The 111,308-nt window shown below is 65.1% G+C and carries 111 protein-coding genes, 2 tRNA genes, 1 pseudogene and 4 riboswitches (2 of these 118 cut by a window edge); of the genes and pseudogenes, 45 read left to right on the top strand and 69 right to left on the bottom strand.

The features are described from left to right. A protein-coding gene (lpxK, locus tag DEA8626_RS14240; protein ID WP_108853893.1) for a tetraacyldisaccharide 4'-kinase crosses the window boundary here: on the top strand, positions 1–102 show its 3' end. 897 nt of this gene lie to the left of the window's left edge; 102 of the gene's 999 nt are visible here — the last part of the coding sequence; its start codon lies beyond the left edge, outside the window; the stop codon is at positions 100–102. Positions 103–114: 12 nt separating this feature from the next. Here the strand turns inward: lpxK and DEA8626_RS14235 are convergent, their stop codons facing one another. From DEA8626_RS14235 to DEA8626_RS14225, 3 genes are read right to left on the bottom strand one after another with little or no spacing between them, the layout of a single operon-like run. Next, complete coding sequence (locus DEA8626_RS14235; RefSeq protein ID WP_108853892.1) at positions 115–1,260, bottom strand: CaiB/BaiF CoA transferase family protein; 1,146 nt, start codon at positions 1,258–1,260, stop codon at positions 115–117. Between the two features lie 4 nt (positions 1,261–1,264). Further along, positions 1,265–1,939: a DsbA family protein gene (locus tag DEA8626_RS14230; RefSeq protein ID WP_108853891.1), complete on the bottom strand. Its 675-nt coding sequence runs from the start codon at positions 1,937–1,939 to the stop codon at positions 1,265–1,267. Between the two features lie 5 nt (positions 1,940–1,944). Further along, positions 1,945–2,472 carry a DUF721 domain-containing protein gene (locus DEA8626_RS14225; protein ID WP_108853890.1) on the bottom strand — a complete coding sequence of 176 codons (528 nt, stop codon included), beginning with the start codon at positions 2,470–2,472 and terminating at the stop codon, positions 1,945–1,947. An 84-nt stretch (positions 2,473–2,556) separates the two neighbouring features. Between DEA8626_RS14225 and mutY the strand changes: the two genes are divergently transcribed. Together mutY and DEA8626_RS14215 are read left to right on the top strand one after the other, a co-directional pair. Continuing rightward, positions 2,557–3,615, top strand: a complete 1,059-nt coding sequence (gene mutY / locus DEA8626_RS14220) for an A/G-specific adenine glycosylase (RefSeq protein ID WP_245890876.1) — start codon at positions 2,557–2,559, stop codon at positions 3,613–3,615. Positions 3,616–3,653: 38 nt separating this feature from the next. Further along, entirely contained in the window at positions 3,654–4,805 is a 1,152-nt protein-coding gene (locus DEA8626_RS14215; protein ID WP_108853889.1) for an alkane 1-monooxygenase, read from the top strand. Positions 4,806–4,856: 51 nt separating this feature from the next. Here the strand turns inward: DEA8626_RS14215 and DEA8626_RS14210 are convergent, their stop codons facing one another. The 4 genes from DEA8626_RS14210 to DEA8626_RS14195 all read right to left on the bottom strand — a co-directional run bounded on the left by DEA8626_RS14210 (position 4,857) and on the right by DEA8626_RS14195 (position 8,296). Continuing rightward, entirely contained in the window at positions 4,857–5,639 is a 783-nt protein-coding gene (locus DEA8626_RS14210) for a methyltransferase domain-containing protein (RefSeq protein WP_108853888.1), read from the bottom strand. Between the two features lie 201 nt (positions 5,640–5,840). Beyond that, on the bottom strand, positions 5,841–6,956 hold the full coding sequence (locus tag DEA8626_RS14205; protein WP_108853887.1) for a site-specific DNA-methyltransferase: 1,116 nt from the start codon (positions 6,954–6,956) through the stop codon (positions 5,841–5,843). Positions 6,957–7,040: 84 nt separating this feature from the next. After that, positions 7,041–7,676 (bottom strand): ribonuclease HII, encoded by a 636-nt coding sequence (gene rnhB / locus DEA8626_RS14200; RefSeq protein ID WP_108853886.1) that lies wholly within the window; start codon positions 7,674–7,676, stop codon positions 7,041–7,043. 128 nt (positions 7,677–7,804) lie between these two features. Continuing rightward, a complete protein-coding gene (locus DEA8626_RS14195) occupies positions 7,805–8,296 on the bottom strand; it encodes a hypothetical protein (RefSeq protein WP_108853885.1) in 492 nt (163 codons plus the stop codon). 175 nt (positions 8,297–8,471) lie between these two features. On the opposite strand from DEA8626_RS14195, the gene DEA8626_RS14190 reads away from it, so the two are divergent. From DEA8626_RS14190 to DEA8626_RS14175, 4 genes are all read left to right on the top strand, one after another. After that, positions 8,472–8,717, top strand: a complete 246-nt coding sequence (locus DEA8626_RS14190) for a hypothetical protein (RefSeq protein WP_108853884.1) — start codon at positions 8,472–8,474, stop codon at positions 8,715–8,717. A 20-nt stretch (positions 8,718–8,737) separates the two neighbouring features. Beyond that, positions 8,738–9,442: a winged helix-turn-helix domain-containing protein gene (locus DEA8626_RS14185; RefSeq protein ID WP_108853883.1), complete on the top strand. Its 705-nt coding sequence runs from the start codon at positions 8,738–8,740 to the stop codon at positions 9,440–9,442. Positions 9,443–9,507: 65 nt separating this feature from the next. Next, positions 9,508–10,605, top strand: coding sequence for a carboxynorspermidine decarboxylase (gene nspC, locus DEA8626_RS14180; protein WP_108853882.1), 1,098 nt, complete (start codon positions 9,508–9,510; stop codon positions 10,603–10,605). A 52-nt stretch (positions 10,606–10,657) separates the two neighbouring features. Continuing rightward, positions 10,658–11,899: a saccharopine dehydrogenase family protein gene (locus tag DEA8626_RS14175; protein WP_108853881.1), complete on the top strand. Its 1,242-nt coding sequence runs from the start codon at positions 10,658–10,660 to the stop codon at positions 11,897–11,899. A 3-nt stretch (positions 11,900–11,902) separates the two neighbouring features. Here the strand turns inward: DEA8626_RS14175 and DEA8626_RS14170 are convergent, their stop codons facing one another. The 3 genes from DEA8626_RS14170 to DEA8626_RS14160 all read right to left on the bottom strand — a co-directional run bounded on the left by DEA8626_RS14170 (position 11,903) and on the right by DEA8626_RS14160 (position 14,908). Further along, positions 11,903–13,168, bottom strand: a complete 1,266-nt coding sequence (locus DEA8626_RS14170) for a glycerate kinase type-2 family protein (protein WP_108853880.1) — start codon at positions 13,166–13,168, stop codon at positions 11,903–11,905. After that, positions 13,165–14,142, bottom strand: coding sequence for an HpcH/HpaI aldolase/citrate lyase family protein (locus DEA8626_RS14165; protein ID WP_108853879.1), 978 nt, complete (start codon positions 14,140–14,142; stop codon positions 13,165–13,167). The genes DEA8626_RS14170 and DEA8626_RS14165 overlap by 4 nt, the downstream gene beginning before the upstream one ends. Before the next feature lie 112 nt (positions 14,143–14,254). Continuing rightward, positions 14,255–14,908 carry a response regulator transcription factor gene (locus DEA8626_RS14160; protein ID WP_108853878.1) on the bottom strand — a complete coding sequence of 218 codons (654 nt, stop codon included), beginning with the start codon at positions 14,906–14,908 and terminating at the stop codon, positions 14,255–14,257. A gap of 230 nt (positions 14,909–15,138) precedes the next feature. On the opposite strand from DEA8626_RS14160, the gene DEA8626_RS14155 reads away from it, so the two are divergent. Genes DEA8626_RS14155 through DEA8626_RS14135 form a run of 5 tightly spaced genes read left to right on the top strand, consistent with a single transcriptional unit; the run spans position 15,139 to position 22,141 of the window. Continuing rightward, the gene (locus tag DEA8626_RS14155) at positions 15,139–16,377 is read left to right on the top strand and encodes a pyridoxal-phosphate-dependent aminotransferase family protein (protein ID WP_108853877.1); all 1,239 of its coding nucleotides are present in this window, start codon (positions 15,139–15,141) and stop codon (positions 16,375–16,377) included. A gap of 20 nt (positions 16,378–16,397) precedes the next feature. Beyond that, positions 16,398–17,594, top strand: coding sequence for a malate--CoA ligase subunit beta (locus DEA8626_RS14150; protein ID WP_108853876.1), 1,197 nt, complete (start codon positions 16,398–16,400; stop codon positions 17,592–17,594). Beyond that, on the top strand, positions 17,594–18,484 hold the full coding sequence (gene sucD, locus DEA8626_RS14145; RefSeq protein ID WP_108853875.1) for a succinate--CoA ligase subunit alpha: 891 nt from the start codon (positions 17,594–17,596) through the stop codon (positions 18,482–18,484). Before DEA8626_RS14150 ends, sucD begins: the two co-directional genes overlap by 1 nt. A gap of 11 nt (positions 18,485–18,495) precedes the next feature. After that, positions 18,496–19,467, top strand: a complete 972-nt coding sequence (locus tag DEA8626_RS14140) for a 2-hydroxyacid dehydrogenase (RefSeq protein WP_108853874.1) — start codon at positions 18,496–18,498, stop codon at positions 19,465–19,467. Between the two features lie 4 nt (positions 19,468–19,471). After that, positions 19,472–22,141, top strand: a complete 2,670-nt coding sequence (locus tag DEA8626_RS14135; RefSeq protein ID WP_108854064.1) for a phosphoenolpyruvate carboxylase — start codon at positions 19,472–19,474, stop codon at positions 22,139–22,141. Between the two features lie 13 nt (positions 22,142–22,154). Here the strand turns inward: DEA8626_RS14135 and DEA8626_RS14130 are convergent, their stop codons facing one another. Next, positions 22,155–22,745, bottom strand: coding sequence for a VOC family protein (locus DEA8626_RS14130; protein ID WP_108853873.1), 591 nt, complete (start codon positions 22,743–22,745; stop codon positions 22,155–22,157). A gap of 57 nt (positions 22,746–22,802) precedes the next feature. Continuing rightward, positions 22,803–22,878, bottom strand: a tRNA-Arg gene (locus DEA8626_RS14125). A gap of 167 nt (positions 22,879–23,045) precedes the next feature. Between DEA8626_RS14125 and DEA8626_RS14120 the strand changes: the two genes are divergently transcribed. After that, the gene (locus tag DEA8626_RS14120) at positions 23,046–24,080 is read left to right on the top strand and encodes a LacI family DNA-binding transcriptional regulator (protein WP_281261496.1); all 1,035 of its coding nucleotides are present in this window, start codon (positions 23,046–23,048) and stop codon (positions 24,078–24,080) included. A gap of 4 nt (positions 24,081–24,084) precedes the next feature. On the opposite strand, the gene cobF is transcribed toward DEA8626_RS14120, so the two are convergent. From cobF to cbiE, 9 genes are all read right to left on the bottom strand, one after another. Then, a complete protein-coding gene (gene cobF / locus DEA8626_RS14115; RefSeq protein WP_108853871.1) occupies positions 24,085–24,837 on the bottom strand; it encodes a precorrin-6A synthase (deacetylating) in 753 nt (250 codons plus the stop codon). 77 nt (positions 24,838–24,914) lie between these two features. Further along, positions 24,915–25,634 carry a CbtA family protein gene (locus tag DEA8626_RS14110; RefSeq protein ID WP_108853870.1) on the bottom strand — a complete coding sequence of 240 codons (720 nt, stop codon included), beginning with the start codon at positions 25,632–25,634 and terminating at the stop codon, positions 24,915–24,917. 23 nt (positions 25,635–25,657) lie between these two features. Further along, a complete protein-coding gene (locus tag DEA8626_RS14105; RefSeq protein WP_108853869.1) occupies positions 25,658–25,828 on the bottom strand; it encodes a CbtB domain-containing protein in 171 nt (56 codons plus the stop codon). 33 nt (positions 25,829–25,861) lie between these two features. Beyond that, positions 25,862–26,080, bottom strand: a riboswitch (cobalamin riboswitch). 63 nt (positions 26,081–26,143) lie between these two features. Further along, positions 26,144–26,470 (bottom strand): DUF1636 family protein, encoded by a 327-nt coding sequence (locus tag DEA8626_RS14100; RefSeq protein ID WP_108853868.1) that lies wholly within the window; start codon positions 26,468–26,470, stop codon positions 26,144–26,146. Then, positions 26,467–27,189: a uroporphyrinogen-III C-methyltransferase gene (cobA, locus tag DEA8626_RS14095; protein ID WP_108853867.1), complete on the bottom strand. Its 723-nt coding sequence runs from the start codon at positions 27,187–27,189 to the stop codon at positions 26,467–26,469. The genes DEA8626_RS14100 and cobA overlap by 4 nt, the downstream gene beginning before the upstream one ends. Beyond that, positions 27,186–28,496 carry a cobyrinic acid a,c-diamide synthase CobB gene (locus DEA8626_RS14090; protein WP_108853866.1) on the bottom strand — a complete coding sequence of 437 codons (1,311 nt, stop codon included), beginning with the start codon at positions 28,494–28,496 and terminating at the stop codon, positions 27,186–27,188. The genes cobA and DEA8626_RS14090 overlap by 4 nt, the downstream gene beginning before the upstream one ends. Then, complete coding sequence (cobM, locus tag DEA8626_RS14085; RefSeq protein WP_108853865.1) at positions 28,493–29,275, bottom strand: precorrin-4 C(11)-methyltransferase; 783 nt, start codon at positions 29,273–29,275, stop codon at positions 28,493–28,495. The genes DEA8626_RS14090 and cobM overlap by 4 nt, the downstream gene beginning before the upstream one ends. Continuing rightward, the gene (locus DEA8626_RS14080; protein WP_108853864.1) at positions 29,272–29,634 is read right to left on the bottom strand and encodes a cobalamin biosynthesis protein; all 363 of its coding nucleotides are present in this window, start codon (positions 29,632–29,634) and stop codon (positions 29,272–29,274) included. The genes cobM and DEA8626_RS14080 overlap by 4 nt, the downstream gene beginning before the upstream one ends. Further along, positions 29,631–30,818: a precorrin-6y C5,15-methyltransferase (decarboxylating) subunit CbiE gene (gene cbiE, locus DEA8626_RS14075; protein ID WP_108853863.1), complete on the bottom strand. Its 1,188-nt coding sequence runs from the start codon at positions 30,816–30,818 to the stop codon at positions 29,631–29,633. Before cbiE ends, DEA8626_RS14080 begins: the two co-directional genes overlap by 4 nt. On the opposite strand from cbiE, the gene DEA8626_RS14070 reads away from it, so the two are divergent. Beyond that, entirely contained in the window at positions 30,817–31,566 is a 750-nt protein-coding gene (locus DEA8626_RS14070; RefSeq protein WP_108853862.1) for a cobalt-precorrin-6A reductase, read from the top strand. The genes cbiE and DEA8626_RS14070 overlap by 2 nt on opposite strands. Here DEA8626_RS14070 and cobJ read toward each other — a convergent pair. From cobJ to DEA8626_RS14035, 7 genes are read right to left on the bottom strand one after another with little or no spacing between them, the layout of a single operon-like run. Beyond that, positions 31,542–32,276, bottom strand: coding sequence for a precorrin-3B C(17)-methyltransferase (cobJ, locus tag DEA8626_RS14065; protein ID WP_108853861.1), 735 nt, complete (start codon positions 32,274–32,276; stop codon positions 31,542–31,544). The two genes, DEA8626_RS14070 and cobJ, sit on opposite strands and share 25 nt — an antisense overlap. Further along, positions 32,273–33,007 carry a precorrin-2 C(20)-methyltransferase gene (locus DEA8626_RS14060; protein ID WP_108853860.1) on the bottom strand — a complete coding sequence of 245 codons (735 nt, stop codon included), beginning with the start codon at positions 33,005–33,007 and terminating at the stop codon, positions 32,273–32,275. Before DEA8626_RS14060 ends, cobJ begins: the two co-directional genes overlap by 4 nt. Further along, positions 33,004–33,633 carry a precorrin-8X methylmutase gene (locus DEA8626_RS14055; RefSeq protein ID WP_108853859.1) on the bottom strand — a complete coding sequence of 210 codons (630 nt, stop codon included), beginning with the start codon at positions 33,631–33,633 and terminating at the stop codon, positions 33,004–33,006. Before DEA8626_RS14055 ends, DEA8626_RS14060 begins: the two co-directional genes overlap by 4 nt. Beyond that, a complete protein-coding gene (cobG, locus tag DEA8626_RS14050) occupies positions 33,623–34,795 on the bottom strand; it encodes a precorrin-3B synthase (protein ID WP_108853858.1) in 1,173 nt (390 codons plus the stop codon). Before cobG ends, DEA8626_RS14055 begins: the two co-directional genes overlap by 11 nt. Then, the gene (gene cobN / locus DEA8626_RS14045) at positions 34,792–38,034 is read right to left on the bottom strand and encodes a cobaltochelatase subunit CobN (protein ID WP_108853857.1); all 3,243 of its coding nucleotides are present in this window, start codon (positions 38,032–38,034) and stop codon (positions 34,792–34,794) included. The genes cobG and cobN overlap by 4 nt, the downstream gene beginning before the upstream one ends. Before the next feature lie 7 nt (positions 38,035–38,041). Next, positions 38,042–39,091: a cobalamin biosynthesis protein CobW gene (gene cobW / locus DEA8626_RS14040; RefSeq protein WP_108853856.1), complete on the bottom strand. Its 1,050-nt coding sequence runs from the start codon at positions 39,089–39,091 to the stop codon at positions 38,042–38,044. Next, positions 39,092–39,451 carry a DUF1636 family protein gene (locus tag DEA8626_RS14035; protein ID WP_108853855.1) on the bottom strand — a complete coding sequence of 120 codons (360 nt, stop codon included), beginning with the start codon at positions 39,449–39,451 and terminating at the stop codon, positions 39,092–39,094. It abuts the gene before it with no gap. A gap of 90 nt (positions 39,452–39,541) precedes the next feature. Then, positions 39,542–39,764, bottom strand: a riboswitch (cobalamin riboswitch). Between the two features lie 37 nt (positions 39,765–39,801). Here DEA8626_RS14035 and cobO point away from each other — a divergent pair. Beyond that, positions 39,802–40,434, top strand: coding sequence for a cob(I)yrinic acid a,c-diamide adenosyltransferase (gene cobO, locus DEA8626_RS14030; protein ID WP_108853854.1), 633 nt, complete (start codon positions 39,802–39,804; stop codon positions 40,432–40,434). Positions 40,435–40,501: 67 nt separating this feature from the next. Beyond that, positions 40,502–41,944, top strand: coding sequence for a cobyric acid synthase (locus DEA8626_RS14025; RefSeq protein WP_219929206.1), 1,443 nt, complete (start codon positions 40,502–40,504; stop codon positions 41,942–41,944). Here DEA8626_RS14025 and cobD read toward each other — a convergent pair. The 4 genes from cobD to DEA8626_RS14005 are packed head-to-tail and all read right to left on the bottom strand — an operon-like array spanning position 41,941 to position 45,272. Next, complete coding sequence (gene cobD / locus DEA8626_RS14020; RefSeq protein WP_108853853.1) at positions 41,941–42,924, bottom strand: threonine-phosphate decarboxylase CobD; 984 nt, start codon at positions 42,922–42,924, stop codon at positions 41,941–41,943. The two genes, DEA8626_RS14025 and cobD, sit on opposite strands and share 4 nt — an antisense overlap. A gap of 4 nt (positions 42,925–42,928) precedes the next feature. Beyond that, positions 42,929–43,870 carry an adenosylcobinamide-phosphate synthase CbiB gene (gene cbiB, locus DEA8626_RS14015; RefSeq protein WP_108853852.1) on the bottom strand — a complete coding sequence of 314 codons (942 nt, stop codon included), beginning with the start codon at positions 43,868–43,870 and terminating at the stop codon, positions 42,929–42,931. After that, on the bottom strand, positions 43,870–44,694 hold the full coding sequence (locus DEA8626_RS14010) for a propanediol utilization protein (protein ID WP_108853851.1): 825 nt from the start codon (positions 44,692–44,694) through the stop codon (positions 43,870–43,872). The genes cbiB and DEA8626_RS14010 overlap by 1 nt, the downstream gene beginning before the upstream one ends. Then, the gene (locus tag DEA8626_RS14005; protein ID WP_245890875.1) at positions 44,691–45,272 is read right to left on the bottom strand and encodes a histidine phosphatase family protein; all 582 of its coding nucleotides are present in this window, start codon (positions 45,270–45,272) and stop codon (positions 44,691–44,693) included. The genes DEA8626_RS14010 and DEA8626_RS14005 overlap by 4 nt, the downstream gene beginning before the upstream one ends. Before the next feature lie 51 nt (positions 45,273–45,323). Here DEA8626_RS14005 and cobU point away from each other — a divergent pair, with 51 nt between their 5' ends. From cobU to DEA8626_RS13990, 3 genes are read left to right on the top strand one after another with little or no spacing between them, the layout of a single operon-like run. Continuing rightward, entirely contained in the window at positions 45,324–45,830 is a 507-nt protein-coding gene (gene cobU, locus DEA8626_RS14000; RefSeq protein WP_108853849.1) for a bifunctional adenosylcobinamide kinase/adenosylcobinamide-phosphate guanylyltransferase, read from the top strand. Position 45,831: 1 nt separating this feature from the next. Then, positions 45,832–46,851, top strand: a complete 1,020-nt coding sequence (gene cobT, locus DEA8626_RS13995; RefSeq protein ID WP_108853848.1) for a nicotinate-nucleotide--dimethylbenzimidazole phosphoribosyltransferase — start codon at positions 45,832–45,834, stop codon at positions 46,849–46,851. Continuing rightward, on the top strand, positions 46,848–47,597 hold the full coding sequence (locus DEA8626_RS13990; RefSeq protein ID WP_108853847.1) for an adenosylcobinamide-GDP ribazoletransferase: 750 nt from the start codon (positions 46,848–46,850) through the stop codon (positions 47,595–47,597). Before cobT ends, DEA8626_RS13990 begins: the two co-directional genes overlap by 4 nt. Positions 47,598–47,612: 15 nt before the next feature. Here DEA8626_RS13990 and DEA8626_RS13985 read toward each other — a convergent pair whose 3' ends face one another. Genes DEA8626_RS13985 through DEA8626_RS13970 form a run of 4 tightly spaced genes read right to left on the bottom strand, consistent with a single transcriptional unit; the run spans position 47,613 to position 51,517 of the window. Continuing rightward, a complete protein-coding gene (locus tag DEA8626_RS13985) occupies positions 47,613–48,176 on the bottom strand; it encodes a PqiC family protein (RefSeq protein ID WP_245890874.1) in 564 nt (187 codons plus the stop codon). Between the two features lie 4 nt (positions 48,177–48,180). After that, positions 48,181–50,265: a PqiB family protein gene (locus DEA8626_RS13980; RefSeq protein WP_108853845.1), complete on the bottom strand. Its 2,085-nt coding sequence runs from the start codon at positions 50,263–50,265 to the stop codon at positions 48,181–48,183. Further along, the gene (locus tag DEA8626_RS13975) at positions 50,262–50,897 is read right to left on the bottom strand and encodes a paraquat-inducible protein A (RefSeq protein WP_108853844.1); all 636 of its coding nucleotides are present in this window, start codon (positions 50,895–50,897) and stop codon (positions 50,262–50,264) included. The genes DEA8626_RS13980 and DEA8626_RS13975 overlap by 4 nt, the downstream gene beginning before the upstream one ends. After that, complete coding sequence (locus tag DEA8626_RS13970) at positions 50,864–51,517, bottom strand: paraquat-inducible protein A (RefSeq protein WP_245890873.1); 654 nt, start codon at positions 51,515–51,517, stop codon at positions 50,864–50,866. The genes DEA8626_RS13975 and DEA8626_RS13970 overlap by 34 nt, the downstream gene beginning before the upstream one ends. 263 nt (positions 51,518–51,780) lie before the next feature. Here DEA8626_RS13970 and DEA8626_RS13965 point away from each other — a divergent pair, with 263 nt between their 5' ends. The 9 genes from DEA8626_RS13965 to DEA8626_RS13925 all read left to right on the top strand — a co-directional run bounded on the left by DEA8626_RS13965 (position 51,781) and on the right by DEA8626_RS13925 (position 63,155). Beyond that, positions 51,781–52,533: a 5-oxoprolinase subunit B family protein gene (locus DEA8626_RS13965; RefSeq protein WP_108853842.1), complete on the top strand. Its 753-nt coding sequence runs from the start codon at positions 51,781–51,783 to the stop codon at positions 52,531–52,533. Next, positions 52,530–53,546, top strand: a complete 1,017-nt coding sequence (locus tag DEA8626_RS13960; RefSeq protein WP_108853841.1) for a 5-oxoprolinase subunit C family protein — start codon at positions 52,530–52,532, stop codon at positions 53,544–53,546. The genes DEA8626_RS13965 and DEA8626_RS13960 overlap by 4 nt, the downstream gene beginning before the upstream one ends. 167 nt (positions 53,547–53,713) lie before the next feature. Beyond that, the gene (locus tag DEA8626_RS13955; protein WP_108853840.1) at positions 53,714–55,273 is read left to right on the top strand and encodes an ABC transporter substrate-binding protein; all 1,560 of its coding nucleotides are present in this window, start codon (positions 53,714–53,716) and stop codon (positions 55,271–55,273) included. 52 nt (positions 55,274–55,325) lie between these two features. Next, a complete protein-coding gene (locus tag DEA8626_RS13950; RefSeq protein ID WP_108853839.1) occupies positions 55,326–56,270 on the top strand; it encodes an ABC transporter permease in 945 nt (314 codons plus the stop codon). Beyond that, positions 56,251–57,135 carry an ABC transporter permease gene (locus DEA8626_RS13945; RefSeq protein ID WP_245890872.1) on the top strand — a complete coding sequence of 295 codons (885 nt, stop codon included), beginning with the start codon at positions 56,251–56,253 and terminating at the stop codon, positions 57,133–57,135. Before DEA8626_RS13950 ends, DEA8626_RS13945 begins: the two co-directional genes overlap by 20 nt. Beyond that, positions 57,135–58,097, top strand: a complete 963-nt coding sequence (locus DEA8626_RS13940) for an ABC transporter ATP-binding protein (protein ID WP_108853838.1) — start codon at positions 57,135–57,137, stop codon at positions 58,095–58,097. The genes DEA8626_RS13945 and DEA8626_RS13940 overlap by 1 nt, the downstream gene beginning before the upstream one ends. After that, positions 58,094–59,107: an ABC transporter ATP-binding protein gene (locus tag DEA8626_RS13935; RefSeq protein ID WP_108853837.1), complete on the top strand. Its 1,014-nt coding sequence runs from the start codon at positions 58,094–58,096 to the stop codon at positions 59,105–59,107. Before DEA8626_RS13940 ends, DEA8626_RS13935 begins: the two co-directional genes overlap by 4 nt. Then, the gene (locus tag DEA8626_RS13930; RefSeq protein ID WP_108853836.1) at positions 59,100–61,115 is read left to right on the top strand and encodes a CocE/NonD family hydrolase; all 2,016 of its coding nucleotides are present in this window, start codon (positions 59,100–59,102) and stop codon (positions 61,113–61,115) included. Before DEA8626_RS13935 ends, DEA8626_RS13930 begins: the two co-directional genes overlap by 8 nt. 15 nt (positions 61,116–61,130) lie before the next feature. Next, a complete protein-coding gene (locus DEA8626_RS13925; protein WP_108853835.1) occupies positions 61,131–63,155 on the top strand; it encodes a CocE/NonD family hydrolase in 2,025 nt (674 codons plus the stop codon). 39 nt (positions 63,156–63,194) lie between these two features. On the opposite strand, the gene DEA8626_RS13920 is transcribed toward DEA8626_RS13925, so the two are convergent. From DEA8626_RS13920 to DEA8626_RS13910, 3 genes are all read right to left on the bottom strand, one after another. Further along, on the bottom strand, positions 63,195–63,983 hold the full coding sequence (locus DEA8626_RS13920; protein ID WP_108853834.1) for an ATP-binding cassette domain-containing protein: 789 nt from the start codon (positions 63,981–63,983) through the stop codon (positions 63,195–63,197). Continuing rightward, positions 63,980–65,068 carry an ABC transporter permease gene (locus tag DEA8626_RS13915; RefSeq protein WP_108853833.1) on the bottom strand — a complete coding sequence of 363 codons (1,089 nt, stop codon included), beginning with the start codon at positions 65,066–65,068 and terminating at the stop codon, positions 63,980–63,982. Before DEA8626_RS13915 ends, DEA8626_RS13920 begins: the two co-directional genes overlap by 4 nt. Before the next feature lie 126 nt (positions 65,069–65,194). After that, positions 65,195–66,226 carry a sugar ABC transporter substrate-binding protein gene (locus tag DEA8626_RS13910; protein WP_108853832.1) on the bottom strand — a complete coding sequence of 344 codons (1,032 nt, stop codon included), beginning with the start codon at positions 66,224–66,226 and terminating at the stop codon, positions 65,195–65,197. Between the two features lie 215 nt (positions 66,227–66,441). Between DEA8626_RS13910 and DEA8626_RS13905 the strand changes: the two genes are divergently transcribed. Together DEA8626_RS13905 and DEA8626_RS13900 are read left to right on the top strand one after the other, a co-directional pair. After that, on the top strand, positions 66,442–67,647 hold the full coding sequence (locus DEA8626_RS13905) for an ROK family transcriptional regulator (protein WP_245890871.1): 1,206 nt from the start codon (positions 66,442–66,444) through the stop codon (positions 67,645–67,647). Between the two features lie 25 nt (positions 67,648–67,672). Further along, the gene (locus DEA8626_RS13900) at positions 67,673–68,632 is read left to right on the top strand and encodes a carbohydrate kinase family protein (RefSeq protein ID WP_108853831.1); all 960 of its coding nucleotides are present in this window, start codon (positions 67,673–67,675) and stop codon (positions 68,630–68,632) included. 17 nt (positions 68,633–68,649) lie between these two features. Here DEA8626_RS13900 and glnT read toward each other — a convergent pair whose 3' ends face one another. From glnT to DEA8626_RS13835, 13 genes and pseudogenes are all read right to left on the bottom strand, one after another. Next, positions 68,650–69,981 (bottom strand): type III glutamate--ammonia ligase, encoded by a 1,332-nt coding sequence (glnT, locus tag DEA8626_RS13895; protein WP_108853830.1) that lies wholly within the window; start codon positions 69,979–69,981, stop codon positions 68,650–68,652. A gap of 70 nt (positions 69,982–70,051) precedes the next feature. Beyond that, positions 70,052–71,392 (bottom strand): FMN-binding glutamate synthase family protein, encoded by a 1,341-nt coding sequence (locus DEA8626_RS13890; protein ID WP_108853829.1) that lies wholly within the window; start codon positions 71,390–71,392, stop codon positions 70,052–70,054. Between the two features lie 11 nt (positions 71,393–71,403). Further along, positions 71,404–72,087: a GltB/FmdC/FwdC-like GXGXG domain-containing protein gene (locus DEA8626_RS13885; protein ID WP_108853828.1), complete on the bottom strand. Its 684-nt coding sequence runs from the start codon at positions 72,085–72,087 to the stop codon at positions 71,404–71,406. Between the two features lie 2 nt (positions 72,088–72,089). After that, positions 72,090–72,986, bottom strand: a complete 897-nt coding sequence (locus DEA8626_RS13880) for a class II glutamine amidotransferase (protein WP_108853827.1) — start codon at positions 72,984–72,986, stop codon at positions 72,090–72,092. A gap of 125 nt (positions 72,987–73,111) precedes the next feature. Beyond that, a complete protein-coding gene (locus tag DEA8626_RS13875; protein WP_108853826.1) occupies positions 73,112–73,327 on the bottom strand; it encodes a hypothetical protein in 216 nt (71 codons plus the stop codon). Between the two features lie 12 nt (positions 73,328–73,339). Next, complete coding sequence (locus tag DEA8626_RS13870) at positions 73,340–74,707, bottom strand: ammonium transporter (protein ID WP_108853825.1); 1,368 nt, start codon at positions 74,705–74,707, stop codon at positions 73,340–73,342. Positions 74,708–74,982: 275 nt separating this feature from the next. After that, positions 74,983–75,612 carry a helix-turn-helix domain-containing protein gene (locus DEA8626_RS13865; protein ID WP_108853824.1) on the bottom strand — a complete coding sequence of 210 codons (630 nt, stop codon included), beginning with the start codon at positions 75,610–75,612 and terminating at the stop codon, positions 74,983–74,985. 138 nt (positions 75,613–75,750) lie between these two features. Then, a complete protein-coding gene (locus tag DEA8626_RS13860) occupies positions 75,751–77,733 on the bottom strand; it encodes a TRAP transporter permease (protein ID WP_108853823.1) in 1,983 nt (660 codons plus the stop codon). Further along, on the bottom strand, positions 77,733–78,194 hold the full coding sequence (locus DEA8626_RS13855) for a DUF1850 domain-containing protein (protein WP_245890870.1): 462 nt from the start codon (positions 78,192–78,194) through the stop codon (positions 77,733–77,735). The genes DEA8626_RS13860 and DEA8626_RS13855 overlap by 1 nt, the downstream gene beginning before the upstream one ends. Further along, on the bottom strand, positions 78,191–79,150 hold the full coding sequence (locus tag DEA8626_RS13850; RefSeq protein WP_108853822.1) for a TAXI family TRAP transporter solute-binding subunit: 960 nt from the start codon (positions 79,148–79,150) through the stop codon (positions 78,191–78,193). The genes DEA8626_RS13855 and DEA8626_RS13850 overlap by 4 nt, the downstream gene beginning before the upstream one ends. Positions 79,151–79,189: 39 nt before the next feature. Beyond that, positions 79,190–79,870, bottom strand: coding sequence for a hypothetical protein (locus DEA8626_RS13845; RefSeq protein ID WP_108853821.1), 681 nt, complete (start codon positions 79,868–79,870; stop codon positions 79,190–79,192). 151 nt (positions 79,871–80,021) lie between these two features. Next, positions 80,022–81,036, bottom strand: a pseudogene (gene tcuA / locus DEA8626_RS21795) (FAD-dependent tricarballylate dehydrogenase TcuA); the annotation flags it as partial. Between the two features lie 35 nt (positions 81,037–81,071). Continuing rightward, positions 81,072–81,770 (bottom strand): GntR family transcriptional regulator, encoded by a 699-nt coding sequence (locus tag DEA8626_RS13835; RefSeq protein ID WP_245890867.1) that lies wholly within the window; start codon positions 81,768–81,770, stop codon positions 81,072–81,074. 95 nt (positions 81,771–81,865) lie between these two features. Between DEA8626_RS13835 and DEA8626_RS13830 the strand changes: the two genes are divergently transcribed. Further along, entirely contained in the window at positions 81,866–82,849 is a 984-nt protein-coding gene (locus DEA8626_RS13830) for an AbrB family transcriptional regulator (RefSeq protein ID WP_108854058.1), read from the top strand. 1 nt (position 82,850) lies between these two features. Here DEA8626_RS13830 and DEA8626_RS21700 read toward each other — a convergent pair whose 3' ends face one another. The 8 genes from DEA8626_RS21700 to DEA8626_RS13790 form a co-directional block, all read right to left on the bottom strand. Continuing rightward, positions 82,851–83,162 carry a hypothetical protein gene (locus DEA8626_RS21700; protein WP_306418110.1) on the bottom strand — a complete coding sequence of 104 codons (312 nt, stop codon included), beginning with the start codon at positions 83,160–83,162 and terminating at the stop codon, positions 82,851–82,853. Between the two features lie 379 nt (positions 83,163–83,541). After that, positions 83,542–84,249: an SDR family oxidoreductase gene (locus DEA8626_RS13820; protein WP_108853820.1), complete on the bottom strand. Its 708-nt coding sequence runs from the start codon at positions 84,247–84,249 to the stop codon at positions 83,542–83,544. Between the two features lie 11 nt (positions 84,250–84,260). Then, on the bottom strand, positions 84,261–85,097 hold the full coding sequence (locus tag DEA8626_RS13815) for an NAD-dependent epimerase/dehydratase family protein (RefSeq protein ID WP_108853819.1): 837 nt from the start codon (positions 85,095–85,097) through the stop codon (positions 84,261–84,263). 3 nt (positions 85,098–85,100) lie between these two features. Further along, positions 85,101–85,460: a PLP-dependent aminotransferase family protein gene (locus tag DEA8626_RS13810; protein WP_108853818.1), complete on the bottom strand. Its 360-nt coding sequence runs from the start codon at positions 85,458–85,460 to the stop codon at positions 85,101–85,103. After that, positions 85,460–86,677 carry an NAD(P)/FAD-dependent oxidoreductase gene (locus DEA8626_RS13805; RefSeq protein ID WP_108853817.1) on the bottom strand — a complete coding sequence of 406 codons (1,218 nt, stop codon included), beginning with the start codon at positions 86,675–86,677 and terminating at the stop codon, positions 85,460–85,462. The genes DEA8626_RS13810 and DEA8626_RS13805 overlap by 1 nt, the downstream gene beginning before the upstream one ends. Further along, a complete protein-coding gene (locus DEA8626_RS13800; RefSeq protein ID WP_108853816.1) occupies positions 86,674–88,386 on the bottom strand; it encodes a hydantoinase B/oxoprolinase family protein in 1,713 nt (570 codons plus the stop codon). The genes DEA8626_RS13805 and DEA8626_RS13800 overlap by 4 nt, the downstream gene beginning before the upstream one ends. Positions 88,387–88,399: 13 nt before the next feature. Then, entirely contained in the window at positions 88,400–90,478 is a 2,079-nt protein-coding gene (locus DEA8626_RS13795; protein ID WP_108853815.1) for a hydantoinase/oxoprolinase family protein, read from the bottom strand. A 139-nt stretch (positions 90,479–90,617) separates the two neighbouring features. Beyond that, positions 90,618–91,535: a LysR family transcriptional regulator gene (locus DEA8626_RS13790; RefSeq protein WP_108853814.1), complete on the bottom strand. Its 918-nt coding sequence runs from the start codon at positions 91,533–91,535 to the stop codon at positions 90,618–90,620. Positions 91,536–91,790: 255 nt separating this feature from the next. Here DEA8626_RS13790 and DEA8626_RS13785 point away from each other — a divergent pair, with 255 nt between their 5' ends. After that, on the top strand, positions 91,791–91,970 hold the full coding sequence (locus DEA8626_RS13785) for a hypothetical protein (protein ID WP_108853813.1): 180 nt from the start codon (positions 91,791–91,793) through the stop codon (positions 91,968–91,970). Positions 91,971–92,291: 321 nt separating this feature from the next. On the opposite strand, the gene DEA8626_RS13780 is transcribed toward DEA8626_RS13785, so the two are convergent. Further along, positions 92,292–92,367 (bottom strand) — tRNA-Lys (locus tag DEA8626_RS13780). Positions 92,368–92,465: 98 nt separating this feature from the next. Here DEA8626_RS13780 and dapF point away from each other — a divergent pair. The 3 genes from dapF (at position 92,466) to DEA8626_RS13765 (ending at position 95,071) form a co-directional block, all read left to right on the top strand. After that, the gene (gene dapF / locus DEA8626_RS13775; protein ID WP_108853812.1) at positions 92,466–93,305 is read left to right on the top strand and encodes a diaminopimelate epimerase; all 840 of its coding nucleotides are present in this window, start codon (positions 92,466–92,468) and stop codon (positions 93,303–93,305) included. Continuing rightward, positions 93,302–94,555, top strand: coding sequence for a tRNA (N(6)-L-threonylcarbamoyladenosine(37)-C(2))-methylthiotransferase MtaB (gene mtaB, locus DEA8626_RS13770; RefSeq protein ID WP_108853811.1), 1,254 nt, complete (start codon positions 93,302–93,304; stop codon positions 94,553–94,555). Before dapF ends, mtaB begins: the two co-directional genes overlap by 4 nt. Positions 94,556–94,663: 108 nt before the next feature. Next, positions 94,664–95,071, top strand: a complete 408-nt coding sequence (locus DEA8626_RS13765) for a c-type cytochrome (protein ID WP_108853810.1) — start codon at positions 94,664–94,666, stop codon at positions 95,069–95,071. A 43-nt stretch (positions 95,072–95,114) separates the two neighbouring features. Here the strand turns inward: DEA8626_RS13765 and DEA8626_RS13760 are convergent, their stop codons facing one another. After that, positions 95,115–95,555, bottom strand: a complete 441-nt coding sequence (locus DEA8626_RS13760) for a 6,7-dimethyl-8-ribityllumazine synthase (RefSeq protein WP_108853809.1) — start codon at positions 95,553–95,555, stop codon at positions 95,115–95,117. Positions 95,556–95,623: 68 nt separating this feature from the next. Further along, a riboswitch (FMN riboswitch) is annotated at positions 95,624–95,770 on the bottom strand. Between the two features lie 118 nt (positions 95,771–95,888). On the opposite strand from DEA8626_RS13760, the gene DEA8626_RS13755 reads away from it, so the two are divergent. The 6 genes from DEA8626_RS13755 (at position 95,889) to DEA8626_RS13730 (ending at position 100,566) form a co-directional block, all read left to right on the top strand. Further along, on the top strand, positions 95,889–96,509 hold the full coding sequence (locus tag DEA8626_RS13755; RefSeq protein ID WP_108853808.1) for an FMN-binding negative transcriptional regulator: 621 nt from the start codon (positions 95,889–95,891) through the stop codon (positions 96,507–96,509). A gap of 159 nt (positions 96,510–96,668) precedes the next feature. Next, complete coding sequence (locus DEA8626_RS13750; RefSeq protein WP_108853807.1) at positions 96,669–96,947, top strand: hypothetical protein; 279 nt, start codon at positions 96,669–96,671, stop codon at positions 96,945–96,947. A 10-nt stretch (positions 96,948–96,957) separates the two neighbouring features. After that, positions 96,958–97,566 carry a glutathione S-transferase gene (locus tag DEA8626_RS13745; protein WP_108853806.1) on the top strand — a complete coding sequence of 203 codons (609 nt, stop codon included), beginning with the start codon at positions 96,958–96,960 and terminating at the stop codon, positions 97,564–97,566. 275 nt (positions 97,567–97,841) lie between these two features. Further along, positions 97,842–98,405 carry a ubiquinol-cytochrome c reductase iron-sulfur subunit gene (gene petA, locus DEA8626_RS13740; RefSeq protein ID WP_108853805.1) on the top strand — a complete coding sequence of 188 codons (564 nt, stop codon included), beginning with the start codon at positions 97,842–97,844 and terminating at the stop codon, positions 98,403–98,405. Between the two features lie 12 nt (positions 98,406–98,417). Beyond that, positions 98,418–99,764 carry a cytochrome b gene (petB, locus tag DEA8626_RS13735; RefSeq protein ID WP_108853804.1) on the top strand — a complete coding sequence of 449 codons (1,347 nt, stop codon included), beginning with the start codon at positions 98,418–98,420 and terminating at the stop codon, positions 99,762–99,764. Between the two features lie 13 nt (positions 99,765–99,777). Further along, on the top strand, positions 99,778–100,566 hold the full coding sequence (locus tag DEA8626_RS13730; RefSeq protein WP_108853803.1) for a cytochrome c1: 789 nt from the start codon (positions 99,778–99,780) through the stop codon (positions 100,564–100,566). Positions 100,567–100,660: 94 nt separating this feature from the next. Here the strand turns inward: DEA8626_RS13730 and DEA8626_RS13725 are convergent, their stop codons facing one another. The 3 genes from DEA8626_RS13725 to thiB are packed head-to-tail and all read right to left on the bottom strand — an operon-like array spanning position 100,661 to position 103,876. Then, complete coding sequence (locus tag DEA8626_RS13725; protein ID WP_108853802.1) at positions 100,661–101,356, bottom strand: thiamine ABC transporter ATP-binding protein; 696 nt, start codon at positions 101,354–101,356, stop codon at positions 100,661–100,663. Next, entirely contained in the window at positions 101,343–102,911 is a 1,569-nt protein-coding gene (locus tag DEA8626_RS13720; RefSeq protein ID WP_108853801.1) for an ABC transporter permease family protein, read from the bottom strand. Before DEA8626_RS13720 ends, DEA8626_RS13725 begins: the two co-directional genes overlap by 14 nt. Then, on the bottom strand, positions 102,887–103,876 hold the full coding sequence (gene thiB, locus DEA8626_RS13715; protein WP_108853800.1) for a thiamine ABC transporter substrate binding subunit: 990 nt from the start codon (positions 103,874–103,876) through the stop codon (positions 102,887–102,889). The genes DEA8626_RS13720 and thiB overlap by 25 nt, the downstream gene beginning before the upstream one ends. 37 nt (positions 103,877–103,913) lie before the next feature. After that, positions 103,914–104,016: riboswitch (TPP riboswitch) on the bottom strand. A gap of 148 nt (positions 104,017–104,164) precedes the next feature. Here thiB and aroC point away from each other — a divergent pair. Both aroC and DEA8626_RS13705 read left to right on the top strand, forming a co-directional pair. Further along, a complete protein-coding gene (gene aroC, locus DEA8626_RS13710) occupies positions 104,165–105,268 on the top strand; it encodes a chorismate synthase (RefSeq protein WP_108853799.1) in 1,104 nt (367 codons plus the stop codon). Then, complete coding sequence (locus DEA8626_RS13705; protein ID WP_108853798.1) at positions 105,265–105,924, top strand: HD domain-containing protein; 660 nt, start codon at positions 105,265–105,267, stop codon at positions 105,922–105,924. Before aroC ends, DEA8626_RS13705 begins: the two co-directional genes overlap by 4 nt. On the opposite strand, the gene DEA8626_RS13700 is transcribed toward DEA8626_RS13705, so the two are convergent. Then, positions 105,873–106,409 carry an SRPBCC family protein gene (locus tag DEA8626_RS13700; protein WP_181366448.1) on the bottom strand — a complete coding sequence of 179 codons (537 nt, stop codon included), beginning with the start codon at positions 106,407–106,409 and terminating at the stop codon, positions 105,873–105,875. The genes DEA8626_RS13705 and DEA8626_RS13700 overlap by 52 nt on opposite strands. 136 nt (positions 106,410–106,545) lie before the next feature. Between DEA8626_RS13700 and DEA8626_RS13695 the strand changes: the two genes are divergently transcribed. After that, positions 106,546–107,436 (top strand): CE1 family esterase, encoded by an 891-nt coding sequence (locus DEA8626_RS13695; protein WP_108853797.1) that lies wholly within the window; start codon positions 106,546–106,548, stop codon positions 107,434–107,436. Here DEA8626_RS13695 and DEA8626_RS13690 read toward each other — a convergent pair. Together DEA8626_RS13690 and moaA are read right to left on the bottom strand one after the other, a co-directional pair. After that, complete coding sequence (locus DEA8626_RS13690) at positions 107,423–108,307, bottom strand: DMT family transporter (protein WP_108853796.1); 885 nt, start codon at positions 108,305–108,307, stop codon at positions 107,423–107,425. The genes DEA8626_RS13695 and DEA8626_RS13690 overlap by 14 nt on opposite strands. An 80-nt stretch (positions 108,308–108,387) precedes the next feature. Next, complete coding sequence (gene moaA / locus DEA8626_RS13685; RefSeq protein ID WP_108853795.1) at positions 108,388–109,389, bottom strand: GTP 3',8-cyclase MoaA; 1,002 nt, start codon at positions 109,387–109,389, stop codon at positions 108,388–108,390. Between the two features lie 95 nt (positions 109,390–109,484). Here moaA and DEA8626_RS13680 point away from each other — a divergent pair, with 95 nt between their 5' ends. After that, on the top strand, positions 109,485–111,095 hold the full coding sequence (locus tag DEA8626_RS13680; RefSeq protein ID WP_245890865.1) for an AMP-binding protein: 1,611 nt from the start codon (positions 109,485–109,487) through the stop codon (positions 111,093–111,095). Position 111,096: 1 nt separating this feature from the next. On the opposite strand, the gene tsaA is transcribed toward DEA8626_RS13680, so the two are convergent. After that, on the bottom strand, positions 111,097–111,308 hold the 3' end of the coding sequence (gene tsaA, locus DEA8626_RS13675) for a tRNA (N6-threonylcarbamoyladenosine(37)-N6)-methyltransferase TrmO (RefSeq protein WP_108853793.1). It continues 265 nt past the right edge of the window; only the last 212 of its 477 coding nucleotides appear in the window; its start codon lies off the right edge, out of view; the stop codon is at positions 111,097–111,099.

Raw genomic sequence — 111,308 nt, 5'->3', positions numbered from 1 at the left:
CTGCCGGACGAGTACCGCGCGAAGGTTCTGACGGTTCCGGTCCGGCTTGAACTGAACGACTGGGCGCCGCTCGATGCGGCGCTCGACAAACTCGGACTATGAGGTGTTCCGCCTTCAGGCGGGACCGGGCTTCAGTTCGGCGTCGTGTTCGCCAAGCGCTGGTGACGGCCGGTCGAGCGACAACTTGGAGGCAGAGAAGACGAAGGGCGAGCGCACGCTCGGTACCCCGTCGAGGTCGAGCTTCAGCCCCCGCGCCACGACTTGCGGATCGGCGAACACCTCGGCCATGTCGTTGATCGGCCCGGCCGGCACCCCCTCCGCCTCGCAGGCGGCCAGGAGATCCACCTTGCGCCAGGCTTTGGTCTTGTCGGTGATCGCCTTCATCAGCGCCCCGCGGTTCGCGACCCGGTCGGAGTTGGTCGCGTAGTCCGCCGCCGTCGCCAATGCCTCGAGCCCGAGGAGGCCGCAGAGCCGCCGGAACTGCCCGTCATTGCCGACCGCGAGGATCACCCAGCCGTCGGCGCAGTCGAAGACCGAATAGGGCACGATATTGGGATGGGCATTGCCCATCCGGTTGGGCGCTGTCCCAGAGGCGAGGCAATTCATCGACTGATTTGCCATGATCGCGGTCGCGACGTCGAGAAGCGCCATGTCGATATGCTGCCCCTCACCGGTCCGGTCGCGCTGATGGAGCGCGGCGAGGATCGCAGTCGCCGAATAGATGCCGGTGAACACGTCCGTGACGGCGACGCCGACCTTTTGCGGCTGGCGGTCGGGTTCTCCGGTGACGCTCATCAGGCCGGACATGCCCTGGATGATGTAGTCGTAGCCCGCGCGGTGCGCGTATGGCCCCGTCTGCCCGAACCCGGTGATCGAGCAATAGATGAGCCGCGGGTTGACCGCCCTGAGGCTGCCGTAGTCCAGCCCGTACTTTTTCAGCCCGCCGACCTTGAAGTTCTCGATCAGGACATCCGCGTCCTTCGCCAGCTCGCGGACGAAAGCCTGCCCGTCCGGGGTGCGGAAATCGGCCGTGACCGACTTCTTGCCGCGATTGCAGGAATGGAAATAGGCCGCTGACCGATCGACGCCGTTCGCACCGGGCCGTTCGATGAAGGGCGGGCCCCATTGCCTCGTGTCGTCGCCTTCGGGCGCCTCGACCTTGATCACCTCGGCGCCGAGATCGGCGAGCGTCTGGCCGGCCCAGGGACCGGCCAGAATGCGCGCGAGTTCGACGACCTTCAGCCCGGCGAGCGGCGCCATGCGCTCAGTTCGCCAGCTTCTCGTCGAGGAGTTTGGCGAAATCCTCGTAGGACATGTTGGAGTACTTCTGCCCGTCGACCACGAAGGACGGAGTCGAGTTGATCTCGTCCTTCTGCGCGTTGGCCTGATAGGTCGCGACCATCGCCTTGGCCATATCGTTGTCCGCGAGACAGGCGTCAAGTTCGTCCTTGCCCAGCCCCGCCTTGAGCCCGATCTTACGCAGATTTTCGGCGATCCCGGCCGCATCGCCCGGCGCGATCCACTCCTGCTGGGTGTCGTAGATCAAGTCGGTGATCCCGAAATACTTCTCCGGCCCGCCGCAGCGCGCGATCATCCCGGCCCAAAGCCCGAACTTGTCGAAATAGACCTCGCGATAGACGAAGCGGACCTTTCCGGTGTCGATATAATTCGCCTTGAGCTGGTCGAAGACGGTGTCGTGGAAATTCGCGCAATGCGGGCAGGTGAACGAAGCGTACTCCACGACCGTCACCGGAGCATCCGCTTGTCCCAGCACCATGTCCGGCACCATCTGCGCCTCCGAGCCCGCTGCCGCTTCTTGCGCAACGGCCGCCGCGGAGAAGGCGGGCGGCAAGTTCGCGGTTTCGGTCCGGGTCATCCAGAATCCGCCTGCGGCGACGGCAAGCGCCACTGCGCCTGCGACAAGATACGTCTTCGACATCGATGTCAGCCTTTCTTCTGTCCGGGGCGAGACAACACCTTTTCGCCCAAAGCTTCAAGCGCGGCCCGGAGCCGCAGGTCATGCACGTCGCCCGACAGCGCGGCCGCCCGCTGTCGCACCGCCGGATCAGTCTCGGGCGGGGCGTTTGGCGGGGCCGGCGCGAACTGGACCTGTCCCTCGGCGAAGCCCGCCGGTGCGGTCTGCGTGATCGTCACGCGGGAAATGGCATTGTAGCCGTAGCAGGCATTCACCTTCTCGCGGATCTTCGGCAACTGCATCTGCAGCACCGGTGCCGCCGCGCCGGTGGTCAGGAGCATCAGCGTCGCGCCGAAGCCCTCGCGCCCGTAACCCACCTTCACGGGCCGGGCCATCGCGGCGATCTCTTCGCCCACGACCTCGGGCCAATGCGTGAGAAGCCGCGACACGACGAAGCCGCGCGACTCGCCCGCCCGGCGGATGCGGTCCTTCAGAAGGCCCGAGGCGGCCTCGAACCCGCGCGCCCGACGCTTCGCACCTTTGGCAGAGTCGGTCATGCCTGTCCTTTCCTGCATCGGCGGCTATCTTAGGCGGGCGACAGGGCCTTGCCCACCACATTGCGGATGACGGAGCCATAAAGATTGCGTGACGAAGAAATCAGCGCCGCGCTTCTCGTCTGGTACGACCGGCACGCCCGCGTGCTGCCGTGGCGGGTGGGGCCCGAGGATCGGAAGGCCGGGCTGCGTCCAGACCCCTACCGGGTCTGGCTGTCGGAGATCATGTTGCAGCAGACGACTGTGGCCGCCGTCCGCGACTATTTCCGCCGATTCACCGCGCGCTGGCCGGATGTCGTAGCACTTGCCGCCGCCGACGATGGCGAGGTGATGGCCGAATGGGCCGGGCTCGGCTACTACGCCCGCGCGCGGAACCTTTTGAAATGCGCCCGCGCAGTCGTCGCCGAGCATGGCGGACGGTTCCCGGAGAGCCGCGATGAGCTTCTGGCTCTCCCCGGCATCGGCCCTTACACTTCCGCCGCCATCGCCGCCATCGCGTTCGATGAGCCTGCGACCGTGGTCGATGGCAATGTGGAACGCGTCATAGCCCGGCTGTTCGCCGTGGAAGCGGCGCTTCCCGGGGCCAAGCCGGACCTTTCTGCCCTCGCCGCCCGGCTGACGCCCCGGGACCGCCCCGGCGACCATGCCCAGGCGATGATGGATCTCGGTGCGACGATTTGCACGCCGAAGACCCCCGCCTGCGCACTTTGCCCGCTCCGCCCGGTTTGCCGCGCGCACGCAGCGGGTATCGCCGCCAATCTGCCACGCAAGGTGCCGAAGAAAGCAAAGCCCACCCGCAGGGGCGTCGCTTACGTCGCCCGGCGCGAGGACGGGGCGCTGCTTCTCGAACGCCGCCCCGAACGGGGACTTCTGGGCGGCATGCTCGGCTGGCCCGGCAGCGACTGGTCGGAGGAGCCTGCACCTGCCCCGCCTCTCGACGCTTGCTGGACCGAGGCCCCCGCTGAGGTTCGCCACACCTTCACCCACTTCCACCTCGTCCTGACCGTGATGACCGCCCGCCTGCCCGCCGACGCGGCGCCTGAACGCGGCAACTTCCATCCCCGTGCAAGCTTCCGCCCCGCCGACCTGCCGACGCTCATGCGCAAGGTCCATGACGTTGCGCGCTCCGCGCTCGAGGCGGATTGAGCCCGACCGCGCCCATCCCTACACTCCCGCCCAGAAACATGACTGATAAACCGACCACTGCTCCGGCCCAGCGCCTGACCCCGGCCCTGCCGTTCTGGCTGTCGCTTGTCCTTGTTCCATTGGCCATGATCGGCGCAGCATTTGGCGGTTGGACCGTCTGGCTCCTGCCGGTCTACGGCTGGATCGTGACCTCGATCCTCGACGCGATCGCGGGGTTGGAAAAGGGCAATGCGGACACCGAGACGCCCGAGAACGAGTTGTTCTGGCATCGGCTCATCACGCTCATCTGGTTTCCGGTCCAGGCGGCCACGCTTTATGGCCTTATCTGGTACGTAACGCGCATCGGTCATCTCGTGGGGTGGGAGAAGGTCGTTCTCTTCTTCGGCATGGGCGTCATCTCTGGCTCGATCGGCATCACCTATGCGCACGAGCTGATGCATCAGAGGAATCGCCTCGAACGCTGGCTAGGCGATCTGCTGCTGGCCATCGTCCTATATAGCCATTTCCGGACCGAACACCTGCTCGTCCACCATCGCTATGTCGGCACGCCGCGCGACGCCGTCACTGCGCGTTACAACGAAGGCTTTCACCGCGCCTTCTTCCGAGTCCTGAAGGTTGGACCTGGCTCTGCGTGGCGCGCGGAGACCCAGCTTCTCGCCCGCGCCGGTCGCGGGCCCTTCCACCGGTCGAATCCGTTCTGGCGCTACGCTGCCCTGCAGCTCGTCGCCCTAGCGCTGGCCTTCATATTCGGCGGCTGGGCGGGGCTCAGTCTCTTCCTGTGGCAGGCCTTCGTCGCGATCTGGCAGCTCGAACTCGTCAACTATATCGAGCATTATGGTCTCACCCGCCGCCACCTCGGGGACGGCAAGTACGAACACGTCCTGCCGCGACATTCCTGGAACGCCGAGCACAAGGTCTCGAACTGGCTCCTGATCAATCTCCAGCGCCATTCGGACCACCACTGGAAGCCCGACCGCCGCTTCCCGCTTCTCCAGACCTACAGCACAAACGAGGCCCCGCAGCTTCCCTTCGGCTATCCGGCGATGACGGCGCTCGCCATGATCCCGCCCTTGTGGCGGCGGCGCATGAACCCACGGGTCCGCGCCTGGCGGAAGACGTACTATCCCGACATCACCGATTGGTCGGACTACAACAATGCCCGCCTGCCGATGCCAAAGGGCGCAAGCTGAGCCCGCCTCTTCATTGTCCAGGTCTGCCCGCCGGAGGCGCGCGCCTCACGGTCAGAGATGTGCGGTCAGGATGAGGGCCGGCATGTCGAAGGCGATGCGGTCGTCCTGCGCAAACGGCCGGAGCTCGTTCTCCGCGGCGTCGCGCAAACGGGCGAACTGATCGTCGTCGAGCAGCCCGCCGAGCGTCCAGACACAGGCCCGTTCGGTCGCCACGAGATCAGCGATCGAGTCGAAGCGCACGCTGCCGACCCGCTCAGTGACGGTCGCCCGCGGCAACTCTGCTCCAGCCGCCAACGCTTGCAGCGCCTCGCGGCTTCCGAGAACGAAGGGCTCCCGGAAAGCGTCCCCGACATCTCGCCCGAAGAGACGATCGAGGAGCGCCGCAAGGACGCGGTAACCGGGAGACGCCTCGAGCGCGCCGCAGACCGCGACGGCCATCCGGCCGCCGGGAGCGAGCACCCGTGCCATCTCTCTCAGCGCCGCAACGCGGTCGTCGAAGAACATTATGGCGAACTGGCTCATCACAGAGTCGAAGCTCGCGTCGGGAAACGGAAGGGTCTCCGCGCGGCCCTCGACCCACTCGATACCGGGCTTGCGCCGCGCGACCGCGAGCATGTCCGCGTTCGGGTCAAGCCCAATCACCCGGCCGCCCGGCTGGGCGCTACGCGCCGCCGCCGTGGTCGCGGCACCGGTTCCGCAGCCCACGTCGAGCACTCGGGCACCCGGCACAACCCCGGCAGCCTCGGCCAGTATCGGTCCCCACTGCGCGAAAAGCGCCGGCACGAAGGCGCGTTCGTAGACTTCGGCGGGGCCAGTATCGGTCACGCTGTCCATTCCCTCCTCCCAGGATAAAACGACGGTACGGATAGTACTCTTCGACGGGACCCGGACCCATGACCCGGCATCCCGATCGTTTGATCGAGCGTCCGGCACTGCAGTGGTTGAAAGGCAAAAAAAACCCCGCCGGGGATGCAATCCGGCGGGGCAAGGTCGTGCCGTGGTCAGGCCACAGGCACCGGCGGTAACTTGTGAAATTCAGTGCGGGCGCGTCTCGTCCATCTCGGCCCGGATCTGCTGGCGTAGGATGTCGATCGGCACGAGCTTGCCGTCACGCTTGAAGTGCCAGTAAGTCCAGCCATTGCAGCTGGGCGCCCCTTCGAGATGCGCGCCGACCTGGTGGATCGAGCCCTTCACGTCGTTGCCGATCAGCGTACCGTCAGCGCGCACCTTGGCCTTATAGCGGTTGCCGATCGAGTAAAGCTCCTCCCCGGGCCTGAGCATGCCGCGTTCGACCACTTGGCCGAACGGCACGCGCGGTTCGGCGCGCTTCGAGGTCGAGGTCTCGAGCGCCTCGCGGTCGAACCTGCGGATCTTCGCGATTCGCGCCTCGGCGGCGTCGCGGTAGGACGGCTCGCGCTCGATCCCGATGAAGTCGCGGCCGAGCATCTTGGCCACGGCCCCCGTCGTGCCGGTTCCGAAGAACGGGTCGAGGACCACGTCGCCCGGATTGGTCGTGCCCACGAGAACACGGTGCAAGAGCGCCTCGGGTTTCTGCGTCGGATGGGCCTTGTCGCCATTGCCATCCTTCAGCCGCTCGTGCCCGGTACACAAGGGGATCACCCAGTCCGACCGCATCTGCACGCCGTCATTAAGGGCCTTCAACGCTTCGTAGTTGAACGTGTACTTGCCGCCTTCGGACTTCGACGCCCAGATCAGCGTCTCATGCGCGTTGGTGAACCGCTTGCCCCGAAAGTTCGGCATCGGGTTCGACTTGCGCCACACCACGTCGTTCAGAATCCAGAACCCCTGGTTCTGCAACTCCGCACCCATGCGGAAGACGTTGTGATAGGAGCCGATGACCCAGATCGCGCCGCCCGGCTTCAGGAGACGCCGCGCGGCCGAAAGCCAGTCCTTCGTGAACTTGTCATAGACCTTGAAGCTGTCAAACTGGTCCCAATGATCGTCGACCGCGTCGACCTTTGAATTGTCGGGCCGGTGCAGGTCGCCGCGAAGCTGCAGGTTATAGGGCGGATCGGCGAAGATCAGATCCACGCTGTCTGCGGGCAAAGACCGCATGATCTCGATGCAGTCACCGGCCATGATCTGATTGAGCGGAAGCCCCACGGCCCCCTTCGTGATGGTTTTCGTCATCGCTGCCTCGTCCCCGGCATTGGTGCCGTTCTCGTTGATCCCAAGATGAGTCAGGAGCGATTCGCCGTCAAATTCTTTTTTGAATCAAGAGCTTATGGATTTGGCTTGATACAAGATGTGGTGCACTGGCTTGAACGAACGTCTATGATGTGGGGTCACACCGAGATTTTGGAGCGCCTCGAGGTGGTCCTTCGTCGGGTAGCCAGCGTTTCTTTCCCAGCCGTAGCCCGGATGCTGTTGCGCCAAATCCACCATGAGGCGATCGCGCCACACCTTGGCGACGATCGACGCGGCGGCGATGGACAGGGACCGCGCATCGCCCTTCACGACCGCTTCGGCCGAACCGGCCAGATCGCCGGGTACGCGGTTCCCGTCGACAAGCACGTGGTCGGGCGCTACCGACAACCCTCGAACCGCGCGGCATATCGCACTATGGCTCGCCTGAAGGATGTTGAGCGCGTCGATCTCCTCGACGCTCGCGAGACCGACCGACACGTCGGCGGTCTGGGCGAGGGCCTCGTTCAGGGCCTCGCGGCGCGCCCGCGTCAGTTTCTTGGAATCGTCCAGCCCCTCGGGAATTCGCGCGGGGTCGAGGCGTACTGCAGCCGCGACGACAGGACCGCAGAGCGGACCCCGGCCCACCTCGTCAACGCCCGCGACGCGGAACGCTCCGCGCGCGAAGGCGGCCTCCTCGAACGTGAAATCGGGTTCGTTCGCCATATCGCGTGATCGCGCGAAACCGACACGGCCGCAAGCCGAAACAAGAAAAGGGGGCGGCGCCGATGGCTCCGCCCCAGGTCGGACGCTTGGTCAAGGAGTCCCGCGTCCGCTGCTCGAAAGAATCCCGTTCAGCGCACGTTGGCGATCTGCCAGCCACGGTCGCGCAGGCAACTTGTGCCGTAGACGGTGCGGCTGCCCCATTGATCGCGAATCCGGAACGCGCAGTCGTTGGGAAGCCGATGCGCGGCACCGAGCTCAATGATGCAGCGCTCGGACACGACATCGCGCCGGCCGCCTTGGCCGCGGATCGGGAAGACGCACTGTGCGGGAATGACGGCGTGGCGGCGCTTGTCGCGATAACCGTAATTGCCGTGGCGGCGCCAGCGGTCGTCATCGTCGTCGTGCCGGTGCACGTTGAAATTGTTGCGTGACGCGGCCTGGGCTTTCTCTTTCTTGCTCTTCTTGTTGTTGTGGTGGATCACGATCCCCAGCGTGGCCGCGCCCAGCAGGAGCGCGAGCGCCTTGCGGTCCTTGTCGCTCATGGCGGCGGCGGGAGCCGCGGCCATCGGGCCAAGGGCGAGCGCCGCGGCGGTGATCGCAACGATCAGTCGGCGGAACATGGTCTCTCTCCTTTCCCAGATGATGCGGGGCGCCTGGGGCCCCGTAGTTCGATGGAGCCAGCCTCGGCCCGTCCGCCCGAAGAGGGCAATAACGCCGCCCCGCTATCCGATAACGGTGGCCCGCGACGCCTTTGTTATTGATTAGCCGGGCGCGCCGGGTCAGGTTGTCGGCACCATGACAGGCAAGACCATTCCCCTTCTCGCGCTGATCGCGCTACTGGCCGCAGAACCTGCTTCGGCGGCGTGCCGTGTCGAGTACAAGGCGAAGCGGGACAACCCGCTCAAGCTCGACTTCGGCGTGGCCTCACTCCCCGACTCGGCCTGCGCGTCCAAACAAGCGGCGGCGGCGGCGCTGGCGCCGAAGCTCGCACAGCAGGGCTGGACCCTGCTCGCCATTGTGTCCATCCTTGCGTCGAAATGATCTGACGCCGGGGGACGGACTTGGCAGACACGAATTTCGCGGCATCGGACGCGCTGCGCTCGGGCAACCGGATCGTAATCTGGGGCATTGCCGCGATTGTCGCGATCCTCGCGCTCGCGGCAGTGCTGCTGTTCCTCTCGCTTCCGGATGCCAATGCCTTCAATGCGCGTGTGGAGCGCATCTTCGTCGAGAACGACGCGTTGACGACAGGCGAGCAAATCAAGCTTCTTGAGATCCTTGCCCAGTCCGGCACCGCCTTTTCGGCCGTGCTGACGAGCTACCGGATGGTGATCTTCATCCTTCTCATCTTCGCGACGGGCCTTCTGATCGCGGCGCTCGTCTTCCTTCTGATGATCGTCGCACTGAACCGCCGCATGGGCGAGATCGAGCGGCAGGGTATCCAGGTGTCGTCGCTCTTGATCAGCCGGGCCGAGAACGCTGTCGTGCTGAACAACATGGAGTTCAAGCTGACACCGGCGGCGGTCGAGACGCTGTCGGTTCTGGCCGAGGCGCGGATGGACGATGATGTCTTGTCAGGTGCAGAAATCGAGGCCGTCATTTCTGGCAAGAGTTCCGCCGACTGCGACGAGAGCGCCGGCGCGATGCGGATCAAGCGGCTGAGGGACGCGCTGGGCAACCAGATGGTGAGCGAGCTTCTCGTCAAGAACATCGCGCGGCGCGGCTATATGCTCGCCGTCGACAAGGACGCGATCCGCATGATCTGAACCGCTTGCGCCGGGGGGCCACGGCTCTTATACCGGCCCTTCCCTTTGGCCGGTTGGGGGGCGCGATGATCCAGACACCCTTCTATCTGATCGACAAGGCGAAGCTTCTTCGCAACATGGAGATCATCGACCGGTTGCGCGACGGTTCCGGAGCGAAAGCCCTGCTGGCGCTCAAGTGCTTCGCGACCTGGTCGGCCTTCGACCTGATGCGCGAGCATATGGACGGCACGACTTCGTCGTCGCTCTACGAGCTCCGCCTCGGACGAGAGAAGTTCGGCAAGGAGACCCACGCCTATTCTGTCGCCTGGGCGGATCACGAGATCGAGGAAGCGGTGGGGTACGCCGACAAGATCATCTTCAACTCGATCGGCCAGCTGGAGCGTTTCGGTAACCGCGCCGCGCATATCGAACGCGGGCTGCGCCTGAATCCGCGCTTCTCGACCTCCGGATTCGACCTTGCCGACCCGGCTCGGCCGTTCAGCCGCCTCGGCGAATGGGATGCGGTGAAGATCCTCGAAGTCATCGACCGAATTTCGGGCTTCATGATCCACTACAATTGCGAGAACGCAGATTTCGACCTCTTCGACCACCAGCTTGGCCGGATCGAGGCCGAGTTCGGCGATCTCTTGGAAAAAGTGAAATGGGTCAGCCTCGGCGGCGGTATCCACTTCACGGGCGAGGGGTATCCGGTCGACCGGCTGGCCCGGCGGTTGAAAGCCTTCGGCGAGAAATTCGGCGTACAGGTCTATCTCGAACCCGGCGAGGCGGCGATCACCAATTCGACGACGCTGGAGGTCACGGTTCTCGACCTTCTGAACAATGGCAAGGACCTCGCCATCGTGGATTCGTCCATCGAAGCGCATATGCTTGACCTGTTGATCTACCGCGAGAATGCCAAGATCGCGCCGGATGAGGGCGAGCACGAATACATGGTCTGCGGCAAGTCCTGCCTGGCCGGGGACATCTTCGGCGAGTTCCGGTTCCCCGAGCGCCTGAATATCGGCGACCGGATCTCTGTCCAGGACGCAGCCGGCTACACGATGGTCAAGAAGAACTGGTTCAACGGCGTAAACATGCCGTCGATCGCCATAAGGGAACTCGACGGGTCCATCCGACTTGTCCGCGAGTTTGGCTTTGAGGACTACGCCTCGAGCCTGTCGTGAGCGTGTTACGCTCGCCCCTTCCACTGGCCCCTCAAAATAGGAGACAGCCGAAGTGAAAAAGAACGTGCTGATCATTGGCGCCGGCGGTGTCGCGCAGGTCGTGGCGCACAAGTGTGCCCAGAACAATGACATTCTGGGCGACCTGCACATTGCGAGCCGCACCGCGTCGAAATGCGACGACATCATCGCCTCGGTCGACGAAAAGAAGTCGATGAAGGTGCCCGGCACGTTCAAGTCCCACGCGGTCGATGCGATGGACACGAAGGCCGTTGCCGACCTCATCCGCAAGACGGGCGCCGAAATCGTGATCAATGTCGGCACACCCTACGTCAACATGTCGGTCCTCGACGCCTGTATAGAGACAGGCACCGCCTACATGGACACCGCGATCCACGAGGAGCCGGACAAGATCTGCGAAACCCCGCCCTGGTACGCGAACTACGAATGGAAGAAGCGCGAGGCCTGCGAGAAGGCGGGCGTCACCGCGATCCTCGGCGTGGGTTTCGATCCGGGCGTGGTGAATGCCTATGCGCGGCTGGCCGAGGACCAGTATCTCGACAAGATGACCTCGATCGACATCGTCGACATCAATGCCGGTTCGCACGGCAAGTATTTCGCCACGAACTTCGACCCCGAGATCAATTTCCGCGAATTCACCGGCACGGTCTATTCCTGGCAGAACGGCAAGTGGAAGGAAAACAGGATGTTCGAGGTGGGCCGCGAATGGGACCTGCCGGTCGTCGGCAAGCAGAAGGCCTATATGAGCGGGCATGACGAAGTGCATTCGCTGGCCAACCGCTACAAGGACGCCGATGTGCGGTTCTGGATGGGCTTCGGCGATCATTACATCAACGTCTTCACGGTCTTGAAGTCGATCGGCCTGCTGTCCGAACAGCCGGTGACGACCGCCGAGGGCCTCGAGGTCGTGCCTTTGAAAGTGGTCAAGGCCGTGCTGCCCGACCCGGCCTCGCTGGCGCCCGGCTATTCGGGCAAGACCTGCATCGGTGATCTGGTGAAGGGCACGAAGGACGGCAAGGAGACGGAAGTTTTCATCTACAACGTCGCCGACCACAAGGAGGCGTATGAGGAAGTTGGCTCTCAGGGCATTTCCTATACCGCGGGCGTTCCGCCTGTCGCCGCGGCGATCCTGATCGCGAAGGGCGACTGGGACGTCAAGAAGATGGCCAATGTCGAGGATCTCGACCCCAAACCATTCATCAACCTCCTCAATCGCATCGGCCTGCCGACGCGGGTGAAGGATGCCAAGGGCGACCGCGCGGTGGATTTCGGCTAGGCGCTACGGACCGAGCAGGAGTATCTGGACGTCGGCGACGTTCGTCCCGGTGCCGCCGGTGACGAGCAGGTCTCCGGCGGCAGCGAGCGCGGCGTTGCTGTCGTTGTTGGCCAGCAGCGCATCCGGGTCCTTGCCGGCGGCGCGGATGCGGGTTGCGGTGCCGGCATCGACGAAGCCGCCCGCCGCCTCGGTCGGACCGTCGCGCCCGTCGGTGCCGCCGGACAGGAACACCCAGTCGCGGCCGAGATCGGGCATGGAGAGCGAGACGCGCAGCGCCAGTTCCTGGTTGCGCCCGCCGAGCCCGTCGCCCTTGAGCGTCACGGTCGTCTCGCCGCCGAAGATCAGGCAGGCGGCGCGTCCCTTCGGCACACTGCGCACGGAGTCGGTGACGATCTTGGCGGCATCTGCCACGTCTCCGGTCAGCTGGTCGCTGACAATTTGCGGCGCGAGACCGGCGGCGGCTTCGGCGACGGCCTCAAGGCTCTTGCGGTTGGAGCCGATCAGGATGTTCGTGGCCTGCGGCGACGGCGGCTCGTCGGGTCTTGCGCGTTCGAGATGGGCGCGGACGGGTGCGGGCAGTTGGGACCAGACGCCCCGCTTTTCGAGCAGCGCGCGCGCCTCAGCCCGCGTCCCGATCGGGGCGACGGTCGGGCCAGAGGCGATGACCCGTAAATCGTCGCCAATGACGTCGGAGAGAATGTAGGCGGTGACCGGGGCGGGCGCGGCAATGCGCAGCATGCCGCCGCCCTTCAGCCGCGAAAGCTGCTGGCGGATGAGGTTGATCTCGGTGATTTCGAAGCCGTGGGCGAGGAGCAACCGGTTCACCTCGGCCTTGTCGGACAGCCCCAGCCCTTCGGCCGGAGCTGGCAGGAGAGCCGACCCACCGCCCGAGATTAGCGCGATGACGCGATCCTCGCCTGTCGCCGAGGATAGGAGCGCCGCGACCTCGTCGGCACCGCGCGCACCGTTCTCGTCGGGCACCGGATGACCCGCCGCGATCACGCGCGCGCCGGGCAGGTCACGTGCATTCTCGTAGTTTGTGATCACAAGCGCTTCGCGGGCGGATTGGCCGAGATGGCCGAGCATCGCCTCGGCCATCGGGAGGGCGGCTTTTCCAACGGCAACAAGAAGATAGCTGCCGCCCGGATCCGGGCGGGGCGGCGGGTTCGTGTCCAACGCCGCCCTTAGCGCATGCGCGGGATCGGCGGCCGTGCAGGCCGCCGAGAACAGTTCCTTCGCCCGTTCGCGAAGCGCCTCGACCACGGTCACGCGGCCGCGATCTGGCGCGCCTTTTCGACCAGCACTTCGGCTTGGCGGATCGAAGCATAGTCGATGAGGCGGCCGTCGAGCGAGACCGCGCCCTTGCCTTCGGCGGCGGCCTCTTCCATCGCTTTCAGAATGCGTTGCGCCTTGGTCACCTCGGCCTCGGAGGGGCTCATCACCTCGTTGGCGAGCGCGATCTGCGACGGGTGGATCGCCCATTTGCCCTCGCAGCCGAGCACCGCGGCGCGCTTCGCTGCCGCCTTGTAGCCATCGGGATCTGAGAAATCGCCGAACGGGCCATCGATCGGACGCAGGCCGTTGGCGCGCGCCGCGACGACCATCCGGGCGAGCGCGTAGTGCCACATATCGCCCCAATGCACATCGCGCGAGCCGTCGTCGAGTTTGTCGGTCAGGACCGCGTAATCCGGGTTCACACCGCCGATGATCGTGGTCCGTGCGCGGGTCGAGGCGGCATAGTCGGCGACGCCGAAGTGAAGCGATTCGTTCCGCTTCGAGGCGGCGGCGATGTCCGAGACGTTCTGCATCCCGAGCGCGGTTTCTATGATATGCTCGAAGCCGATCCGCTTCTTGTAGCCCTTCGCGTCCTCGATCTGGGTCACGAGCATGTCCACGGCGTAGACGTCGGCGGCGGTGCCGACCTTCGGGATCATGATCAGGTCGAGACGTTCGCCGGCCTGTTCGACGACGTCCACGACGTCCCGGTACATGTAATGTGTGTCGAGCCCGTTGATTCGCACGGACATCGTTTTCGTACCCCAGTCGACCTCGTTCAGCGCCTTGATGATGTTCTTCCGCGCCTCGGCCTTGTCGTCCGGAGCGACCGCGTCCTCGAGGTCGAGGAAGATTACATCGGCATCGGATTTCGCCGCTTTTTCAAACATTTGGGGAGCGCTGCCGGGAACGGCGAGTTCGCTTCGATTAAGCCTGGCCGGTGCTTGTTGGATGACGTGGAAGCTCATGGGATGCGTCCTTTGAGGTTGCCGTAGCGTGACGGGCGCGATTCAAGGTCGAAATTTTCCTTCGCTGTCAAGCAACGATGTTGCGCGACAGAATGACGCTGTGAAACATCCTTCAGCGATCTTGCTTCCCCTCTCCCGGAAGCCGGGAGGAGTAGAAGAACGCGATCGCCTGGGCCCGGTTCTTGACGCCGAGTTTCTCGAACAGGTTCGACAGGTGGAACTTCACGGTGTTGGCCGAGATGTCGAATTCGCGGGCGAGATCCTTGTTGGTGAGCCCGGTCGCCAGCGCCTCGAGAAGCGCCCGTTCGCGCCGGGTCAGGCTGTGGATCGGATCGGCCTGCAGCTCGCGGACATCGAGGAAGGGGAAGACCATCTGACCGGCCGCGACGGCGAGGCAGGTGTCGAGAAGCTTTTCGACCGGCGTGGTGCGCGACACGAAGCCGGCGGCGCCGGCGAGCATGGCGAGGCGCGGAAGATCGCCCTTCGGATCGTCCCCGTAGACGACGAGGCGCGGCGCGTTCGCCTGCTCTCGCAGCACCTCGATTAGCTTCTGGCCGCCGAGCGCCGGAAGGTTCCAGTCGATCACTCCGACCTGGACCGGCACCCGCATGACCGCGCCGAGGAAGCCCTCGGCCGTCGCTGTCGTCGCGACGAGCGAGAATCGGGGATCGCGGTCGAAGATCTCGGACATGGCCGAGAGGACAAGCGGATTGGCGTCCGCGAGTGAAACGGCGATCGGGGCGGTGTCGGCGATAACCTTCTGCATTCATTCAATCTTTTGCAAGAACCTACCCGCATGGGTGGGCACTCTTTTGGTATACTATCGCATTCACACCTAATTGGGTAGGTTTTTTCCAATACATCTGGATACCCAAAGGCAGGAGTAACGCAGGTTGTGACGTAGCGGCAAGAGGACATATGAACATCCCTGTTAGCCGCCGGACTCCACCGGCACATCCCAGAGCCGAACCCGCCGAGGCCTCACGGAGGAATGACATGTCGATCTTCCCGCAACTTAATATCCCAGAGACGTTGGCCGCCGGCCCCGGCCCGGGCAACACCGATGCGCGCGTTCTGGCACGCTTTGCGCAGTCGGGTCTTGCCGACCACATGCAGGCCGATGTGCTGAGGGGCATGATCGAGTGCAAGAAGATGCTGCGAACAGTCTGGGGCACGAATAACACCTACACCTACGGCGTCGGCGGCACGGGCTTTTCCGGGCTCGACTGTATGCTGGGCGCGCTTCTGCCGGGCGACACGGTGGTCGCGTTCGTGAACGGCACCTTCTCTGGCCTCGACGGGCTGACGATCCGCATGAAGGCCGCGACGCGGGAGGAACTGAAGGCCAACCCGATGGACCCGCAGCCGGCTTCGGTCACCATCGTCACCGTGCCGCACGGCCAGTCGGTGACAGGCGAGATCATCGAAAAGACACTCGCTGCGAAACAGCCGAAATGGGCGTTCATGGCACATTGGGAAACGGGGTCGGGCCGGATCAACGACCTCAGAGGCTTCTCCGACGCCTGCGAACGCCACGACATCATGGGCCTTGTCGATGCCGTCTCGTCCCTCGGGATCGAGGATTTCTCGATCGACGACTATCCCGGCGTCGTGGGATGGGCGTCCTGCCCGCAGAAGGGCGTGCTCTGCCTGCCGCTCACCTACGCGCCGGTCAGCTTCACCGACCGCTACATCGCCGAGGTCAAGTCGAATGGCTGCCATTCCTACGTGCATCATCCGATACTCGAGGCGCGGCACTGGGGCATCGTCGATGGCCAGGACGTGGCCGCCGGCAGCTACCACCGCACCCATTCGGGCTATGCTGTCGCCGCCTTCCACGAGGCGCTTCGGATCACGCTCCAGCACGGCCGCGCCCGGCGCGCCGCGGATTACGCGATGCACGAGGCCGCGCTGCGCGCCGCCGTGACCGCGATGGGCTGCAAGGTCACGTCGAACATGACGAGCCTCGTCGTCTTGAACCTGCCCGACGCGCTCGCGGGCCGCGAGAAGGAGCTGGTGCAGAACTGCCGCGCCAAGGGCTTCGGCATCTGGCCGACGCTGTCCGAGCCCGTGCAGGTCCGCATCGGCATCCTCAACCAGCTTTCGGTGCCGGCGATCACCGACATCGCCATGCGCTTTGCCGCGGCGATGCAATACCTCGGCGGGGAAGTCGATATCTCGAAGGTCCAGGCGGCGCTGGATCAGCACTACCAGACCGCTCTCGCGGCGGAATAACGGCGGGCAAGGAGGCTCGGATGGACATTCACGAATACCAGGCCAAGGAGATTCTGTCGGGCTTCGGCGTGACCGTACCGCAGGGCGCGCTGGCCTACAGCCCCGAGCAGGCGGCCTACCGGGCCCGCGAGCTTGGCGGCAACCGCTGGATCGTCAAGGCCCAGGTCCATGCCGGCGGCCGCGGCAAGGCGGGCGGCGTGAAGCTATGCGACTCGGAGCACGAGATCCTCGACGCTGCCGCCGACATGTTCGGTCGGACGCTGGTCACGCACCAGACGGGGCCGGAGGGCAAGGGCATCTACCGCGTCTATGTCGAGGCCGCGGTGAGCTTTGAGCGCGAGATCTACCTCGGCTTCGTGCTCGACCGCTCGAGCCAGCGGGTGATGATCGTCGCATCCTCCGAGGGCGGCATGGAGATCGAGGACATCTCGGCCGAGCGGCCGGACTCGATCGTGCGGTCCACGGTGGAGCCGGCGGTCGGGCTGCAGGAATTCCAGGCGCGCGAGATCGCCTTCGCGCTCGGCATCCCAACGGCGCTGACGCAGCAGATGGTGCGCACGCTTCTCGGCTGCTACCGCGCCTTCACCGAGCTCGACGCGACCATGGTGGAGATCAACCCGCTCGTCATCACCTCGGACGAGCGCATCCTCGCGCTGGACGCGAAGATGACGTTCGACGGCAACGCGCTTTTCCGCCATCCCCATGTGGCTGAACTGCGCGACAAGAGCCAGGAAGACCCGCGCGAAAGCCGCGCCGCCGATCGTGGGCTCAACTATATCGGGCTGACCGGCAATATCGGCTGCATCGTGAACGGCGCGGGCCTCGCGATGGCGACGATGGACACGATCAAGCTTGCAGGAGGGGAGCCCGCGAACTTCCTCGACATCGGCGGCGGGGCAACGCCGGAGCGGGTCGCCAAGGCCTTCAAGCTGGTGCTGTCGGACCAGAATGTGCAGGCCGTGCTCGTCAATATCTTCGCCGGCATCAACCGCTGCGATTGGGTCGCCGAAGGTGTCGTCCAGGCGCTGACCCAGAACCCCGTGGACGTGCCGGTCATAGTGCGCCTCGCCGGCACGAACGTGGAAGAGGGCCAGAAGATCCTCGCCAAGTCGGGCCTGCCGATCATCCGCGCCACCTCGCTCATGGAGGCGGCGGAACGGTCGGTCACGGCCTGGAAGAACGACCAATCGCAGAACACCAAGCTGAGGGCGATCTGATGAGCATCCTTCTCGACCGAAACAGCCGCGTCATCGTCCAGGGCATCACCGGGCGGATCGCGCAGTTCCACACCAAGGAAATGATCGAATACGGCACCAATGTCGTCGGCGGCGTCGTGCCCGGTAAGGCTGGCGAGAGCGTCCACGGCGTGCCGGTCTTCAACACGGTGAAGGAAGCCGTCGCCGCGACCGGCGCGGATGCGTCGCTCGTCATCGTGCCGCCGCCCTTCGCCGCGGATTCGATCATGGAAGCGGCCGACGGCGGCATCCGCTACTGCGTCTGCGTGACCGACGGCATCCCGGCGCAGGACATGATCCGCGTGAAGCGCTACATGTTCCGCTATCCGAAGGACCGCCGGATGGCGCTCACGGGTCCGAACTGCGCCGGGACGATCAGCCCGGGCAAGGCGCTTCTCGGCATCATGCCGGGCCACATCTACCTGCCGGGCAACGTGGGCATCGTCGGCCGGTCGGGCACGCTTGGCTACGAGGCGGCGCAGCAGCTGAAGGATCGCGGCATCGGCGTCTCGACCTCGGTCGGGATCGGCGGCGACCCGATCAACGGGTCCTCGTTTCGCGACATCCTCGAGCGGTTCGAATCCGATCCCGACACCCATGTCGTCTGCATGATCGGCGAGATCGGCGGCCCGCAGGAAGCCGAGGCGGCCGAATTCATCCAGAACCACATGACGAAGCCCGTCATCGCCTACATCGCGGGTCTGACCGCGCCCAAGGGCCGCACGATGGGCCATGCCGGCGCGATCATCTCGGCCTTCGGCGAAAGCGCGAGCGAGAAGGTGGAGATCCTGTCGGCGGCAGGCGTCACCGTGGCCGAACACCCCTCGGCGATCGGCGAGACCGTCGCGCGGGTGATGAAGAAAGCCGCTTGAGGGAGGCGAGAATGGCGAAACCCAGGGTGCTTGTCACGCGGGCCTGGCCCAAGGCGGTCGAGGCCAAGATGGCGGAGGCGTTCGAGCTCACGCTCAATCGCGACGACCGGCCCCTGGGTCTGGCCGATCTGCGCGCGGCCTTGGCGAACTACGACGCGGTGCTGCCCACCGTGACGGACAAGCTTCCGGCGCAGGTCTTCGACCTGCCGGAGGCGCGGACGAAGATCCTCGCGAATTACGGCGTAGGCTTCGCCCATATCGACACAGCTGCGGCGAAGTCGCGCGGCATCGCGGTGACCAACACGCCCGACGTCCTGTCTGAATGCACCGCCGACATCGCCATGACGCTGATGCTGATGGCCGCGCGGCGGGCGGGCGAAGGCGAGCGCGAGTTGCGCGAGGGGCGCTGGACCGGCTGGCGGCCGACGCATCTGATCGGCAGCAAGGTGTCGGGCGCGACGCTCGGCATCATCGGCTTCGGACGGATCGGCCAGGCGATGGCGCAGCGCGCCCATCACGGGTTCGGAATGAAGATCCTCGTCCAGAACCGGTCTGCCGTCGCGTCGGAAATTCTCGCCCGCTACGACGCGGAGCAGGTGCCGACGGTCGAAGACCTGCTTCCGCGCTGCGATTTCGTCTCGCTCCATTGCCCCGGCGGTTCCGCCAATCGGCATCTGATCGATGCGCGCCGGCTCGACCTGATGAAGCCGTCGGCCTTCCTGATCAACACCGCGCGCGGCGAGGTAGTGGATGAATACGCGCTGGCGCAGGCGCTGTGGTTCGGCACGATTGGTGGCGCCGGTCTCGACGTGTTCGAACGCGAGCCGGCGATCCCGCCGGAACTGCTCGGCGCAGATAACTTGGTGATGCTGCCGCATCTCGGATCGGCCACGCGCGAAACCCGCGAGGCAATGGGCTTCCGCGTCTTCGAGAATCTGCAGGACTTCTTTGCGGGGCGCGATCCGCGCGACAAGGTGGCGTGAGGTCATGGGACTCGCGGTTCAGGCACTCGACGGCACCGAGACGGCGGATTCGCCCTACGCCGACGAGTTGCGCCGCGATCTGATGCGCCTGTGGCGCAACGTCATCAGCCGGCGCGCGCCGCAGGTTCTGGCGTTCCTCGACGCGAAAGAAGCTGATCTGCCCACGGGCGACGCGGCTATCCCGCATCTTCAGGCTGCCAACATCTGGTTCCAGATTCTGAAGATCATCGAAGAAAACGCCGCGATGCGCGGCCGGCGGCAGCTTGAAACCAGCGCCGGTCCCGACGCGGTGGCGGGAAGTTTCGCCCAAGTCCTCTCACGATTGGAGCCCGGCCAGAGCGCGGCCGGGTTCCGGGCGTTCGCCGACAGGCTGTCGGTGGGGCCGACGCTTACCGCGCATCCTACCGAAGCCAAGCGCACCACGGTTCTCGAAATCCACCGCCGCATCTATCGCGCGCTCGTCGCGCTTGAGACGCAGCGCTGGACGCCGCGCGAAGCCGAGAACCTGCTCCGCGACATCGAAAGCGAGATCGATCTGCTGTGGCTCACCGGTGAACTCAGGATGGAGCGCCCCGACCTTACGGCGGAGATCGAGTGGGGCCTGCAGTTTTTCCGCGACAGTATCTATGACGCAGTGCCGCAGCTTTTCGAGCGGTTCGAGGCCGCCGTGACGGCGCGCTTCGGCACAATCGAGTCCGCGCGGCCGTGCGTCAAGTTCCATTCCTGGATCGGCGGGGATCGCGACGGAAACCCGAACGTCAACGTTGAAGTGACACGGGATGCCCTTTGCCGGTCACGCGGTGCGATCCTTGCCTGCTACCAGGAGTCGCTCGCGTTGGCCGCCGCCCGGGTCAGCATCAGCTCCTCCATCGCTGAACTAAGCCCGGAGCAATCCGGCACGCTTGACGCGATCGTGTCGTCAGCCAAGGAGTCCGACGATCTCAAGCGACGCAACCCCGGAGAAAGGTTCCGCCAGGCCCTCACGGCGATCAGCCTGCGGATCGCCGCCACAGCCGAAGAAAGCGGCGGGAGGTACCGGCATGTCGACGATTTCGTGACCGATCTCCTCCGCGTCGAACAGGTGCTAAACGGAATCGGCGCGGACCGCCTGTCGGAACGCTTCGTGCGGCCGATCCGCTGGCAGGCCAAGGTCTTCGGCTTCCGAACGGTCACACTCGACGTGCGCCAGAATTCGACGGTCACGACCGCGGCCATCGCCGAGATCTGGAGCAAGGCCAGAGGCGAACCCGTCCCGTCCTACGGCTCCCCCGAATGGTCGGCCCGTATCCGGCAAGAACTGGCGTGGGCGGAGTTGATCGTGCCCGAGCTCTCGACGCTGAGCGAGCAGACGTGCGAGATCCTTGCCCTGTTGGCCCTGATGAAGACCGCGCAGAGCGGTCCGGACCCGGAGGCGATCGGCCCCTTCGTCCTATCGATGACCAGATCGAGCGACGATCTGCTCGGCGTCTTCCTGCTTGCGCGTTATGCAGGTTTCGGGGCCGAGAAGCTCGACCTGCGGGTCGTGCCCCTCTTTGAGACGATTGGTGATCTGCAGGCGGCGCCGGTGATCCTGGACGAACTCCTGTCGGTTCCGCTCGCCAAGCGCAGCCTGGGCAATCTCGCGGGGCAGCTCGAAGTGATGGTCGGCTATTCCGACAGCAACAAGGACGGCGGATTCGTCTGCTCGACCTGGGAGCTTCACAAGGCCCAGCGGAAGATCGCGCGAGCGATCGCGGGTCATGGAATGAGCCCGGTCTTTTTTCATGGCCGCGGCGGATCGGTCAGTCGCGGCGGAGCGCCGACGGGCCGGGCGATCTCGGCGCAGCCGGCGGGAACCATCGACGGCCGGCTGAGGCTGACCGAGCAGGGCGAAGTCGTCTCGTCGAACTACGCCAACCGGGGAACGGCGGTTAACCATCTGGAGCTTTTGGCCTCTTCGGTGCTCGACCACTCGCTGAATCGCGACGAGATCGTGGTCAACCCGGAGCATGACAATGCGCTCGAGGCGTTGTCCGGCATTTCCCAGACGAGCTATGGCAACCTTCTGCGCATGCCGGGCTTTCTCGACTACTTCCAGCAGGCCAGCCCGGTCGAAGAGCTTGCACTCCTCAAGATGGGCTCGCGGCCCGCACGGCGGTTTGGGGCCCAAAGCCTGGCCGATCTGCGTGCCATCCCTTGGGTCTTCGCGTGGTCGCAGAACCGACATCTTATCACCGGCTGGTACGGTTTCGGCTCGGCAATCGAGTCGTTCCGCCGGTTCCGCGGCGCGCGGGGCGATGCGCTTCTGGAAGAGATCGTGGCGCAGCACCGGCTCTTCCGACTCATCGTCGACGAGGTCGAAAAGGGGCTGTTCCAGTCGGACATGGGAATTGCGCGGCGTTACGCGTCGCTGGTGAAAGACGCAGAGACGGGCGAGCGCGTCTTCGCCGCGATCGAGACTGAGTTCCGGCGCTCGGCGGAAGCTGTCCGGCTCCTAAACGGGGGCGCCGAAATCGGCGCACGGTTCCCGAAGATGCGCGCCCGGTTCGAGCGGGTGCGCGGACAACTCGACCAGATTAACCGATTGCAGGTCGAACTCTTGCGCAACCGGCGCGAGGGCCGGACCGCCAAGATCTCGGTCCCGCTGATGCAGTCGATGAACTGCATCGCGGCCGGACTCGGCTGGACCGGCTAGCGCGGAACGCAGGTCAGTCTCGCGAATAGGGATCTTTCGGATTGCGGTCCTCCGACAGCGAGCGCTGGCTGCGCTCGACCAGCGCTTCGATCGCATCGGCCAGATGCAACTCGGTGATGTTCGCGTCGCCACACGCGGTGCGGATCAGGTGCGCCTCGTGCAAGACTTCGGCATGGGAATGGCCGCTGGGCGGCTCGAACCGGTAGCTGGCGAGCTCGATGAGAAGGCCCATTGGATCGCGGAAATAGATCGAATCCATAAAGCCTCGGTCCTTCGCGCCGGAATGCGCGATGCCGCGGTCGTCGAGGCGCTGCGCAACCTGCGCAAAGCTCGCATGCGAGACCGCGAAGGCGATGTGATGGACGTCCCCCGGCGTGGGGTGTTTGCGCGCAGGGTCCGGAACACGATCCTCGTTCGTGAAAATTGTGATAAGGCGCCCGTCGCCTGGATCGAAGTAAAGATGTCCCTCGCCCGGATTATCGAGATTGGGCTGATCGAAAATGAAGGGCATTCCCAACAGTCCCTCCCAGAAATCAATCGATGTCTGACGGTCCGCCCCGACGAGCGTGATGTGATGGACGCCCTGAGCCTGGATTTTCCGCATGGCCACCTCCGCTTGGGCCGAGAGTAACAGCTTTCCGGCGGCGTACAAAAGGACGGCTGGCGGCCCCGATAGGATTCGAACCTATGACCTACCGCTTAGGAGGCGGTTGCTCTATCCCCTGAGCTACGGGGCCGCTGCCGACGTTCTCGCGTCAAACGGTTACGGTTGCAAGCCTCGCGGGCGCCGCATTGGATTTACCGGTCGCCAATCCGCAGCGCAATCACCCCGGCGTCTTTGCTTGGACAAGCCCGACCAATGGCGCTAATCAGGGCGAAAGACCACAGCCCCGGGGAAGACCAAGTGAGCCGTAGCGGACAGCCCGAATCCCGCCGCGCATTGACGCTTCGCGATGTCTCCGAAGCCTCCGGCGTATCGGAAATGACTGTCAGCCGCGTGCTTCGAAACCGGGGCGACGTCTCGGATTCGACGCGCGAGCGCGTGCTTGAGGCCGCCAAGCGGCTTGGCTACGTGCCCAACAAGATCGCCGGTGCGCTCGCGTCGCAGCGCGTTAACCTCGTCGCTGTGATCGTGCCCTCCCTGTCGAACCTCGTCTTCCCTGACGTGCTGGGAGGTATCTCGGAAGAACTCGAGGACAGTGGCCTGCAGCCGGTCTTCGGCGTCACAAACTACTTGGCCGATCGCGAAGAGGCAGTGCTGTACCAGATGCTGTCATGGCGGCCGTCGGGCGTTATCGTTGCCGGGTTGGAGCATACCGAGGCGGCCAGCGCCATGCTCCGCAACGCAGGCATCCCGATCGTCGAGATCATGGATGTGGACGGTGAGCCGATCGACAGCGTGGTCGGCATCTCGCACAGGCGCGCGGGGCTCGAGATGGCGCGCGCGATCGTGCGGGCCGGATATCTCCGGATCGGGTTTCTCGGCACGAAGATGCCGCATGACTACCGGGCGCGGAAGCGGCTTGAGGGTTTCGAGGCGGGGCTCGCCGAAACCGGCGTCGAGCTTGCGGACAAGGAGTTTTACTCGGGCGGTTCGGCGCTCTTGAAGGGGCGGGAGATGACGGAGGCAATCCTGTCACGCACGCCCGACCTCGATTTCCTTTATTATTCCAACGACATGATCGGGGCAGGCGGGCTGCTCTACTGTCTGGAAAAAGGGATCGACGTGCCCGGCAAGCTTGGGCTTGCGGGGTTCAACGGCGTCGACCTATTGGACGGGCTTCCGCGCAAGCTGGCGACCATGGACGCCTGCCGTCACGAGATCGGCCGCCGCGCGGCGCAGATCGTCGCCGGGCGCTCGGGATCGGGATTGATCGGCGGCGAAATCGTGGAACTGACACCGGTCCTGCAACTCGGCGACACGATCCGCAACGCTTGACGGCTCAGGCCCTGCGCAGAATGTAGATGTCCATGATCCAGCCGTGCCGGTCGCGCGCCTCGGCTCGTGTCTCGATGATCCTTTGCGACGTCTTATCGAGAGGCCCGGACAGCGTGATTTCCTCGGCCATCCCGACATAGGCGCCCCACCAGATTGTCACGCCTTCCGTCGCGATCGACTGGAATGAACACTCCCCGTCGAGCATGACGGCAAGGGTGTCCACGCCCTTCGGCCAGCCTTCCTCGCGCAATCGCCGGCCGGTCGTCACGATGAATGGCGCACCGATTTCGTTCAGCGGCATCGCGTGTGCCGCCGTCAGCGCCTGAAGCGAGGTGATGCCGGGAATGACCCGCACGGTCAGCGGTAGGACGCGCGCGACCCGGTCCGCGATCCTGAGCGTGCTGTCATAGAGCGACGCATCACCCCAGACCAGAAGTGCCGCACTGCCCTTAGAGCCCAATTCCGCCAGAATAGTCTCTTTCCAGACCGCCGCGATGGCATCGTGCCAGTCATCCACGCGCGCCCGGTAGTCTGGCGTTGCGAGATCACGCACGGGCAGGTCGAATTCCACGAGGCGTGTCGCCGGATTGGTTATGACCTCGGCGCAGATCGCGCGCCGCAGCTCCGCCAGATCGGCTTTGTTTTGGCCCTTTCGCGGGATCATCACCAGATCGGCCGCGTTCAGCGCTTTGATTGCCTGGCGCGTCAGGTGGTCGGGATTGCCGGTTCCGATGCCGACGAGAACGAGTTCGATCATGTGCTACCCTGAAATGAAACGCGGCCCGCTGGCCGGGCCGTGTTCGCGGCCATCGCGGCCGGAGTCAAGGTTTACGCTTAACTCTGTGCCGACCAGAGTCTTGCCGCGAGCCAGCCGAGCGCGGCCCAAGCGGCAAGACCGACACCCAGGACACGCGCCGCGAACTCTGCTCCCACTTCGGGCGGGGCGACACCCCAGTACTGATCGGGGTGCGGCGCGCCGATCACGTGCGGCGCGGCCAGAAGCGCTCCCGCGATGACTGCCGGCAGCAGACCACGTCCGAACGCCAGCAAGGCGAGACCGGCGCCGGTCGCCAGAATGGTCCCGAGCCACCAGACTTGGCGCTGAATGAGTTCGGCCGCAATCGTACCGGGCAGTTCGGGCGGAAGTCCCATCGCGGGGGCAAGCTGCAGTGAGGCGAACCCCGCGATACCCCAGAGCACGCCGTGGCTCGCTTCGACCCGGCGGCCGAAATGCTCCGCCAACGCGAAGCCGGCAACGAGGATCAGGCCGTAGGCCGCATAGATGAGCCCGGTGAACAGCACCGTCAAAGCGTTGCGCGCGAACGCGGAGCCTTCGGCGCCGCTGTCGCCATGCGCATGTTCGTCGTCCTCACCAGGCGCGTGGTCGTGCGACGCTGTGCTGTCGCCGGTTTCGGCGAAATGGATGATGGCGCCGGTTTCGTACTGCTCACCCACAAGGATAAGTTCCTGGATGAACGCGAAATGCAGCAGGGCTGCGAACAAGCCTGCCGCAAAGCCGGCGACAAGCCCGCCGGCCAGCATGCGCTGGATCATTGGTTCAGACCGTCAGCGCCTGCTCAGTGGCAGGGGAAACCGGTCGCGTGGCGCATATCGTGCGCGGCGTCGTGCAGCGCCGCCGACTGGGCGTGGCCCGCGACGAAGAGAAGCGTCGCACCCACGAGGGCAACGAAGATCACCGACAGAAGCCCGGTGGACGTCTTGGCGGCGGATTGGGTCATTGCGTTCATCTGTCTCTCCTTGCCGTCCACCCGACGGCGTCTGTCGTTTCATTCCGCATGGCCGGTCTCCTGACTTGCGGGTCGCTGCGTGCCTTCCGCCTTCCCGGGGCTTGAGCCCCAGTGGCCATTGGAAAGCCGCTCGCCGCTTACAGTCGCGGGGGCGGTTGGGGCTTCGGGTGCCGCCTTTGGTCCACCCTACCCCATTCCCATTTCAGTCCAGACGCTTCGCGTCGATTGGACACCATACGGAACCATCTGCCAGCATGCGGGCCGATCGGTCAAGGCGGATTCGCGCCACGCCACGGTCGGATTGCGACCATCATGCTATCCCGGAATCCGGGCGATCGCCTTTTCGCGCAGACTGCCGAGAGGACGGGCGTCCGCAAAGTTTCCGTCGGGCGCCTCGGTGTACAGTTCGAGAAAGGCTACAAGTTCCGGAATATCCTCGACCGTTAGTTCGCCGAAAAGATACGTCGTCTTGCCGGTCGCACGAAACGCAACCGTAGAGGGGTGGGTGCAGCCTGACATGCAGTCCGTTTCACGCACCACACAGGCAAGTCCCGCCTCTGCGACGGCAATCCGCAGGTCGCATGCGAGTCCTGCCTGGCCCGCCGGACAAGACCGGCAGACGGTCGCGGTGACGCCGCTCATTTGCCCTCCGCGAGCGGTCCCAGCAGGATCAGCGCGGGGCCGTCTGCGGCCTCTGACGCGATCAGGGCCTCCATCGTCGCAAGCGTCCCGCGAACGAGCTTTTCTGCCGGTGTAGAGACACTTTCGGCGAGAAGCGCGGGCGTATCGGCAGCCAACCCGGCGCCCTGAAGCCGACGCGCAAGCTCAGCAAAGGTGCGCTTACCCATGAAAACGACTGTCGTCGCGGTCGGATCGGCAAGCGCGGCCATATTGAGATCTTCGGGCAGTGCGCCGGTCACATCGTGGCCGGTGACGAACTGTACGCGGCGCGCGGTCAGTCTGCGGGTCAGCGGAATGCCCGCCGCTGCGGCGGCGGCCATGGCAGAGGTCACGCCAGGGATGATTTCGTAGTCGATTCCGGCCTCGCGGCATGCGACGATCTCCTCCTCAAGCCGCCCGAACAGTCCGCAATCGCCGGATTTGAGCCGCACGACCCTGGCGCCGGATCGGGCATAGTCGACGAGCAGCCGGCTCACATGATCCTGTTTCGGCGAAGTGCGCCCGGCGCGCTTGCCGACGCCGACCATGTCCGCGCCCTCCCGCGCCTTCGCGAGGATCGGACCTGACGAGAGATCGTCGAACAAAACGGCGTCGGCATTTTGCAACCGGTCCATCGCCTTCACCGTCAGAAGCTCCGGATCGCCGGGACCGGACGAGACAAAACTGACGAACCCGCTCATGTCGCCTCCGCGATCAGATGAAAGAATGTGCCCGTGGCGTTGCCCCGGCGCGAACCGGTCTCGGGCACCGCGTCGCCGTTCGCGTCTACGACCCGCGCCAGGGCCGTATCGGGTTGCTCGAGGATCGTCGAGTAGTGGAATTCGTGGCCCCTCAACCGCGCGCCCGCCGGTTCACCGGGAATCGGCGCGGCGAGCTCGGCCAACCGGTAGCCGAGATGCATCTTCCGCTTCTCGAACGACGTCACGAGGCCAAGAAGCTCCGCCATTTCGTGCCGCCGGCCCTCCCGGTCGACGATGGCCGCGCCCATCGTCATGTAGCCCCCACACTCGCCATGGACGGTGCGGGTTTCGGAGAACAGTCTCAAGCCACGCCGGAAACGGCTGGCTTGGGCGAGTTTGCCGCCGTGCAACTCGGGGTATCCGCCAGGCAGCCAGCAGCAATCGGCGCTCTCGTCCGGGGCTTCGTCGGCGAGGGGCGAGAAAGGCAGGATTTCTGCTCCCGCCGCGCGCCAGCCGTCCAGCAGATGTGGATAGACGAAGGAGAACGCCTCGTCGCGCGCGAGCGCGATGCGCTGGCCGGGCGGGGTGACCGATATTGCCTTTCCGGCCGCGATCCGCGTCGTTCCCGCCGCTGCTCGCAATGCCCTCAGGTCGAGATGCTCCGCGACGAACGTCGCGGCTTCGGCAACGATCCGGTCGAGCTCCGGCGTCTCCTCGGCCTGAACGAGGCCGAGATGGCGCTCCGGCACCTCGATTGTCGCCTTTCGCGGCAGCACGCCAAAGACGCGGATACCGGCGACCTCCATGCCGGCGCGCACCAAGGCTTCGTGCCGGGGACTCGCAACGCGGTTCAGGACAACTCCTGCGACCGTCACACCCGGCCGCATTGTCGCGAAACCCTTCGCAACCGCGGCGGCCGACTGTGCCTGCCCTGACACGTCCAGCACCAGCACGACCGGCCAGCCGGTCAGCGCCGAAAGGTCCGCGGACGCGCCCGTCCCCGTTTCCCCGGGCAACGCCACTCCGTCGAAAAGCCCCATCGACCCCTCGGCCAGCACCAGATCCGCTCCGACGGCCGCCCCGATCAGCCCGGAAATGCGATCCTGCCCCATCGCCCAGCTGTCGAGATTGACGGAAAATCGCCCAGACGCCGCACGATGGAAGGCAGGGTCGATGTAGTCCGGTCCGCTCTTGAAAGGTTGCACCTCGAGACCCTGCGCTCGGAACGCACCCAGCAGGCCCAGCATCAGCGTCGTCTTGCCGGTACCGGAGGCGGGGGCAGAGATGATAAGGCCGGGCGGAATCATGACGTCTCCGGGAACCTCGGATCGGTGCCGACCGGCCGGTACCGGCGGTCGTAGTCGCCCGCATAGAGCCTGCTTTCGTCGAAGTCCTCCGCCCCGAGGGAACGTCCGACGAAGATCAGCGCCGTGCGTTCCATTTCGGCCCCGACCGCAGTTTCGAGGGTCTCCAGCGTCGCCCGAACTATGCGTTGGTCGGGCCAAGACGCCCGCCAAATCACAGCGACCGGACAATCGGGCCCGTAATGCGGGGTCAGTTCGGCGACCACCCTATCGAGCATGTGAACGGAGAGATGGATCGCCAGCACCGCTCCGGTCATTGCGAAATTCTCCAAGGTCTCGCCCGGCGGCATCGAAGTCGCGCGGCCCGAGGTGCGGGTCAGCACGACCGATTGCACCACGCCCGGTAGCGTCAGCTCCGCTCCGAGCGCTGCCGCCCCGGCGGCGAAGGACGGTACACCTGGGGTCACGTCGTAAGGAATGCCGAGTCCCCGCAGTCGGCGAAGCTGTTCCCCCATCGCCGACCAAACCGACAGGTCGCCGGAATGGAGCCGCGCGACGTCGTGGCCCGCGTCATGCGCGGCCTTGATCTCAGCGATGATCTCGTCGAGCGACATCGGAGCAGTGTTGATGATTTTCGAGCCATTGGGGCAGTGCGACAGCACTGCCTCCGGCACCAGAGAACCGGCATAGAGGCAGACTGGGCAGGCTGCGATCAGGTCGCGCCCTCTCAGCGTCAGAAGATCCGCGGCACCCGGTCCCGCGCCGATGAAGTGCACCGTCATTCGTCCGTCCTTTCCGCGATGACGGCCGTCGCCAATCCATCGCCCGATACCACGCGCGGGCCAAGAAGCCGCGCGCCCGGCCCCGCCGCGGCCAACGCCGCCGCCTCGGCCAGCGATCCCGTGCCGAATCGTTCGGCAACCCGCGCCGAATGGCTCAGCGTCACTTCTTGCGCAAGCTCCTCTCGGCCAACTGCGCGAACCAGGAGACCGAGTTCCGCCGCCAGTTTGCCGATCGCGGGCGCTTCGGCCTTGCCCGCAACGGTCGCAAGCAGGTCGGCCCGTCCGCCCGCCCGGTCGAAGGCATCGCGCAAGGATGCGACGGTCGCGGCTGACCGGAAGCCGAGCCCAGCGACCCTCACTTTACCACGCTCCATTGCACCACCGGCCGCAACGGTTCCCAGCCGCGCATCCGCCCGAGCGGCGCAGAGATCGCCACTTCATAGCGCAACAGCGAGCCGCCCCTGTCGACTTGCAACTGGGCCAGCAGCGCCTCGGATTCGAGTGTGACGGCGTTCACGACCAGCCGTCCGCCGTCCCGAAGGCGCTTCCATACACTCTCTATTCCAGCGAAATGCATGCCTCCGCCGACAAATACCGCATCCGGCTCGGGCAGCGCCTTCAGTCCCTCGGGCCAAGCGGACTCATGAACTTCGAGCCGATGCGAGAGCCCGAACGCCGCCGCGTTGGTGCGGATGTTCGCAGACCGGTCCGCCCGGGCTTCAACCGCCTGGGCGGTGGTTCCGGGCGCTGACAGGCACCACTCGACCGAGATCGAGCCAGAGCCCGCGCCCAAGTCCCAAAGAACCTCCCCCGGACGCGGCGCCAGGGCGGACAGAGTCAAGGCCCGGATCGGCCGCTTGGTGATCTGGCCGTCATGCGTGAAACAGTCATCGGGAAGGCCCGAGGCGCGCGGCAGTCCCACCGCACCGTCCGTGTCGATCGCGACCGCCACTGGATGCGCGACATCGGAGAGAGCGTAATCGTGCGCGACCGTCTCCCTCACACGCTCTCGCGGCCCCCCAAGCGCCTCCATAGCGACCAGCCGCGACGGTCCGAACCCGCGATCCGACAGCCATTTCGACAAGGCACCGACAGCGGCTCCGTCCCGAACGAGGCAGACCGCGCGCACACCGCGGCCAAGCACGGGCACGAGGCGCTCGAACGGCGCGGCATGGAGGCCGAGGCAGATCGTGTCTTCCAGCCGCCAACCCAAGCGAGAGGCGGCGAGCGAGAAGGTCGAGGGGGCAGGATGCGCGGTCCATTCGCCCGGTTCGAGATGCGCCGAGAGGCTACCGCCCGCGCCGAGCCAGAACGGGTCGCCGGAAGCCAACACTACGACATTTCGGCCCTTTTCAGCCAGAACCGGGTCGATTTTGAACGGAACTGGCCATTCGCGGCCGCGATCGCCAGCCCCGACCAGTTCAAGGTGACGCGGACCGCCGAAAATGATATCCGCCGCGCGGATGGCTGCGCGACTTGCCTCGGACAGGCCGCTCACGCCATCCTCGCCCAGTCCGACGATCACCAGCCAGGGATCAGACATGACCCGCGTCCTTCTCCTCGGCGGCACGACCGAAGCGAGCGCTCTTGCAAGGCGTTTGGCAGATGCGCGAGTGGAGGCTGTCTTTTCCTATGCCGGACGCACCGAATCGCCCGGGACACAACCCTTGCCGACGCGGATTGGTGGCTTTGGCGGAGCCGGAGGGTTGGCTGAATACATCCGGTCCGCAGGATTCACGCATGTCATAGACGCGACGCACCCATTCGCCGTCCAGATGAGCCGCAACGCGGCTGCCGCCTGCGCTGAAACCGGCACGCCGCTTTGCGCCTTTGAACGCGAACCGTGGACGGCGGGGCCTGGCGATGAATGGCGTCACGTCGCGGATGTTGGCGCGGCTGTCGACGCACTTCCCGATACGCCAGCTCGCATCTTCCTCGCCATCGGCAAGCAGAACCTCGCGGCCTTTGGTGCGAAGCCCCAGCACCATTATCTTTTGAGGCTTGTCGATCCGCCTGAAGGACCGCTGCCCTTGCCCGATGCGGACGCCCTCATCGCGCGTGGCCCTTTTACCGAGGCAGAGGATCTGCGGCTTCTGATCAACCATCGGATTGACCTGATCGTCGCGAAAAACTCCGGCGGCGCGGGCGCCCGGGCCAAACTCGATGCGGCGCGGCTTCACCAGGTTCCAGTCGTCCTGATCGACCGGCCGGCCATGCCGCCCCGACGCGTCGCACGCGATGTTGACGGGGTTATGGCGTTTCTCGCTCATCGCGCCGACCTCGGCGTGTAGACGAACTGGCCCACGCGCCGCGTGTCAGCGTTGCCGACAAGCACCATAGTCCTCATATCCGCCATTTCGGGCATCGCCTCGGCGAGCGTCATGGTCTCCAGCCTCTCTTCCGGCGTGGTGACGGCACGCGCGAAGGAGATCAGCCGGTCGGGCCCGCACTCCTGGCGCAGGATGTCGAGTGCGCGGGCGAACTGATGCGGCCGGCTCTTCGAGCGCGGATTGTAGAAGGCCATCGCGAATCCTGCCTGTGCGGCGAGCTTCAGGCGGTGTTCGACAAGGTCCCAGGGCTTGAGGTTGTCCGACAGGTTGATCGCGCAGAAGTCGTGACCCAGCGGAGCGCCGAGCCGGGCGGCGGCGGCGAGCATCGCGGTGATGCCGGGCAGGACGCGGATTTCGAAGGCGTCGGGGTCCGACCTTCGTTCGAGCGCTTCGAAAAGAGCCGAGGCCATCGCGAAGACGCCGGGGTCACCGGAAGAGACGATGACGACCCGCCCGCCCTCCGCCGCAATGTCGAGCGCGAGATTGGCGCGGTCCAACTCCACGCGGTTGTCCGAAGGATGCAGAATCAGCCCCTCGCGCGGCGCGACGCGGGCGACGTAGGGTAGGTAGCCGACCACGTCGGTCGCATCGGCGAGGGCCGCCCGGACCTCGTCCGTGACAAGCCGGTCATCGCCCGGCCCAAGACCGGCGACCGCGACGCATCCGCTCATGGCCTGCGCCCCTGTCCATGTACGAGGACGATGGAGAAGTAGGGGACCACCGCTTCGGCCTCGGACAGCCGCTGCACGCGCTGCCCCTCCATCGTCCCGCGCTCTACGATCCAGGCCGCCCCGAGCCGCCCAGCGGTTGCGAGCGCGCGGCGCAGTTTCGGCAGATTGCGGCCGATCTTCATGACGACGAGCGCGTCTGCGTCGCGCGCGCGCTCGGCCAGCACCTCTTCCGGCAGCGTCGCCATCAGCACGGTCAACACGTCGTCGCCCCAGGTGATCGGGATGCCGGTCGCGGTCCAGCAACCAGACATGCCGGTGATGCCCGGGACCACCTCCACGTCGGCGCGGCCCTGGAGTCGCGAATGGAGGTGCATGAACGAGCCGTAGAAGAACGGATCGCCTTCGCAAAGGACAACAACAGTCTCTGTTTCGGCCAATACTGCGATCTTCTTCGCCCAGTTCTCGTAGAATTCAGCGAGCTGCCGATTGTATTCGGGGTCGGAGAAGTGGATCTCGGTGGTAACCGGATACTCCATCGGATACTCGGCCACGTCCGGTCCGATCATTCCGTTGACGATCTGCCGAGCCTGACCGGCACGCCCCGCCTTGCGGAAATATGCGACGTGCTTCGATCCGCGGATGACGCGATCAGCCCTCACGCTCATCAGTTCGGGATCTCCGGGTCCGAGGCCCACGCAGATCACCTTTCCGGTGTGGGAGCCCATCGTCATTCCTTCCGGCTCGCAAGCGCATTGACGGCGGCCACGGTTATCGCCGATCCACCGAGTCGCCCTTTCACTATCAGCGACGGCGCGGGAAGATCCTGCATCAGCGCGTCCTTGGATTCCGCAGCGCCGACAAAGCCCACCGGGCAACCGATGATCGCCGCCGGGCGCGGACAGGCGGGGTCTTCGAGCATGTTGAGCAGATGGAAGAGCGCGGTCGGAGCGTTTCCGATGGCCACCACGGCGCCTTCGAGATGCGGCCGCCACAGCTCCAACGCGGCAGCCGAGCGGGTGTTTCGCAACTCCTTCGCCATGTCAGGCACGCGCGGATCGTTGAGGGTGCAGATCACATCGTTCCTCGCAGGAAGGCGCGGGCGAGTGATGCCTTCGCTCACCATCCGCGCATCGCACAGGATCGGCGCGCCCGCCTCCAGCGCCGCGCGGGCGGCGGTGGCCATGCCGGGGGTGAAGCGGACATGTTTCTCAAGCCCGACCATCCCTGCCGCATGGATCATTCGGACCACGACGACCTCTTCCTCGGGCACAAAACGGCTCAGATCCGCCTCGGCGCGGATCGTCGCAAAGCTCTCGAGGTAGATCGCGGCGCCGTCGGTCTGATAGCTATGGGGCATCTTCGGCCTCGGAAAGGAGTTCGGCGGTCAGCGTCTCGGGGTGGAGCCCGGTCAAGGCGGGTTCATCGGAGGACGAGCCGTCGCGGATCAGGTCGACCGTGCCGCCCGGCCGACCGACGAGCGTCAGCGGCGCGGGTGCCGGGTGAGCGCATCCCTTGGAACAGCCCGACACGTGGAGACCGAGGCCGGGCGGGAGCGCGACGCTCAGCCTCTGCGCCAAGGTTCGCGTAGCGATCTGCCCTTGCGGACAGGCGGGCGCACCGGTGCAGGCGGTGACGTTAAGAAGCGGGTGCCAGGGATCGGTAATCACGCCCGCGCATCCCGGAGCCTCGAGCGCGCCTTCGATCAGCAGCATACGCCAAGGCGTGGTGCGCAACGGCCCGATTTCGGCCAGATAGGACAGGGTTTCGGCCGTCATCTGGCCGAACTCCAACGCAACCATCCACCCCTGAGCCACGCGTCCCGGTGCAGGGGAAGGCTTTGCCGCACGCGGAACCCCGGGCACCTCAGTGAATGCTTCCGGCAAAATGGCGCCACGCGCAATATGCGGGGCCATGCGGCCCCGGCCCTGCGGGGCTCCACCGGTGCTCAGGAACCAGCGCGCAAGCTCCAGCGCGATTTCGGCGACCTGATCCGCTGAGACCATCGCCCCTGTCGCCGCGCCGTCCGGGCGCACGAGAAGGCTATCGCCGGGTCCACTTTCCACGCGGATATCGGCTGAAACGGCAGTCAGAACCGGCTCGCCGGCGCAATCGACGGCGTAGCCGAACTTTCCGGGCGTGTCTGGCGCTCCTTCCGCCCCCAGCGCTGCGGCGAGAGACGCGGCGATCTCTTGCACCCGATCGCCCTCGCTCCAGAACGGAGTCGCGACGATGTTGCGGCGGCTTTCCGCTTCAGTCGTCTCGTCGATCAGGCCCAGCGCGGCGAGCCCTTCGATCAGCGGGCGGTGCCCGAGTGCGCTCACACCGCGGAGTTGAACATTCGCGCGAGCCGACAAATCGATCAGCCCGTTCCCATAGCGCCTGGCGAGAGCGGCCAAGCCCGCCGCCTGTTCGGGCAATAGCCGCCCGCCGCGCGGCCGCACGCGGACGACAAGCCCGTCCCCCGACATCATGGGGCGGAGCGCGCCAGGGCACCAGCCTTTGACGACAGGCGCGCTCATCCTTCCGCCTCCATCGCGATGGAGTTGCGGCGCGTGACCCAAAGCCCTGCCTCCGCCAGCGACGAGAACCTGTCGCGCATCGCGGACAGCGCACCGGGGTTCTCCCGTTCCATGAAGGCGACGATGTCGTCGCGGCCAAGCGTCGCCTCGTGGTAGAGGTCGAACAGATGCGCGGGCACGGCACGCGCCAGATGCGCGAAGGCCGCCATGTGGTCGAGCGTGGCGGCGATCTCTGCCGCCCCCCGAAAACCGTGATTCATCATCCCGTCCGCCCAGCGTGGATTGGCGGCGCGGGCGCGGACGACGCGACCGATCTCTTCGGTCAGGGTACGGGCGCGGGGCGCGTTGGGCCGAGTGGCATCGACGTGATAGAGCGCCGGCGCGTGACCGCCGAGCCGGGCTACGGCAGCGGCGAAACCGCCCTCATGCGCGGCGTAGTCCGAGGCCAGAAGCAGGTCGGTTTCGAGCAAATCCTGGACATGGACAAAGCCGTCCGCGCCCTTGACCTGTGCCTCCAGGGCCGCGCGGGCCGGGTGAGCGTCGCCGCTCGCGTCGATCGCCCATTCCGAACCCGAAAGCCAGGCTTCGCCGGCCGCCAGGCGACCGTCCGGCCCGTAATCCTCGATCGGCTCGCCCATGGCGAGCCCGTAGAGCCCCGGTTTCGGCCCGAACACACGGGGCGTTGCGTGCAGGTAGGGGTTGTCCCCTGGTGCCTCTTCACGTTCGGAAAGCGCGGCGGCAGCAGCCTCGAAAAGTTGGGCGAGGCCCGGGAAAACGTCTCTGAACAGGCCGGATACGCGCAAAGTGACATCAATGCGGGGGCGACGGAGCAGCGCTAGCGGGATGACCTCGAAGCCCGAAACACGCTCCGACCCCTCATCCCATTTCGGGCTGAGGCCTGCGAGGTGCAAGGCCATCGCGAACTCCTCGCCCGCCGTGCGCATCGTGGCCGAACCCCAAAGGTCCACCACCAGAGATTTCGGCCAATCGCCTTTGTCCTGAAGATGCCGGCGCAACAGCTCCTCGGCGAGCTTCACGCCCTGCGCATGGGCGGCACGCGAGGGCACGGCACGCGGATCGGTAGTGTACAGATTCCGCCCTGTCGGCAGCACGTCCGACCTCCCCCGGAAGGGCGAGCCTGACGGACCAGGATCGACGCGGCGCCCGTTCAGAGCGGCGAGAAGGCCCGCGCGCTCTTCCGCCCCGCATCGGCCGTTGCCGAAGACATGCAACCCTTCGCCATACTGGCTTTCCTTGATGTCGCAGACGAAGCGGTCGATCCGGGTGATTGCTTCGGCCGGCGAAGCGTCCTCGGGGACGCCAAGATCGTCTTCCACCCCGCGCCCTCTGGCCTCCTCCCGGATTGCGGCTATCAGCCGGTCGCGGCGGGCGGGGTCGAGCCCATCGGCGGTGGAGTATTCGTCAAGCAGACGTTCCAGCCGGTTCAGATCCTCCGGCACCGCGCTTTCGGCGAGTGGCGGCGGCAGGTGGCCGATCGTCACCGCCCCGATCCGCCTTTTGGCCTGCGCAGCCTCACCTGGATCATTCACGATGAAAGGGTAGATGACTGGCAGATCGCCAGTCAGCGCCTCCGGCCAGCAATCCTTGGACAGAGCGACCGACTTGCCTGGCATCCACTCGAGCGTGCCGTGCGCCCCGATATGGATCAGTGCGTGAATACGTTGCGACCGGAGCCAGAGATAGAAGGCCACATAGGCGTGGCGCGGCGTGCGGCTCAGGTCGTGGTAGTCATCGCCGCGCGTTTTGACGTCCCCACGTTCCGGCTGAAGGGCGACGATGGCCTGACCGCGCCGGATCGCTTGGAATCGGAAGTGCCCGTCCACAACCGCGGGGTCGGTGTCTGGTTCGCCCCAAGCCGCGAAGAGCGCCTCACGCAGTGGTCCAGATATCAAGAAGATAGTGTCCAAGTAGGCCGAAACCGGCCATTCGAGGGTCTCGGTCGACAGCGCGGCGCCGAGATCGTCACCGGCCATGACGGCATGGCCGTTCCCCGCCATAGCACCCAGGATGGCCTCAGCGGAATCGAGTGCATCGAGACCGACGGCATGGGCAAGCTGGTGCGCCTTGCCAGGATAGGTGGACAACACGAGCGCCAAATTGCGCCCGCCAGCGGGCGTGGTTGAAAGGCGATGCCAGCCCGCGACGCGGTCCGCCACGGCAGCGGTCCGATCGGGATCGGCGCGGTGCACGAAACGGGAATACTGAAGGTCAGCGTCCATCTTCGACGGCTGCTTGAAGCTCGCGACACCGGCGAAGATGCGACCGTCGACTTCGGGCAGCACGACATGCATTGCCAGATCGGCGGGCGACAGGCCGCGCTCCGCCTCGGTCCAGTCCTTTTTCCGCGCGGTCGAGAGCGCCACCTGGAAGACCGGGCAACCGGGTGCGTCAAGGGGCGAGGCGCCGCCGTCCGCGCCCTTGGCCGAAAACGCCGTCGCATTAACGATGGCGGCAGGCTTCAATCGCGCGAGCTCCGCTCGCAGCCAGGTCGCGGCCGCCGGGTCCTTCAGCGATGCGGCATAGGCGCCGACGGCGGCAAAGCCGCGCTTTTCCAACGCTGTGATCAATGCGTCCACCGGGTCGGTGTCCGCCGAGGTCAAGTACGATCTGTAGAAGGTGACGACCGCCAGGGGGCGTTGCCCAACCTCCGGCACGGGCGCAACACCCTTACCCGGCAGATACCACCCGAAGGGAGGCACGGTCTTGTCGCCCGCCACCGGTCCGGCGTAAAGCCCCACCGCCAGCGCCATCTGCTGCAGCGCCGCCTGTGCGGCAACCGTGCCGCCGGCGTCGCAGAGCGATTGCAGCCGGCGCAGGGTCGATTTCGGCAATGTCGACAATTCGTCGAGCCGCGCATCGTCGCGCCCGTCGGCGGGCAGTACCGCCAGCGCGATTCCCCGCCGCCGGGCAAGGTCCTGCACCTGCGCGAGCCCATAGGGCCAGTAGCTTTCCCCGCCGATCAGGCGGATCAGGATGCCCTTGGCACCCGCCAGCGTCTGTTCAACATAGGTGTCGACCGACAACGGGTGCCGCAGGGCCACTAGATTGGCCAGCCGAAGCGTGGGCAGCGCGCCGGCGGCGCGATGCCAGCCCGCCGCGAAAGCACCGAGATCACTGTCAGAGAACGACAGCGCCACCAGATCGGCCGGGTCCTGGCCGAGATCTCTGGGCGTGTCGGTTTCCTCGAGCCCGTGACTTTCGCGGAAGATGACATGCATCGTGGCGTCAGGCCCCCACGGTTTCCGGCAACAGCACCGCGCGGATCGCTGCCGGATCGACATCGTCATGCTCACCGATCACGACAAGCCGCGAGACCCGCGCCGCGTCTCCCCAGGGCTGGTCGTACTGGGACCGGACCCGCTCGCCCACGGCCTGGACGAGCATCCGCATCGGCTTGCCGCTTACCGCGACATAGCCCTTCACGCGCAGGATGTTCTGCTCCCGCGCGAGGCGCGTGATCGCCTCCTTCAGCGCGTCCGGATCGACGATTTCGGGCAGGTCGATCACCACCGTGTCAAAGTCGTCGTGTTCATGATCATCCGTCCCGTCGTGATGCGAGGGCCGCGTTTCGAGATCGTCCTCGGCCGCAGCGTTCAGGCCGAGAATCACCTGGGGATCGATCCGACCCTCTTCCATCGGAAGAATCGGCAACGGACGCGGCGCTTCGGCCTCGACCACGGCCCTCGCGGCGGCAAGCCCGGCCTCGCCCGCAAGGTCCGCCTTCGACAGAAGCACAATATCTGCGCAGGAAATCTGATCCTCGAAGACCTCTGAAAGCGGCGTCTCGTGATCCAGCGAGTCGTCCGCAGCCCGCTGCGCCTCCACCGCGGCCACGTCAGGCGCGAAGCGGCCTGCCGCGACTGCCTCGGCGTCGGCCAATGCGATGACGCCGTCGACAGTGATGCGCGAGCGGATCGCAGGCCAGTCGAAGGCCTTTAGAAGCGGTTTCGGCAAGGCGAGGCCCGAGGTCTCGATCAGGATGTGATCGGGCTTCTGCGGCAATGCCATCAATGCCTCGATCGTCGGGATGAAATCGTCCGCGACAGTGCAGCAGATGCAGCCATTCGCCAGTTCGACGATATTTTCCGCCGGGCAGTTCTCATCCGCGCAGGACTTCAGGATATCGCCATCGACACCGACCGGGCCGAATTCGTTCACGAGAACCGCCAGCCGCTTGCCTTGCGGGTTCTGCATCAGGTGCCGGATCAGCGTCGTCTTGCCGCTGCCCAGAAACCCGGTGATCACGGTGACGGGAATCTTCGAAAGTTCGGTCATTCAGTTCTCCATCGGGGGTATGCGGGCAAGCGACTGCTTGCGGAATATGACGGGGCGTTCGCGCCAGGGGACGAGCCCGTCAGGCGCCTTTGCGTAGGCGGCAGCGCCGGCAAGGATGTCCTCGACATGCGAATCCGGGTCCAGGTGGCCGTAGACGTAAGACCAGCGGCCGGGCGCGGACAAAGCGATGTTGCAGCCGTGATCGCAGGCCGAGAGGCATTCGACTGGCACAATTCGGACGCCTGCGGGCGCGCCCGCCTCTTCCAACGCCTGCAGCAGCCGCGCGCCGGGGCGCGCGGCGTCGTCCGGAACGGGCTCACCCATCCGACAGGTCGTGCAGACATGGAGCGTTACGGTCACTCGGGCCGGTCCTTTCCTTCGCACGGAAAGGGGCGTGCCTGCTTGGAGCGGTATCGCACTCCGGGCCGGCCGCGGAACCCCCCGTCCGCCGTCACACATCCAGCGCTGGCAGGTCTCCCGGCTTGCGGATGTCGGAGCTTCGCTCCGCCGGCCCCACCCCCTTCCCGGCCTCTGCCAGTGGGACACGGGGGACCTCTCCGGTCACGGTCGCGGGGGCGGCTGCGCTTCGGCCCCGAACCGCGATCGGTCGCAAAGCCTGTCGCATTCCCTCTTCGCCTGCCATATGACAGGAACCAGCGCCGCCTCACCTGAGGCATGAGGCGCCCCCTTGTCAAGCAACGGAAGGGACCATGGCCGCACCGAAACCGACCGATCCGGCAGCAGATGCCGCCCGCCATGCACAAAAGATGGCCAAGAAGAAGGCCGCGCGTGACAAGATCATGGCAACGAAGGAGGGTGAGAAAGGGCTGATCGTCGTCCATACGGGTGCCGGGAAGGGCAAGAGTTCGTCGGCATTCGGCATGATCCTGCGCTGCATCGCGCATGGAATGCCCTCGGCTGTCGTGCAATTCATCAAGGGTGCCTGGTCGACGGGCGAGCGCACACTGATCGAGGAGCATTTCGGCGATCTCTGCCAGTTCTACGCGATGGGCGAGGGCTTCACATGGGAAACCCAAGACAAGGAGCGCGACATCGCCGCGGCGCGGGCCGGATGGGAGAAGGCCAAGGAACTCATTCGCGATGAGAAGAACAGGATGGTACTGCTCGACGAGATCAACATCGCGCTGCGCTACGACTATCTGCCGATCGAAGAGGTCGTAGAGTTTCTCAAGTCCGAAAAGCCTGCAATGACGCATGTGGTGCTGACCGGGCGGAACGCGAAGGAAGAATTGATCGAGATCGCGGATCTCGTCACGGAGATGACGCTCGTGAAGCATCCGTTCCGATCGGGGATCAAGGGCCAGAAGGGCGTGGAGTTCTGAGGACGGAGCCGGGGGCTCTGCCCCCGGGCCCCCGGAGTATTTTCGGACAGAAAGTGTGCAGGGTGTCGTGCGGGCGCTGATGATCCAAGGGGCTGGCTCGAATGTCGGCAAGTCGCTTCTCGTCGCCGGTCTCTGCCGGGTCGCGCGGCGAAGGGGGCTATCGGTCGCGCCATTCAAGCCGCAAAACATGTCGAACAACGCCGCGGTGACGACAGACGGCGGCGAGATCGGGCGGGCGCAGGCCCTGCAGGCGCTGGCCTGCGGGGTGGGGGCCCATACAGACATGAACCCCGTTCTGCTTAAGCCCGAGACCGATACCGGCGCGCAGGTCATAGTGCAGGGCAAGCGACTGACGACGGTTCGGGCAAGAGACTATTCCGCCCTGAAGCCGCAACTTCTGCCATTTGTGCTGGAGAGCTTCGAGCGACTCAAGGCCACCTACGACCTGGTCATCGTCGAGGGCGCCGGGAGCCCGGCGGAGGTCAATCTTCGGGCGGGCGACATTGCCAATATGGGCTTCGCCCGCGCCGCCAGGGTGCCGGTGATCCTTGCCGGAGACATCGACCGGGGCGGGGTCATCGCGCAGATCGTCGGGACGCAGGCGGTGCTCGATCCCGACGACGCTACCATGGTTGGCGGCTTCCTCATCAACAAGTTCCGCGGCGACCCATCGCTGTTCGACGACGGCTATCGGCTGATCGAGGCGCGAACCGGTTGGCGCGGCTTCGGTGTGCTACCCTATTTCCGCGACGCGGCGAAACTTCCCGCCGAGGACGCGCTCGATCTCGGCGGTGCCACCGGGGGCGGGCCGCTCAAGATCGCTTGCCTCGCGTTCAGCCGGATTGCGAATTTCGACGATCTCGACCCGCTGAAGCTCGAGCCTTCGGTGAGCCTCACGATGGTCCGCGAGGCCGAGCCGATCCCGGGCGATGTCCGTCTGGTCATCCTGCCCGGCTCAAAATCGACACGCGGCGACCTAGCCTATCTTCGCGATCAGGGCTGGGACATCGATCTCGCCGCCCATGTCCGGCGCGGCGGCCATGTGCTCGGCATTTGCGGCGGTTACCAGATGCTCGGCAGGTCGATCGCCGACCCCGAGGGCATCGAAGGCAAACCCGGCGAGGCCGAGGCGCTCGGGCTACTCGATGTCACCACGACGATGACGCCCGACAAGCGACTGACCCGCACCGCCGCAGTTCATGCCGCGACCGGGGCGCCAATGGAGGGCTACGAAATCCATATCGGCCAAACGGAAGGCCCGGCCCGCGCCCTGCCCTTCGCCTATGTGGACGGAGAGCCCGAAGGCGCCACCTCGTCCGACGGCCGGATCATCGGCAGCTACCTGCACGGCATGTTTGCGGGCGATGCGTTCCGCGCGGCGTTCCTGTCCCGCCTCGAAGTGTCCTCCACTGCCCTTTACGGAGCGAGTGTCGAGGCGGCGCTTGACGCGCTGGCCGATCACATGGAAGCGCATCTGGACGTGGACGGGCTTCTCGCGCTGGCCCGCTAGACTGTTGCAGCGCAGGGCGGCGCCAAAGCCTCCGCCAAACGCTCCCATTCTGCCTCCTGCCCCGGCAAGCCGAGCCGCAACCAGCCCTCCGACCACGGAAAGGCCCGTGACCATATGCGGGCGTTGGCCAGGCGGTCGCGCGCGGCGATCGCGTCGCCCGTCTCATAGAGGCGGAAGAGAGGTGTCCCGCCGACAAGGGACCAGCCCGCCGCGCGCGCCATCGCGTCGAGCCTCCCGGCTTCGGACAGGAGCCGGGCCGTCGTCTCTTCAGCCCAGGCGCGGTCGGACAGCGCTGTCGAGCCGATGGCGACCGCCGCGCCTGATACAGGCCAGGGACCGGCCATGCGTGCGAGCTCGGCGATGTCCAGCTCATGGCCGATGACGAATCCGAGACGCAGCCCGGCGAGCCCGTAGAACTTGCCGAAGGACCGCAGGACGAAGAGGCCCGGCCGCCCGGCCTGCGCGGCAATCGAAAGTTCGGGCACGGGATCGGCGAAACTTTCGTCGACGACGAGTCGGCCGACCCGTTCGGACAACTCGAGCAGCATCTCGGGATTCTGGCACCGCCCGTCGGGATTGTTCGGGTTCACGACCACGGTCAGGTCGGCGCCGCACAGCGCGGCGAGGTCGCCGACCTCCTCCACTGTCCAGCCGGCCGCACGAAGCGAGGCGGCGTGCTCGTTATAAGTGGGCGAGAGCACGCGGGCGCGGCCGGGCGTTCCAAGGCGCGGGATGGCCTGAATGGCGGCCTGGGCGCCCGCCATGGCGAGGATTGGCGCGCCGGTGCCAAAGGCGGACGCGGCCGACGTGGTCAGTGCCGCCAGTTCCGCCCCGGTGGGCAACGCTGTCCAGGCACTCAAGGGCAGATCAGGGATGGGGTAGGGTGTGCGGTTGATACCGGTCGAAAGGTCAATCCAGTCCGATGCCTCTCCGCCGTAGCGGGCCATCGCCCTGTCTATGTCACCGCCGTGATCCTGCATCGCCTCAGACCCATGCCGCGAAAAAGACAAGGGCTGCAAGCGCGAAGAGCGCCGCGCGGAACAGGGAAAGGGCCCGGCAGATATCGCGCGGTTCCGGATCGGGCGCACCGCCGTTGACCCAAGGCTCCTCCGCCACCCGGTCCGCGTAGACGCGCGGCCCCGACAGGCGGACCCCGAGCGCGCCGGCCATCGCCGCCTCTGGCCAGCCTGCATTGGGGGAGCGGTGGTGGCGAGCGTCGCGCACCATTGCCCGAAACGCGGCGCCGCGAGCGTGCGAGACGACTGCGAACAGCACTCCCGTTAGCCGCGCGGGAACCAGGTTGGCGACGTCATCGATACGGGCCGCAGCCCAGCCGAAGGCCTCGTAGCGAGAATTGCGATGCCCGATCATCGAGTCGAGCGTGTTGATGGCCTTGTAGGCGGCGATCCCCGGCAGGCCGAAAAGCGTCCCCCAGAAGACGGGCGCCACTATACCATCCGACGTGTTCTCTGCCAGACTTTCGAGCGCCGCTCGCGCGACGCCGGCCTCGTCGAGTTGCGCAGGGTCGCGCCCGACGATCATCGCCACGGCGCTCCGCGCGCCGTCCAGATCGCCGTCAGAAAGCGGCGCGGTGACGGCCCGGATATGGCTTTGCATCGACCGGATCGCGATGAATGGCCAAGCGATGACACCGCCCAGCAGGATGCCCAACCACCCCTCGGGCAGAAACCAGGTGGCCATCCAGGCCAGGTCAGCCGCAATCGCAACCACGATGACCGTGGCTGCGAGACCGGCCAGGCGACGCTGGGGAGGATCCGCGTCTTCAAGGTTCAGCCAGGATTCCAGCCGCGAGATCAGCGCGCCGATCCAGGTGACCGGATGCCCGATGACAGCGTAAAGCCGTGCGGGCCAGCCGATCGCCGTATCGATGGCCATCGCTACGAGCATGATCGCCGCACCGCTCATCAAGGCCTTTCCTTGCCGACCGAAAACCTCAGAACAGCTCGGATTCCCGCCCGACGGAGCGCGGCCGGCGCATCGGGCGCGATACGGCCGGGCGCGAACAGCAGAGCGCGGGCCGAGCCGGTATGGGCAATTGCGAAGCCCAACGCGCCGAGATCGCCGGCCAATCGCTCTGTCGGATCGTCACTTGGACCGCGCATCGCAAGTGTGCGCCGCGCAGAGACGGAGGCGACCGCCGCCGCGGCGGTCGCATCACCGGCGCGAGTGGCACCCCGCCAATCGGCGAGAAGATCCGAGATGTCGGGAAAGGATGCATCCCCCGCCTCGGTCCGCCGGTCTGGTCCGTAGAAGCCGCCGATCACATCAAACCGGGGAACGGGCGGCAGCGCCTCAAGAACCCGCCCCCGACGCGACGCCCAGAGAAGTCTCTCGGGCCGGTCGAACATCAAGGGGTCGCTGGCGCCCTCAGCTTCGATGCACGCGTGCGCGAGATCTTCTGGCGCACCACGATAGCCGGCGAGACCCGCCAGCGCGAGAAGTGCCGCTGTCGAAGCTCCGCCCCCCCCGCCCGCCGGCATGCACGCGCGCAAGACAACGCGGCCGCCCAAGGTCAGACCAAGCGAGCCAAGAAAACGACGCGCGCGTTCTGGGGTGATGAGGCGCTGCCCGCCGCCGTGAACAGCCAGGCCCGGACCGGGCAGGTGCCACCCGCCAAGCGAGAGCGCCGGACAGGGCAGCGTGACCAAGGCCACGGGACCATCCCGTCCGATTCGGCCCTGCAGCAATTCTCCGAAATGGCCCGCGACGCGGATGGCGGCAGCCGTCATGCCGCGACCTCGTTGACCGACGCGATCGACCAGGCGCCGCTTGGCAACGCGAGTATGCGCGTGACCGACAAGGGCGCGACGTCAAACGCCAGGGCGGGCGCGACGGCTCCGAGCGCGATCGCAAGCCCGGCGCGCACCGTTCCGCCATGCACCACGACAGCGGCCGGCCCGTTCGATTCGGCGAGCCGCGTTAGCACAGGCATCGCGCGCGCGCAGAGATCCGCGAAGCTTTCTCCTTCGGGTGGTCGGTGCTGCGCGAGATCTTCCGACGAAAGCAGGCCGAGATCGGGCAGGCCGGCGAAGGGCCGCCCCTCCCACGCCCCGAAATCCTGCTCCCAGAGGTCGGGCTCCTCTGCGACCGCCTGCACGTCAGGCCAGAGCGCGGCCGCCGTTTCCCGGCAGCGCCGCGCGGGGCTCACGACGATCCGGGCAGGTTCGCCAAGCCGCGCCCGAAGCGCGGCTATGGCCGCCATGTCGCTGCAATCGGCCGCGACGTCGGTGCGTCCGCAAAGGCGCCCGCCGTGCAAGGCGGGCGCATGCCGGATCAACATCAGCTCTGTCGCGCTCCCGCCGCTCACGGTCGCATTCTCCCTTTCCCGCATCGCCTGTTTCTGCTTTGAGGACGCAGGATGAGCAAGACGATACTGATCACAGGGGGCGCCCGATCGGGCAAAAGCGGCATCGCCGAGACGATGGCGCTGTCCCTGGCCCCGCGCGCGGTCTACATCGCCACGGCTGAGGCGCATGATGCCGAGATGGAGGCGCGGATCGCGGCCCATCAGGCGCGGCGCGGCGCAGAATGGGATACCCACGCGGAGCCGCTGGACCTAACGGGTGCATTGGCCGCGACCGATGGGCGCGGCCCCCGGTTGATTGATTGCCTGACACTGTGGCTTTCGAATCTCTTGCACGCCCGACGAAACTGGCAGGCGGCGGGCGCGGAATTTGTGACGGCGCTCGCCGCGCAACGCGACCCGGTCGTGATTGTCACCAACGAAGTGGGCTGCGGAATCGTGCCGGACAACGCCCTTGCCCGGGAATTCCGCGATGCGGCCGGGCTTCTCAATCAAAAGATCGCGGCGGTGTCGGATGAAGTCCACCTCGTCGTGTCCGGCCTTCCACTGAAAGTAAAATGACATGAGTCTTCCGCCCCTTTCCTCGCTCTCGCAGATCACCCGACTCGCCGACAAGCTTCCGGCTGCGGACACCAAGGCGGCCGAAGCGGCACGGGCGCGCCAGAATTCGTTGACGAAGCCACCCGGATCGCTCGGCCGGCTTGAGGAGCTTGCCGAGTTCATCGCCACATGGCGCGGCACCGCGAGGCCTGAAATCTGGCGCGCTCAGGCGCTCGTCTTCGCGGGCAACCACGGGGTCTGCGCGCAGGGCGTGAACCCCTATCCGCAGGAAGTGACGGCGCAGATGGTCGCGAATTTCCGCGCGGGCGGGGCCGCGATCAACCAGCTCTGTGCGGTGAACGGCGCCGATCTGTCAGTCATCGCGCTTGAGCTCGACCGGCCCACGGCGGACTTCACCGAAGGCCCGGCGATGAGCGAGACCGACTGCCTCGACGCCCTCTGGCAGGGGGCATCTGCGGTGGACGAGGGCGCCGACGTCCTCATCCTCGGCGAAATGGGGATCGGCAACTCGACCGTGGCAGCTGCATTGGCTGCTGCCTGTTTCGGCGGTCGGGTGGCCGAGTGGGTAGGGCCCGGAACCGGCTCTGACAAGGCTGGAATCGCCCGGAAAGTCGATGCAATCGAGCGCGGTCTGAAGCGGCATGAGGCGATCCTGGGCGATCCGCCCGCGATCCTCGCGGCCCTCGGCGGGCGCGAGCAGGCGGCGATCTGCGGCGCGGTGCTGGCGGCACGGTCGGCGCGCATTCCGGTCGTCCTCGACGGTTTCATCTGCACGGCGGCCGCGGCAGTGCTTCATGCCGCCGACAAGCGGCTGCTGGACCATTGCCTCGTCGGACATGCCTCGGCAGAACCGGGACACCGCAATCTTCTGGCGGCGATCGACAAACGCCCCGTCCTCGAATTCGACATGCGGCTCGGCGAGGGGTCCGGCGCGGCGCTGGCGCTTGGCATCCTGCGCGCAGCGCTAGCCTGCCACAATGGCATGGCGACGTTTGCCGAGGCCGGGGTGTCGGAGGCATGACCCCGTCGCGGTCAGACGAAGTGCGGCTGGCCGTCATGCTGCTGAGCCGTCTGCCTGCGGGCCAGATCAGGGGCGAACCCCCTGCGATGGCCGCTTCCTTCTGGGCCTGGCCGCTCGTCGGCATCGCCGTCGGCGCGCTCGGGTCGGTGGTCTGCTGGCTCGCCCTCGGGATCGGCGCGCCGCCGACAATAGCAGCGCTCCTCGCAGTGACGGCGGGTGTGCTTGCGACAGGCGCGATGCACGAGGACGGGCTGGCCGATCTCGCGGACGGGTTCGGCGGCGGGCGTGACCGCGAAAGGAAACTCGAGATCATGCGTGACAGCCGCATCGGCAGCTACGGAGTGATCGCGCTGCTGCTTGCGTTCGGGCTTCGTTGGGTCGGTCTTTCCGTGGCCGCCGGGACGGGCGGGGCCACCTTAGCGCTCATCGGGCTGGCCGCCGCATCGCGGGCGGTCCTGCCGGCGGCCCTCGTCCTGATGCCCGCGGCGCGGAGCGATGGCTTGGGCTATGCCGCGCGCGGCGATGACATGCGGCCGGCTTTGGCCGCAGCGGGGCTCGGATTTTTCTGCCTCATGCCGCTTGGTCTCGGAACGGCCCTGACGGTGGCGATCGTCGTGGCGATCGCCTCGTTGGCCGTCGCTGTCCTGGCGCTGCGTCAGATCGGGGGGCAGACGGGTGACGTGATGGGCGCAATGCAGCAGGTCGCGGAATGCGCCGGTTGGGTGATCCTCGCGTCGGCTCTCTGACCGTTTCGAGCTGCGTTATAGACGCGACAAAATCTCTCTGGCCAGAAGCGCCAACGCAGCCCCGGCCGCGTCTGCGACACCCCGTGCGCCCTCACCCGAGATCGGCGCGGCGACGGAGAATCGGCGAAGGCTACCGCGGCCGGAACCCTCGGGCGCGTAGTAGGCGTAATGTCCGGAGATCTCGTACCGGCCATCGGCGCGGGCCAGCATCTGTTCCACCCGGACCTCGACCCTAAGATCGGCGGGCGCATCGAGCGGCCACGGCTCAGCTGCGACGACGGCGTCTGACGCTTCGTCAAGACTCCTGGCCAAAGCCATCGTCACGCCGCGCACCGGATCGTCCGCCCAGAGCGCGTCGGGCAGATTCCTGAGATCCCCGCCTTCGCCCTGCACTGCGATGTCCGGTGCGGCCGCATAGGCGGGAAGCGAGACCTCCCTGAGCTCGATACGGCTGTAGCGAACGTCGAAGCGTTGCTCCGGCTCGGGCGGGTTGAGCAGGAAACGCGGCGCGTTGCCTGAGCCGCAACCGGCGAGCACCACGAGCAACGTGACAAGAAAGGTTTTTGCAGACAACCGCACCATATTATCGCCCCGTCAGTAGTGAACTCGGATTACGCTCAAGCGCACGGGCAAGTTGGGCGACCGCACGCGCCGCACCGCGCATTTCGCGTAATGCCGCCATGGACTCTTCGTTGAAAGTCGACCGCGCACCGTAAGCACCGATCAGCGCCTCGGATTGCGAAACCAGCCGCTCAAGCCGCGCGCTCAGGTCCGGCAGCCCTTCGGCCGCATCGGCTACGGCGTCGGCGGCGTTGCGGGCCGAGGTCATCGCGGCATTCGCATTCTCAACTGCACCGCCTTCGCGCAGCTCGCTCAGAGTCGCACGCACCTCGCCAAGCGCCGCATTCAGGGCTGGCGGCAGGTCGCGCGCTGCATCGCTGCTGATCACCTGATCCGCGCTGTCCAACACGCGGGTCGCTGCGGCCAAGAGCTCTTCGGCTTCGAGCGAGTTCGCCTTCGCCGCCAGTTGGCGCAGATCCTCGACAAGCTCCGGAAAGTCTTCCGACGCGGTGGCGAGATTGGCGATCGCGGCGTTGGCTTTTTCAACGGCCTCGGCAACGTTCGTGACCGTGCCGCGCGAATTCAACTCACTGACCACCGACCGCAGTTCGGCGACAACGTCGCGCAGTTCGCCCGGCAGCGCGCGCATCGCCTCGTCGTTCACGAGCGCGCGGGTGTCTTCCAGAAGGGCTACCGCAGCATCGGGTGCGGCCCGGGTGCTTTCGGATGACGCCAGCGCTTCGACGCTCGCCATGAGACGGATCGCCTGGTCGATCAGTTCTTCGATCGGCAGCGAGTTGACCCGTTCCAGCAGGCCCTCCGCGGTAGCGGTGAAATCGGGCAGTTCAGAGGGGACGGACGGGAGGATCGGAAGCGGCGTTGCATTCCGGTCGAGGCTCGCTGGCTCAGCATCGGGCAACTCCACAAGTTCCACTACGAGTGCGGAACTGAAGAGGTTCGCCGTGGCAAGCCGCGCCCGCAGACCCTTCTCGGTGGCGCCTTCGAAGAAATCCAGCATCTCTTCCAGCCCTGCTTCGCGTCCAAGTCCCAGCCGCGCCGGATCTATCGCGAGATTGGCCATGAGATGGAGTTCAGGTCCCTCCTCAGTATCCACGATCTGAGAAGAAAGTGCCGTCACCTCGCCCACGGCGAGCCCGCCGAAAACGACTTCGGCGCCGGGTTCGAGCCCACCGACCGAATCTCCGAATTCGGCCGCGACCAGCACAGCCGACTCCGAACCGCGCGTATGCAGGCTCTTCCGCGCCTCGGCTTCCCCGGAATAGATGGTAAAGACGTGTCCGGCATTTACCGGCGTTCCACCCTCGTAGACCGAATCGAACGTGATCCCCCCGGCGACGACCGAAGCGATGCTTTCGAAATCGAGCGACAGGCCCTGTGCACCGAGCGAGACCGAGAAACCCGATGTGTCCCAGAACCGCGTCGCGGTATTCAGCCGGCGGTCATGCGGCGACTCGATGAAGGCATCCACCACGATGGAATCGCTCGACACCGTGAGGCGCGGCCGTTCAAGCCGCCCGACTTCGATGCCCCGGAAATAGATCGGCGCACCTTCGGAGATCAGCCGCCCGTCTTCGGCGACAAGCGTGATACGCTTGCCCGCGCGTCCGGGCTGCGCGAGAGGCGGGCCGTCCGCGCCAGCGAAAACCTGTCGCGCGATGCCCTTCTCCTGGTTCCACGCGCCTTCGATATAGACGCCAGACAGCACCGTGGAGAGGCCCGAAATCCCGCGCGCGCTAACCTGAGGCCGTACGACCCAGAACTCCGCATCCTCATCGAGATAGGGGGCGAACTCCTTTTCGACACGCGCACGGACGACAACCTGAGCAAGATCTTCGGTGAAGCTGACCTGTTCGACGGTGCCGATCACGACGTCCCGGTAACGCAGCGTCGTCTCGCCCGGCGCCACGCCAGACGCGTTCTGAAATGTGATTTCTATCGGCACCCCCCGGTCGGAATAGGTCCGCCAGGCAAGCCCGAGCGAGATGGCGAGTGCGAGGACCGGGATGAGCCAGATGACCGACAGGTTGCGCCAGGGCGATTGCCTCCCGGTGGAGACATCGAGTTGAGATGGGCGTGGATCAGTCAATGTGTGTCAGCCTCGTAAGCGTCCCAGATCAGTCTGGGGTCGAAGTTCTGCGCTGCGAGCATGGTAAATGCAACAGAAAGCGCAAAGCTGACGGCGGCAACACCCGGATTAACCGTTACCACGAACTTCAGCTGCACCAGTGCCGAAAGTATCGCGACAACGAAGACGTCGATCATAGACCAGCGCCCGATGAATTCCACGATCTCGTAGAGCAGTTGGCGGCCATGACCGCTCATTGCGCTCGCGGATCGGACCGAAACCGCGAGGTAGCCGATGGCGATGAACTTGCTGATGGGGATCAGGACGCTCGCCGTGAAGACGATGATGGCGACACCCCAGGAACCGTGCTCGGCCAGTTCGATGACACCGCCTACGATCGTGGCTTCATGATGCTTGCCGAACTGATTGGTGACGAGCATCGGATAGAGATTGGCCGGAATATAAGCAATCATGCCCGCGAACAGCCAGGCCCAGACACGCTGAAGGCTGGTCTCATCGCGGCTCGCAAGGGCGGCGCCGCAGCGACGGCACTCGCGCGCGGCCCACGGATGGACGGCGCCGCACTGGGTGCAGCCGACCAGACCGGCGCGTCGGGCGGTCAGGTATTCCTGCGTTCTTCCAGTGTCTTCCATACCGACAACTTGCATATCACACTGTCTTTCAGCACCGTCACCAGAACGAGTGCAGCGAAGGCCCAGAAGGCAGGACCGAGGGTCACCTTCGCAAGGCCAGCCACTTTGACCAAGGCGACCGCGACCCCGAGGATGAAGATCTCGGCCATTGCCCAGGGACGCACGGCCTCTGCCCAGCGCATCGCGGCTTCGGCGTAACGGGCGGGATGCCAGCCGATCGCCATCGGACCGAGCGCGTAGGCGATCGCGCAAAGCCGCGCGAACGGCAAGAGGACGACGGTCGCGGCAACCGCCGCCGACAGAGGCGCCATCCAGCCTTCCGAAAATGCCATCACCGCGTCGAACACAGAGCTTCGCTGGTTGAGCCCGCCTGCGTCAAGTTCGAGGAACGGGAAGAAAACCGCCGCAATCATGAGAATCGCGGCGGTCGCCGCGAGCATGACGATCTGGGTCATCGCGCTCCGGCGCGGAGCGTAAAGCACAGTTCCGCAGCGGCTGCACCGTGCCTTCGCTCCGGCGGAAACAGGCACCTCGTCATGCAAAACGTCGCAGACCGGGCAGGCGATGAGCCCGCGGCCATCAAGGCTCGCTGTTCCTCCAACTTCCGCGCTGTCCGTCACGGCCTCTCCTCTCGCCGACGTGCTATATTCGGCGGTGCTGTACATGCTGCTATCTCATCCGCGACCTGCCGTCACCATACATCAACGGCGACGCCCTCCGCCACCTGGCGGCCCGGGCTTCCGCCGGCTGCCCCTTGGGGTTGAGGGCGTGGCCGTTTCCCGCCAGTATGGCTGCCAGTCGCCTTGGGGGAGCCATGGGTCCGCGACCTGCCTGTCCCGATCCGCGCCGCCGCCGTCACGTGACCGTCGCGGACTGATCCGCCATGAAGAATGCCCGCCGTTCAATTCAGCCGGAGGCACTGCCGCTCGGGCAAAGAGGCGTTCTGGTCCGGTTCTCACTCACCCCCGCACCCCAGGCCAGCGGCGCCGTCCAGCAGCTTTGCGAGATGCTCAAGGGCTCCGCCATGGCCGGAATCTCAGAAATCGCGCCGTCGCTCACCTCGGTCCTCGTTCGCTTTGACCCAGCAAAGCTGTCGCGGAGCGAGGTCGCGGCATGGCTCGCCCCGTTCCTCGCTTCCGAGGATTGGTCAAAAGCAAGACCACCCGCGCCGCGGCGGCGCTGGCTGGTGCCAGTGGCGTTCGGCGACGCATGCGGCCCCGACCTCGTCCAAGCGGCCAATGCTACAGGACTGACCGAATCTCAGGCGGTCGCCGAAATCACCGACGCCGATCTGCGCGTGCTCGCGATCGGCTTTGCGCCGGGACAGCCCTATCTCGGGCTGCTGCCCGATCGCTGGAATATACCGCGCCAGCCGCAGCTCACTCCGCGCGTGCCGATTGGTGCGGTAGTTGTGGCCGTGCGCCAGCTCGTGCTGTTCGCGGCCGAGAACGCGACGGGGTGGCGCCATGTCGGTCTGTCCGCGTTCCGCCCGTTCCAGCCCGGATCGGACGATCCCTTTCCGCTCGCGCCGGGCGATGCCGTGCGCTTCGTCCAGATATCCTCGGCGGAGCTCGAATCTCTACGCGCGGACGGAGCGGACCCGATGGGCGGCGCGCGCCGCGAGGGGCTCTCATGACAGCTGAGGCGATCTTTCATCGCGCCGGCCCGGGGTTGACCATACAGGACTTGGGGCGTCCCGGTCATATCTCACGGGGGTTGTCGCAGGGTGGAGCGGCAGACCGGCTGGCGCTGTTCGAAGCGGCGGCACTACTGGCGCTATCCGAACCGGTGGCCGGCGTCGAGATGGCCGGATTGGGCGGCGAAGTCTCTGTCACGGAACCCACACGCATCGCCCTGACCGGGGCACCGATGCGCGCCGCAGTCGACGGACGTCCTCTGCCTTGGCATGCAAGTCACATGCTGGAACCCAGTCAGCGTCTGAGTATCGGAGGCGCCGAAGCTGGCGCCTATGGCTACCTGACGTTCGCGGGGGGGATCGCAACCAACCCTTGGCTCGGCAGCCGTTCCGCCCACCTGGCGGCCGGGATCGGCGAGCGGATCCGGACGGACGACCGGTTGCCCATCGGCCCTGATCCTGCGCCGGGTGGAAGATCCCGCATCATCGATGCGGAGCTTCGCTTCTCAGGCGGCAAGATCCGCGTGATGCCGGGCCCACAGACCATGCTGTTCACACCCGAGGTCTGGCGGCGCTTTCTCGACACCGCCTTCCAGCGCGCGACCGATGCCAACCGGCAGGGCGTCCGCCTGTCCCATGACGGCGCATGCTTGGCGGCGGAGATGAGCGGCGGCATCGCATCAGATTTCATCGGACCAGGGGACATCCAGATGACCGGCGAGGGCGTGCCCTTCGTTCTGCTCTCCGAATCCCAAACCACCGGCGGCTACCCGCGAATAGCCACGGTCATAGCCGCGGACCTGCCCCGCGTCGCGCAGGCGCCGGCCGGGTCAATTCTTCGCTTCACCGAGTTGACCGTTGAAGCGGCGGACGCGCTCTGGCGAAGCGAGGCGGCGACGCTCTCAGAGCTGCGTCGCAAGGTCCGGCCGCTCACACGCGACCCCCGCGAAATCTCCGATCTTCTGGCGTATCAGCTCATCAGCGGCGCGACCTCGGGCGACGATCTCGGATGACAGGTCGGCGGTGATCAGTCACCAACGGGTAAATCTGCGCGCGCCGGGACAAAACGCTGGACAACTCTGCCCAGCCGCCTCCAAGCTGTTTTTCAGCGCCCGCCCGAAGCGAGGCCTACATTCGCAGGCGGTCGTGACTTGCACCTTGCCACAGGGGGTAAAGAACGATGTCCGCAACGAAAACACATCATCTCACACGCCGCGGGCTGTTCGCCGCGACCGCAGGGGCGGGCGTCGCCTCGATGCTCGCGCCGCGCACGTCGTGGTCGCAGGAAGGCGGCGTGCTGAAGGTCCGCTCCTACAGCGACATCCAGATACTGGACCCGGCCTACCGGCTTTCGGCGCCCGAAGGCGACATCATGCGGGAAATCTATGCCGGCCTAATCGTCAACGCGCCGGGCGATGAATGGTCTTGGAAGCTGCTTGCAGCCGAGTCTATCGAGCAGCTTGATGCCACGACCATCGCCTTCAAGCTGCGCGATAAGATCGGCTTCACCGACGGGTTCGGCCAGATGACCGCCGAGGACGTGAAGTTTTCCTACGAACGCATCGCCGACCCCGCGAACGAAAGCCCGTATGCCGGCGACTGGGCGGCGCTGAAGGAGGTCGAGGTCAAGGATACGCTGTCCGGCATCATTCATCTGAATGAGCCGTTCGCGCCCTTGTGGACCTCCACACTGCCGACAACGAGCTGCGCGGTGCTATCGAAGGCCGCCGTGGAAGCCGCCGGTGGCAAGATCGGCGTCGAGCCGGTCGGCCAGTCGGGGCCTTACGTCCTCAAGGAATGGACTCCGAAGCAGCGCACCGTCCTCGTCCGCAACCCCGACTGGGCCTACGAACCGGGCGCCTATGACGAGATCCACATATTTCCCATCGAGGATCCGAAGACCGCCGAACTTGGCTTCGAGGCGGGCGATCTCGACTATACCTGGACCGCCGTCGCCTCGATCCCGCGGCTGAAGGAATCGCCGCCGGCCGGCTCTGTTGTCGTCGAAAAACCGTCGCTCGCCTATGTCTGGATGGGCATTAACCAGGATGTCGCACCGTTCGACAACCCCAATATTCGCCGCGCCGTGCAATACGCGGTCGATCGCGAGGCGGTGGTCGAAGCGGCCTATTTCGGCGCCGCTAGCACCTCGACCGGCATCATCGCGCCGGGCCTTCCTGGACACCGTGACGCCAATCTCTACAACTACGATCCCGACAAGGCGCGCGAACTGCTGGAAGCCGAAGGTGCAACCGGCATGGCGGTCACGCTCGACATCCTCAACCAGTCCGAGCGGCTGACGGCCGCGCAGGTGATCCAGGCCAATCTCGCCGACGTCGGCATTCAGTGCGAGATCAAGCAGAACGACTCTGGTACGTTCTGGACGCTCGGCTCCAAGGATGGAGACTACTGGGACAAGTTGCAGCTCATCCTCGGCCGCTTCTCGATGGAGCCGGATCCGAGCTGGGCAACGGCATGGTTCGTGCCCGAGCAGATCGGCGTCTGGAACTGGGAACGATTCAACAGCCCCGAATTCGAGGATCTGCACGCCCAGGGCCTCGTCGAGACCGATCCGGCCAAGCGCGACGAGATCTACAAGCGCATGCAGGACATCATGGAGGAGAGCGGCGACTACGTGTTCCTCACGCACGAGGTTACTGGCATCTTGCACCGCGACAGTCTGACGCCCGGACTGAAGCCGAACGGAGAGCCGCTGTTCTCCGATTTCAAACCCGCCTGAGATCATGCAGCCCGGACGGCAGATGTCGCCCGGGCTGCAGCACCCGATCTGAATGTTCATTTACGCCCTGAAACGGCTCGGCCTGTCCGCGGTCATCGTGTCGGTAGCCATGGCCTTTCTGTTCGCCATGATCTACCTCCTGCCGGGTGACCCCGCCTCGGTCGCGCTCGGGCCCCGGGCGACCGAGGAGATGGTGCAGGCGCTGCGCGAGCGCATGGGTCTCGACCGGCCGGTCTATGTTCAGTTCTGGAACTTCTACAGCTCCGCCTGGCGCGGCGACCTTGGCACCGAGGTCCTGTCGGGACGGCCGGTCATGACGATCATTCTGGAGCAACTGCCCTATACGCTCGCGCTCATCGGCGGCGGGATCACTTGGTCCGTGGCGCTCGGCATCCCGCTCGGCTGTCTCGCGGCGGTGCGCCGGGGCGGTTGGGCCGACCGGGTGGTCGGCGTCGCCTCGGTCGCAGTCATCGCGGTTCCCTCCTTCGTCGTGGCGATCTACGCGCTTCTGATCTTCGCGGTCGCGCTCAGATGGCTGCCCGCCATCGGCGCTGGTCAGCCTGGCGAACTCGGCGACCAACTCGTACATCTTCTTCTGCCATCGCTCGCGGTCGGGCTCGGCTGGGTCGGCTACATCGCCCGGATGGTCCGCGCCTCGATGCTGGAAGTACTTGAGGCGAGCCATATCCGCACCGCCCGCGCCTTCGGTCTGCCGGAAAATCAGATTGTCTACGGCTACGCGCTCGCAATCGCGATCCTGCCCACGGTGACGATCCTCGGCATCGGCGTCGGCCAGATGCTGTCGTCGGCGGTCTTCGCCGAGATCGTCTTCGCCCGGCCGGGGATCGGAAAGCTGGTCTACGATGCGATCCTCGTCAGGAACTATCCCATCGTGACCGGCGCGGTGCTGGTGACGACTGTTTTCTTCGTCTTGGTTAACATGTTGGCTGACCTTCTCATCGGAGCACTCGATCCCCGTGTCCGAAGCGGTTTCTGATATCGCCGCCCCGCGCGGACGGATTGGAGGACTGGCCTCAACGCTCAGGAAGATCCTGCGCGAGCCCTTGGGCGCGTTCGGGCTATCGCTGGTGATCATCGTCGTGGTCGGCGCGGTCTTCGCCGATCTTCTGGCCTCTTGGGACCCGACGCGGCTAAACCCGCGCGACCGCTTTCAGGGGCCGAGCGCTACGCATCTTTTCGGAACCGATCAGCTTGGCCGTGATCTCTTTTCGCGCGTCCTGCATGGCGGCCGCATTGCGCTCAGCGTTGCGATTGGTGCGACGGCGCTTTCGCTTGCCATCGGCGCGGTTCTGGGGCTCATCGCGGGCTATGGGCCGCGCTGGCTCGACAACCTCCTGATCCTCATCTTCGACGCGGTCAAAAGCTTCCCGACGGTGATGCTTGCCCTGACTCTCGTCACGCTCTTCGGGCCGTCGCTCTCCGCCGTCGTGATCGTTGTGGTCCTGGTCAACGTGCCGAGTTATGCGCGCATCATCAGGACCCAGACCATAGCGCTCAAGTCGTCCGAATTCGTCACCGCCGCGCAGTCGATGGGCGCGGGCATGGCCCGCATCCTGCGCGTCCATATCCTGCCGAACATCATCGGCCCTGTTCTGATCCTCGCCTCGATGGACATTCCCGTCGTAATCGCCATCGAGGCGGGCATGAGCTTTCTCGGCCTCGGCGTCCGGCCGCCCACGCCATCCTGGGGGGCGATCCTGAACGACGGCTTCGCTAACATCCGCGAAAGCGCCTGGATCGTGATCGCGGGCGGCTTGCCGATCATCCTAACGACGCTCGGCTTCACTTTCCTCGGCGAGACCTTGCGCGATCTTTTCGACCCAAGGCTAAGGGCGCGCTGATGACGGTTCTATCCATCCGCGACCTGTCGGTCGATTTCCATACCGAAGGCGGGACCGTGTCGGCCTTGCGCGGCGTATCCTTCGACGTGCCGGAAAACAGCATCGTCGGCGTCGTCGGCGAATCCGGCTGCGGCAAGTCGACCCTGATTAACGCGATCCTTGGTCTTCTGGCCGACAATGGGGACATCACGTCGGGCGAATTGATCTTCGCCGATGGCCGGAACCTGACGAAGCTTGACCCCGACGAGTACCGGGCGCTGAGGGGCCAGCGGATCGCGACGGTGTTCCAGGACCCGATGGGCGCGCTCAACCCGGTCCTGTCGATCGGCAGGCAGATGGTGAACATCCAGTACCGCTCGGGATTGAGCCCCGCAGAGAAGAAAGCCCGCGCCGTTGAGATGCTGCGCAAGGTCCGCATCCCGGATGCGGAGAGCCGTCTGGTCCAGTACGCTCACGAATTCTCGGGCGGGATGAAACAGCGGATCGCCATCGCGATGGCGCTGATGATGGAGCCTGCGCTCCTGATCGCCGACGAACCCACGACGGCGCTCGACGCCACGCTCGAAGTCGCGACCATCGAACTTCTGAAGGACCTGCAACGCGATATTGGCTGCTCGGTCCTGTTCATCTCGCACCATCTCGGCGTGATCGCCGAGCTTTGCGACCACGTCATCGTCATGTATGCGGGCGAAGTGGTCGAACGCGGTGACATCCGCCATGTTTTCCACGGTCCGCGCCATCCCTACACCGCGAAGCTTTTCGAATGCGATCCGGCGCGGTTGCACGAACGGGTGCGCCAACTGCCCACTATTCAGGGCGAAATCCCCGACCTGCGCGCGCGGCCCCAAGGATGTATCTTCGCGCCACGCTGCCCCATCGCCCAACCCCGATGCGCTGAAAGGCCGCCGGTGCGGGACATCGCCCCCGGCCACCAGGCTCTGTGCTGGGAAGCCGCGCCATGAGCGACTCGCTGCTCTCCGTCCGCGACGTGCGCGTCAGTTTCGAGATCGGTGGCCTGCTCTCCCAAGCGCTCGGGCGACCGACCGAAATTGACGGCGTCGCCGGGGTGAGCTTCGACATCGCCAAGGGCGAGACCTTCGCGCTTGTCGGCGAATCCGGCTCGGGCAAGACGACGCTGGCGCGAGCGATCAACGGGCTGCTGCGGTGTGCCGAGGGAGAGATCATCTTCGACGGGAAGAAGCTCAACGGTCTGAGCACGCGCGCCATGAAGCCTGTCCGCCGCCAAATGGCTATGATGTTCCAGGACCCTGTCGGATCGCTCTCGCCGCGGCTGACGGTCGGGCAGCTGATCGCAGAGCCGTTCCGCATCCACGAGATGACCGACCGCGACCTCGGTGCCGAGACGAAACGGCTTCTCGCGCTCGTCGGCCTGTCTGCCGACTTCGCGGACCGCTATCCGCACCAGCTGTCGGGCGGCCAGGCGCGGCGCGTCGGCGTGGCGCGCGCCATCGCGCTCGACCCGGCTCTGATCGTGGCGGACGAGCCCACGGCAGGACTCGACGTCTCCGTGCAGGGCGAGATCCTGAACCTGCTGAACGACCTGCGTGACCGGCTGGGTCTGTCGCTCCTGATCATCACGCACAACCTGCATGTCGTGCGCCAGGTCGCCGACCGCATGGCGGTGATGTATCTCGGCCGCTTCGTGGAACTGGGCGGGTCCGAGGCGATCTTCACCGCCCCGCGCCACCCCTACACGAAGGCGCTTCTGTCGGCGAACCCCGAGCCCGATCCCGACCGGATCATCGACCGCATCGCGCTGCCGGCCGAGGTGCCCTCGCTTCTCGCGCGCCCCCCGGGCTGCGAGTTCCACACGCGCTGCCCCTGGGCCGAGGCGCGCTGCCGAACGGAAGTGCCACTGCCTGCGCCAGACGACCCGCACCGCACCGCCTGTCACTTCCCCCTGTCGCCCGGCGCCCGCCCGCCCCGCCGTGAGGAGACGACCGATGCCTGAGATCCGCTCGATCGAAACCGCCTGGATCCCGATGCCCGACGGCGCGAGGCTCGCCGCCCGGATGTGGATGCCGGAAGAGGCTGCACGCACGCCGCTCCCCGCGATCCTGGAATACATACCCTACCGCCGCCGCGACCGGACGCGGATGCGGGACGAAAGCATGCATCCACGCCTCGCCGAGGCGGGCTATGTCTCGATCCGCGTCGACATGCGGGGGGCGGGCGACAGCGACGGGCTGATGGCGGACGAGTATTCCGAGCAGGAGATTCAGGACGGCGCCGACGTCATCGCCTGGATCGCCGCGCAGGAGTGGTGCGACGGCAAAGTCGGCATGTTCGGCAAGTCCTGGGGCGCCTACACGTCGTTTCAGGTCGCGGCGAAGCGCCCGCCCGCGCTCAAGGCCATCGCGCCGGTGATGGGGACCGACGACCGCTGGCTCGAGGACATCCATTTCTACGGCGGGGTCCTCGCCAACGACAACTTCTGGTGGGGCTCGATCATGCAGCTCCTGAACGCCCTGCCTCCAGATCCCCAGATCGTGGGGGCGGACAAGTGGCGCGAGAAGTGGAAGGAACGACTCGACGCGATGACGTTCTGGCCGGCCCTGTGGCTGCAACATCAGACGCATGACCATATGTGGCGGCGCGGCTCGATCTCGGAGAACTACGACGACGTCGCGATCCCGGTCTATTTCTTCGGCGGTTGGGCCGATCTCTTCCGCGACACGCCGTTCCGGATAGCCGAGCATCTGAAGGGCCCGGTGAAGGTGTTGATGGGTCCCTGGGCCCATCTTTATCCTCATGAGGGCATCCCGGGTCCCAAGGCCGATTTCCTCGACGAGATGATCCGCTGGTGGAACCTCTGGCTGAAGGGCGAGGACACCGGGCTTGTGGACGAGCCGCTCCTGCGCTTCTGGATGCAGGAGGGCGTCGCGCCCGCCGGCTACCACAGCGAGCGGCCGGGCCGGTGGGTGGAGGAAGCGGCATGGCCGTCTCCGAACGTGTCTGAGCGCGGCCTCTGGCTGAACGCGGCCGGACTGGGAGATGAGGCCGACACCAACGGCGAACCGATGCGGATCGCGTCCTCCACGGACTACGGCAAGGCGGGGGGCGACATGTGCTCGTTCGCCATCCCGGGCGACATGCCGGTGGACCTGCGGCACGACGCGGGCGGGGCGCTTCTGTTCCGCAGCCCACCGCTAGACGAGGCGACCGACATCCTCGGCCAGCCCTCCGTCGATCTCGTCGTCAGCGCCGACCGTCCGCAGGGTTTCGTCGCGGTCACGCTGGCAGACGAGGCGCCCGACGGCGCGCAGACGCTGATCACGCGGGGCTTTGCGAATTTCGCGCACCGCAATGGCGACGAACGACCGTCGCCCGTCATCCCCGGCGAAGAGATGCGCATCAGCGTGCCACTGCACGGGATCGCGCAGCGGGTCGCGGCCGGGCATCGCCTGGTCCTGCATGTCGCCTCGACCTACTGGCCGATCCTCTGGCCGTCGCCGGAGATCGTCACCCTGACGCTGAAGCCCGGTCATTCGCGGCTGAACCTTCCCGTCCGGCACGCAACACCCGACGCCCCCGATCCCCGCGCGCTGCCCGAACCCGCGCCCAGAGCGAAGCGCAAGGCCACGCAGCTGCGCGAGGGCAAGCTCGAACGCGACTGGCGGATGGATCTCAAGACCGGCACGCTCGTCCATCGCGTCTTCATCGACGGCGGCGTGTTCGGGCCGGTGGGCGATGTGCGGCTCGACGAGACCGGAACTGTGATCGGCGATGTGTCGGAACGGATCTACGAGATCGGGCCGGACCCGCTCAGCGCGCGGGCGATCATGAAGCAGTCGGGCTTCTTCCGGCGCGACGATTGGAATCCCCGGTTCGAGACCTGGTCCGAAATGACCGCGACGAAGACGCATTTCGTCCTGAAGGCCAGTGTGACCTGCCGCGACGGCGAGGAGGAGTTCCACCACGTCGACTGGCATCACGAGATCCCGCGCAACGGCATGTAGAGGAGCCCACAGCCCATGCCCGACATCCCCGTCCGCACCGACTTCCCCCGGAAGGTCCGCGAGATCGATAACACCTGGATCCCGATGTCCGACGGCACGAAGCTCGCCGCGCGGATCTGGCTGCCCGAGGACGCCGAGGCCGATCCGGTGCCCGCGATCCTCGAGTATCTCCCCTACCGCAAGCGCGACGGGACGGTGGAACGGGACCACCTGACGCATCCCTACTTCGCCGGCTTCGGCTATGCCGGCGTCCGGGTTGACATGCGCGGGACGGGCGACAGCGAGGGCATCTGCCTCGGCGAGTACCTCACGCAGGAACAGGACGACGCGCTCGACGTGATCGCCTGGCTCGCGGCGCAGCCGTGGTGTTCGGGCGCGGTCGGCATGATCGGCATCAGCTGGGGCGGCTTCAATGGACTTCAGGTCGCGGCCCGCCGGCCGCCGGCGCTGAAGGCGGTCATCACGCTCTGTTCGACCGATGACCGCTATTCCGACGACATCCATTTCATGGGCGGCGCGATGCTCACCGACAAGCTCGCCTGGGGCGCGACCGCCTTCGCCATCGCCAACACGCCGCCCGACCCGGCCATCGTCGGCGACCGCTGGCGCGAGATGTGGAAGGAGCGGCTGGAGAACAACGGGCTCTGGATGCTCGACTGGTTCCGTCACCAGCGCCGCGACGCCTTCTACCGGCACGGCTCGGTCTGCGAGGACTTCTCGGCGATCGAGGCCGCGGTCTACGCCGTGGGCGGATGGGCCGACGGCTACACCAACGCGATCTTCCGGCTGCTCGAGCACCTGCCGGGGCCCAAGAAAGGCCTGGTCGGCCCGTGGGCGCACAAGTACCCGCATTTCGCCGAGCCGGGGCCGCGCATCGGCTTCCTGCAGGAGTGCCTGCGCTGGTGGGACCAGCACCTGAAAGGCATCGACACCGGCATCATGAACGAGCCGATACTGCGTGCCTGGGTGCAGGACCCGGCGCCGCCCGCGACGCACTATGCCGAGCGGCCGGGCAAATGGGTGGCGGAGCCGTCGTGGTCGGGCACGAGAACCGATGAGCTTGCGCTGACATTGGTTCCCGGCGGGCTCACGCGCGAGACGGCCAGGGATGGCTCAATAGTGATCGCCTCCCCGCAGACCGTGGGCCGCGGGGCGCAGAACTGGTGTTCCTATGGTCTCGTCGCCGACCTCGCGACCGATCAGCGCGTCGAGGCGGGGGGCTCGGTCGTGCTCGAGACCGGGCCGCTGGAGGACGATCTGGAGCTTCTCGGCTTCCCCATCCTCGATGCCGAGGTCGCCTCCGACCGCCCAGTCGCCAATCTCGCGGCGGTGCTGTCGGCGGTGGCACCCGACGGCGCGGCGACGCTCGTGACCTATGGCGTCCTGAACCTCACACACCGGAACAGCCATGCCGATCCCGCGCCCATGACGCCGGGCAAGGCCGAACGCGTTCGATTGCAGCTCAACGTCTGTGGCCAGCGCTTCGCGAAGGGCCAGCGCCTACGGCTTGCGCTATCGACCTCCTACTGGCCGGTGATCTGGCCCGCGCCGGAAACCTTGCAGCTGACGCTGTCCACGGGCAAGAGCCGGCTGCTGCTTCCGGTACGCAAGCCAAAAGGGTCGGATTCCGCGCTCACCCCGTTCGGAGCGCCCGAGGGCGCCGCGCCGCTCAGGACGGACAAGCCCGGCCGGCATGAGTTCAGCCGGACCGAGACGATCGACCTCGTGAGCGGCATCTCGACCTACCGCCGGAACGACGCATCCGAGCCTGTCACCCATCTGCACACCGGCATCGAATTCGGCTCCCGGAGCGAGGATGTCTTCACCATCCATCCCGACGACCCCAACAGCGCGACGGGCACGTGTCGCTGGCACAAGACCTATCGCCGCGATGACTGGCAGGCGACGGTCGACGCGGAGGTGACCGTGCGGGCGCTGCGCGACGTCTGGCGCATCGACGCGACGCTCAGGGCGCTCGATGGGGACGACGTTGTCGCCGAACGGGAATGGCACGAGGACGTGCCGCGCGATCTCGTCTGAGAGAGGGCCGTCGCGGCGCCGCTCTGACGCCGCGACCAGTCAGGCCGCCTCGGCCTCCTGCGGCGGCTTCTTCGCCCCTGTCATGTAGGCCACCGCATCCGACATCGAGTTTTCCTTGGGATCGATCACGCAGAGCCTGCGGCCCAGACGGTGCACATGGATGCGGTCGGCCACCTCGAACACGTGCGGCATGTTGTGGCTGATCAGCACGATCGGAATACCCCTCGATCTCACGTCGAGGATCAGCTCCAGCACCTTGCGCGATTCCTTCACGCCAAGCGCGGCGGTCGGCTCATCGAGGATGATGACCTTCGATCCGAATGCAGCCGCCCGGGCGACGGCGACGCCCTGCCGCTGGCCACCCGACAGCGTTTCGACCGCCTGATTGATGTTCTGGATCGTCATCAGGCCGAGTTCGGTGAGCTTCGCGCGGGCAAAGTCCTCCATCGCCTTGCGGTCGAGCATCTTCAGGTAGTCGCCCATGAAGCCCTTCTTGCGGATCTCGCGGCCGACGAACATGTTGTCGGTGATCGACAGCGCGGGCGAGAGCGCCAAGGTCTGATAGACACATTCGATCCCGGCGTCGCGCGCCTCCAGGGGCGAGGTGAAGCGGATCGGCTTGCCCTCCAGCGACATCTCGCCCTCGTCGATCGTGATCGCGCCCGAAATCGCCTTGATAAGCGAGGATTTTCCCGCACCGTTGTCGCCGATCACCGCGAGTATCTCGCCCGGGTAGAGGTCGAAGTCGGCGTTGTCGAGGGCGGTCACCCGACCGTAACGCTTGACGATGCCGCGGGCCTTCAGGATGGGTTCTTGCACTTGCGTCATGCCGAGACCTTTCTGATCCATTGGTCGATGGCGACCGCGAGAATGATGAGCCAGCCGATGGCGAAGACCTGCCACTGCACGTCGAGCCCTGCGAGCCGAAGTCCGCTTTCGAAGACGCCGACGATGAGCGCGCCGAAGAGGGGGCCGAGGATCGACCCCCTGCCGCCGAAAAGCGATATGCCCCCGATCACAACGGCAGTGATGGATTGTAGGTTGGCCTCGGCGAAGGCGTTCGGGGAGATTGAGCCGACGCGACCGATCGATGCCCAAGCGGCGATCCCGCAGACGAGACCGGCGAGCATGTAGACGGCCAGAAGCGTGCGGTCGGTGCGGATGCCCGCCAGTTCGGCGGCTTCCTTGTCATCCCCGACCGCATAGACGTGGCGGCCCCAGGCGGTCTTGTTGAGCACGTACCAGAGTACGGCGAAGACGAGGATCATCAGGATAACGCCCCACGTGATGCGCGCGCCGCCGACATTGATGAATTGGCCGAATACCTTGAGAAGCGGCGCTTCCGCATCGATATCCTGCGACCGGAGCGACTGCGATCCGGTCATCAGGCGCAGGATCGAAAGATAGACGCTCCATGTGCCAAGCGTGACGATGAAGGGTGGCAATTTCAGCCGGGTCACGAGCAGACCGTTCAGCGCGCCGCAACCGACGGCAAGCACAAGACCGAGCAGGACCGCAATCGGCCCCGGCAGCCCGGCATTGACGCCTGTCATACCCATCACGACAGCGGCGAACACCATGAGCGCACCAACGGACAGGTCGATTCCGGCGGTAAGGATTACCAGTGTCTGCGCGGCCGCGAGAATCCCGATGATGGAGACCTGCTGCATGACCAGCGACAGATTGAACGCGGTGAGGAATTTGCCTTCCGTCACCATCGGCAGGCTAAAGACAAGAATGCTGACCACGAGGACCATGACCGGGACCAGCGTCGGGTTGCCGTGAAGCACGTGCTGGATGTTGCCAAGAAGCGTGCGGTCATGTCGCTCGAAGCTCGCGACGGTGGTTTCGCTTTGATCAAGCGTGGATTCGAAGTCCTGGCCTTCGCGGCGGGTACCAGTTTCGTCTGCCATGAGCGTCTCCTCTTGCGGCGAGTGTGCGCGCCGCAGGCTCTTTGGTCAAAGTCTCAGTTGCGTGGGCAGTTCTGCGGAAGGGGGCGGGCGGTCCGCCCCCTTCCCTTAGGCGTCAGAGCGAGAAGGTCATCCCCAACACTTCTCGAGCCCCTCAGCCGAACTGATCGACGGGATGCCGTCGACCGGTTCGTCGGTGATGAGCTCGACACCCGTGTTGAAGAAGTCGAGCCCTTCGGTGTTCTGCGGCTTTTCGCCGGTATCGGCGAACTGCTTGATCGCCTCGATTCCCTTCGACGCCATCAGAAGCGGAAACTGCATCGAGGTCGCACCGATGACGCCCTCAGCGACGTTCTGAACGCCCGGGCAGCCGCCGTCGACAGAGACGATAAGGACATCGCTCTCGCGACCCGTAGCCTTCAACGCCTCATAGGCACCAGCAGCGGCGGGTTCGTTGATCGTGTAGACGACGTTGATTTCGGGGTCCTTCTGGAGAAGATTCTCCATCGCGGTGCGACCGCCTTCCTCGTTGCCGTCGGTCACGTCGTGGCCGACGATGCGCGGGTCGTCCTCATCCCCGATATCGGTTGGATCCTTGATGTCGATGCCAAATCCCTGAAGGAATCCGCCATCCCGGAGGTAATCGACCGAAACTTCGGACGCGTTGAGGTCGAGAAGCGCGATCTTGGCGTTCGCTGCTTCATCGCCGAGCTTGGCGGCAGCCCATTGTCCGATCAGTTCGCCGGCCTTGAAGTTGTCGGTCGCGAAAGTCGCGTCGGCGGTGTCGGCCGGCTCGAACGGGGTGTCGAGCGCAATTACCAGGATGCCAGCGTCACGCGCCTGGGTCACGACCGGCGCCAGCGCGCGGCTGTCGGACGGGGTGATCAGGATGCCCTTCACGCCGCTCGCGATGCACGTCTCGACCGCCGCGACCTGAGTTTCGACGTCACCGTCGAGCTTGCCTGCGAAGGTTTGAAGGGAAATGCCATTGGCCTCGGCCCCGGATTGCGCGCCTTCCTTCATCTTCACGAAGAAGGGGTTAGTGTCAGTCTTGGTGATGAGGCAGGCTCCGGCGTCCTGCGCCGAAACGGCGCTTGCGCCCAGCCCAACAAATGCAGCGGCTCCGAGCAGCGCCGTCTTCGTGATAGAGAAACGTGTCATCGAGATCCTCCCATTTACATGATCGGACCGGATTGCACCGGTCTTGCGGAACAGGTGCCGCGCGGACTGCCCGGCATCCCTCCTATCCAGAAAACAGAGATTCGAGGCGAAAGTCAATAAATAAATCACTCTTATTTATTATTGACACGCGGCGAACCTACCCTCAATCTTATAGGCGCTCAACAGGTGTTTGATACGCGGAACGGATGACCGGGATGACGGACAAGACCCAGCCTGCCGCTGTCGCCTTCGAGCGCGGATCTAACCAGAGTGGCATGCGCGCCCACAACGAACGGGTCGTGTTGTCCATGATTCGCCGCCACGGGGCACTTGCGAAGGCCGAAATCGCGCGCCTGAGCGGCCTGTCCGCCCAGACCGTGTCCGTCATCATGCGCGCGCTAGAGGCCGACGGGCTTCTGGTCAGAGGCGAGCCGCTGCGCGGGAAGGTCGGGCAGCCCTCGATTCCGATGGGGCTGGCGCCAGGCGGAGCCTATTTCTTGGGCCTGAAGATCGGTCGGCGAAGTGCCGATCTCGTCCTAACGAACTTTCTCGGCAAGGTGATCTCGCGCGTTCATCTGACCTATCGACACCCGGAGCCCGATGCCACGGTGAAGTTCGCCCTCGATGCAGTTGCGCAACTTTCGGGCCAGTTGACTTCCGGCGAGCGTGCCCGGATCGCGGGTCTGGGTATCGCCATGCCGTTTCAGATCTGGGACTGGGCGCGTGCATTGGGCGTGCACGGCGAAGCCATGGAGATCTGGCGCGATCGGGATATCCGGGCCGAGATCGCCGCCAAGTTCGACTTTCCCGTATATCTGCAAAACGACGCCTCCTGCGCCTGCGGGGCCGAACTCGTGTTCGGCGACGCGGAAGTGCCGCGAAACTTCCTCTATTTCTACATCGGCTACTTCATCGGCGGCGGCGTGGTGTTGAACGGAAGCCTCTATACTGGCCTGTCCGGCAATGCCGGCGCGCTCGGCTCCATGCCGGTGCCGGCGCCTGGCGATGGTGGCGGACAGCTCATCGACGTCGCATCGCTATCGGTGATCGAGCGGCTATTGGAGGAGGGGGGAAAGGACCCTCAGACGCTTTGGGAAACGCCGGCGTCTTGGTCCATCGACGCGGATCTCCTCGACCAATGGATTAACGGCGCTGCGCCCGGGCTGGCCCATGCGATCTCGGCGGCGAGTTCCGTTCTCGACTTCGAGGCGGTGATGATCGACGGCTGGATTCCGGAAGATCTGCGCGCGCGGCTGGTGGAACGCACGCGCGCGGTCTTGTATAAGGTGAACCTGGCGGGAATAACGCCTCCCGAGATCAGGGAAGGCACGATCGGGCCAGACGCGCGTGCGCTGGGGGCGGCAAGCCTTCCGCTGTCGGAACGGTTCCTCATGGACCGGAATGCATTTCAGTCGGCCTGACGGTCGGTCGGGGGAGAAGGTGAACATGATCCTGTGTTGCGGCGAGGCGCTCATCGATATGATTCCGACCACGACTGGGGCGGGGCAGCCTTCTTTCCGGCCCGTTTCGGGCGGGGCCGTGTTCAACACCGCCATCGCACTCGGGCGATTGGGCTGCCCGGTCGGCTTCTTTTCGGGCCTGTCTTCCGATCTGTTCGGCGACCAGCTTCGGGCATCGCTCGACGAGAGCGGCGTCGATCACCGGCTCGCGGTCACGCGCGACCTTCCCACGACTCTCGCGTTCGTCACTCTGAGCCGCGGTCAAGCTCGCTATACGTTCTACGATGAGAATACCGCCGGGCGGATGCTGTCGCCGGACGACATGCCGGACGTGCCCGACGGCGTCAATGCGCTGTTTTTCGGCGGGATCAGTCTGATATCCGATCCCTGCGGCACGTCCTACGAGGCGTTGGCACGCTCGCAGAGCGGCCGGAAGATAGTCATGCTCGACCCCAACATCCGGCGCAGCTTCATCACTAATGAGACTGGTTATCGCAAACGGTTGCGAGAGATGATCGGAGCGGCGGACATCGTGAAGGTCTCGGACGAAGATCTCGACTGGATCGTGCCCGGCGACGACGCGCATGAAGCTAAGGTGCGCACGATAATCAGTGCCGGCCCAAAGCTCGTCTTCGTCACGGCAGGCGACGCAGGGGCGACGGCCTTTGCCGCGAATGGAGCGACGGCGAATGCGCCTTCCCGGCGCGTTGAAGTCGCCGACACAGTCGGCGCGGGCGACACCTTCAATGCTGGAGTTCTTGCCGCTCTGTCCGCCTCGGGCCGGCTGTCGCACACTGCACTTGCCGATGTCTCCACGAGCGAACTTGAAGAGGTGATGACCTTTGCAAACGCCGCCGCCGCCATAACTGTATCGCGGATCGGCGCGAACCCACCAACTACGGCCGAGATTGGCGCGCTGCTCGCGGAGGCAGGAGCGGCGACCTGAACGCCCTCCGGCGGCGTTCAGATGTCTAGCGTGTGCTCGCGCTCCCAGTTGGAGAAGTGAGATACGAAGGAGTCCCACTCACGGCGCTTCAACTTGAGAAATGCCGCCGAAAACTCATCGCCGATGGCGGATTTCAGCGCCTTGCTTCGATCGAATTCACGAAGCGCGTCGAGAAGGTTCAAGGGAAGCTTCGGAGCGCCCTTCACCTTGTGGCCGTCGGCATACATATCGATGTCGTAGCGTCGTCCTGGATCCGCCTTGCTGCGGATGCCGTCGAGTCCGGCCGCGATGATGACGGCCTGCAACAGATAGGGATTCGCCGCGCCGTCCGCCAAGCGCAGCTCGAACCGGCCGGGACCCGGTACGCGAACCATGTGGGTTCGGTTGTTGCCCGTCCACGTCACGGTGTTCGGCGCCCATGTGGCGCCCGACATCGTCCTCGGCGCGTTGATCCGCTTATAGCTATTCACGGTCGGATTGGTGATCGCGGCCATCGCAGTCGCATGCTTCATGATGCCGCCCAAGAACTGCGCACCCGTCTCGGAAAGCCCGAGCTCTCCTGCCGGGCCCTTTCCGGAACTCGTGGCGAACATGTTCTTTCGTGCCTTGTCGCCGGGTGCATCCCAGACCGAGACGTGGGCATGGCAGCCGTTGCCCGTTAGCCCCTCGATCGGCTTCGGCATGAAAGTTGCCCTGAGCCCATGCTTTTCGGCCACGGATTTTACCATGAACTTGAAGAAGGAGTGCTTGTCGGCCATCACGAGCGCGTCGGCGAAGCCGAAATTCATCTCGAACTGGCCGTTCGCGTCTTCGTGGTCGGTCTGGTAGGGCGCCCAACCAAGCGCGAGCATGTAGTCGCAGATCTCGCGGATCACGTCATAGCGCCGCATAACGGCCTGCTGGTCGTAGCATGGTTTCTCGGCGGTGTCGTAGGGGTCGGAAATCTGGCTTCCATCCGCGGTCAGCAGGAAGAACTCGGCCTCGACGCCGGTCTTTACATACAGGCCCTCTCCGGCCGCCTCCACAATCAGGCGGCGGAGCACATTACGCGGTGCCTGAGCGACCTCCCCTCCTTCCATCATGCAATTCGCAGCGACCCAGGCGACCTCGGGCTTCCACGGAAGCTGGATCACCGCGTCTGGGTCGGGAACAGCCAGCATGTCGGGATGGGCAGGCGTCATGTCGAGCCAGGTCGCAAATCCAGCGAAGCCCGCACCGTCGGCCTGCATGTCGGCGATGGCCTCGGCAGGGACGAGCTTGGCCCGCTGCCCGCCGAAGAGATCGGTGAACGAGATCATGAAGTACTTGACGCCGTTCTTCTTCGCGAAAGCTGCCAGATCTTTCGTCATGGTCCGCCTTTCCTTTCCCTGTTGGTGAATTTGTGTCGCGCCGTCTGTCCCTTGGCCGGCGCGCGGCTTCTCAGAACCCTCCCTTGCCTGGAATCCAGTCGGTGCCCGCCAGAGGCACCCGCGCCATCGCGGCGGCCTCGATGGTCAGCGCGCAAAGATCCTCGGGCTCCAGGTTGTGCAGGTGGGTTTTGCCACAGGCGCGCGCGATGGTCTGCGCCTCGAGCGTCAGGACCTTGAGATAGTTCCTGAGCCGCCGCCCGCCCTCTACCGGGTCGAACCGGGCCTCCAACTCGGGGTCCTGCGTCGTGATGCCCGCCGGGTCGCGCCCCTCGTGCCAGTCGTCATAGGCGCCGGTCGTGGTGCCAAGCTTGCGGTACTCCTCCTCCCAGTGAGGGTCGTTGTCGCCGAGCGCGACGAGCGCGGCCGTGCCGATCGCCACCGCGTCGGCACCGAGCGCCATCGCCTTGGCGACGTCCGCGCCGGTGCGGATGCCGCCCGAAACGATCAGCTGTACCTGCCGATGCACGCCGAGATCTTGAAGCGCCTTGACCGCCGGGTAGATGCACGCGAGCGTCGGGATGCCGACATGCTCGATGAACACCTCCTGCGTGGCCGCCGTGCCGCCCTGCATTCCGTCCAGCACCACGACATCCGCCCCGGCCTTCACGGCGAGCGCGGTGTCGTAGTAGGGCCGCGTGCCGCCGATCTTGACATAGATCGGCTTCTCCCAGCCGGTGATCTCGCGCAGCTCAAGTATTTTGATCTCCAGATCGTCGGGCCCGGTCCAGTCCGGGTGCCGGCAGGCCGAACGTTGGTCGATCCCCTTGGGCAGGTTCCGCATCTCGGCAACCCGGTCGGAAATCTTCTGGCCGAGAAGCATCCCGCCGCCGCCGGGCTTCGCGCCCTGCCCGACGACGACCTCGATCGCATCGGCGCGCCGCAGGTCGTCGGGGTTCATCCCGTAACGCGAGGGGAGGTACTGGTAGACGAGGGTCTTCGAATGCCCCCGCTCCTCCGGCGTCATGCCGCCGTCGCCGGTCGTCGTCGACGTGCCCGCTTCAGAGGCGCCGCGCCCCAAAGCCTCCTTCGCCGCGCCCGAGAGCGCGCCGAAGCTCATCCCTGCGATCGTGACCGGAATGTCGAGCCGGATCGGCTTCTTCGCGAAGCGCGTCCCGAGCGTCACCTCGGTCGCGCATTTCTCGCGGTAGCCCTCCAGCGGATAGCGGCTGACCGAGGCACCGAGAAAGAGAAGGTCGTCGAAATGCGGCACGCGCCGCTTCGCGCCGCCGCCCCGGATGTCGTAGATACCGGTCGCGGCGGCGCGGCGGATTTCGGAGTTGACCTCGTTCGAGAAGGTCCAGGATTGGCGCGGCAGGGTCTGCGGGATCGCGGTTTCCTTCTTGTCCTTCATTCCCCCGCCCCTCAATACGCCGCCGCGTTGTCGATGTGGAAGTTGTAGAGCTTCCTGGCCGAGCCGTAGCGCCGGAACTCCTCTGGCTTCGCGTCGACACCGGCGCGGTCCAGAAGGTCGCGCAGGATCTCCAGATGCTCCGGCCGCATCTCCTTCTCGATGCAGTCGGCGCCGAGGCTCTTGACCTTGCCGCGCACGAAGATCCGCGCCTCGTAGAGGCTATCCCCCAGCGCATCGCCCGCATCGCCGCAGACGACGAGGTTGCCGGATTGCGCCATGAAGGCCGACATGTGGCCGATATTGCCTTGAACCACGATATCGATGCCCTTCATCGAGATGCCGCAGCGCGACGACGCGTTGCCCTTGATCACAAGAAGCCCGCCGTGGCCGGTGGCGCCGGCATACTGGCTCGCGTCGCCCTCGATGACCACCGTGCCCGACATCATGTTCTCGGCCACGCCCGGCCCGGCGGAGCCTGCGACGCGGATCGTCGCCTGCTTGTTCATCCCGGCGCAGTAGTATCCCGTCGACCCCCGGATCGTGACGTCGACCGGCGCGTCGAGCCCGACGGCCAGAGCATGGCTGCCCTTGGGGTTGACGACCTCCCACGCGGTCTGGTTCGTCGTGCCGTTCTGAGCCTGAAGCGTTGCGTTGAGTGTGCGCAAACCTTCGGTGTCGAGGTCGATCGTCTGCATGTTCAGTGGTTCCAGAAATAGACAGTGGCGGGTTCCGGTTCCCAAACCTTGGCGGACTCTATGCCGGGCAGATCAACGAGCGCCCGGTATTCCGAGCCGAAGGCGACGTACTGGTCCGTCTCGGCCATCACGGCGGGCTTGCAGGCAATCGGGTCGCGCACGACGCCAAAGCCGTCTTTCGTGCCGACGACGAATGTGTAGAACCCGTCGAGATCCGCAATGCCGCATTGCAGCGCCTCACTCAATGCCGCGCCATTCCGCATCTTCCACGTCAGATAGGCCGCGCCCACCTCGGTATCGTTCTCCGTCTCCGTCGAGATGCCTTCGCGCGATAGCATTCGGCGCAGGCTGTTGTGGTTCGAAAGCGAGCCGTTGTGAACGAGACACTGATCCGGACCGGTCGAGAATGGATGCGCGCCAAGCGTCGTGACCGCAGACTCGGTCGCCATGCGGGTGTGGCCGATGCCGTGCGTGCCGCTCATCTTCGCGATGCCGAAGCGGTCCGCGACCGCCTTCGGCAGCCCGACCTCCTTGTAGATCTCCATCGTGTCGCCGACGCTCATCACCCGGATGGCGGGTCTGATCTCGGCAAGCGCGCGGCGCGCTTCCGCAGCCTTCGCGGCCGGCACGACAAGCACGCAATGCGTATCCTTGTCGCGCTGCTCCATCTCGGCGCCGATGGCAGCCCCCAGTTCCCCGGCCAGCCCCGCGAAATCCGAGCCCGGATCAGGCGACTGAACGGTCAGCTTCACGAAATCGCCTTTATCCGTGCCATAAATCGCAATTCCTGCGCTGTCCGGCCCCCGGTCGCTCATCGTGACGAGCATCGATGTCAGAAGCTCGCCGAGCCGGGGTTCGAGCGATTTGTCCTTCAGGAATAGTCCGACAATCCCGCACATGGGCGTCAACCCTACTAGTGGCGTTTGGACACGCTAGCAGGACGCGAGCGCGGCCTCAACCATCACGAATAATATATTCATGGGTGGAAACCCGGGCAGGATTGCCCGGCCCGGGTTCATGGCTGCTAGTATCGTTCGAGCGCCTTGGCGACCTTCTCGGGGTCGCCTATCTGCTTCGCTTCCTCGAGGTGTTTGCCCTCGCGCACGAACTGGAGGCGGTGCCAGCCGATCCAGAATGCGACGCCGACGATCGTCATCAGCACCTCCCAGCCCTGGAAAGGATAGATCGCGCCGACTTCGGCAATATCAACGGCCCAGCTGTCATAACCGATTGTAGACATTCCAGATCCTCCTCAACTCTTGTTGCGCGTCGCAAAATGGGCCTTGTCGGCTTCGATGATTGCCGCCACGGCATCCTCGTAGGCATGGTTCTCTGCGTAGTCGAGCCCCTGGATCTCAACCTCCTCGGGGATGCGCAACACACCCGCCGCCTTCTGGATCTTGGCCAGCACGAAGGCAGGCAGGAAGCCCAGAACGCCGAACATGATGATCGCGCCGATCGTCTGACCGAGCGGGTTGACCGTCGCGTAGCCTTCATAGGGCGAAGACGGTGCACCCCACAGAACGAAACCGGCGACGATCAGACCCACGATTCCGGCATAGCCATGCACGGCTACGGCACCGACCGCGTCGTCGATCTTGAACCGGCGCTCGACCCAGTAGTGCATCTTGTAGACGATCACGACACCCAGGGCTCCGATCAGCATTGCCTGGATCGGGTGGTAAAGGTCGTTGCCTGCCGACGCGGTGATGATGCCGGCAAGGCCGCCCGAGAAGGTCCAGAACGCGTCGCCGCGCGACACCACGTAGCCTGCCAACAGGCCGCCCGATAGCGACATTAAGAAGTTGAACGTGATCGCGGAAAGCGTGGTCGGGCCAAGATAGATGTTCGTCGCCGTCCACGTCACCCCGGTAATTTGACCGCCGATCGCTTCGGGAGAGATCACCGGAACGTTGCAGGCGGCATAGAATCCCCAGAAGCCCGTGTAGATCAGGAACAGCCCGATCGTGAGGAGCCAGGGATTATGCGGCGGGATGTCCCGTGGCGTCCCGTCCGGCGCAAACTTGCCAACGCGCGGACCGAGCACCGTGAGGATGCCAAGCGCATAGCCACCGGCGATTGCGTGAATCACGCCCGAAGCATAGGCATCGTGGTAGCCAAGCTCCCGCACCATCCAGCCGGCGTAGTGCCAACCCCAGGCGGCGTCGATGATCCACCAGACTGACCCGATCATCACGGCGTGTACCCAGAACGCGCTCGACCGGATGCGCTCGATCACCGAACCTGACACGATCGACGCGGCGGTCCACGAAAACAGCAAGAAGGCAGCCCAGAAGACGCCGGTGATCCGGTCGCCGAGATTGGTCGCCATCGTGTCCGCCCACGGCAGGTTGGCCGCCCCGGCCTCGAGATTCAGCCCGCCGAACAGCGGGAAGTCGGGGAAGGCCCAGTAAATCCACCATCCGAAGAAGAAGAACGTTACCGTCACCAGCGGAATGAGCATGACGTTTTTCATCAGCGTATGCATGTGGTTTCTGCGCCGGCTTGCGCCAACTTCGTACATGCAGAACCCCACATGGATCAGGAACATGAACACGACGGTGACCCAGTAGTAGAACTCAGTAAACACCGTTGTCAGTGCGTTTAGATTTCCATCCACTTTCGCTCTCCCTGTTGGCTTCCTTTACCAGAAGTCCTCACCCAGTTTCCGACTGGAATTCCCGTAGGTGAATATTTATTCCTTAGATTCTGCGTATCGTGCTTGGCGTCTGTCAACTCTTGATTGGTACCCGGCAAGATGTGTGTTCGTTCGGCGTCAGCGTCGTGCGCTGGGTCCAAGACCATGCAACACAGGCGAAAGCGCGAACGGCCAATATCTTACTACCCGGAGCCATCGGAAGCGGTCGGTGCAGCGATTACCAGGCGGCGCGGGCTCTATTTTCGCTGAGGATAGGCGATGACCGAAAGGAACCGCGCAGGAAGGTTGACGAGCTTCTCGGGCCCGTGCGGAGTGTCCGCATCGAAGAAAAGCGTATCGCCCGGTTTGAGAGAGAAAACTGCTTTGCCGTGGCGATAGTCAATCTCTCCTTCGAGCATATAGATTGTCTCTATACCCTCGTGCTGGAAGGTCGGAAACACGTCGGCATCCGAACTCAGCGTGATCAGGTACGGCTCGACCACGACGCCGGTTGTGTTCGCGCCTAGATGGCCCAAGAGGTTGTACTGGTGCCCCGCGCGCGTGCCACGTCGCTCTATCTCCACGCCCTCGCCGCTTCTGGTGTGAACCGCGTGATGAACATCCTCGAAGCGCCGGAAAAACGAAGTCAGCGGCACACTCAGTGCATGCGCGAGCGACTGAAGCGTGTTGAGGGAGGGCGAAGTGTTGCCATTTTCGATCTTGGACAGCATGCCGATCGACAACCCGGTGCGCCGCGACAGCTCGGCCACCGTCATCCCGCTTTGGTGACGAAAGGCGCGCACTTCGCGGCCGATTGCGACCTCGAGCACGTTCTCGCATTCGTCGCGGGTGCGGTGGGGATCCTGCTGCAATATGGCGGCGGACATGAACTCTCCTCGCTGGCCGTTCCCGGCGATAGCGGGGTACGGACCATACCAACCTCGTTTCCTCTCAGTGTATGATATTTTTCCTGATAGCAATATCGAGGTCGCACGATCGTTCGCGCGTTCCAAGGCTGCGCCGCACTAGCTCTCGGCGGTCGCGATCGGCGCACTTCGACGCGCCGCCCAGTTGAAGATCAGGACTGCCATCAAGACTGCGGATCCGGCAATCTCCATAGCGAGGTCGGGCCAGAATATCCCCACGACCCCGGGGATGAGGATCGCACGCTGCCACGTCGGCATCGGCGCCCAGAGAAAACCCTCAAGCGCGGCGGCGAATGCGACGATGGCAAGTATCGCGATTGCTCCGTTCCAGAGCACAAGTGGCAGCGGCCCACCGAGGATGATCGATTCGTTGAAAACCATGAAGAGCGGGATCAGATATAGACCCTTGGCGAACTTCCAGGCTTGAAGGCTCGTCTCCAGTGGTTTCGACCCGGCTATCGCCGCCCCCGCAAAACCGGCAAGCGCGACGGGCGGCGTCACGTTCGAATCCTGCGAATACCAGAAGACCACCAGATGAGCGATCAGGAGCGGGACTCCGAACTCCTCCGTCAGAGCCGGACCCACGAGGATAATCAGCACGATGTAGGCCGCCGTCACTGGCAAGCCCATGCCGAGAACGAGGCTCGCGATGATCACGATGATGAGCGCCAGAAAGAGGTTACCCCCCGAAAAGGCGAGCATCATCGCCGAGAACTTTAAGCCGAGCCCGGTCAGGCCGACAATCCCCACGATGATCCCTGCGACCGCGCAGGCCATCGAGACAGCAACCGCGTTCCGCGCGCCAAGCTCCAGCGCCTCAAGCGTGAGCGATAGGCCGTGGCGGCACAGCCGCACAAATCCCGCGTACGTGGGCCCGTTCACCATGAAGAACCAAATAGCCCGGGCCGCGGCGGCGGCCAGAACCGCTACGATGGCGTAAAACCCGACCCGCATCGGGGAGTAGCCTGCGACGAGCAGCCATGTCAGCGCGACAAGCGGCAGCAGAAAGTGCCAGCCCTCGGCAAGCACGGCCCTGACGCTTGGCAGTTCCTCGGCCGACATGCCTCTCATGCCCTGCTTCACTGCAGCGATGTGAACGAGAAGGTAGACCGCACCGAAATAGAGAATGGCCGGGAAGATCGAGACGAGCACGATATCCACGTAGGGCACGCGCGTGAACTCGCTCATAAGGAAGGCGCCTGCTCCCATGAGCGGCGGCATGATCTGACCACCCGTGGACGCGGCCGCCTCGATCCCGCCGGCCTGCGCCGGCCGGTATCCCAGCCGCTTCATCAACGGAATGGTGAAGGCTCCGGTCGTCACGACATTGGCGATCGCCGAACCGGATATCGATCCCATTCCCGCCGAGGCGATTACTGCCGCCTTGGCCGGACCGCCGCGCTGCCGCCCGGTTGCGGCATAGGCGAGGTCGATGAAGAACTTCCCTGCGCCGGTGACCTCCAGAAACGCCCCGAACAGAACGAAGACGAAAATGAACGTGGCGGCCACTCCGAGCGGAATGCCGAAAATGCCTTCTGCGCCAAGCGTCATCTGGCTCGCGACGCGCTCGAGTGGATAGCCGCGATGGTTGAGGATGCCGGGCATCCAGTCCGCGAGCCACGGCAACTCCCCACGGCTTCCAGCGAAGGCATAGGCGAGAAAAAAGGCGCCGATGATCGTCATGCCGAGCCCGACGGCACGGCGCGCGCCTTCGAGCACGACCAGCGTGGTGATCACCCCGATTGTGACGTCGATCTGTCGTGGGAATATCGCATTCGAGATGACGTCGATGTTCCAGGGAACCCAGAACCCGACGACGATTCCGCAAAGAATGAGAGTGGCATCGATGAGCCAACCGATCACGCCACGCGGCCTGTGCGGCCCGAAGGCCGGGTAGATCAGGAAGCACAGGACCAGAATGAAGCCCAGGTGGATCGGGCGCTGGAAGAAAAGGCCGAGCGGCTGAACGCCGGCCGCATAGAGTTGAAAGAGCGACAGCGCGATCCCGACAACGGCGATCAGCCGAAGCACGACAGCCGACTCCTTACGCTGGGCGGGCTTCACGTCCGTTTCGGTCACCATCAGTCCCTATCCCCCGTCAAGGCGATCCGTACGCGCGCACGGGGCGCTCGTTCGGACAGCGACTGAATGTCATCGCCAACGCGCAGCCGGTGGTCGACGTTGCCGCGCCCCAGCCTCAGAACATAGGCATCGCCCGGCACAGGCTCGTCCAGATCTTCGATCCAGTAGCCGCCGCCTCCGTCCGAAACCTGGCGTCCTCGCCCGGGGATGTGATCGAGCCCCGCGGCGAAGTCTGGAAGGTGCGACCGCACGAGAACCATGCGGCCGCCCCGGTTCTCGTAGCAGTCCGCCACCTCGAACCCCTTCACCGAATGACGCCAGAGGACGCACCACCCGGATCCCTCCGGAATCTCGAACCGTGCGATCTCCGTCCCGTCCTCGAGCGTGGCGGTCAAAACGCCCGCCACGCCCGCTTGTGCGATAAGGAGCGCGATCAGCGCTCCCCCGGCGATACGCCTCACGGGCGCAGGTTGTCCGGGATGGTGGCGCCGGCTTCCTCGTAGTAGCGGATGGCGCCCGGATGCAGCGGGATAGGCGTCGCGACGAGTGTGAAGTCGATCGTCGTCTCATTGGCCGCAGGGTGCACCGCCTGCAATTCGGCAATGTTCTCGAACATCGCCTTCGTGATCGCGTAGGCGAGGTCGTCCGGCATCTCGGACGACGCGACGAGCACGTTGGGAACGCCCAGTACCGTGACGTCCGCGTCGACACCCTCGTAGGTTCCTCCGGGCAGCGTCGTCGCGGCGAAGACCGGCTCGGCGGCGCGGGCGGCCGCGATCTCATCGTCGCTAAGCTGGATGACACCGATGCTGTTTGTCGTCGAGAGGTTCAGGATCGATGATGTCGGCGCGCCGACGCTCCAGAAACCCGCGTCAATGTCGCCATTGGCGAGCGCGTCGGCGGTTTCGTTGAAGTTCAGCCGCTGTTCGTCGATGTCGTCGTAGCTAATGCCGTTGGCGGTCAGGATTGTCTGGGCGTTAACCTCTGTGCCCGATCCGGGCGCGCCGACCGACACGCGCTTGCCTTTCAGGTCCTCGAGCGTGGCGATGCCGCTATCGGCGAGCGTCACGATCTGCACCATGTTCGCGTAGACGGACGCGATCGCGCGAAGCTGTTCGAGCTGCTGCCCCTCGAAACGGCCGGTCCCAGTCTGCGCCTGCTGAACGGTGTCGGCAAGCGCGAGCGCGAGGTCGGCGTCGCCAGTCGCGATGAGCCCGACATTCTCGACCGACGCACCTGTGACCTCGGCAGTCGCGGCATAACCATCGATGTGTTTGTTGATCAGCTCGGCGAGGCCGCCGCCCATGGGGTAGTAGACCCCACCGGTGCCGCCTGTAGCGACGGAAAGCTGTTCCTGTGCGTAGGCGGGCGCGCCGGCCACGATCGCGGCGACGGCAAGATGCTTGATTAGTTTCACTGTATTCCTCCCGGTGGCTTTTTGTTCGACGGTTCAAATCTAACGTCGGCTGCTCACGTGGCAAGCGAGGACTTGGTGGTTTCCAAGAAAGACAGCGCGTCTTGCCCTCGCCTTATCGCCGACACGCCGATCACGACCGCAGCGCCTTTTCCCGCTGCCGGACGGGGCGGAGGCGACCAGTTTTCGGCCTTCTTCGGCAGTCAAAGCCGCAAAACGGAAATGGCCGTGAACAAATTTTGTGTAGGGCAGGGGCAGGAAGAACGTGAGCACCGATCCGAGATGAACCGCAAGAAGCGGCGCGACCAGTGCCGTTCCGATCGCGGCGTATGATGCGAGCCCGCTCAGCCCGACAAGGCCGAGAAGAGGGACGATCGCCATCTCGCCGCCCCAGACCCGGACCGCGCCGAGCGTCGGGTCAGCGTGCGTCTTCAGATTTGCCGGACCGGCGCAGCCGATTAACAGAAGGATGCCACAGGGCACACCGAGAAGCTTTGGCATACTGAAGAATGAATAGAGCGCCTCGAGCCTAAGGATGTAGAGCATCAGCGTCGCCGCCGAAGTCGAGGCGAAGCACATGAGGAAGCCGTACAAGACCGCTTGGTGGAAGATGCGGCGATGGTCTGAGTACTGGTCCTCGCGCTCAAAATTGCAGCCCTGGCCCTGGCCACCATCGAGGGGAAGAAGGAACAGAAGCCTTCTTAGGAACGGCAGGCGTTGCAAATCTCGGTTTGCCGGCGCGCCTTCACGAAGAGCGGCGGCACCGGCTGGGCGTCAGGTGACATTGGCGGCGACCTCCCGACCTGCGACGCGACCGAAGACGGTCCCGATCATCATGCCGAACCCGGCCAGATAGTCCTGGCCGGGTCGGATCGAGGCCAATCTCTGCGGCCAGTTCCTCGATCGTATAGTCCTGGCCCGGCGGGAAGACGGAGGGCGTAGAGAGGTCGATGGATTTGGCGTTGATGATCGCATAGCCGACCTCATCGGGCTGCGCGGCAACGAGCCTGCCCCAGATCGCATAGCGCTTGGGCCAGACACACCCGCCTTCGCCGTAGAAGCGCTCGGCGTCGCGGTTCACGACCACCGAGAAGGGCACGCACTCGAGCCGCGTGACGATGCCGCCGTCGTATTTCGGTGCGCGCCCGTCGATCGCGACGGCATGGCACTGGGTCGGATCGGCGACCGAGGTGCAGCTTTGGTCGAGCATGTCGCGCAGCACCATGCCGCGATTGTAAGGCGTGCCGAGAATCAGGAAATTGGCGGCCGCCGGTCACCAGGCGCGGGTCAACCAGTCGGTGTCGGACTGGAAACTGCCGGAGGCCACAACGAATGCCTGCACCGAGATTAGTTGTGGTTCGTCTTCTGCGACCGAGACCACAAGTTCCGCGACGCGATCGCCTTCGACGGATAGGTGTGCCTCGTAGACCACCGTGACGCCCACGTCCTCGGCGGTCTTGTAGTAGGCGTTCACCAAAGCCTTGCCGCCACCCGGGGAGAAGGCATTGGTACGCGACAGCGAGAGCGTCCTAGAAAGTGACGGCTGGAACCGCACGCCATGCGCCTCCGTCCACGGCAGGCATTCCTCCGATGACCGGATGGCGAGCCGGGTGAGGTTCTCATCGGTCCTGCCTTTCGTCACCAGCATCAGGTCGTCGAAATATTCCTCCTCGCCGTAGCGGTCTGCCGGCACGGAGAGCGGCCCGCGATGTATGCAGCGGAAATTGCGCGTATGCTGGCTGTTTCCGCCGCGTTATGGCTTCGGGGCACCCTCAAGGATAAGCACCTTCGCGCCGGTCTCTGCCGCAGTGATCGCCCCCGCAGCGCGCTCCATTGCCGCCGCCAACGGCGATGACGTCCCAGTCGCTCTCCGCGAGACGGGCGGTCACCCCGACGCCCGTGGCGGGTTTCCCGTGCAACCTGGTCAGTGCCCCTCCAGTGGGCGCTGTCTGAGGCGCAGCGCCTTCAGCCGCACCCGCTGCGCCGCTTCGATATGGGCGCGCATTTCAGCCTCGGCGCGCGGACCGTCTCGGTTATCGATGGCATCGAGGATCCGGTCGTGCTCGGCCAGCGCGGCCTCGGCGCGGTCCGCATCAATCAGCGTGGTGGGGCCCAGGATCATGAGAGTCTTTTCGAGCGCACCGATCGCCTTGGCGAGATAGCGGTTCTTCGCGGCGTCCTGCACGGCGCGGTGGAACTGCCGATTGATCTCCTGCACACTGCCAGCGCTTCCCTTGGCCTTGGCAAATTCCTCGTTAACCGCCCTGAGCTCGGCAATTTCCACCTCCGAAGCGGCACGGGCGGCCAGTCGAGCGGCGGTGCCCTCCAGAACCGCCCGCATCTCGTAAAGCTCCATGACTTCGGCATAGTCGAGGCTGCGCACCGTTGCGCCCTGCCGCGGCAGATGGGCAACGAGACCATCCGCCTCCAATAGCCTCAACGCCTCGCGCACTGGTGTGCGTGAAATCTTCAGTCGGTCGGACAACTCCGTTTCGCGGAGGCGCGTACCGGGCGGCAGATCGCCGCGGCGGATTTCGTCAAGCAGACGCCGATAGACGCTTTGGCCCTGCGGCAGTTCTTCTTCCGTGACGATTTCAGGCATTGAGAAGGTGTTTGTCTTCATGTATCCAATTGGATACAAACGTGTACAATACGTGTCAAGCGGGAACAGCCGTGGCTCGGACCCTTCTACTTCGCACCAAGACGCTCGCCCTCGCGATGGCCGGCACAGGTGTCTTTTTCCTTCTCGGAATGCCGCTGCCCTTTCTGTTCGGACCTATGACTGCGTGCCTTCTGGCCGCGCTGCTCGGACAGAGGCTCATGGGTTTCGGACAGGTCTCATACGGGGCGAGATCGATCCTCGGCGTCGCGGCCGGTGCCTCTGTGACGCCCGCGGTTGTTGGGCAGATTCCGGATATGGTTCAGACCGTGGCGCTCGTGCCGGTCTATGTCGCGCTCATCGGACTCATCGGCGTGCCGTTTTTCCGCACATTTGGCTATGACCGTGTGACGGCCTGGTATGCGGCAATGCCGGGGGGGCTTCAGGACATGATCCTGTTCGGACAGGAGGCTGGCGCCGATGTTCGGGCGCTGTCGCTCATCCACGCGACTCGCGTCCTGATGATCGTCACTCTCGCGCCGCTCATTTTGACACAGTTCTACGGCGTCAGCCTGTCCCACCCTGTCGGCGCGCCCGTTGCTGAGATTCCCGTGCTGGAGCTCGTGCTCATGGTCGCGGCGGCGCTGATCGGTTGGAAGATCGGTGAGCGGATCGGGCTGTTCGGTGCTGCGATTCTGGGGCCGCTCCTCCTGACCACCGCGCTGACGCTCGCCGGGCTCATCCATGTCCGCCCACCGCGAGAAGCGGTCCTCTTCGCTCAATTCGTCATCGGCACGGGAATAGGTATCTATTATGTCGGGGTCACGATTCGTGATCTACGCCGCTACGTCCTGTCGGGCATCGCCTTCGTCGCCATCCTAGCGGCCCTCGCCGCGGCCTTCACGGAGGCGATTCACCTGATGCAACTGGCGGAGCCCGTTGAAGCGTTCCTATCCTTCGCGCCAGGCGGACAAGCCGAAATGATCGTCCTTGCCATCGTCGCGGGCGCGGATATCGGCTTCGTCATCGTCCATCACCTGACCCGGATCGTCCTTGTGATTCTCGGAGCACCGGTCGCGGCGCGGCTGTTCGTGCGGCGTTGATCTAGCGCTCCAAGGCTTCGGAATTGATCACGTTGATCGGCGCACCATCCGCGAATGCGTTGATCTGGTCGTAAATGTCGGCGAACTGAAGATCGAACTCGTCCTCGGTGGCATAACCGATATGGGGCGTAGCGATTACCCGCGGATACGAGGCGAGAGGGTCGCGCGGATCGGCCTCGCGAAGCCGCGCTGATAGCGTGCCGGCATCTTCGACGCGATCGTTCCAGACCGTCACGTCGTGCCCGTCGAGTCTGGCGAATGAAGGCAGGTGGCGCAAAATATCGAACCAGTCGTCGAGAATGTGCACCTTCATCTCAGGGCGCCGACGAGAACTTTGTGCAGCCCTCAAAGCGGCCGGTTTAGCGTCTGTGCCGGAGCCCGCTCGGTTTCGACGCGTCGCTTCAGACCATGCGCGGCCCCGGCTCCGTGATGCGCGGCAAGAGACGCAAACGGCGGGCCGCTTCCATGGTCTTTGTTCATCTTTGTCGCGTGTTCCTTCATCCTGCGCTGGGCACGGGCCCAGTTGTCCGATAGGTCCCTGCGCAGCGTATGTCGAAGCGTCACCACGATAACACCTCGCTCGCCCAATTTCCCGCGATGGCGTTGTGGGCCAAGGTGATGCACCGGCCCGACATTGGCGCTACGTCAGCGCCACGTTGTTTCATCTGTGCTGCTGAGCGGCTGAAGTCCGATCACACTGACCGGGTTATCCCACCGTCAACGCGAATGTTCTGGCCGGTGATGTAGCCGCCGCCTGGCGAGGCGAGAAACGCCACCACCGCGGCTATTTCGTTCAGAGAGTTGCCGTAGCGCCCCATAGGGATCATCGAGCGGAATTCTTCCTTCTCGGGTAGGCTGTCGATGAACCCGGGAAGCACGTTGTTCATGCGGATATTCTCGGCCGCGTATTTGTCGGCAAAGAGTTTCGTGAAGGCTGCAAGGCCTGCACGAAAGACGCCTGAGGTCGGGAAGACCGGGCTCGGCTCGAATGCGGCAAAGGTGGAGATGTTGATAATCGTGCCGCCGCCCTGCTTTTGCATGATCGGCGTGACCAGCCGGGTCGGACGCACGGCGTTGAGAAAGTAGACGTCGAGGCCTTTGTGCCAATCCTCGTCCGTGAGCTCCAGAACCGGGGCGCGGGGCCCGTGTCCGGCGGAGTTCACCAGAACGTCCACCCGGCCCCATTCGTCCATCGCCGCGTCCACGAGCTTCTGAAGGTCCTCCACCGACTGGTTGGAGCCGGTGACGCCGACGCCGCCCAGTTCCTTGGCCAACGCCTCGCCCTTGCCCGACGAGGACAGGATACCGAGCTTGAACCCATCCGCCACCAGCGCCCGCGCACTGTCGGCCCCCATGCCGCTGCCTCCTGCTGTCACCAGGGCTACTTTTGCGTCTGACATTCTCTCTCCCTTCAGGTTTTCTTGGTGTCGTCGACCACCTTCAACACGGCGAGGCCGCTATCGCCAAGGGGCACGGCCGCGAAGGGTCCGCCATGGCACATGTTGCCTGGGTCCTGGTGGTCGAGAGGGCCGGCCTCGGCGAAGATCTTTTCAGCAAATTGCTCGGCATTGTCGCGGGGCCTGTAGCCCAGAAAGCTGGCCTTGGCATTGTCCACCGGAACGCGGTCATTGTCGGAGACGCCATAGACCACGGCAAATCCGGTCACCGGCGTATCGATGGCGCGCTGCACGAGCTTGATCAGGTCGTCATAGCTGAGCCATGTCCCAATGGCGCGCGGGTTCCCGACCTGCGCGCAGCTGAGGATGCGCATGCAAACCGATTCCACCTGCCGCTTATCCCAGTAAAGACTTGCCAGATCCTCGGCAAAGCACTTAGCAAGCCCGTAGAACGTGTCCGGGCGGTGGCGCACGTCGGTGCCGATGAAATCTGTCTTCGGATGCATGCCGACCGCGTGGATCGACGAGGCATAAACCACGCGCCGCACCCCATTGCGCCATGCGGCTTCCCAGATGTTGTAGGCGCCGATGATGTTTGGCCCGAGGATCGTCTCGAACGGCGCCTCATCGCCATAGGCGCCGAAATGGACGACCATGTCAGCGCCTTGCAGAAGGTCGATCATCGCGTCGAGGCTGGCAAGATCCGCCTTCACATAGCGCTCCCCGTCATAGAGCTTGCCGATATCCTGTGCGAGGTCGGTCGAGACGAGTTCGTCGCACATCCTCGACATGGGCTCCCGCAGGTAAGAGCCAAGGCGCCCGGCCGCGCCGGTCAGGACGAGTTTCTTCATGGGTCAGACTTCCTGTGATGCGGGATTCGTCAGCGTAGCAACGGCCGCAGCGAGACGTTCCATCGCTCGCGCGAGGACATCTTCCGAGGCGGCGGCCGACATGCGGAAGAAGGGCGACATCTCATCGGTGCTGCCGGAAACCCGGGCGATGCCTGCCGCCTTCAGGACATAGGACGTGAACGCGGTGTCATAGGACGGATCGTGGCTCGGCATTTCGATCCTTGCGATATGCTCAACGACAAGGTTGCGCCGCGTCTCGAAGGCCGCGTTCAACCGGCGCACGCCGTTCTTCGGGCCGTCGAGAGCCGCCGCCGCAGCGGCCCGAGCGATGCCGTGGGTGAGCGGGTTCGCGCCACGCTCCATCAGATGATGGCTTTTTCGATGATCGGACGGTTCGCCACGATGCGCTCATAGTGGAACGGACGCATGTCGAGGCTGCGGTACTCGCCGTGAACCATGAACTCGGCCGTGCCGCGGCCCATCGCGGGGGATTGCTGCAGACCGTGACCGGAGAAGCCGTTTAGGAAGAAGAAATTCTCGACTTCCGTATGTGGTCCCATGATCGCGTTGTGATCGAAGGTGTTATAGGCGTAATGCCCGGCCCATTCGCTTTGCACCTTGACCGCCTCGAATTGCGGGATGCGGGTCGCGAGGATCGGCCAGACATGGTTTTCCCAAAGCGAGAAATCCATCGTGAAATCGTCGTAGTCGACGGCCGGATCGATGTCGGAATGGCCGCCGCACTGATAGGTACCGCCGCCATTTTCGCGCACATGCACACCCGACGGATCGATGGTCAGCGGCAGGTCGCGGTCCAGGGGCTTGTTGGCCCTGAAGATCCACGAATAGCGCTTGCGGGGCTCCACGGGGATCTCGATGCCTGCCATGCGGCTGGTCCGGGCCGCGCGCGGGCCGGAGGCGTTCAGGACCTTGCCGCAGGAAATGACTTCGCCCGAATTCAGCGTCACGCTTTCAACGCGCGTACCGGCGGCGTTCTTCGTGATCGCGACGACCTCGTTCTGGACATACTCGATGCCGCGCTCGCGGGATTGCCGCCGCCACCAGTCGAAAACGGCGCTGCCATCCCAGTAGCCTTCGTCAACAAGGTTGATCGACCCAAGTACGATGTCGTCGACATTGTAGAACGGATAGTCACGCTTGATCTCATCGGCGCTCATCAACTTGGTCGCGGCACCCGCCGCGTGCTGCACTTTGATGTTCTCGCGCAGGACATCGGCGAAGGCCTCGGTATCGGCGAGGTACATGTAGCCGAAGCTGCGGATCGACAGGTCGGGCACCCGTTCGTCGCCGCCCATATAGCTTCGCAGGTTCTTCACGAAGTCGGCCGCAAACTGCGAGATACGGACGTTCAGCTCGGCCGAGAACTGCTGACGCATGCAGCTGTTGGTGTGCATGGTCGAGGAGTTCTTGTAGCTCGGGTCCCGTTCGACCACGAGCACACGACCGTCGAAGTCCTTGTCATTCGACAGGAACCACGCCGCGGACGCGCCCATGATCGCGCCGCCGACGATGACGATGTCATAGCTGTTGTTCGACGGCGCTTGCAGTTTGTCAGTCATGCCGACATCTCCCCTTTGCGCACAGCGGCCTCGACCCCGGCAATGTCCTCGGCGGAAAGACCATAAGCGCGGGCAGCCGTTTCAGCCGAGATGTACCCCCGCGCAAGGTCGCGTTTGACCAGATCGGCGGGCCGCTCCTTCGGGTCGCCGTAGCCTGCGCCGCCGGGAAAGGCCAGTATCACCTTTCGGCCGTGGGGCACGTACTGCTTGCCCTTTCCGCGCATCGCAGCACCGTCGTCCCGCGCGATCGTGGTTGCCGCCCCGGCCGCGCCGCCGCGGCGGCCGCGGGCGGGGTGGTCGATGCGGTCGAACATTGCCTGAAAGTCGAACTCATGCCCTTCGCGGGCGCCGACCTCCATATACTGGCCAAGTCCGCCGCGCTGCTTGCCAGCGCCGCCACTGTCGGGGCGAAGTTCCTTGCGCCAAATAATGACCGGCCCGGCATGTTCGGTGGCTTCAATCGGCATCGTCATCACGCCCGATGGGAAGGCGGTCGCGTTGAGCCCGTCATGTTCCGGCCGCGCACCCGCGCCACCGGAATTGAAGGTCAGCACTTCAGAACGTACGGCATCGCCTGGCGCGGGGACATCGGTGCGCGGACGCAAACTGACCTGGAAATTGCACAGACATCCTGCACCTTCGGCCGGCACCACGCCAGGAATGATCTTGTCGAGCGCGTTATAAACCGTATCGGGGACGAAATGCCCGACGATATGCCGCAAAGCAACCGGGGCGGGATGCACCGCGTTCACGATCGTATTGACCGGTGCCTCCATCACAAAGGGTTCCAATGATGCCGCGTTGTTGGGGATTTCCGGCGCTATCGCGCATTTGAGCGCATAGCAGGCATAGGCCTTGGCATAGACCTTCGGGCAGTTGATGCCCTTCTTGTCGAGGCCGGAGGAGCCGGTGAAGTCGCTGGTGATCCGGCCTTCCTCGATGGTCAGTCTGACTTTCAGCATGATCGGATTGTCAAAGCCGTCCACCGTCATCTCGCCCTCTGCCGACTTGCGCGGCAGGGCGGCGATACGCTCAATCGTTGCGCGACGGGAATTGTCGAGGATGAATGTTCCGATGCCGTCCAGATCTTCCAGATCGAATTCGGTCATCATATCGATCAGGCGGCGGTGGCCGATTTCGTTGCAGGTGGCCAAAGCGTACATGTCGCCGATCAACTGGTCGGGCTCGCGCACGTTGCCACGCACGATGCGGACCAGCGTTTGGTCAACCTGCCCGCGATCAGCGAATTTCATGATCGGGATGTACAGCCCTTCTTCGTAGACGCTCGCAGCATCCGCGCCGAATCCGCGACCGCCAATATCGACGATATGCGCGGTGCAGGCGAAGAAGCCGACGAGAACGTCCTTGTGGAAGGACGGTGTGACCATCGTGATGTCATGCAGGTGGCCGGTGCCCTCCCAGGGATCGTTGGTGATGTAGACATCGCCTTCGAAAATGTTCTGGCGCCCGATCCTGCGGATGAAATGCGACACCGCGTCGGCCATGGCGTTGACGTGGCCTGGCGTGCCGGTGACCGCCTGCGCCAGCATTTGTCCTTGGGTGTCGTAGACCCCGGCTGAAAGATCACCGGCCTCGCGCACCGAGGTCGAAAAGGCGGTGCGCACCAGCGCCTGCGCCTGTTCCTCGACGACCGAGATCATCCGGTTCCACATAACCTGATAGGCGACGTTGGACTGCTCTCTTGCCATTTCATATCTCCCCTCAGGCTTTCACGAGGACGTCGATGCACCCATCCGGCTGACGGATCGCGCGGCGGCTCGACGGCACGATGATCGTGGTCTCGTCTTCGGTAATGGCAACCGGCCCCGCGGCCTGGCTGCCTTGGGCCATCTCGCAGCGCAACACGACAGAGGCATCGACAAAATCGGCCAGTGCCGGGTCAAACATCCGGCGCGGGCCCTTGATTGGCGCAGCGCCGTTGCCCTTTTCGGGAGCCACGCGGGCGGCCTTCTCGAGTGGCGTGGTGGCGTTGACAGACCAGACGGTGATTTCGACATCCATGCCCGCGACCGGACGGCCAAAGAGCTTGGTGTAGCCGGCCTCGAAAATCCGTTCAAACGTCTCGACATCAGGGTTCATGGCCTGCGCTTCACTTAGCACGATCGGTATTTCCCAGCCTTGACCTGTGTAACGCATGTAAACCTTGAATTCCGACAGGATTTCGCTGTCCGCATCGCATGTTCGCACGAAACCGGTTGCCTCGGCCTTCAGGTCGGACAAAAGCAACTTGATCTTCTCGCCGTCGAAATTCGACAGCTTCATGTAGACTGAACGGTTGGCCTCGAAACTGAACGGCGCGCGCAGGAAACCGATCGCCGATCCGACACCCGCCCCGGGCGGAACCAGGAGGCGCGTCACACCCAGCTTTTCGCAAAGCCGCCCGGCGTGAAGGGGAGCCGCTCCGCCGAAGGCGATCATCGTGTATTCGCTCAGATCTTCGCCATTTTCGACCGCATGCACGCGGGCGGCATTGGCCATGTTCTCGTCCACGACTTCGGCCAGACCGAAGGCCGCCGTCGCGGCATCCATCTCCAGAACGTCGCCAAGAACGGACGTCAGCGCCGCCTCGGAACTGTCGGTCTCAAGCTTGATCGAGCCGCCGGCGAAATTGTCGGGGTCGAGCTTGCCGAGAATGAGGTCGGCATCGGTGACGGCAGGTTTCGCGCCGCCCCGGCCGTAGCAGGCGGGGCCGGGTTCCGATCCGGCACTCTCCGGCCCGACCCGGATTTGCCGCATGCTGTCCACATGGGCAAGCGAACCGCCCCCTGCGCCGATCTCCACCATCTCGATCACCGGGATCGATATGGGCATGCCGGAACCTTTCTTGAACCGGTAAGTCCGGGCGACCTCGAACACGCGGCTGGTCTTCGGCGTTTGGTTCTTGATGAGGCAGATCTTGGCCGTAGTGCCGCCCATGTCGAAGCTCAGCACCTTGTCGAGCCCGTAGCGGGCAGCAATGTTGGCGGCAAAGACCGCCCCTCCGGCCGGTCCGGATTCCACCAGACGGACCGGGAAATCGGCGGCACTTTCGATCGAGATGATGCCACCGCCCGAATGCATCAGGAAGATGTTGCAGCGCGCACCCTCAGCGCGGAGACGACCCTCCAGCCGGCCCAGATAGGACTTCATCAAGGGCTTGATATAGGCGTTGCCAACGACGGTGTTGAAACGCTCGTACTCGCGCATCTGCGGGCTGACCTCGGAAGATATCGAGACCATCACGTCGGGCAGCCTTTCTGCCAGAACGTCACGGATCATCCGCTCGTGCGCGTCGTTGAGATAGGAATGAATGAGACCGACGGCGACGCTTTCATATCCCGCCTCGGCGATCCGCGTGACGACGTTTTCAACCTCGGTGCGGTCCAGCGGCACCAGCACATTGCCACGCGCATCGACCCGTTCAGACACGGTGTAGCGCATCTGCCGCGGCAAGAGCGGCTCTGGCAAGTTCAGGTTCAAGTCGTACTGTTCGAACCGGGATTCGGTCCGCATCTCGATCACGTCGCGAAAGCCTTGCGTCGTGATCAGCGCCGTCTTGGCCCCGCGCCGCTCGATCAGAGCGTTGGTGGCGAGCGTTGTGCCGTGGATGATCTGGCCGACGTCCGACGGCGTGATCCCGGCCTTTACGCAAACCTGATGCATCCCGTCGATGATCGCGTTTTCAGGGGCTGCATAGGTTGTCAGGACCTTGGTGGAGTACGACTCGCCACCCTTTTCCAGCACGACATCCGTGAACGTTCCGCCGATATCCACACCCAGCCGAATCGAAGAAGTCTTCATGCACCTCACCTGACCAGTTCAGCTCACTCTAAGTAGCGGCTCAGGATATGATCCAATTATTTTCTTCGATGTACACGATAGCTGTTTTTGTTCGTCGTGCCTGACCTTCAGCCAGCCGGCTGCCGGTTTACCGGCTCGATCAGTGCACGCCATCCTTCAAAAATTCTGTGGCGATCTCGGCGGCGATCCGGGCGGAATGCTCGACATAACGCGCCACCTTCTCGGCCTGATATCTGGCTGCGAAGCGCAGAGGCGAAGGCGTCCAGTCCACATCCAGAATGACCAGCCGCCCGGCATTGACCTCCCCGTCGACCAAGACCCTGGGCAGCAGGGCGACGCCCAGTCCGTCGAGTGCCATTGGCAGGCAGGAGGACAGGCTGCTGGATGGTACGAACCGCGTCGTGGGCAACGCCTGCGCCTCGGCATATTCGGCAAGCTCGACAAAAGCCTGGGTGTGACGCGCATGGGTAAGAATGTTGAGGGGGATCAGATCCTCGACCCGGACGGTGCCGGTCAGACCAGCGGCAATGCCTTTCTCCGCGACCCAGACGTAAGGGTAATCCCCCAATTCGATGACACCGCTGGCGGCTGAACCGAACGGCGCCGTCTGGATCGCGAGGTCAAGCCCGCCGCTGCCGACGGCCTTGTCGAGGTTGCGCGACAAGTCGACCGTCAGTTCAACCGACACACCGGGATAACTGTTTTTCAACCGCCGCAGGTACCTGTGCAGCCAGGTGCAGGCGACCATTTCGGTCACGCCCAGCCTCAGACGGTCCTCGACCAGATCGAGTCGCCTTGCCACTTCAATCAGTTCTTCGGACCGCCGGAGTACCTTGCGCGCGATCTGGAGTATCTCCTTGCCTTTCTCGGTCATGCGGACCGATCCGGCATCGCGAAGCATCAAGGTCATGCCCAGCGTGTCTTCGAGCCCCGCAATCCGCGACGAGATATTGGGCTGGGTCGTGTTGAGATGCTGCGCCGCCCTGCGGAAACTGCCGAGATCGGCCACCCAGACGAGCGCCTCGAGCTGTTTGAGTGTGAACACGTTGCCTATCATCTCAGCGGTCTATCATTCCACCATTCGGTTGTCTTCGCCCCTGGGGGCGAAAGGGAGCGGCACAACGTCAGGTGCGGGGAGCGTGCTGACGTGCTCCCCATTGAGCCCGCTCTATTGTCGCGATTGTGCAGCTTCAAAAGCTCGGATTCCTTGTACTGGCATGCCGCGAGGGGGTCAGGTTCCGACGGCACTTTCTTAGCCGGTCGAACCGCCAACGTGGACGCCGGAAAGGCGAATGTCTAAGAGACGCCCGAAATGGCAATGCGCTATTCACATGTGCCTCCGGGAGGTGGCCAGAAATACGACTGGTCGGCGGATCATACCTTTGTAAAGGTCTCCGCCGGCATCACGGGCGACCAATACTCGCTGTTGGAGGACAAGTGCGACATTCTCAATATCGGCCCAGTGCCCGACCAGCCGCAGTCGGAGAGCTGACTGCGCGCTTGCGGCGAACGGCAGGCTGGTCCACACAACAGGGTCAAGAAGAAACGCCTGCTTCGCGTGCGTCGGCGGAAGTCTTTCACGACGGCGTCGGCCGACAGCTTCGCTGTTCCGGGTTCTTGTCTCATCTCCACTCCCTGGAAGTTATGATAAACGAAGCCTCCAGGCACGAAATCAAATCAGATGTCCCAAGGGCAGCGAAGGGGGCAAGTCTCGTTTGCCACCTGACGAGGTGGGTCGGCCCATGATGCGCGACCCTGTTCATGACCACGCCCTAATCCTGGGCCTCGCCTTCGCCTAACTCATTGATTTCAGTGGTGAGCCCGACAGGATTCGAACCTGTGACCCACTGATTAAAAGTCAGTTGCTCTACCAACTGAGCTACGGGCCCATCACAAGGCGCCTCTTTAGGAAGCTGGCCGGGGCCGGTCAAGTCCGAATTGCGAGCACCACTGGCAAAAACCGGGGTCCAGGCGTATATGGCACGCCATGAAGGATACACGCTCCTCTCAGGGCCTACCGTTCATGAAGATGCACGGCGCGGGCAACGACTTTGTGATCATCGATTCACGGGGTCTTCCGACCGCGACAACGCCCGCGCTGGCTGCGGCGCTTGGTGACCGAAACCGAGGGGTGGGTTTCGACCAGCTCGCCGAAATTCGCGATGTGGACGGCTCCGATTTCGCACTCGATTTCTGGAACTCCGATGGCAGCAGGGCCGGTGCCTGCGGCAACGCCTCTCGGTGTGTGGCCGATTTCGTGATGACAGGGCTCGGTCGCGATCGCGTCACTTTCGTCACCGAACGTGGAACACTCGGCGCCGAGCGCCGCCCAGACGGTCTCGTCAGCGTCAACATGGGCGCACCGATCCTCGACTGGGCAGGCGTGCCGCTTTCCGATGCGGTCGACCTGCTTCACCTGCCGATCGAGGGCGACCCTGCCGCCGTCGGGATGGGCAACCCGCATTGCGTGTTCTTCGTCGACGACGTCGAGGCAGTCGAAGTTGCGAAAGTGGGCTCCGCGATAGAGAACCACCCACTTTTCCCGAGCGCCACCAACGTGGAGTTCGCGAGCCTTACCGGCCTCGACCGCTTGCGGATGCGGGTCTGGGAACGCGGCGCAGGCATCACGCTCGCCTGCGGCTCTGGCGCCTGCGCGACCGCAGTCGCTGCGCATCTGCGGGGGCTGACCGGCAGGCGGGTCGCGATTGACCTCGACGGTGGCACGTTGGAGATCGACTGGCGCGACGATGGCGTCTGGATGACCGGCCCGAGCGCGCATGTCTTCGACGGGTGGCTGACGCCCGCGTACCTCGCAGAACACGCATGAGCGCGCCGGTCTTCTCCACCTTGGGCTGCCGTCTCAACGCGTACGAAACGGAGGCGATGAGGGAACTCGTGGGCGAGGCCGGCATCGAGGGCGCGGTTGTGGTGAACACTTGCGCGGTAACAGCCGAAGCGGTGCGGAAGGCCAAGCAGGAAATCCGCAGGCTTCGGCGCGAGAACCCGGATGCAAATCTGATCGTCACCGGCTGCGCCGCGCAGACGGAGCCCGGCACTTTTGCCGCGATGCCGGAAGTCACCCGCGTCATCGGGAACACTGAAAAGATGCGGGTGGAGACCTGGCGCGCGCTGAAGACACCCGATCTCGTCGGCGAGACCGAACGCGTCATGGTCGACGACATCATGTCCGTTACCGAAACGGCGGGACACCTTATTGACGGTTTTGGCCGGCATAGAGCCTATGTTCAGATCCAAAACGGCTGTGACCACCGCTGCACGTTCTGCATCATCCCCTACGGGCGCGGCAATTCAAGATCCGTCCCCGCGGGTGTCGTTGTCGATCAGATCAAGCGGCTGGTCGACAAGGGCTTCCTCGAAGTCGTGCTGACCGGCGTTGACCTCACGAGCTGGGGCGCCGATCTGCCCGGCCAGCCGCGGCTCGGCGATCTCGTGATGCGCATCCTGCGCCTCGTGCCCGACCTCGCGCGGCTCCGCATCTCCTCGATCGACTCGATCGAGGCGGACGAGAATCTGATGCAGGCGATCGCGACGGAGCCGCGCCTCATGCCGCATTTGCATCTCTCGCTCCAGCACGGCGACGACCTGATCCTCAAGCGCATGAAGCGGCGGCACCTGCGCGACGACGCGATCCGCTTCTGCGAGAATGCCCGGCGCCTGCGCCCCGACATCGTCTTCGGCGCCGATATCATCGCCGGCTTCCCGACCGAGACCGAAGCGATGCTCGAAAACTCGCTGAAACTGGTTGAGGAATGCGGCCTGACCTTCCTGCACGTCTTTCCCTATTCGCGCCGCGACGGCACTCCGGCGGCACGGATGCCTCAGGTCAAGGGTCCGGCAATCAAGGAACGCGCCGCGCGGCTGCGGGCGGCAGGCGACACAGCGCTCACCCGGCACCTTGCCGCACAGGCCGGCCGCACACACCGCATCCTGACCGAAAGCCCTCGCATGGGGCGAACCGAACAATTTACCGAAGTCGGTTTCGCTGCGGATCAGCCCGAAGGCGCGATTGTCACTGCGCGGATCATCGGGGCGACGGACGGCAGATTAATGGCCTGACACCCGATTTCCGCGATCACTGACCCTGATGATTCAAATCAGCCGGCGGCATCTGGATGCATGTCAATCTAACTCCCACGAACGCGCAGCTTGTATGGGAGAAGAGGCATGCGAAGGATTCGAGTGCTGGTTACGGGAATGCTGCTGAACGGACTGCTCGCGTGGACAGCGTCCGCGCAAGACGTCGATATCGGCGCGGAGCTCTACACTGACTACTGCGCAGCCTGTCACGGCGCCAGCGGCATGGGCGACGGCGACATGGCCAACATGATGACAATTCCGGCTCCAAATCTGACGCTCCTCGCCAGCGAGAATGACGGCGACTTCCCGATGCTGAAGATGATCCACATCATCGATGGCCGCACCGGAGTGCGCGCGCACGGCGGGCCGATGCCGGTATTCGGTCGGGTCTTTGATTCGGATGGCATGGGGCCCGAAAACCCCTACGGGTCGGTTCTTGAGGTGCGCGGGCGCGTCCTGTCGCTCGCCCTCTACCTTGAATCGATTCAGAAGTAGTGAAGGAACCGCGGCGGCCGCGCCGCCGCGGCCAATCGATCTGTCAGGCCGCACGGCGGGCCCGCGTCTTGACGAGCGCGAGCGCCGCGGAGGCGGCTTCGCGTCCTTTCAGCTCGAAATGGTCCCTGAAAAATGCGTCGTGAGCTTCGGGTTCCTGATGGTTGTGCGGCGTCAGCACCGCCGAAAGGACCGGCACGTCCGCATCCATCTGCGCGCGCATGAGGCCATCAACGACGGTGGAGGCGACGAAATCGTGCCGATAGATTCCGCCATCGACGACGAAGGCCGCCCCGATGATCGCGCCATAGCGGCCGGTGCGGGCTAAATCGCGCGCCACTAGCGGGATTTCGAACGCGCCCGGTATGTCGAACACGTCGAAGTCGTCGCTGGGGATCATCCCTCGGAAGCCGACCAGCGCCCGGTCGACGACGTCGGCGTGCCAACTGGCCTTGATAAAGGCATAGCGGGTGTGTGTGTCATCCATGATCCCCCTTCTGAGCAGACACGTCACCCAAGGCGATCACGGGCATGCACCGCCTCGAAGGCGGTCATGCGCGTTCACTTCCATCCGGACTTTCACCGTCGGCCCCGGCCTCTCACCGGGTCTGCTGACCCCCTGCTTCGGCAGGGGCGCTCGCGGGCTCAGGGGCGCACCCCCATACCCCCGGTGGGGACTTCCACCCCGCCCTGAGAACTACGGCAGGATGTCAATTGCCCGCCGGAGGTACAAGCCGATGAGCGCCGGAGTGTGCTTGCTACATTTTCATGGATGACAGCGGGGTTTTGCTGCTGCAAATCTGCGGTGAGGAGACCGCCGATGCACCCAAATCCCACCTACAGGAAGACGCCTGTCGAAACGAGCCTTGCCTTCGCCCGCGACCGCAGCTTCGGCATTCTGATGATTAACGGGCCTGAGGGACCGCTCGCTTCGCATGTTCCATTCGTTCTTTCGGAAGACGGCCGCACTGCGGAACTTCACCTGGTCCGCTCAAATCCGATCCTGCGGTCCCTGGCAGCGCCCGTCACCGCGCTTCTTGCCGTCTCGGGACCCGACGGATACGTGTCGCCCGACTGGTACGGAACGCCCGATCAGGTTCCGACATGGAACTATGTCGCGGTCCACCTGCGTGGCACCCTCTCGGCCCAACCCTCCGATACGCTGCGCGCCCAACTCGACCGACTTTCGGCACAGCTCGAGAACCGGCTTCTTCCGAAACCCCCGTGGCGGATCGAGAAGGTCAGCGACGATGTGCTTGCCCGTCTGCTTCGCATGATCGCGCCTTGCCGCCTGGACATATTGAACGTCGACAGTACCTGGAAGCTCAACCAGAACAAATCTGCGGCATCACGATGCGGCGCGGCTGACGGCGTCTGCTCCGCCGGAATAGGCTCTGAAACCGCGGCATTGGCGGCGCTGATGCGGCTGGCAAAGGCGTAGCGCGATCGTCACCCCCGCGCCGCCGCAAGAACCGCGCCGGACTCCGTCAGCTGCGGCGATCTGCGTGCGGCGCAGACCGCACGCAAAGTTCAGCGATGTGGAGTGGACAGCGCGCCCGGTCGATCCTAGCATTCACCCGAGAGCTTTCAGGAGGTTGCCATGCCCTTGCCACTTGCCCCGATCGCCGGGTTCGCGCTCCGGTACGGCGCGATTGCCGTTGCGGCTTATGGGCTGCGTCGGGTCCTAAGGAAAGGCCGCACCGATCAGCGCGCCGAGGACGCGCTTGACGACATGGACGAGGGAATTGCCGTCCATCACCCGACAGATCGGGGCCAGACAAATGCCTCGGCGCGATTCAGGCGGGTGATAAATTGGGGCAAAGGCGGGGTCGAGATCGACGCCGCCGCGCTTGCCCGATTCCGCGTCCGGCGGGTCTGAGGCGGCCGAAATGCGGCTCTATCATTCCCCAACAACGCCGTTCGGGCGCAAGGTCGTGGTGCTTCTGCACGAAACGGGTCAGATCGACGATGTCGAGATTGTCGAAGCCGCCGGATCGCCCGTCGATCCGGGGACCCTGCCTGTCGCTCGCAATCCGCTGGGCAAGATCCCGGCGCTTGAACGCCCCGACGGACCTGCGCTTTACGACAGCAGGGTCATCTGCCGCTACCTCGACGCGCGGGTGGGCGGCCGGCTCTACCCAAAGGAGCCCCGCCTGTGGGAGACGCTGACGCTCGAAGCGACCGGCGACGGCATGCTCGATGCGGCGATCCTGATGCTTTATGAGATCCGGCTCAGGCCCGAGGAGAAGCGCTTTGACGCCTGGGTCGATGGCCAGTGGAGCAAAATCTCCCGCGCACTTGACGCGCTCGAAGCAATGTGGATCAGCCACCTGAACGGTCCGATCGACATGGGCCAGGTCTCCGTGTGCTGTGCGCTGTCCTACCTCGACTTTCGGCACGGACAGCGCGAGTGGCGCGCGGGCCATCCGCGGCTCGCGACGTGGCACGAAACGTTATCCGGACGTGACAGCATGAAGGCCACGGTTCCGGTCGGGTGATGGCCCAACGCGCAACAGCAGGTAATCGGTCGCGCCTGTCCGCGGCGGCCTTGACCTCAGCGCCACGGAACCGGTCCGCATTGGTGCGCAAGCCGGATCGCGACGCCGCAATGCGGCACCGATGGGACACGGTGTGCGTTTTCCCATAGGCTGCGCTCGATTGTCCGCTGGACGGGCCGGTTTTTGGCGGCTAATAACCGCGCGGAAAGGCCGCGGGGAACCGCGGCCCACTCGTCGCAGAGCCGGACCTCCGGTCAAGTAAGGGAGAATGTTTCGTGTCCCACGCAGAAGACCACGCAGGCACCCGGAGGGATTTCCTCTATTACGCTACGGCGGGGGCAGGCACCGTCGCCACCGGCGCCGCCGTTTGGACGCTCGTCGATCAGATGAATCCGTCCGCCGACGTACAGGCGCTCAGCTCGATCTTCGTCGATGTGAGCGGCGTCGAAACCGGCACCCAGCTGACCGTGAAATGGCGCGGCAAGCCGGTCTTCATCCGCCGCCGGACCCAGGAAGAGATCGACGCCGCCCGCGCCGTGGACCTCAATGACCTGGTCGATCCCAATGCCGAAAACGCGAACATCGCCGCCGAAGCGCCTGCGACCGACGAGAACCGTGCGCTGGACGAGGCTGGCGAATGGCTTGTCATGATTGGGGTCTGCACCCATCTCGGCTGCGTGCCCCTGGGCGACGGCGCCGGCGATTTCGGCGGCTGGTTCTGCCCCTGCCACGGCTCGCACTACGATACATCGGGCCGTATCCGCCGTGGTCCCGCGCCAGAGAACCTGCCGGTTCCGGTCGCGGCCTTCACCGACGAAACCACGATCAAACTCGGCTGAGGGGGCTGAAGCATGGCTGGTATTCCGCACGACCATTACGAACCGAAGTCGGGTTTCGAACAGTGGCTTCACCGCCGACTGCCAATCGTCGGCCTCATGTACGACACCCTCATGATCCCGACGCCGAAGAACCTGAACTGGTGGTGGATCTGGGGCATCGTCCTGACCTTCTGTCTCGTGCTGCAGATCGTCACCGGCATTGTTCTGGCGATGCACTACACGCCGCATGTCGATCAGGCCTTCGCCTCGATCGAACACATCATGCGCAACGTGAACGGCGGCCACATGCTCCGCTACATCCACGCGAACGGCGCGTCGCTGTTCTTCCTTGCCGTGTATATCCACATCTTCCGAGGACTTTTCTACGGCTCCTACAAGTCGCCCCGCGAAGTGACATGGATCATCGGCATCCTGATCTTCGTCGCCATGATGGGTACCGCCTTCATGGGCTACGTGCTTCCTTGGGGACAGATGTCGTTCTGGGGCGCCACGGTGATCACCGGCCTCTTCGGCGCGATCCCGGGCATCGGTGAACCGATCCAGACCTGGCTTCTCGGTGGGCCGGCAGTGGAAAACGCCACGCTGAACCGCTTCTTCTCGCTCCACTACCTCCTGCCCTTCGTCATCGCCGCGCTGGTAGCCGTCCACATCTGGGCATTCCACACCACCGGCAACAACAACCCCACGGGCGTCGAGGTCCGCCGCGGTTCGAAGGCTGAAGCCGAGAAGGACACGCTGCCGTTCTGGCCCTATTTCGTGATGAAGGACCTCTTCGCGCTGTCGCTGATCCTCGTAGTCTTCTTCGCGATCGTGGGCTTCATGCCGAACTACCTCGGCCACCCCGACAACTACATCGAGGCGAATCCGCTTGCGACGCCCGCGCATATCGTGCCGGAATGGTACTTCCTGCCCTTCTACGCGATCCTGCGCGCCTTCACCGGCGACGTCTGGCTGGTGCAATTGGTGCAGTTCATCACCTTCGGCATCGTCGACGCCAAGTTCTTCGGCGTTGTTGCGATGTTCGGCGCGATCATCGTGATGGCCTTGGCGCCGTGGCTCGACACCTCGTCGGTGCGATCGGGCCAGTACCGGCCGATGTTCCGCTGGTGGTTCTACCTCCTCATCATCGACTTCGTTGTGTTGATGTGGGTCGGTGCGCAGCCGGCCGAAGGGATCTACACTTGGATCTCGCTCATCGCTTCGGCGTACTGGTTCGCCTACTTCCTGGTGATCCTGCCGCTCCTGGGGGTGATCGAGAAGCCGTCGGCCCCGCCGGCGACGATCGAGGAGGACTTCAAGGCCCACTACGCCGGCGCCGAAACGCCGCCGCCCTACGTTTCGCAGAAGCCCGCAGAGTAAAGGATCGGATGAGATGTTGAAGAAAGTTGCAATCATCGGCGCTTCGATCCTGGCGCTCACGGGTGGCGCGCTGAGCGCAGCGGAGTCGGAACAGCACATCGAGGACGTGGCCTTCTCGTTCGAAGGCCCGTTCGGGAAATACGACGAGTTCCAGCTCCAGCGCGGCTTGCAGGTCTATACCGAGGTCTGCGCGGCGTGCCACGGGCTGCAATACGTGCCGATCCGGACACTGGCCGACGAAGGCGGTCCCCATCTGCCCGAGGATCAGGTCCGCGCCTACGCGGCCCAATTCACGGCCGTCGACCCTGAGACAGGCGAGGAGCGCGAGGCGACACCCAACGACCACTTCCCGAAATCCGTGCTCGAGAACGCGCCTGACCTGAGCCTCATGGCAAAGGCGCGCGCCGGTTTCCACGGCCCTTACGGGACCGGGATCAACCAGTTCATACAGGGCATCGGCGGACCGGAATACATTGTCTCGATCCTTGCCGGCTATACCGGTGAGGAGGTCGAGCAAGCCGGCACCCTGTTCTACGAGAACACCGCATTTCCCGGCGGATTGATTGCGATGAATCCGCCGCTGTCGGACGATCTGGTTACCTATGCCGACGGGCACGAGGCGACGGTCCACCACATGGCCGAGGACGTCGCGGCGTTTCTCATGTGGGCAGCAGAGCCGAAGATGATGGCACGCAAGCAGGTCGGTTTCGTCGCGGTCCTGTTCCTCGGGCTTCTAACGGTGCTTCTGTACCTGACGAACAAGAAGCTCTGGGCGCCCTACAAGGGCAAGAAGTCCGCCTGATCCGCCGGCGAAGCCCCGGGGGTTCGACCCCGGACCTTCGAGGTATTTCGACCAGGATGAAAGAATAGGCGCGTCCCGGTCCGGGGGCGCGTTTTCATTTACCGAGGTAGGCGGCAAGCGCCGGTGGGGGATTGTCGAGAAGCGGTGCGGTGGGCTGCGGCGAATGCGCGACACCGTCGGCCACAACGATCGTCTCCGGCGCAAAACGCCGAGCATCGGCGGGATCGTGGCTGACCATCAGGACAGTGGCCCCGGTCTCGGCCGCGATCTCGGTCACCAGATCCAGCATCTCGTCCTTGAGCGCGGGCCCGAGTGCCGCGAACGGCTCGTCGAGCAGCATGATCGGCCGGGCGCGCAGCAGCGCGCGTGCCAGCGCCACGCGGCTCTGCTGGCCACCCGACAGCGTTCCCGGTTTTCGTGCGTCCAGTCCCCCGAGACCGGTCTGTTCCAGTGCGCGCCGCACTGCATCCCGCTCTTGGGTTGAGAGCTTCAGATCCGGACGGATGCCAAGCCCGACATTCTGCGCCACGGTGAGGTGCGGAAACAAATTCTGATCCTGAAACAGAATCGAAAGCGGGCGCGCGCCCGGCGCGTCCTTCGAGATATCGCGCCCATCCCAGACCACGCGGCCGGACCGCGCGGAGAAGAAGCCAGCGATCACTGACAAGAGCGTCGACTTGCCCGCGCCCGACGGCCCGATCACGGCTACCCGCGCGCCCTTCGCGACGCTGAAATCGACCGTTAGGCGAAAGTCGTCCTGCGTGATGACAACGTCGTCAAGCGTCAGCATCGGCGCGGCCTCCTCTGTCGAAGCCCCAAAACAGCGCAAGGCTGAGCGCGAGGAGCAGAACGGCGGCGCCAGAGGCATCGCCCATGCGATAGGCACCCATAAGCCTGTACATTTGGAGGGGCAGCGTCGCGGTGTCAGCATCCGCGAAAAGCGCGATCACGCCGAGATCGCCCATCGAGAGAGCGGCGGTCAGACCCGCGGCGAAACCCAGAGGGCGGCGGAGGCGCGGCAAGGTCAGCAGCCGAAGCCGCGCGAACCCGGTAAGTCCAAGACTTTGCGCGAGCCGGCCGTATTCGATCTCGATCTCGCGCGCAGAGGGCATGAGGGCGCGCAGGCAGAAGGGCAACGCCATCGCGGCGTTGACGACAATCGTGGTGGGCAGCGCGAGTGAGGACGGACTCGCCATAGGCCTCAGCATGAGGAACAACCCCGTGCCCATGACGAGCGCTGACGTTGCGAGCGGCAGCATGCCGATGGTTTCGAGCATCCGGGTGCGTATACTGCGTGCTATGGCGAGCGCGAGCGGCAGGGCGAGCGCCAGAGAAAGCGCCGTCGCCGCCAGAGCGACGGTGAGCGAACGCACCGCCGACTGCCAGACCTGCGCAGGGAGGGCTGGCAGGTTCGACAGTCCACCGATCAGCACCGCGAAAATCGGCAGCAAGAGAAACAGGCTCGCCAAGGTCAACAGGGCGGCGTCCTGGAGGCGAAGCCAGCGGCTGCCTGCATCCCAGCGCGCGACCGCCCGATCGAGGCCGGTGCCAAATCCGGACGGTACGGTCAGCCGCGCGGCGACGAACGCCGCCGCGGCGCAGAGCATGAGCTGGATCGTTGCGAGCCGGGCGGCACGGCCAAGGTCGAAGTCGAAGCGGAAGGCCTGGTAGATCGCCAATTCGACCGTCGTAGCCCGGGGGCCGCCGCCCAGAGTCAGCGCGACGGCGAAGCTTGTCAGGCAGATGAGGAAAATCGTCACAAACACACCCGGGGCGAGAGTGCGCAGCATCGGGCGTTCGAGGAAGCGCGCGACCTCGGCCGGGCCGAAACCCAGAGCCGCGGCAAGCCGGAAACGCTCGGCAGGAATCGCGAGCCAGCCCTGAAGCAGCAGGCGCACCGCCAGCGGCAGGTTGAAGAAGACGTGCGCGAGAACAACGCCCGAAAAGCCGTAGATCGAGATGCGGTCAAACCCGAGCGCGGCGAGGCCGTCATTGAGAAGACCCGCGCGCCCGAAGATCGCGAGAATGCCCATTACGGCGACGATCACCGGCAAGATGAAAGGTGCCCCCAGCAGCGTGATAAGCACGGCCCGACCGGAAAACTTGCGCCGGGCAAGCGCTCGGGCGACCGGGATGGCGAAGCCGAGGCTGAGGGCGGCGGAAACCGCCGCCTGGATGACAGTGAAGCGTATCGCCGCCCAGTCGCCGGGGCCGAGCGCGCCGAACCCGCCCGCCCGGAGCACAACCGCGCCGAGCGTGGCCACGACGAGCGCGAGGACGAGCGTCGATGCCGTCCCCGCACCCGCGCGCAGCAGCGGGCTCAGCGGCTGAGCGCGGACTGCCATTCGGCAAGCGCCTCGTCACGGACCACCGCAGCTTCGCTCGCTGAGAAAAGGAGCACCTTCTCGGGCGTGACGAGCGTCTCGAACCCTGCCGGCAAACCACCCGGCGGCGTGACCGAGGGATACATCCAGTTCGTCTCGGGGATCACGCCCTGGAACTTCTCGGAGAGCATGAAGGCGAGGAACTCGTCGGCGAGCGCCGCCTGGTCCGTTCCCGCGAGCTTTGCGGCCACCTCGACCTGCATGTAGTGGCCCTCGGTGAACGAGGCGGCCGCCTTCGTGTCGTCGCTCTCGGCGATCAGGTGATAGGCGGGCGAGGTCGTGTAGGACAGGACCATGTCCGCCTCGCCTTCGAGGAAGAGGCCGTAAGCCTCGGACCAGCCGGGCGTGACGGTGACGATGTTGTCGGCGAGCCCCTCCCAGATCTCGGGCGCGCGGTCACCGTAGGCAGCCTTGACCCAGAGGAGAAGCCCCAGTCCTGGCGTCGAGGAACGCGGGTCCTCGATGACGAGCGTCAGGTCGGAGGCCGCGAGAGCCTCGAAATCTGCCGGAACGGTGTCTGTTTTCGTCCGGTCGTAGACGAAGGCAAAGTAACCCCAGTCGTAGGGCGCGAAGACGGGATCGTTCCACTCGACCGGCAGGTCGTAGTCCACGGCGCCCAACCCGTGCTCGGCGAAAAGGCCCGACCCGGCGGCGGCGCCCGTCAGGTTGGTATCGAGGCCAAGAACAATATCGGCCTCCGTCGATTCGCCTTCCAACAGCACGCGGGCCAGCAGTGCCGCGCCATCACCGGCAGCCACGAATTGCAGGTCGCAGCCGCACTCTGCCTCGAACGCGGTTTCGACCGAAGGGCCGGGACCCCAATCGGACACGAAGCTGTCATAGGTGTAGACGGTCAGCACGGGCTTGTCCTGGGCGGCGGCGGACGTCGCCGCGAGGATGCCCGCGATCATCAGGGATTTGCGCATCTATCATCCTCCAATGGTCAGGCGGGCGGAGATGAGGGGCTGTTTGCCAAACCTTCCCTCCGCCGGTCTTAACCGGTTCAGGTTCAACGGGTTCGCTTTCGCATCTCAGCCCTGCACGCAGGGCACCCCGAGGTGATCTTGAGTCATACGCGCTTGCCGGAGGCCCGACAAGGGGATCGCGTCCGGCACGCAGCCAACACAATTCCGACGGAAGGACGCTGAGAAGCGTGTGCATGCTTGAGCGGGCGCGCGGCCTTCGCTATTCCGCTTGTCCAAAGGAGCCAACGCATGAGCCTGAACACTTTCGGCCATCTCTTCCGTGTCACGACCTGGGGCGAAAGCCACGGCCCTGCGCTTGGCGCGACGGTGGACGGCTGCCCGCCGGGCATCGAGGTCGACGAGGCGATGCTCCAGCACTGGCTTGATCGTCGCAAGCCCGGGCAGAGCAAGTACACGACCCAGCGGCGCGAAGCGGATGCCGTGCGCATTCTGTCGGGCACGTATGAGGGGCAGACGACCGGCACGCCGATCCAGTTGATGATCGAGAACACCGACCAGCGGTCGAAGGACTACAGTGAGATCGCTGAGAAGTTCCGGCCGGGACATGCCGACATCACCTACTGGCAGAAATACGGGATCCGCGACCCGCGCGGCGGCGGCCGGTCGTCAGCGCGCGAGACGGCCGCGCGAGTGGCCGCAGGCGGTGTCGCGCGGGCGGCGCTGAACGTACTTGCTCCAGACGTCCGCATTACCGGCTACATGGTGCAGATGGGGCGGCTCCGGGCCGACCGCGACCGGTTTGATCTGGACGAGATCGGGCGAAATCCTTTCTGGTGCCCTGACGCCGCCTCGGCGGCGATCTGGGCCGAGCATCTCGACGAGTTGCGCAAGAGCGGCAACAGCGTCGGCGCGGTGATCGAAGTCCGCGCCTCAGGCACACCGGCTGGGCTCGGCGCACCGGTTTACGGCAAATTAGATACCGATCTGGCCGCCGCGATGATGTCGATCAACGCAGTCAAGGGCGCGGAGATCGGCGCCGGAATGGCCGCGGCCGAACTCACCGGCGTCGAGAATGCCGACGAAATCTACATGGGAAGCGACGGCAAGCCGCGGTACAGTTCGAACCATGCGGGCGGTATTTTGGGCGGCATCTCGACCGGGCAAGACATCGTCGTGCGCTTCGCCGTCAAGCCGACCTCGTCAATCCTGACCCCGCGCAAGACCATCACGGTCTCGGGCGAGGAGGCTGAGATCGTGACCAAGGGACGGCACGACCCCTGCGTCGGCATCCGCGCGGTGCCGGTGGGCGAGGCGATGATGGCTTGCGTGCTCCTCGACCATCTCCTCCTGCATCGTGGCCAGATCGGCAGTGCTGGCGGGCGGATCGGATGAGCCTCGCCCCCCTACGCAACGCGTTGCGCGAGGCGCTTGAAAGCGGCGCGCAGGACGGTCAGGACGGCGCGCACGATCTCGCCCACGCCGACCGCGTGTGGCTGAACGCCCGCACGATCGCCCATGGCGAGGGGCTGGCGCCGTCGCGGATCCTACTGTGCGCCGCCTACCTGCACGATCTCGTGACCCTGCCCAAGGATCACCCGAAGCGCGCCCGCGCCGCGTCGATGTCCGCAACCGCGGCGGGGCCCGTGATGCAAGCGCTTGGCCTGACGCCCACCGAAATCGCCCAAGCCCGCCACGCAATCGAGTCGCACAGCTGGTCGGGCGGCACCGCCCCGGCATCGCCCGAGGCGCGCATCTTGCGCGACGCCGACAGGCTTGAGGCGCTTGGCGCGATCGGGATAGCACGCTGCTTCGCAGTCTCGGGCGCGCTTGGCCGACAGCTTTTCGACGCCCGCGACCCTTTCGCGAAGGAGCGGCAGCCCGACGACGCGGCATTTGCCCTCGACCACTTCGCCGTGAAGCTCCTGAAGCTGCCGGAGACGTTCCTGACACCGACCGGCCGCCGGCTGGCCGAGGAACGCGCGGCGGCGATGCGGCGTTACCTGATCGACCTCGCGCGGGAGCTCGGCTCTCCCGAGCCCGATTGGTGAGGCGATCCGCCACGCCTGCGAAGCACCTCCGCCTTCAGGCCATCTTCGCCACGCGCCATGGCCCAGCGGTGGTTCCAAGCGAAGAGCGGACCCAGGACGGGCGAGAGGGCGCGCAGGATTGGCCTGTCGGCGAAGACACGCCAGTCATAGTCGACAACGACATCGTCGCCACGCTGGATCAGCGTCCAGACTCCGCGCCCGCGAAGATCGCCTTCGGCGGCCACCGTCCATGTCTCGGGGCGGCGGCTTTCGATCACGGTCGCGATCCAGTTCAACTCGTAAGGCAGCCGGCCCTTCGATCGGATTGCAACGCGCGCGCCCTCGCCGTTGGCGTCACCGCGTTCCAGCACACGGATGCCCAGATAGACGTCGCCCCACCAGCGGGGGAAATGCTCGGGATCGGCGAGAATGTCGGCGACCTCGCGAACCGTGGCGGCGACGTTCCAGCGGGTGACGATGTGAAACTCGTTCGACCTGGCGCGCATAAGACACCTCCTGCTCCTGTCTGAAGCTACGGTCCAAACCGGAGAAAGTTGCACCCATCCGCGCAGCGCGGCCTTGTCCGACGGAAGAGGACACGCCTTGCGTTGAGTGATCATAGCGCAAGGGAGAAGCCGCCGCATGATCCGTCTCGTCACATTCGCCGCCATGTGCCTGTTTCTGCCGATGCCCGCCTTTGCAGAGCTGACGCGGCACCGGTTCGAGCAGGACGGCATCGCACGTCAGTTCTTCGTATATACGCCGGATCGCGCAGGCCGACATGAGCCGATGCCCGTCGTTCTCATGCTTCACGGCGGGGGCGGAAGCGCGCGCCAGATGCTAAGATCGCCCGGTCGCCGGATGAACGATCTGGCCGAGACCGAAGGGTTCATCGCGGTCTATCCCGACGCCGTGGGGCGGTCGTGGGACTTCGGCGAAGGCAAGGTGTCTGAGGGGCGGCGCGCACCGCGGGTCGACGACTTGGCCTACTTTCGCCGCGTGATCGACCATATCACGGCGAGCCCTCGCGCGGACGGAAATCGCGTCTATGCCACCGGAATTTCGCGCGGCGGGCAGGCCTCATTCTTCCTCGCCTGCAAGCTGCCTGACCGCATCCACGCCATCGCGCCCGTGGCGATGAGCCTGCCGGCCTTCCTTGCCGACGATTGCCGGTCGATCCCGGCAACCCCGATCGCACTTATCCACGGAACCGACGATCCGCTGGTGCCTTATGAGGGCGGCCAGATCCGATTGTTCCGAAAGAACCGGGGCGAAGTTCTGGGCGCCGAACGGACGATGGCGCTGCTTTCACAGCGAAACGGATGTCGAGCGCAGGCAAATACGCGGCGGATGGGCGAGGTTCAGAGGATCGAGTGGAACGGCTGCCAGGCATCGACCGTGCTATACCGGGTGGAGGGCGGCGGCCACACGTGGCCGGGTGAACGCGAGGTTCTGCCCCGGCGATTGGTCGGTAAGACCAACCGCGACATCGACGCAACGGCCGAAATCTGGCGCTTCTTCAGCCGGCTCTGATGGGCATGGGGCTCTCCTTGGAAAGCTGAACCGCAAGGATGCCGGCCGCCACGATCGCGACTCCGACGATGTCGGCCGGGCCTAGCCGTTCGCTCAGCAGCGCGGCCGCGACCGCCACGCCCAGAAACGGATTCAGAAAGTGGTAGGTCGCCGCGCGCACCGCGCCGATCCGCTCCACCAGGCGGAACCACACCCATGTGGCGATCAACCCCGGTACGAGCGTCGTGTAGGCGAAGGCGAGGCCAAGTTGGAGCGTCCAGCTCACCGACCAGTCCTCTAGCGCGACCGCGAAAATAGCCAGCACGCCGGCGCCGACGAACATCTGAAGGCCGACGACCATGAGAAGGTTACCCTGCGCGGACGCACCGCGCACCGTCAGCGTCGCCACGGCCAGCGCCAGCGCGCCGATGCCGCAGAAAATGATGCCCGTCATGTCGGCGCCGCCTGAGAAGCGCGACCCCATGATGATCGCGACGCCGGCAAACCCGGCGACGAGCCCTGCGATGCCGAGCGGCCGCACCCGCTGGCCCCAGAACATCCAACCGAGCAGCGCCACAAGGAGCGGCATGGTGGAGGCGATGATCGCGGCAAGCGATGCCTCCACCCACTGCATCGCGACAAAATTCAAGCCGAGATAGAGTGCATTCTGGCAAAGTCCGAAGACCGCCACCGAGCGCCACTGGCCACGCGACAGATGCCATGTTTGGCCGAGGGCGCGCGCGATGGCCACGCCAATAAGCCCCGAGATCAGAAAGCGGATCGACAGCGCTGTCAGAGGCGGCGCGTCGGCCACGATCATGCGCGCCGAGGTGAAGGCCGAGGACCACATGAACGCGAAAGCGAGGCCCATCAATACTGAGCGCAGGTCCATTCCGGTCTCCGGCTTGTCCGTCCGCGGCCTCTCTGCCCGCCCGACGGGGGCGATGCAAGCCGGAACCGGATGGACGGCCGTCAGCCGCCGGTATGGCTCATGTGGCGGGTAACCTGGCCGCGCACCTTCTGGCGGGAATAGTCGAAATCGTGGCCCTTGGGCTTGCGCGCGATGGCGGCGCGGATCGCCTGTTCCAGCGGCACGTCGTCACGGCTCGCCCGGAGCGGCGCGCGGAGGTCGGCGTTGTCCTCTTGCCCCAGGCACATGAAAAGCTCGCCTGTGCAGGTGACGCGCACGCGGTTGCAGCTTTCGCAGAAATTGTGCGTGAGCGGCGTGATGAAACCGATCTTCTGACCCGTCTCTTCGATCCGAACATAGCGCGCAGGGCCGCCCGTCCGTTCGGCCAGTTCGCTCAGTGTGAAGCGTTCGGCCAGCCGCGCGCGAAGGTCCTTGAGCGGCCAGTATTGGTCGAGGCGCATCTCTTCGCCCATCTCGCCCATCGGCATGACCTCGATGAAGGTGAGGTCATGGCCTTCGCTGGCGCACCAGTCGAGCAGCGGGAAAAGCTCGTCCTCGTTGAACCCCTTCAGCGCGACGGTGTTGATCTTTACACGCAATCCCGCCGCCTTCGCGGCCGAGATGCCATCCATCACCTGCGCAAGCCGCCCCCACCGCGTTATCGCCTGAAACTTGGCCGCATCGAGCGTGTCGAGCGAGACGTTGACGCGTCGGACACCCAGCGCAGCCAGATCGTCGGCGAATCGGCTCAACTGCGAGCCGTTCGTGGTCAGCGTCAGCTCCTTCAGCGCGCCCGTCTCCAGATGCCGGGACATGGCCTTGAAGAAGGTCATGATCTCACGTCGGACCAAGGGTTCCCCGCCGGTTACGCGGAGCTTCTCGACGCCGAGCCGGACAAACGCCGTGCAGAGCCGGTCGAGTTCCTCCAGCGTCAGCAAGTCTTTCTTCGGCAGGAACTGCATGTGCTCGGCCATACAGTATGTGCAGCGAAAATCGCAGCGGTCCGTCACCGAGACGCGCAGATAGGAAATCGGTCGGGCAAATGGGTCGATCAGCGGGGTCATTAGGGAAAGGTAAACCTCGGCACGCCTTGTCACAAGGCCGTCTTGACAGCTTACGACTATGGTCGTCCTGTCTCTCTGGACCAGAGGGCGCGGGGATGACGGACCGCAGGATGCTCCGCGAGGGGCAGGATTGGGCGACGCTGACGGCCGGCTTCCGCTGGCAGGTACCCGCGCGGTTCTCAATCGCCGAGGCCTGCTGCGCGTCCTGGGCGCGCGCGGATCCTGGGCGGCTGGCGCTGATCGAGATCAGCGAGAGTGGCGCGGTCCGGCATTGGACCTACGAAGAGTTGGACGCTGGCTCTAACCGGCTGGCGAACGCGTTCGCCGCGCAAGGCATCCGCCGGGGTGACCGGGTCGCTGTGATGCTGCCTCAGGCACCCGCCGTTCTCATCACCCATTTCGCCGCGATGAAGCTCGGCGCGGTCGTGCTGCCGCTCTTCACGCTGTTCGGAGCCGATGCGCTTCAGTACCGGCTCTCCGACGCGGGCGCCTGTGCCGTCGTGACCGATGCGGCGGGGTTGGCCAAGTTGTCGGAGCTCCGCGACAGCCTTCCCGATCTCCGCGAGGTCTATTGCATCGACCCGTCCGAGGTGCGCGACCTCTGGGCCGAGATCGACGCCGCCTCGGACCGTTTCGCGCCGGTGCCGGTTGGCGCAGAAGATCCGGCGGTCCTGATCTACACGTCCGGGACGACGGGCGCGCCGAAGGGTGTCCTCCACGCGCACCGGTTCCTGCTCGGCCACCTGCCGAATATCGAACTCAGCCAGGGGTTCTTTCCCAAGCCCGGGGCGGTGGGCTGGACGCCCGCCGACTGGGCCTGGATAGGCGGGCTCATGGATATGGCGATGCCGTGTCTCTACTACGGCGTGCCGCTCGTCTGCCGCCGGATGCCCAAGTTTGACCCCGACGAGGCATTCCGCCTAATCCGCGACCACCGGGTGACGAACCTGTTCCTGCCGCCCACGGCGCTCAAGCTGATGCGCGCGGCGAAGGTGCCCGAGGGGCTTTCGGTCCGTGCCGTCTCCTCCGGCGGTGAAAGCCTCGGGGCGGAGATGCTGGATTGGGGGCGGCGCGCGCTAGGCGCGCCGATCAACGAGATCTACGGCCAGACGGAGTGCAACCTCGTCATCTGCTCGTCCGAGGGGCTCTTTCCGACCCGGCCCGGCACTATGGGCCGCGCGGTGCCCGGCGCGGAGGTCGCGGTCATCGACGCCGATGGCCGCGAACTGCCCGACGGCGAAATCGGGGAGATCGCCGTCAGGCGCGGGCATCCGGTCATGTTCCTCGAATATCTCGGCAAGCCCGAGGCGACGGCGGCCAAGTTCACCGGCGACTGGATGCGGACCGGCGATCTCGGCACCCGCGATGGCGAGGGCTATTTCACCTATGTCGCGCGCGACGACGACATCATCACCTCGGCCGGCTACCGGATCGGTCCGTCCGAGATCGAGAACTGCCTCACGGGCCATCCCGACGTCGTCATGGCGGCCTGCGTGGGCGTGCCCGATCCGGTCAAGGGCGAGGCCGTGAAGGCCTTCGTCGTGCTGCGCGACGGGGCGGCGTGGGACGGGCTCGCCCCCGCCCTGATCGCGCGCGTGAAGGAGCGCGTGAGCCCCCATGTCGCGCCCCGGCTCATCGAGCGGCGCGATGGCCTGCCGATGACCGCGACCGGCAAAATCATGCGGCGCGAGCTCAGGGGCGGGTGATTCAGCCTTTCGGCGCGGCCTTGGGCGAAAACGCGCAGCGCTCGGGCTTAATGTCAATGAGCGGCGTGCCGTCGAGGCAATCCAGCCCACGGACAACGAGCACCGGCCCTTCAATCGCGACGAGCCGGACGAGCGATGTGGCGATGGGGTTCGGGCGGACGGGCGAGCGGAGCGAGAATGTACCGAAGACATTGCCATCGCGCCCGGGGTTTT

The sequence above is a fragment of the Defluviimonas aquaemixtae genome, assembly GCF_900302475.1.
GTDB lineage: Bacteria > Pseudomonadota > Alphaproteobacteria > Rhodobacterales > Rhodobacteraceae > Albidovulum > Albidovulum aquaemixtae.
This window is presented reverse-complemented; position numbering and strand designations above follow the sequence as displayed.

Excerpts from the sequence above, each read along its gene's own strand:
- DEA8626_RS14235 (WP_108853892.1), bottom strand. The coding sequence starts at position 1,260 with ATGGCGCCGCTCGCCGGGCTGAAGGTCGTCGAACTCGCGCGCATTCTG.
- DEA8626_RS14230 (WP_108853891.1), bottom strand. The coding sequence starts at position 1,939 with ATGTCGAAGACGTATCTTGTCGCAGGCGCAGTGGCGCTTGCCGTCGCC.
- DEA8626_RS14225 (WP_108853890.1), bottom strand. The coding sequence starts at position 2,472 with ATGACCGACTCTGCCAAAGGTGCGAAGCGTCGGGCGCGCGGGTTCGAG.
- DEA8626_RS14215 (WP_108853889.1), top strand. The coding sequence starts at position 3,654 with ATGACTGATAAACCGACCACTGCTCCGGCCCAGCGCCTGACCCCGGCC.
- DEA8626_RS14210 (WP_108853888.1), bottom strand. The coding sequence starts at position 5,639 with ATGGACAGCGTGACCGATACTGGCCCCGCCGAAGTCTACGAACGCGCC.
- DEA8626_RS14205 (WP_108853887.1), bottom strand. The coding sequence starts at position 6,956 with ATGACGAAAACCATCACGAAGGGGGCCGTGGGGCTTCCGCTCAATCAG.
- rnhB (WP_108853886.1), bottom strand. The coding sequence starts at position 7,676 with ATGGCGAACGAACCCGATTTCACGTTCGAGGAGGCCGCCTTCGCGCGC.
- DEA8626_RS14195 (WP_108853885.1), bottom strand. The coding sequence starts at position 8,296 with ATGTTCCGCCGACTGATCGTTGCGATCACCGCCGCGGCGCTCGCCCTT.
- DEA8626_RS14190 (WP_108853884.1), top strand. The coding sequence starts at position 8,472 with ATGACAGGCAAGACCATTCCCCTTCTCGCGCTGATCGCGCTACTGGCC.
- nspC (WP_108853882.1), top strand. The coding sequence starts at position 9,508 with ATGATCCAGACACCCTTCTATCTGATCGACAAGGCGAAGCTTCTTCGC.
- DEA8626_RS14165 (WP_108853879.1), bottom strand. The coding sequence starts at position 14,142 with ATGAGCTTCCACGTCATCCAACAAGCACCGGCCAGGCTTAATCGAAGC.
- DEA8626_RS14160 (WP_108853878.1), bottom strand. The coding sequence starts at position 14,908 with ATGCAGAAGGTTATCGCCGACACCGCCCCGATCGCCGTTTCACTCGCG.
- DEA8626_RS14155 (WP_108853877.1), top strand. The coding sequence starts at position 15,139 with ATGTCGATCTTCCCGCAACTTAATATCCCAGAGACGTTGGCCGCCGGC.
- DEA8626_RS14150 (WP_108853876.1), top strand. The coding sequence starts at position 16,398 with ATGGACATTCACGAATACCAGGCCAAGGAGATTCTGTCGGGCTTCGGC.
- sucD (WP_108853875.1), top strand. The coding sequence starts at position 17,594 with ATGAGCATCCTTCTCGACCGAAACAGCCGCGTCATCGTCCAGGGCATC.
- DEA8626_RS14140 (WP_108853874.1), top strand. The coding sequence starts at position 18,496 with ATGGCGAAACCCAGGGTGCTTGTCACGCGGGCCTGGCCCAAGGCGGTC.
- DEA8626_RS14135 (WP_108854064.1), top strand. The coding sequence starts at position 19,472 with ATGGGACTCGCGGTTCAGGCACTCGACGGCACCGAGACGGCGGATTCG.
- DEA8626_RS14130 (WP_108853873.1), bottom strand. The coding sequence starts at position 22,745 with ATGCGGAAAATCCAGGCTCAGGGCGTCCATCACATCACGCTCGTCGGG.
- cobF (WP_108853871.1), bottom strand. The coding sequence starts at position 24,837 with ATGATCGAACTCGTTCTCGTCGGCATCGGAACCGGCAATCCCGACCAC.
- DEA8626_RS14110 (WP_108853870.1), bottom strand. The coding sequence starts at position 25,634 with ATGATCCAGCGCATGCTGGCCGGCGGGCTTGTCGCCGGCTTTGCGGCA.
- DEA8626_RS14105 (WP_108853869.1), bottom strand. The coding sequence starts at position 25,828 with ATGAACGCAATGACCCAATCCGCCGCCAAGACGTCCACCGGGCTTCTG.
- DEA8626_RS14100 (WP_108853868.1), bottom strand. The coding sequence starts at position 26,470 with ATGAGCGGCGTCACCGCGACCGTCTGCCGGTCTTGTCCGGCGGGCCAG.
- cobA (WP_108853867.1), bottom strand. The coding sequence starts at position 27,189 with ATGAGCGGGTTCGTCAGTTTTGTCTCGTCCGGTCCCGGCGATCCGGAG.
- DEA8626_RS14090 (WP_108853866.1), bottom strand. The coding sequence starts at position 28,496 with ATGATTCCGCCCGGCCTTATCATCTCTGCCCCCGCCTCCGGTACCGGC.
- cobM (WP_108853865.1), bottom strand. The coding sequence starts at position 29,275 with ATGACGGTGCACTTCATCGGCGCGGGACCGGGTGCCGCGGATCTTCTG.
- DEA8626_RS14070 (WP_108853862.1), top strand. The coding sequence starts at position 30,817 with ATGACCCGCGTCCTTCTCCTCGGCGGCACGACCGAAGCGAGCGCTCTT.
- cbiE (WP_108853863.1), bottom strand. The coding sequence starts at position 30,818 with ATGTCTGATCCCTGGCTGGTGATCGTCGGACTGGGCGAGGATGGCGTG.
- cobJ (WP_108853861.1), bottom strand. The coding sequence starts at position 32,276 with ATGAGCGGATGCGTCGCGGTCGCCGGTCTTGGGCCGGGCGATGACCGG.
- DEA8626_RS14060 (WP_108853860.1), bottom strand. The coding sequence starts at position 33,007 with ATGACGATGGGCTCCCACACCGGAAAGGTGATCTGCGTGGGCCTCGGA.
- DEA8626_RS14055 (WP_108853859.1), bottom strand. The coding sequence starts at position 33,633 with ATGCCCCATAGCTATCAGACCGACGGCGCCGCGATCTACCTCGAGAGC.
- cobG (WP_108853858.1), bottom strand. The coding sequence starts at position 34,795 with ATGAGCGCGCCTGTCGTCAAAGGCTGGTGCCCTGGCGCGCTCCGCCCC.
- cobN (WP_108853857.1), bottom strand. The coding sequence starts at position 38,034 with ATGCATGTCATCTTCCGCGAAAGTCACGGGCTCGAGGAAACCGACACG.
- cobW (WP_108853856.1), bottom strand. The coding sequence starts at position 39,091 with ATGACCGAACTTTCGAAGATTCCCGTCACCGTGATCACCGGGTTTCTG.
- cobO (WP_108853854.1), top strand. The coding sequence starts at position 39,802 with ATGGCCGCACCGAAACCGACCGATCCGGCAGCAGATGCCGCCCGCCAT.
- cobD (WP_108853853.1), bottom strand. The coding sequence starts at position 42,924 with ATGCAGGATCACGGCGGTGACATAGACAGGGCGATGGCCCGCTACGGC.
- cbiB (WP_108853852.1), bottom strand. The coding sequence starts at position 43,870 with ATGAGCGGTGCGGCGATCATGCTCGTAGCGATGGCCATCGATACGGCG.
- DEA8626_RS14010 (WP_108853851.1), bottom strand. The coding sequence starts at position 44,694 with ATGACGGCTGCCGCCATCCGCGTCGCGGGCCATTTCGGAGAATTGCTG.
- cobU (WP_108853849.1), top strand. The coding sequence starts at position 45,324 with ATGAGCAAGACGATACTGATCACAGGGGGCGCCCGATCGGGCAAAAGC.
- cobT (WP_108853848.1), top strand. The coding sequence starts at position 45,832 with ATGAGTCTTCCGCCCCTTTCCTCGCTCTCGCAGATCACCCGACTCGCC.
- DEA8626_RS13990 (WP_108853847.1), top strand. The coding sequence starts at position 46,848 with ATGACCCCGTCGCGGTCAGACGAAGTGCGGCTGGCCGTCATGCTGCTG.
- DEA8626_RS13975 (WP_108853844.1), bottom strand. The coding sequence starts at position 50,897 with ATGGAAGACACTGGAAGAACGCAGGAATACCTGACCGCCCGACGCGCC.
- DEA8626_RS13965 (WP_108853842.1), top strand. The coding sequence starts at position 51,781 with ATGAAGAATGCCCGCCGTTCAATTCAGCCGGAGGCACTGCCGCTCGGG.
- DEA8626_RS13960 (WP_108853841.1), top strand. The coding sequence starts at position 52,530 with ATGACAGCTGAGGCGATCTTTCATCGCGCCGGCCCGGGGTTGACCATA.
- DEA8626_RS13955 (WP_108853840.1), top strand. The coding sequence starts at position 53,714 with ATGTCCGCAACGAAAACACATCATCTCACACGCCGCGGGCTGTTCGCC.
- DEA8626_RS13950 (WP_108853839.1), top strand. The coding sequence starts at position 55,326 with ATGTTCATTTACGCCCTGAAACGGCTCGGCCTGTCCGCGGTCATCGTG.
- DEA8626_RS13940 (WP_108853838.1), top strand. The coding sequence starts at position 57,135 with ATGACGGTTCTATCCATCCGCGACCTGTCGGTCGATTTCCATACCGAA.
- DEA8626_RS13935 (WP_108853837.1), top strand. The coding sequence starts at position 58,094 with ATGAGCGACTCGCTGCTCTCCGTCCGCGACGTGCGCGTCAGTTTCGAG.
- DEA8626_RS13930 (WP_108853836.1), top strand. The coding sequence starts at position 59,100 with ATGCCTGAGATCCGCTCGATCGAAACCGCCTGGATCCCGATGCCCGAC.
- DEA8626_RS13925 (WP_108853835.1), top strand. The coding sequence starts at position 61,131 with ATGCCCGACATCCCCGTCCGCACCGACTTCCCCCGGAAGGTCCGCGAG.
- DEA8626_RS13920 (WP_108853834.1), bottom strand. The coding sequence starts at position 63,983 with ATGACGCAAGTGCAAGAACCCATCCTGAAGGCCCGCGGCATCGTCAAG.
- DEA8626_RS13915 (WP_108853833.1), bottom strand. The coding sequence starts at position 65,068 with ATGGCAGACGAAACTGGTACCCGCCGCGAAGGCCAGGACTTCGAATCC.
- DEA8626_RS13910 (WP_108853832.1), bottom strand. The coding sequence starts at position 66,226 with ATGACACGTTTCTCTATCACGAAGACGGCGCTGCTCGGAGCCGCTGCA.
- DEA8626_RS13905 (WP_245890871.1), top strand. The coding sequence starts at position 66,442 with ATGACGGACAAGACCCAGCCTGCCGCTGTCGCCTTCGAGCGCGGATCT.
- DEA8626_RS13900 (WP_108853831.1), top strand. The coding sequence starts at position 67,673 with ATGATCCTGTGTTGCGGCGAGGCGCTCATCGATATGATTCCGACCACG.
- glnT (WP_108853830.1), bottom strand. The coding sequence starts at position 69,981 with ATGACGAAAGATCTGGCAGCTTTCGCGAAGAAGAACGGCGTCAAGTAC.
- DEA8626_RS13890 (WP_108853829.1), bottom strand. The coding sequence starts at position 71,392 with ATGAAGGACAAGAAGGAAACCGCGATCCCGCAGACCCTGCCGCGCCAA.
- DEA8626_RS13885 (WP_108853828.1), bottom strand. The coding sequence starts at position 72,087 with ATGCAGACGATCGACCTCGACACCGAAGGTTTGCGCACACTCAACGCA.
- DEA8626_RS13880 (WP_108853827.1), bottom strand. The coding sequence starts at position 72,986 with ATGTGCGGGATTGTCGGACTATTCCTGAAGGACAAATCGCTCGAACCC.
- DEA8626_RS13875 (WP_108853826.1), bottom strand. The coding sequence starts at position 73,327 with ATGTCTACAATCGGTTATGACAGCTGGGCCGTTGATATTGCCGAAGTC.
- DEA8626_RS13865 (WP_108853824.1), bottom strand. The coding sequence starts at position 75,612 with ATGTCCGCCGCCATATTGCAGCAGGATCCCCACCGCACCCGCGACGAA.
- DEA8626_RS13860 (WP_108853823.1), bottom strand. The coding sequence starts at position 77,733 with ATGGTGACCGAAACGGACGTGAAGCCCGCCCAGCGTAAGGAGTCGGCT.
- DEA8626_RS13835 (WP_245890867.1), bottom strand. The coding sequence starts at position 81,770 with ATGAAGACAAACACCTTCTCAATGCCTGAAATCGTCACGGAAGAAGAA.
- DEA8626_RS13830 (WP_108854058.1), top strand. The coding sequence starts at position 81,866 with ATGGCCGGCACAGGTGTCTTTTTCCTTCTCGGAATGCCGCTGCCCTTT.
- DEA8626_RS21700 (WP_306418110.1), bottom strand. The coding sequence starts at position 83,162 with ATGAAGGTGCACATTCTCGACGACTGGTTCGATATTTTGCGCCACCTG.
- DEA8626_RS13820 (WP_108853820.1), bottom strand. The coding sequence starts at position 84,249 with ATGTCAGACGCAAAAGTAGCCCTGGTGACAGCAGGAGGCAGCGGCATG.
- DEA8626_RS13815 (WP_108853819.1), bottom strand. The coding sequence starts at position 85,097 with ATGAAGAAACTCGTCCTGACCGGCGCGGCCGGGCGCCTTGGCTCTTAC.
- DEA8626_RS13810 (WP_108853818.1), bottom strand. The coding sequence starts at position 85,460 with ATGGAGCGTGGCGCGAACCCGCTCACCCACGGCATCGCTCGGGCCGCT.
- DEA8626_RS13805 (WP_108853817.1), bottom strand. The coding sequence starts at position 86,677 with ATGACTGACAAACTGCAAGCGCCGTCGAACAACAGCTATGACATCGTC.
- DEA8626_RS13800 (WP_108853816.1), bottom strand. The coding sequence starts at position 88,386 with ATGGCAAGAGAGCAGTCCAACGTCGCCTATCAGGTTATGTGGAACCGG.
- DEA8626_RS13795 (WP_108853815.1), bottom strand. The coding sequence starts at position 90,478 with ATGAAGACTTCTTCGATTCGGCTGGGTGTGGATATCGGCGGAACGTTC.
- DEA8626_RS13790 (WP_108853814.1), bottom strand. The coding sequence starts at position 91,535 with ATGATAGGCAACGTGTTCACACTCAAACAGCTCGAGGCGCTCGTCTGG.
- DEA8626_RS13785 (WP_108853813.1), top strand. The coding sequence starts at position 91,791 with ATGGCAATGCGCTATTCACATGTGCCTCCGGGAGGTGGCCAGAAATAC.
- dapF (WP_108853812.1), top strand. The coding sequence starts at position 92,466 with ATGAAGGATACACGCTCCTCTCAGGGCCTACCGTTCATGAAGATGCAC.
- mtaB (WP_108853811.1), top strand. The coding sequence starts at position 93,302 with ATGAGCGCGCCGGTCTTCTCCACCTTGGGCTGCCGTCTCAACGCGTAC.
- DEA8626_RS13765 (WP_108853810.1), top strand. The coding sequence starts at position 94,664 with ATGCGAAGGATTCGAGTGCTGGTTACGGGAATGCTGCTGAACGGACTG.
- DEA8626_RS13760 (WP_108853809.1), bottom strand. The coding sequence starts at position 95,555 with ATGGATGACACACACACCCGCTATGCCTTTATCAAGGCCAGTTGGCAC.
- DEA8626_RS13755 (WP_108853808.1), top strand. The coding sequence starts at position 95,889 with ATGCACCCAAATCCCACCTACAGGAAGACGCCTGTCGAAACGAGCCTT.
- DEA8626_RS13750 (WP_108853807.1), top strand. The coding sequence starts at position 96,669 with ATGCCCTTGCCACTTGCCCCGATCGCCGGGTTCGCGCTCCGGTACGGC.
- DEA8626_RS13745 (WP_108853806.1), top strand. The coding sequence starts at position 96,958 with ATGCGGCTCTATCATTCCCCAACAACGCCGTTCGGGCGCAAGGTCGTG.
- petB (WP_108853804.1), top strand. The coding sequence starts at position 98,418 with ATGGCTGGTATTCCGCACGACCATTACGAACCGAAGTCGGGTTTCGAA.
- DEA8626_RS13730 (WP_108853803.1), top strand. The coding sequence starts at position 99,778 with ATGTTGAAGAAAGTTGCAATCATCGGCGCTTCGATCCTGGCGCTCACG.
- DEA8626_RS13725 (WP_108853802.1), bottom strand. The coding sequence starts at position 101,356 with ATGCTGACGCTTGACGACGTTGTCATCACGCAGGACGACTTTCGCCTA.
- DEA8626_RS13720 (WP_108853801.1), bottom strand. The coding sequence starts at position 102,911 with ATGGCAGTCCGCGCTCAGCCGCTGAGCCCGCTGCTGCGCGCGGGTGCG.
- thiB (WP_108853800.1), bottom strand. The coding sequence starts at position 103,876 with ATGCGCAAATCCCTGATGATCGCGGGCATCCTCGCGGCGACGTCCGCC.
- aroC (WP_108853799.1), top strand. The coding sequence starts at position 104,165 with ATGAGCCTGAACACTTTCGGCCATCTCTTCCGTGTCACGACCTGGGGC.
- DEA8626_RS13705 (WP_108853798.1), top strand. The coding sequence starts at position 105,265 with ATGAGCCTCGCCCCCCTACGCAACGCGTTGCGCGAGGCGCTTGAAAGC.
- DEA8626_RS13700 (WP_181366448.1), bottom strand. The coding sequence starts at position 106,409 with ATGCGCGCCAGGTCGAACGAGTTTCACATCGTCACCCGCTGGAACGTC.
- DEA8626_RS13695 (WP_108853797.1), top strand. The coding sequence starts at position 106,546 with ATGATCCGTCTCGTCACATTCGCCGCCATGTGCCTGTTTCTGCCGATG.
- DEA8626_RS13690 (WP_108853796.1), bottom strand. The coding sequence starts at position 108,307 with ATGGACCTGCGCTCAGTATTGATGGGCCTCGCTTTCGCGTTCATGTGG.
- moaA (WP_108853795.1), bottom strand. The coding sequence starts at position 109,389 with ATGACCCCGCTGATCGACCCATTTGCCCGACCGATTTCCTATCTGCGC.
- DEA8626_RS13680 (WP_245890865.1), top strand. The coding sequence starts at position 109,485 with ATGACGGACCGCAGGATGCTCCGCGAGGGGCAGGATTGGGCGACGCTG.